Here is a 112034-nt window from a genome sequence, read left to right on the forward strand (position 1 = left end):
GCATCGAAGACACCGACGTGGAGCGCTCCAGCCAGCAGGCCGTCGACGTGATCATCGAAGGCATGCGCTGGCTGGGCCTGAACCACGACGAAGGCCCCTTCTTCCAGATGCAGCGCATGGACCGCTACAAGGCCGTGCTCGCGCAGATGCGCGCGGACGGCCTGGTCTACCCCTGCTACATGAGCGTGGCCGAGCTTGACGCCCTGCGCGAAAAGCAGATGGCCGCCAAGGAAAAACCGCGCTACGACGGCACCTGGCGCCCCGCGCCCGGCAAGACCCTGCCGCCCGTGCCCGAAGGCGTGCAGCCGGTGCTGCGCTTCATGAACCCGCAGGGCGGCAGCGTGGTCTGGGACGACAAGGTCAAGGGCCGCATCGAGATCAGCAACGACGAACTCGACGACCTGGTCATCGCGCGCCCCGACGGCACGCCGACCTACAACTTCTGCGTGGTGGTCGACGACATCGACATGGGCATGACCCATGTGATACGCGGTGACGACCACGTCAACAACACGCCGCGCCAGATCAACATCTTCAGGGCCCTGGGCAAAGAGCCGCCGGTCTACGCCCATTTGCCCACCGTGCTCAACGAGCAGGGCGAAAAACTCAGCAAGCGCAACGGCGCCAAGCCGGTCACGCAGTACGCCGCCGAAGGCTATCTGCCCGACGCCATGGTCAACTACCTGGCGCGCCTGGGCTGGAGCCACGGCGACGACGAAATCTTCAGCCGCGAGCAGTTCATCGCCTGGTTCAACCTGGACCACCTGGGCAAGAGCGCCGCGCAGTTCGACGAAGCCAAGCTGCGCTGGGTCAATGCCCAGCACCTCAAGGCCATGGCCGACGACAAGCTCGCCGAAGCGGTCGTGCCCTTTCTCGCGGCGCAAGGCGTCACGGGCCAGGACGCGGCCTGGATCGCGCGCGGCTGCGGCCTGTTCAAGGACCGCTGCAGCACGCTGGTGGAACTGGCCGGCTGGCTGCAGCGCCTGGTCACCGGCGGCCAGCCCGCCGCTGAAGACCTTGCCACGCATGTGACCGAGGCCGTGCGCCCCGCGCTGGCCAAACTCGCCGACGCCCTGGGCAGCGCCGAGTGGAGCAAGCCCGCGATTTCCGCGGCCATCAAGCAGGTGCTGGCCGACACGGGCCTGAAGATGCCGCAGCTCGCCATGCCGGTGCGCGTGCTGGTGCTGGGCACGCCGCAAACCCCTTCGCTGGACGCGATTCTGGAGCTGATGAAACGCGAAGATGTGGTGTCCCGGCTCAAGCTTGTTTGAAGATTTGAAAAAGCCCGAATTTTCGGGCTATAATTCAAGGCTCGACACAATTGCAGGGCAACTTGCAATGGCTTGAAGGGGGTATAGCTCAGCTGGGAGAGCGCTTGCATGGCATGCAAGAGGTCAGCGGTTCGATCCCGCTTACCTCCACCAAAGTTAGTCGCGAAGAATTTGAGAGTTTGTACGGGCCTTGTGTCACAGCAAAAGTCCGTTCCGGAAGTTCCAAGGTTTTGACCCCATCGTCTAGAGGCCTAGGACATCACCCTTTCACGGTGAGTACCGGGGTTCGAATCCCCGTGGGGTCGCCAGCATTCATCACGCCTTGCGCGTGATGCCCAAGGCGCAAGTTGACAACCGCCGTCCCGCAAGGGCAGGCGACTTGGCTCGAAAGAGCGAATGTTGTCACTACCAGGAGTGGTAGTTCAGTTGGTTAGAATACCGGCCTGTCACGCCGGGGGTCGCGGGTTCGAGTCCCGTCCACTCCGCCATTATTAGGTTCAGCAAGGTCCTTCAAGGTCCCCTGAAAATCGAAAAGCCCCTCTGAGAAGGGGCTTTTTCGTTTCTGGACGTCCGCTGCAATCCAGCGAGTTCCGGCCATCTATCGGGATAGAGCGGATCAAGATCTCTCTTGGCTTCTCTCAGCCCCATCGACTACCGAGAGAGCCTTGGACTTAGGTCATAAACCAGTCCAAGTTAATGTCCGCACTCCCTCGGGTCAGACTTCAGCGCAATTCAACAGCCATTCAAAGACGTGGAGTGGTGGGCATCGCAAAAAACTTTGCAGACATGCAATGGCCTGGCAGCCAGCAACTCGGCTGCTACGATCAGGTTTGGTCGCGTTACAATTTGACACAACACGGGATTTCAATCCTAACCCCATCTCTCAGGAGCCGCCGTTACATGCACAAAGCGCGCCGATGTACCAGTGACAAGCGCGCTTCCGTTCTGCCCGGCAGATGAACGACATTCCCCAGCCAACCATCCGGAGATTTTTCCCATGCGCTGCTTCCTCGCCCTGACTACCGCCTGCTTCGCACTGGCCGCCCAGGCCGCACCCGACGTCGCCTACCAGAGCCGGGGGCTCAGTTGGGCGCGGCCCAGCACGGCGAAGCCGATCTACGCGGATGCCAAAGTGAGCTACGCGAACGCCGAAGCGCGGTGCGCGGGACTGGGCCCCGGCTGGCGAATCCCATCCCGGGAGGAAATCCGGGCCAACTGGTTCGTGGGTGAGTCCCTTTCGAATGACTATGCGTTGAAGAAGGCCTTGGACCCCGACAACATCGACTCCCTGCGGGTATGGGCCAGCACCAAAGATCGCTACGAGGATGGGCAGCATTGGGCGGAAGGCCTGAGCTACCGTGACAAGGCCGACCGACCCCAAAGCGTCGATCTGAATCACGTCGTTTGCGTGAATGGCACCTCGCAGACCGCGCAGAAAGCCCCCGCCCCGAATTCCGCAGCGTCGGCCAGCAAGGCCGTGCCGCCCAAGCTGACGCTGCAGGCCAGCGACTACGGCGAGAAGGTGCGCAAGCATGACGAGAAGGTGCAGAAGAGCCTGGCGGCCACCGAGGCGCGCTCGGTGAAGGAGCAGGCGGAGGCGGACAAGAAGTTCGCCGAGGAGCGGCGCGAGGCCAAGGACCGCGCGGCGGCCAGCTACAAACCGTGCCCTGCAGGCATCACCTGCAACACCTCCAAGTAAACGCGGGCCGCGACGGGGCTTTGCACCTGAGGGGTGAGGGCCGTTCTGGCGCGCTGGCGATGCAGTTCGAATATCAACCCATCAAACAATCGATGAACCACCATAGGGGAACACCAATGATCCAGCGGAGCTGGCTTTTTTTCAGCCTGTTGTTTGCATCACTCAACTCTTTTGGGGCCGACTCACCCAAGATCATCGAGGTTCCAGAAAGCGGCTTTTATCTTGTGAAGGGTGTGAACGTTCGCAACGGCAATTTCGCGATCACCTACAAGACCTTCCAGGGCAATAAGGACACTTCCGCTTTCCCCTTTGAGCGCGTCTATAACTCCCAATCTGAATACAAAGGCGCCTATGGCTTGGGCTGGGGAACCCAGATGGACAATGCCATCACCTTTAACGCCGATGGCAGCTTGTGGATCAAAGAAAATGGCACCGGGGCGACCACTCCCTACGCACTTAAAAAAGACAGCGTCGGACAGGCCTATGGCAGCGAGAAGGCCTTGATGGCACGCTATGCGATCGAAGTCGAAAACCAGGCGCGTATCAAGAAGCGCGAAGCTTATTACTCGGCGGTCAAATCGGGTGCGCTACCTGACCGGGGCCCCGTCGAGCTCAAGCTGGAGTCTTTCGAGCCACCTGCTGACGGATCCGTCTTTGCCGCTACAACTGCGTTCAAGGGGGATGTGTGCCGCGAGAGCAGTGAAATTCGCCGCCGGGGAAACAACATGATCCGTGTTTTCTCAGGCCAGTGCCCTATCGCCAGCGAAACCTACACGCTGCAAGGGGCGTTGGTCGGCGTGGAAAGCCGTGAGGGCTTATCCGGAACAACGTTCAGCGTGACCAGGGATTCTCAAAGCAAGCTGGTGACTTCGGCCACGAACAAGAATGGAGAGCTTACGCGCTTCCAATACGACGCCAAGAGTCGCCTGATCAGCCAGGAGTTTGCCTCTGGCGAATCGCAACGATTTGAATACGACAGTCGTGACAACATGACTGCCATCATCTACCTTGATGACAGCAAGCAGACCATGACCTACGATGAGCAGAGTCGGGTAGTTTCTGTCACGCCGCGTAGAGGGCCAAGCGCGCACTTCGAGTATCTGAAGGATCCCTACGACCCGAATATTTCCCTTACCCGCGTGACGATCACGCAAGACGGGAAAAAGGAAGTCGCGGTTTTCAAACTCCTCAATTGAGGCATCCGAAGCGAGAAAGGCCCGGCCTTAAAAAGCCAGGGTTTCAAGGGCCTCGCAACCCGATCGCACCCAGCCGGAACCGCCAGCTTCCACTAACCAATTGCTTTTGTCCGACATTTAACCGGACGCTGCCGGCGCGACATCGTCATTTGTTTTTCTGAAGTGTCTGCGTTGCCTTGAGTTCGGCCATCTCTACCCTGAGTTGGTGCAGTTCCAGCTTCAATTGCTGGGTTTCGTAATATTGCGTACTGTACGGATTCGGGTAGAGCAAAGCGCAGATATACAGGGCGCACACGGCGCTTAGCGCAAGACTGAGAACGATCAATACTTTCCACAAACGCGACATGATTTCCCTTTCAGGAAGAGCTGCTTGACGGCAGCAGATAGCCCAAAGTCGTCGATCCCGCATTGGCCAACAAAGACAAGGGAATGTATCAGGTGAGATGCCATGCAGGATTGCCGGAATCAGCCGTCCACGCCACCCATCCGAAAAGGGCCTGCAAGTTTCTTGCAGGCCCTTTTCCTTTGGATTTTGCATTTGCCTCGCCACGCCGCTGCTTGCCAAAGTTGCTCAAGGCGGCTTGGGGCAATCAATCCAGCAGAACTGGATGCTGGTATCAAAGGTAACGATACCCATCGAAGCGAAGCCCGCGGCCCGCTTCGGTCATAATGAGAATAATTCCCATCTACGGCGCGCGCGCCTGGTCAGCCACCGCCACATCTCGTCTGCCGCTTGGAGGGGTTCGTCTTTTCCCATGGCATTGACCGACCTGTGCTTGAGCGCTATTACCAAGAACTGCTGAACTTCTGTTCCCGCACGCTGCGCAACCGTGATGCCGCGGCCGATATCGTGCAGGAAAGTTATGCGCGCGTGCTGGCGGTGCAGCATTCGGGCCAGGCCGTGCCCGAGCCGCGTGCGCTGCTCTACCGCACGGCGCGCAACCTGCAGGTCGACCAGTACCGCCGCAGCGAAGTGCGCGGCGAGGCGCTGCGCACGGATGCCGAGGCTTCGGCGGCCGAACTCGACAGCCTCGCGGCGCCAGAAGCTTGCGAGCCCGATGCGGCCGCTTCTTCCGCGCAGGGTGTGGATGCCCTGCTGGCCACCATAGACGCCTTGCCTCTGCGCTGCCGCGAGGCTTTTATCCTGCACAAGTTTGACGGCCTGCCGCACTCGGAGGTGGCCGAGCGTATGGGCATCTCGCGAAAAATGGTCGAGCAACACGTCAAGCTGGCCCTGGACGCTTGCAGGCGCTGCCGCGATGCGCTGGACGGAACGCCCGCCTCGGCCCCTCTACCCAAACTCCGAAGAAGAAAACCCGACCACGAATGAGCCCTTGCCAACATTCCTGGTTCCCAGGCCTAGGGTTTTGGCGGGCTCGTGCGTCTACATCCAGGAGCCGATAAGCACGCCATGAACATCCCGCCGCCAGCCCACCCGCCAGCCGCACCGTCCACAGAAAACGACGAAGCGGCGCTGGACTGGTTTGTCCGGCGTACCGGCGGGCTATTCGAAGTGGCGGACGAGGCCGAGTTCCAGATCTGGCTTGCGGCGGATTCCACCCACCGCGCGGCCTTTGCGCGCCACCAGGACGACTGGCGCGCGCTGGATGCCTTGCCGGAGGATGGCCTGCGCACGCTGAGGCAAAACCTCGCCGATGACAAGGCGGCCGCTGCCGCCCATGTGGTGCCACGACCGCGCGCCTGGTGGCGTGAGCTTGCTGCCTGGACGCCGCAGGCCGCGCTGGCCGCCGTGGCGCTCATGGTGTCCTGCGGCGGCTACCTGGCCTGGAACCTCTGGCAGCAGCAAGCCTTGTATACGCAGAGTTTCGCCACCGCGCGCGGCCAGCAGCTCGAGGTGATCCTGCCCGAGGGCAGCCGCCTGCGGCTGGACACGCTGAGCACCGCCGAGGTGGCGATTTACCGCGGGCGCCGCGAGGTCCGCCTGCCGCAGGGCCAGGCCATGTTCCAGGTCGCGGGCGATGCGGGGCGTCCCTTCGACGTGCTGGCCGGCCCCTTGCGCATCACGGTGGTCGGCACGCGTTTTTCGGTGCGCTACACGCCGGGCCTGCCGGGCCGGGCGGGCGTCCAGGTCGCCGTGGAAGAAGGGCGGGTGCGCGTGGCGCAAGCCGGGCGCTCCACCGCGAACGATGCGGCCGTCGAACTCGTCGCCGGCCAGCAAATCGCCAGCGACATGACGGGGCTGCTGGGCGCCGTCTCCGCCGTTCCCGCCGCGGGCATCGCGCCCTGGCGTGAAAGCCGCGTGAGTTTTGACGACACGCCGCTGGCCCAGGCCCTGGCCGAGTTCGAGCGCTACGGCCCGGTGCACCTGAGCGTCACGGATCCGGCCGTCGCCACGCTGCGCGTAACCGGCACCTTCGACCCGCGCCGGCCGGGCAACTTCGCCCGCCTGCTGCCGCAGGTCTTGCCGGTCCGGCTGCGCGAGCAGGGCGGCGAGGCCGAGATCGTCTCCGCCGGCCGTTAAGCGGCCACCTGCCCGGATCATTCCGCGGCGCAAAAAAACTTTGCGCACGACCTGGGGTTTCCCAAAGCCCATGCGTCTACTTGAGAAGGATTCTTATTTACCCCTTCTCCGGAGATTTGCACGCATGCCTCGTTCCCGCTTCCACCTGCCGCCCTTGGCCCTGGCTTTGGCCCTGGCTTTGGCCCTGGGCAGCACGGTGGTTTATTCCCAAGGTTCCCAAGGCGCGGCCGCCCCCCTGCAGATCAGCATGGCGGCACAGCCCCTGGCCCAGGCGCTCAACACCCTGGCGCGGCAGGCCGGGCTGGAACTCATGGTGCAGCCTGCGCTGGTCGCCGGCAAGACGGCGCCCGCGGTGTCCGGCCGGCTGACGCCGCAACAGGCGCTGGACCGCCTGCTGGCCGGCAGCGGCCTGGCGGCGGCCATAGACGGCAATGTGTTTGTCGTGAAGGCGGCCTCGGCCGCCGCGGTGGCGTCCGGCGCGCAGACCCTGCGGGTGGTGACCGTGACGGCCGGCGCCGAACAGGAAACCGCGACCAGCGGCGGCAAGGGTTATGTCGCCAAGCGCAGCGCCGCGGGCTCCAAGACCGACACGCCCATCCTCGAGACGCCGCAGTCCATCTCGGTGATCACCAAGCAGCAGCTCGAAGACCAGAAACCGCGCAGCGTTCCCGAGGCGCTGAACTACTCGCCCGGCGTTTTCACCGGCCTGGTGGGTTCCTCCAACCGCTATGACTATGTGGCCCTGCGCGGCTTCAAGGACAGCAGTGTGGACAGCACCCTGCTCGACGGCCTGCGCATGCTGAGCGACCAGGGCAGCTACACCTCCATGCAGGTTGACCCGTATTTCCTCGAGCGCATCGACGTGGTGCGCGGCCCGGCCTCGGTGCTCTATGGCCGCGCCTCGCCGGGCGGCCTGGTGGCGCTGACCAGCATGACACCGCAGTACCAGCCCTACCGCGAAGTGCAGCTCACCCTGGGCAACCGCAACCGCCGCGAAGCCGCCGTCGACCTTTCCGGCCCCATCGACAAGGACGGCGTGATGGCCTTTCGCCTGACGGCGCTGTCGCGCTCACTCGATTCGCAGTTCAACACGGTCAAGGAAGAGCGCCAGGCGCTGGCCGCGTCCCTGGCGATCAACCCCTCCACCGACACGCGCTTGTTGCTGCAGGCCTACCTGCAGGACGACCCCAATGGCAGCTACCACAGCGGGGTGCCGGCGGACGGCAGCCTCAATGCAAGCCACAACGGCCGATTGATCTCGCGCTATTTCTTTGATGGGGACCCCAGCGTCGAGAAATACCAGCGCAAGCAGAGCTTTCTCGGCTACCAGTTTGAGCATGCCTTTAGTGATAGCTTGAAGTTCCGCCAGAACTTCCGCCACGTGCGGGCCGACACCACGCTGCGCCAGATCTACGGCTACGGCTGGGCCAGCGCCAACGAGCTGACGCGCTACTACTCGGGCGCCAACGAATCCACACGCGGCAATACCATAGACAACCAGCTTGAAGGCCATTTCCAGACGGGCGCCCTCAAACACACCATGCTGGCCGGGCTGGACTACCAGAAGCGCCGCGTCAGCGGCAACTGGGAATCGGGCAGCGCGCTGCCCATCAATGTGTTCGCGCCGAGCTACGGTGCCCCGGGCCTGGCCGGCGTGACCAGCGACCCGATAGACCGCAAGCTGGAGCAGACCGGCCTTTACCTGCAAAACCAGACCGAGCTGGACCGCTGGCGCTTTACCCTGGGCGGCCGCATGGACTGGGCCAAGGCCTCCAACCAGTACGGCACCGGCAACCCGGCGCAGTGGAGTGGCTCCAAGTTCACCAAGCGCGCCGGTGTTGTCTACCTCTTCGACAACGGCGTCGCGCCCTATGTGGGCTATTCCGACGGCTTCAACCCCAGCCTGCGCAACGACAGGCAGGGCAACAACCTGGCGCCCGCCGAGACCAAACAGCTGGAGGTGGGCATCCGCTACCAGCCCAAGGACTCCAACACCTTGCTGTCGGCGGCGGTTTACGAGCTGGCGCAGAAAAATGTCGCCACGCGCCCGGTAGGCGCCACCTACTTCGAGCCCACCGGCAAGGTGCGCTCACGCGGCCTGGAACTGGAGGCCCGCTCGCAGCTGAGCCGCAGCGTGTCTGTGCTTGCGAGCTACACCTACACCGACATGAAGTTCACCGAGTCCTCGGACGGCTTTACCGGCAAAACGCCCTACCAGGCGCCGCGCCACATGGCCGCGCTCTGGGGCGACTGGAACTTCGCGCCGGGCTACACCGCGGGCGCGGGCGTGCGCTATGTGGGATCGAGCTGGGCCGACAACGCCAACAGCCTCAAGGTGCCGCCCTACACCCTGGTGGACCTGATGCTGCGCGTCGACCTGGCCCAGTTAAACCCCTCGTTCAAGGGCGCCAACCTGCGCCTCGCCGTGAACAACCTTTTCGACAAGAGCTATGTGGCCTCCTGCCTGAGCCAGCAGTACTGCTACTGGGGCGACGCGCGCAGCGCCACCGCGACCGTGACTTACCAGTGGTAAAGCACTGTTAGGAAAAAGCGGCCGGTGCAGCAACCGGCCGCGGGAATTCTTTTCGACCAACATGGCGCGCCGCCGGCGTGCCAGTCCATCAGGGAGTTGAGTGTAATGAACAAGAATATCTATGACTTTGTCGCGATAGGGCTGGGGCCTTTCAACCTGAGCCTGGCCTGCCTGGCCGAACCCATCGCCGGCCTGAACGCGGTTTTCCTGGAACGCAACGCGGAGTTCAACTGGCATCCCGGGATGCTGATCGACAACACCACGCTGCAAAACCCCTTCCTGGCCGACCTGGTCAGCCTTGCGGACCCGACGAGCTATTTCAGCTTCCTTAACTACTGCAAGGAAGAGGGGAAGATTTACTCTTACTATTTCCGCGAAAGTTTTTACCTGACGCGCGCCGAGTACAACGCCTACTGCCGCTGGGCCGCGGCGCGGCTGAGCAAGGCGCGCTTCGAATACGAGGTGCAGGAGATCGTGCACGACGCCGAGGCCGGTTGTTATGTGGTCACCGGCGTGCAGGGGCCGCAGCGTGAGCCCTTCATCATGCGCTGCCGCAAGCTGGTGCTGGGCGTGGGTTCCAAGCCCATGTTCCCCCCCTGCTGCGCGCCGGACGGGCATCGCTACCTGCACACCGCCGACTACATCACCAGCAAGGCCGAGCTGCAGACAAAAAGCTCCATCACCATTGTCGGCAGCGGCCAGAGCGCGGCCGAGGTCTACCACGACCTGCTCAAAGAGGCCGACACGCACGGCTACAGCCTGACCTGGATCACCCGCTCCTCGCGCTTCTTCCAGATGGAGACCACCAAGCTCACGCTGGAGATGTTCTCGCCGGACTACATCGACTACTTCTACCACCTCGACGACCGCAAGAAGGAGCGCGTCATCCGCGCGCAGGACAGCCTGTACAAGGGCGTCAACGCCAGCCTGATCAACCAGATCTACGACCTGCTGGACGACAGGCGCAAGCAGGGTCCGCTGCGCACCCACCTGATCACCAACTGCGAGCTGCAGGGTTGCCGTTACGACGAGGCCGAAGGCTGCTACAAGATCGAATTCCGCCAGCTCGACTGCGAGGCGCGTTATGCGCACCGCAGCGAAGGCCTGGTCTTTGCCACCGGCTACCGCGAGAACATTCCGCCCTTTGTCGACGGCATACGCCATCGCCTGCGCTGGGACGAGCAGGGGCGCTACCGGCTGGCGCGCAACTATGCGGCCGACTTCAACGGCAGCGAGATCTTTGTGCAGAACGCCGGCCAGCACACCCACGGCATGACCAACCAGGACCTGGGCATGAGCTGCTACCGCAACTCCTACATCCTGCGCGAGCTCACCGGCGTGGAGCACTACAAGATAGAGCGGCGTGTCGCGATCCAGGATTTCAGCATCCCGTCCACCGCGGACTTTGTCCTGCTCTGAGGCTTGAGGCGCACAGCATGAAGCTCAGATTCCACATCATCACCATGACGGTGCTGGCCGTCATCAGCGACGCCATCCTGATCCCGTTTTACCCGCAGTTCTTCAGCGCGCGTTACGGCATAGACAGCCCCGTGCATGTGGGCGCTTACGTGGCGGCGATTTCCATCGCCGTGATGTGCACGCTGCCCTTCTGGGCGCGCGTGGCGCGCCGCGTCGAGCCTTTGCACCTGCTGGTTTACACACAGTTCGCGGCCGGCACCTTCAGCCTGCTGAGCGACTGGGCGCCCACCGTCGAAATCTACTGGGTGCTGTCGATGCTGATGTTCATGTGCAAAAGCAGCTATTTGCTGATGTATCCCTACATGATGCGGCTGACCCCCAAGGAAGAGCACGCGGCCACCATAGGCATTCTCTCGGTGGTGGTGCACTTCGGCGCCATCTTCGGGGCGGTGGTGGGCGGCTTTGTGCTGCAGACCTGGGGGCCGCGCGCCAGCATTTTTGCCATGGCGGCCGGCGACTACTTCCAGATGGCGGTCTGCTTCTACCTGATACGCAGCGGCAAGATCATCCGCGTCAACAGTGGCGCGCAGGCGCTGGCCGAGGCCAGCGAAGCGCGCCGCGTCGGCCTGCTGGCCCGCCTGCCCATCCTGAAGCTGGCACTGGTGATGCTGATGTTCGACTTCAGCGCCTACCTGATACGCCCCTTCTTCGCGCTGTACTGGCAGAAGATCACCGGCAACGACAGCGAGCTGCTGTCCGGCATGGCCTTTGCCATCCCAGGTGTGGTGGCCATCGCCGCGCTGCGCCTGCATGCCTGGCTGCGCGCGCGCGGCGGCGAGCTGCCCGACCACACGCTGGGCAACCTGCTGCTCGGCGCCGTGGGCCTGCTGCTGCATGCCGCGCCCGACCCCATGCTGGTGGTGCTGGGGCGCGTGCTCTACGGCTGGGCCTTCTTCCAGATCATCGTCAAGCTGGAAGTCAACCTGTTCCGCCTGTCCACGCCGCAGCGCTATGCGCAGGACTACAGCATCACCAACTTCTTCCAGAACATGGGCGTGCTGCTGTCCTCCTTCGCGGCGGGCGCCATCGTCAATCGCTACGGCCTGCATCTGCCCTTTCTGCTGGCGGCCGGCGGCTTTGTGCTCACCGCGCTGCTGGACCGTCTGATCCTTAAAGTGCCCAGCGCCGGGCACCTGGCCGAAGGCGGCAATGCCAACCCCCTGAAGGAGCCCGCCCATGCCAATTGATACGCTGCACCGCCGCGCCGATGCCGAGACCCGGCCTTACCGCGACCAAGCCGGTTTTGTGTTCCACCCGCTGCGCATACCGCAGGACATCCCCACGCTGCACCGCTGGTTTATCCAGGAGCGCGCCGCTTTCTGGCTGATGCAGGACAAGACCGAGGCCGAAGTTCGCGAGGCCTACCAGCGCATGCTGGACTCCGGCACGGCCACGCCCTACATAGGCTGGGAGGGCGGCCGGCCGGCCTTTCTGGCCGAATGCTACGACCCCGCGCAGGATCGCATACAGGCCTTTTACGAAGTGCGGCCCGGCGACCTGGGCATGCACATCTTTATCGCACCGCCCGAGCGGCGCATCGCCGGCTATTCGCGCAGCGTGTTTCATGCGCTGATGCGCTTTATGTTCGCGCACCTGGGCGCGCGGCGCATCGTCGTCGAGCCCGACGCCAGCAATCACAAGGTTCATGCCTTGAACCGGTCGGCGGGCTTTGCCTACGACCGCGATGTGGTCTTCCCCGAGAAGATCGCCAGCCTCGCCTTTTGCACACGGCGGGATTTTGAACAGGCTACGGCCGCCACTCCAGAGGAAGTCCATTTATGAACGTCACCATCGCCCACCAGACCGCGCACGACCCGGCCGGCTTCGCCGCCCACCTGACGCCCGAGGCCTGGGCCCAGGCCAACCGCCTTCTGCTGCGCAAGGCCATTGCCGAATACGCCCATGAGCTCATCGTCGAACCCGAGCAGTTGCGCCCGCGTGAAGGCGGCTTCGCGCTCTACCAGTTGTTCTCGGACGACGGCGCCGCCTGCTACCAGTTCGAGGCGCGCCGCCTGGCGCTGCGCCACTGGTTTATCAAGCCCGAATCCATCCACAAATACCTCCAGGGCGCCGAGCGGCCGCTGGACGCGCTGCAGTTCGTCATCGAATGCCGCCAGCGCCTCGGCATACGCGAAGAGCTGCTGCCGATTTACCTTGACGAGATCAGCAGCACCTTGTTCGGCAGTGCCTACAAGCGCATGAAGGCCGACGCGCCCAGCAGCGCCCAGCTGGCTGACGCCACCGACTTCCAGACGATTGAAGTCGCCATGACCGAAGGCCACCCGGGCTTTGTCGCCAACAATGGCCGGCTTGGTTTTACCGCGGCCGACTACCAGGCTTACGCGCCCGAAGCCGGCTCGCAGATCCGCGTGATCTGGCTGGCCGTGCACAAGGACCATGCGGCTTTTTCCAGCATCTCCACCCTCAGCTATGAACAGCTGCTGGCCGAAGAACTCGGCCAGGAAACCGTGGATGGCTTTACCCGCGAGGTCGCGGCGCTGGGCGTCAACCCGGCCGACTACCACTTCATGCCGGCCCATCCCTGGCAGTGGTTCAACAAGCTGTCCATCGCCTTCGCCGGCTATGTGGCCCAGCGCAAGATCATCTGCCTGGCCTACGGCCGCGACAGCTACATCGCCCAGCAGTCCATACGCACCTTCTTCAACACCAGCGACCGCAGCAAGCGTTATGTCAAGACCTCGCTGTCCATCCTGAACATGGGCTTTATGCGCGGCCTCTCGCCGTATTACATGTCGGGCACGCCGGCCATCAACGAGTTCATCAAGAACCTGGTGGATGGTGATGCCTTCCTGCGCGCCAACGGCTTCACCATCCTGCGCGAAGTCGCGTCCATAGGCTTTCGCAACCACTACTACGAAGCAGCGATACCGGTCGACACGCCGTACAAAAAGATGTTCTCGGCGCTCTGGCGCGAAAGCCCGCTGCCCCTGCTCAAGCCCGGCGAGCGCCTGATGACCATGGCCGCGCTGCTGCACGTCGACAAGGACGGCCATGCCTTGCTGCCCGAGCTGATACGCCGCTCCGGCCTCGCTACCCAAGCCTGGCTCAAGAGCTACCTGAAGGCCTACCTCACGCCGCTGCTGCACTGCTTCTATAAACACGACCTCACTTTTATGCCGCACGGCGAAAACCTGATCCTGGTACTCGACAAGCATGTCCCGGTGCGCGCCATCATGAAGGACATTGCCGAGGAATGCGCCATCCTCAACATCGAGGCCAAGGCCGGGCTGCCCGAACGCGTGGAGCGCCTGGCGGTTGATGTGCCCGACCACTTCAAGCTGCTGGGCATTTTTATCGACGTCTTCGACGGCGTGCTGCGCCACATCAACCAGGTGCTGGTCGAAAACGCCTGCTGCAGCGAAGACGACTTCTGGCGCGCCGTGGCCGACTGCGTTTGCGACTATGAGGAGGCCCATCCCGAGATGGCCGTGAAGTTCGCGCATTACGACATGTTTGTGCCCGAGTTCCTGCATTCCTGCCTGAACCGCCTGCAGCTGGGCAACAACGTGCAGATGGTCAACCTGGCCGATCCCGCGTCCAGCCTCAAGATGGCCGGCAACCTGGCGAACCCGATCGCCGGCATGCGCCGTCGCGCGGCGGCGCGGCCTGTGGCGGAACCGGTGGTGGAAAGCGTCGCATGAGCCTGGACATGCGGCCAGGGGAGCCGGTGCACGAGGGTGCACCGATGCCGGCATGGGCCAACGCGCCCGACGCCGACCTTGCCCGTGTGTTGCAACTGGCCGGGGGTATCGCACCCGCGCTGCGCGGAGAGCAGGGCGGGGCGGCGGCGCCCGGCGCGCTGCGCTATGACGGCTCGGTAGCGGCGGCAGCCCCTTTGCAGGCGCTGTGCCATCACTGGGCGCAGGCCTACCCCGAAGCCGGCGCCCACTATGTGGCGCTGCGCTGCTGGGGGCTGGCGATCTGGCAGCCGGTCTACCTCGGCGTGATCGCCGCCCACCTGGACAGCCATGTGCCTGTGCTTGCCGGCCTCACTCAGCCCTTGGTAGACGGATTCCCCAGCGGTTTCCAATTGCCGGTGCATGTACCCATGAAAGCCGAGTCCTTGCCTTCACGCATGCGGCTGGCGGCAGCCGAGCTGCGCAGTCTCTGCGATGCCACGCGCGCGGCCCTCATGCCGCTGGTGGCCCTGCATGGCCGCGCCGCCGACCGGCTGCAGGCCGAGTGTGTGCTGGGCGCGCTGCTGCTGGTGCATCGCAGCAGCCCCGGTCTTTTTGAGGACGCCAAGGTCGCCGCGCTGGGAGAGGCGTGGCTGGCGCAGCTGGGCATCAGCGGGGGCTGCGGCATGTTTGCCTACCGCGCACGCGACGGGACGCCCGCGCTGGCTCTGGACCGCAAGGTCTGCTGCCACGACTTTCGCCGCCATGACGGCGAGAAATGCAGCACCTGTCCCAAGCTCCCGCTCGACAAGCGCATCGCCCGATTGCAGGCCGATCCTTTGTAGTCCGGGCCATTGATTTTGCGATGCGGCCTGCCTTTGAAGGCCGGCGCGCGTTGCCACGCCCTGGAGAATTCCATGAACGATATCGCACGCCTGGTGCACCTCATGCCGGCGGACCCGCAACTACCCGTCAGCGCTTATTTCGACGAAACCCTGTTTGCGCGCGAACAGGCCTTGATTTTCAACAACGCCGCCCGCTACATAGGCCACGAAAAAGCCGTGCCCCAGGTCGGCGACTGGCATCGCCTTGCGCAGGAAGGCGGCGGCCGTGTGCTGGTGCGCAACCCGCAAGGTGTGGAGTTGCTGTCCAATGTCTGCCGCCACCGCCAGGCCTTGATCCTGGGCGGAGAAACCGGCAACGTCAGCGGGCCGGCCAATCCCAAAGGCAACCTGGCGGCGGCCGGCGGCCACATCGTCTGCCCCTTGCACCGCTGGACCTACAACAGCAGCGGCGAGCTGCTGGGCGCGCCGCAGTTCGAGCAAAAGCCCTGCAAGAACCTGCAGCGCTTTCCCCTGCGCAACTGCCACGGCCTGCTGTTCGAAGGCCCGCGCGACCCGGCGCGGGACATGGCGCCGCTGTTTGAAAGGCCGGAGTTTGATTTTTCGGACTATGTGCTGGCCCACGTCGAAGTGCACCCCTGCCACTACAACTGGAAGACTTTTATCGAGGTCTACCTGGAGGACTACCATGTCGCGCCCTTCCACCCGGGCCTGGGCAGCTTTGTCAGTTGCGACCAGCTGAGCTGGGATTTTGCCGACTGGTACAGCATGCAGCGCGTCGGCGTGCACGAGTCCTTGAGCACACCCGGCTCCGACATCTACAGCGCATGGCATGAGCGCCTGCTGCAATACCGCACCGGCACGCCGCCCGATTTCGGCGCGGTCTGGGTGACCTACTTCCCCACCCACATGATCGAGCTCTACCCGCATGTGCTGGTGCTGTCCACGCTGTACCCCAAGGGGCCGCAGGAGACGGTCAACGTGGTCGAGTTTTATTACCCCGAAGAGATCGCCGCCTTCGAGCCGGAATTCATGGAGGCGCACCGCGCCGCCTACATGGAAACCGCCAGGGAAGACGACGAGATCGGCGAGCGCATGGACGCCGGCCGGCGCGCGCTACTGGCGCGCGGCGTATCCGACACCGGGCCTTACCAGTCGCCGCTGGAAGACGGCATGCGGCATTTCCACGAGTGGTACCGGCGCGCCATGGGGGCAGACTGCCCGGCGTGAGGCCGCGGGCTTGAAGCCGGAGGGCTGCCGGCCCCACAATGCAGCCATGCGCAAACATTTCTCCGAAACCACGGGCCCGCAGCGGCTCACCCTGGGCCTGGTGACCGGATTGATCGTGGCGGCCTTGCCGCTGCCTTTGGGCTGGCAGTTCTGCGGCCTGCTGGGCTGGTGCGCCGGCATCGGCGTTTACCTGGGCCTGGCCTGGTGGCTGTGCGTGCGCTTTGACGCTCAACGCACACGCGAACGCGCGCAGGCGCAGGACGAACCCAGCGTGGTGCTTTTTTTGCTGATGCTGCTGGCCACCATGGCCTGCGTTGCGGCCATCACGCTCGTGATGCAGCAGGCCAAAAACCTCTCGGGCATGGAGCGCACCTTCCAGATCGTGCTCTCCGTCGCGGCGCTGGCCGCCTCCTGGCTGTTCATGCAAACGATTTACGCGTTTCGTTATGCGCACCGCTATTACCAGGAAGAAAAGCTCAAGGAGCCCGACGGCCCCGGTCTGTGTTTCCCCGGCGGGCTGGACCCGGATTACTTCGACTTCCTGTACTACGCCCACGTGGTCGGCATGACCTCGCAGGTCTCCGACGTGCAGGTCACCTCGCGCGAGATGCGCCGCCTCACGCTGGTGCACAGCGTGTTGTCCTTCGGTTTCAACATGCTGATTTTGGCGCTGAGCATCAATGTGGTGGCGGGGGCGTTGCAGTAAACCCGGGTGAACCGCCGCGGGATACTTGACGGCCTGTGTGCGCTTAGGTTCGCTGCATCTTCGCTTGACCGCCCGCGCTTCGTCCGCCTCCCCAATCCAGGTCGGGTTGCCGCTAACCGAGGTGAAGCGTCAAGAGTTCTATGGCGCGAGACGTGTACGCCGTTTGGATTACTTTGCGCGCAATCTTGTGCCCGTCGACATCTAGCAGAAGCACGTGAAATTGATACGAGCGAAATCTAGCGGCGAAGAATTTCGTTGTCTATACGCACACTTAAGATTTTTTACTACAGATGGAGGATGACAGGCGCGATGCCTGTCACTAGACTTCGGGCTCATTTGCGCGGCTGGCGCGCGACAACAAAAAATCAACGAGGGATCCCATGGGGTTGTTTGAATGGCTTGCGCCGGGTGCGGTGCGGGTGGGGTGTTTGCGGCTGTGTGATGTGGCCGGTCTTCAGCCGCTGCTCTCTGTTGGTGACAGCCAGGCTGTCCGTGCAATTTCCCTCGTGCGAAGTATCAAAAAAGAAAAGGCCAGCATGAAACCGCACATACTGATTCTCCTGATCGTGTCACGCGCCGTGGTCGCGCTCACCTTATTGATGGGTGTAAGCGCTCATGCATCATTTCCCGCCACATCTGACCCCAACGTCTGCACCGTTGCGCCGTGTTTTACATACAGGTATGAGTACTGGCCCTATAGCGGACCGCTCATGACTACAGGGGAGAAGCCAAGTAGGGAAGCAGCCTGTACCGCCGCTACAGCTATGTTCAGTGCCGCCAACAATAGGTCACCGTATACACAGGGCTACACAAATACCAATTCGCGTCTTGTGGGCACTAACTGTATGGATGACGGCTATGACGCTGAGGGGCGCTTTGTAAGCACGAATGATCGCGGTGCCGGTATACAAACGCCCATTCCGGCGTCACAGCCTTCGTATTCCTGCCCAGATCCCACCACCGCAACGCTATCCGGCTCCGCCTGCACCTGCAAGGCCGGCTATCTGGAAAATGCCGCAAAAAAGGACTGCGTCCTAGGCGGCGTAGGCGGCACGGTGGTGAACGTCCTGAACACCTCCAAACCTCTTAAATGCCCTGCCGAACTCAAGGTGGGTGATCCTATTTCGCCCCTGGTGGGGGCGGAAACCTATACCTTGCAGACAGGCGTGTCGCTGGGCGGCCAGCCCCTCGTCCTGACCTACGACAACCGCAAGGTGTTTACTGCGGCATCAGCCGGCCTGACGCCGATGACCTTAGGCAGCGCACCCGCGCTGGGTGGTTTATGGGAAAGCAGCCTGCATCGCAACATCAAGTTCGGCACTGGTGGTTTTGGCGCCCAGTTGTTCCGCGGAAACGGCCGGGTGGTGAATTTCAACTTCAACCCCCAGACCAATGTGTTTGACGCAACGGCCGACGTCAGCGACAAGCTGCAGGTCATCCCGAACGGCTACCGCTACACCCAGGTAGCCTTGCGAACTTTTGAAGAGTACAACGCTGCGGGCCAGCTGATCTTGATGGCCAATGCCGCTGGAAACACCTGGAGCTTTCGCTACAGCCAGGCCGCCGGCCCAGGCGCCCCCGCTGCCGGCTATTTGCTGGAGGTGACGGACAACACCTTGCGCAGCATCAAGTTCGAATACACCCTTCCCGCCGGCGGCGTGGCCGCCAACGACGGGCTGCTGTCAAAGATTATCGATACCACGGGCCGCAACATCACCGCCGCCTACACGGGCGGCAACCTGGTTTCACTGACCTGGCAAGACGGCAAGACGCGCCAGTTTCTCTACGAGAACACCAGTTTGAACTGGGCGCTGACCGGCGTGATGGACGAGAACAACGCCCGTTATGCGACCTTTGCTTATGACAGCCAGGGCCGTGCCATCTCCACCGAGATCGGCGCCGGGGTGAACAAATACACGGCCAGCTACGGCACGCCGCCCCAAACCGCGATGACGCAGACCTATGACCCGGTCACCCAGATCACTACCCGCGTGCATGATTGGGTGGCGCCCTCGGGCGTGGTGCTGACTTTGCCCAACGGGCAGACCAGCACCGTCAACTCCTCCAATGTGCAGGGCATGCCTGCCTTGGGTGGCATGAGCCAGCCGGCCGGCTCGGGCTGCGCGGCGGCCAGCAATGCCCTGAGCTACGACGCCAACGGCAACCTGACGAGCCAAGACGATTTCAGCGGCCAACGTAGTTGCTACGCCTATGACGGCAGCAATCGGGAAACCGTGCGGGTCGAGGGCCTGGCCAAGACCGTGGCCTGTGCCAGCGTTCTTCCCGGTGGGTCAACCCTGCCCGCTGGAAGCCGGAAGATTGAAACGAACTGGCATGCGGACTGGCAACTACCCATCAAGGTAAGCGAGCCACTAGTGAGCACGACCACCGTTTACCACGGCCAGCCCGATCCCTTCAACGGCAACGTCATGGCCAACTGCACCACCGCGCCCGTTCTGTCCAATGGCAAAACCTTACCCCTAGTGTGCAAGCAGGTGGTGCAAGCCACCACGGACGCCGACGGCGCCCAGGGTCTTGCCGCCACGATGGACGCAAGTGTTCCGTCGCGCACTTCCAGTTTTACCTATGACGCCATGGGCCGGGTGCTCACCAGCACCGATCCGCTGAGTCGCGTCACTACCCGTGCTTACTACCCCACGGCATCGAGTTTTTCTGACTCCGAGGGCAATTCCGACCCCTACTTTTCTTCCGTGAGCGTTCTGTTGCGCGGTGGTGGCGCCAACAACTCGACGGTCATGACGGATAGCGCCGCTTCGCCCAAGGCGGTCACCGCGGTTGGCAACGCCAAGATCAGCACGGCGCAAAGCAAATTTGGCGGCTCATCGATTGTTTTTGACGGCGATGGCGACTATCTCTCAATACCTGCCAGTCCCGGCAACAACTTCAGCTTTGGGACGGGCGATTTCACGATCGAGGGCTGGTTCTACCTTTCCTCTGCAGGATCGGGTTATCGCAACCTTTTCGTCATCCCCTGGGGCTCTACCTACATGAGCATCCGCTTTGGGGATGATGGATTCGGCGGAAGGCTGCAGTTCGCATTGGACTCCACCTCGTTTCCCCCTCTCTACAGTTCGGTGCACACCCAGACGAGCCTTGCAGGCGCCTGGCACCACGTGGCCTTCACGCGCAGCGGCGGGCTCGCCCGGGCTTTCCTGGACGGCAATCTGCTGACCGTGCGCAATAACAATTTCTCAGGCAGCCCCGTGACGTCCTGGGCGGACAGCAGCAATATCGCTTCGGTCGCGCAAGCCTACGTCTCGCACACGGGTAGCGCTGCGTGGCTCGGTTATATGGACGATGTCCGCATCACCAAAGGTGTGGCCCGTTACACGGCCAACTTCATACCGGCCTCGGGTCCCATTGTGGACCCCAACGCCGTGGGCCATACGGCAGGTGATCTTCAGTCCATTACCAACGCCACCGGCCATGTGACTCAGTTCACACAGTACGACAGGGCAGGGCGCGTGCGCCAGATGACCGATCCCAACGGCGTTGTGACCAACATCACTTACACGCCGAGAGGCTGGGTCAGCAGCACGGCGGCCACTCCGCCAGGCGGCACGGCCCGCACGACCACCTACACCTACGACAACGCAGGCCAGCTCACGGGCGCCAACCTGCCCGACGGCACGACGCTGGGTTACAGCTACGACGCCGCACACCGGCTGACCAGCGTCACGGATGCCAAAGGCAACTTGGTCACCTACACCCTGGACAACATGGGCAACAAGGTCGGCGAGCAAGTCAAGGATGCGTCGAACACCCTGCAAAGAAACATCACCCGCGTCTATGACGCGCTGAACCGGGTCCAGCAAGTCACCGGAGCGAGCAATTGAAAACACCACTAACACACCGTGTCGGCAAGACCTTCACCGCCTGGCTGGCCGGCCTGGCCTTGCTGGCGGCCATGGCTCCTGCCTGGGCCGCGACGCCGACCACCACCAGCTTGAGCAGCAGCGCAGGCGCCGCCCCGGTAGGGCAAAGCATCACGCTGATCGCGACGGTCACAGGTGCCAGCCCGACAGGTAGTGTCACCTTTAAGGATGGCGGCACCACGGTAGGCAGCAGCGCCTTGAGCGGTGGCGTGGCAACACTCGCCACCAATTCCCTGGCCCTGGGCAGCCACACCTTGAGCGCCGAATATGCCGGCGATACCAATAACGACCCTTCGATCTCCTCGGGCGTGAATGTCGCGATCAACACCGGCACCCTGACCTGGCAGTACGGCTATGACGCCATGGGCAGGCCCACCACGGTGCTGGACCCCAATGGCCTGGCCAGCTACACCTACTACGACAGCCTGGGCCGGCCCATCCAGACCCAGCAGCCGGCCAATATCGGCAGCGCGACGCCAACGACTACGGGCTTTGCCTACAACGCCGCTGATGGCCTGATCCAGGTCACCGACCCGCGCAACCTGGCGACGACCTACAGCCCGAATGGCCTGGGCAATGTCACGGCGCAGACCAGCCCGGACACGGGAGCGAGCCAATACACCTATGACGCGGTCGGAAACCTGCTCACCAAAACCGACGCAAGAGGCAAGCTCACCCAGTACACCTATGACAACGGGGACCGCCTAACTCGCGCCCACTACGCTACGGGGACCGATAGCGTTTTTGAGTACGACGGCGGCACCACACCCGTCCAGGGCGCCATAGGCCAGCTCACCAAGATCACCGACGCCTCCGGCCAGGCTGTCTACACCTTCGACAGCATGAGCCGCAAGACCTCCAAGGTCCAGACCACGGGCTCCAGGACGTTTACGGTGGGCTACTCCTGGGGTGATAGCGGAAGCGCCTTGGACAAGCTGACGGCGATCACCTATCCGAGTGGCACGCGGGTCAACTACAGCTACAACGCCTATGGCGATGTTTCCGGCATCACGGTCAATCCGCCGAATGCCAATGGTGTGGGCACCAACACGGGATCCACCTTGCCGATGCTCTCGGGCATCACCCAAAACGCCGAAAGCAAGCTCACAGGCTGGACCTGGGCCAGCACCAAGACCCAGGCGATTAGCTATGACGTCTATGGCCAGATCAGCGCTTACAACCTCGGTGACCCGACAACAACCGGCATTCGCCGCACCGTTGTTCGTGACACCGCGGGGCGCATTATGGGTTATACGCATGTCAGCAATGGAAGCCCGGTTCCGGCACTGGACCAGAGCTTTGGGTATGACAACCTGAACCGTCTGATCAGCGCCACGCTGGGCAGCACGGCGATCCAATATAGCTATGACGCCACGGGCAACCGTACGGCCAAGGTTATCAGCGGCACGAGCTATCTCAACACCATCTCGGCTACCAGCAACAAGCTGACCCAGACCCAGGACGTGGGTGGTACGGCCACTGTCGTGCATGACGCGGCCGGTAATATCACGAGTGATGGGACCAATAGCTATACCTACAGTGATAGAGGCCGGCTGGCGACCATGACGAATGCTGGCGGCACCGTCACCTACAGCTACAACGCGCTGGAGCTGCGGGTTGGCAAGACTGGACCGACGGCGCTTGTTCCAACCGGCGCGACTTATTACGTCTACGACGAGTCCGGCAAGCTGCTTGGTGAGTACGATGCTAATGGCGTCCCGCTCTATGAAACCATCTACCTGGGAAGCCCAGTTGGAGTGGTCAAGCAAACGGGGACGGCAGCGACGAGCGACATCGCGATCAACCTGTACAACGTCTCAACCGACCAGCTTGGCGCATCGCGCGTCATCACGCGTCAGAGTGATGAAACCATTGCCTGGCGCTGGGATTCGGCCGAAGCCTTTGGCGCGACGGCACCGGATCAAAATCCCAATAGCCTGGGGACCTTCAGCTTCAACCAGCGCCTGCCTGGCCAAGTGTTTGACGCAGAGAGCGGGCTGTTTCAGAACTGGAATCGAGAATACAACCCGAGGATCGGACGCTATATGCAGCCCGATCCGATTGGCCTTGAGGGTGGGATCAATACCTTCGTCTATGTTGGGGGAGATCCGACGAATTTTGCAGATTCGTTGGGCTTATCTCCTGACGGGCCAAGCTTTTTCGACCTTACAACTCTCGCGAGCGCACGAAGAAATACTACACTCGATGATGCGGTGCGAGCGGGAGCGTGGACGAGGGCCGTGTCGATGCCAGCCGTGGCCGGCGCGCTGACCCCCAATGCTTTGGGACTGATTGGTTCTGCCGCAGCTCCGATGATGTGCAGTGCGCCGGTTGCACGCGAGGCCTTGAAGGCCGAGGTCTTTGCTACGCGCACGGCTCCCGAGTTAAAACAGATTTTTCGATGGGGTAATGGCCTTGAAGGTGTGCAGAGTGCTCGAGCCGCGCTAGACGCAGCTGCATTGGCGCGAATTCAAGCAAGCATGAGCAGAGCGGAAGTCGAAGCTGTGCGAAATCTATACAACGCAGCTGCAGCTGCAGGTCGCGGAGGTGCCGTGGCTCCCGAGCGTGCGGCTTACATGGCGCAGATTCTTAAACTATGGAAATAGGGAAATATGCCAAACCTATCCTTAAAGCTACCGTTGCAAAATGAGCGCCATGAGCCAATTAAAGTGCTGCTCGAACCGCTTTCTGAATATTTCATGATTCAGCCAGGTCAGCGCGTTGAAGTGCATGCCGTCTTTGATGGGAATACATCGAATTTGTGTTTTACAGTCGCGCCCAATGACTCGTTCCTGACGATCTATGCCCCTGGGGAAATTGCTGGTTTTGTTGACTGCTATGTGACGCACAACGGTGTTCGCCTAGCGCCCGATGGGAACTAGGCTTACCGCTGACACCGATCTTCACGAGGAGACGGCGAGTACGTCCCCTTGCTTGAGTGTGCTTAATTGCGCTGAGGTCTGCCCGAATTTTCCGTCGAATCCCGACCTGACCACTTAGCACAGTAATTTCCATCCAAATCTGACCTACGCAGGCACACCCCGCTTGTCTTGATGGAAGGCTCAAGTCTCGGGTTCGTGGCAAACCGCTTCGATGTTGTGCCCGTCCGGGCCAATGACAAAAGCCGCATAGTAGTTCGCGTGGTAGTGCGGGCGCAGGCCGGGCGCGCCATTGTCTTTGCCGCCCGCTTCCAGCGCCGCGTGATAGAAAGCTTCGACCTGCTGGCGATTGCTGGCGATAAACGCCAGGTGAAGATGCGCCGGCTTCTCCCCTGTTTGGAACAGGCACAAAGAAGCCTTGGCCTTTGAGCTCAGCTCGACGCCATAGGCCGGCGGACCCTCCGAGGCAATAGCCACGCCGAGCGGCTCAAGCGCCTTGAGGAAGAAGGCCTTGCTCGCCGCATAGTCGCTGACGCCGAATTTGACGTGGTCAAACATGGGTTCTCCTGAGGTGTATGGCCTGAACAAAGCCTGGCGCTGCCTGGTGGATGGTTCAGGGCTGATTCGTTTCCTGCCAAAGCTGTGGATTGCCGCGAAAGAAACGCAGTAGCTCATTGAACTTGGCCTCATCGTCCGCATACGGATTCGGAACGGACTTGTACGCCCGCTCGGCGGCCTCTTCATCGGCAGGCGCTTCACGAACCGATGCCATTGCCTTGGCGAGGGCTTGTGCTTCGGCGTGCATGCCGATACGGTCGTAGGCATCGACGGCAAGCTGAAGCAGCTCCTCACCGGCGTTGGTCAGTGCGGTCCAGCCGTTGACTTCATAGTCGTCTTCAAGCCAGAAAATCGGAAATGCAAGCTGAAAAGCGAGGGGCCACTCGGCGAAGCCGGCTTGCGCTTCTTCGCTGATGTGCAGGGGCATGTAGCCCAGGATTTCGAGGAAGAGCTCGTCGTCGCCGACCGACCAGAAGTCGAGGGGTATGGGATCGCTGTGGGCGCGGTCCGGGTAGAAGCGGTGCATATAGTCCTGCAAGGCGCGCAGGGATGGCTCAAGCACCGGTGGCGGCGAGTAGGGCTGCATTGGTGGTCCCCAGGCCTTACATCACCAGGCAAAAATGGAACTGGTCCGCCTCTTTCTCGGCCTCGGAGACTTTGGCCAGGCAGTCTTCCAGTTCCTCGATGAGTTCGGGGCGCAGCTTTTCCTTGATGCCTTTGACTTCGCCGGCCTTCAAATGCTCGATGATCTTTGTGAGCGAGGGCAGTGCATCCGCGGGCGCAAACCACTTTTCATTTTCGGCGATCCACGACTCGGGGAGATCGTCCTCAGAAAAGTTGAATTGCATGTCGGTGGTGTCGATGAAGTCCGACAGCGGACGCACGCCCAGGATTTTGGCGAGTTTGTCCAGTTCTTCAGAGGCCTTGCAAAAGAGCGAGTGGTCGTAATCGTCGCCTGAATCATCGGTGCCGACTCTGGACTTTCTGCGGACCCAAATTGTGTCGCTCATACCTTCCTCCATGGTGTGTGGGTATCGAATTTTCGTGAAAAGGCCTGGCTCGACCTTGGGATTAGTCGTCATAACGAAGCGGGCTTGGCTTGCACTTGCGCGTTTCATGGTTCCAGACCTGCACTTGACCGTCCAGCTGACTAGAAGGCGCTTTTGGTATCAAGACCAGATAGTCACCTTCTCCGTTTGAAGCGATTGCGACGGCGTCTGGCGGGAAGCCTTCCCAGGCTCGGGCGTTGCGGGTTTCCAGGACTACATGCCCCGCGGAGCGCCCTGCAGTCTTGCGGCTGCTTGAGTCGAATACCGGGAAAACCTGCCAATCGTCGCCTGCTGTGGAGATCTCACCGCCATTGCGTGCCAGAAGCCGCTCTCTGTACTCACGCGGAAATTTCACGCCTAGTTCTCGCTCGGCTGCTTCGACTTTGGGTGCAGTTGTAGGAAAGGCCATAGCTATTCCCAGAGGTTTCCGTTTGAAAGCGGCGGTAGCTTCAGCAAGGCTCGTGCCGCGATGACTTCTTCAGCTACAGCTTGGCGCACGTCGTCGACGGACGACGCGACCGTCGAGAAAGCCTCTGCCTTCGACTGAACGTTGGTGACCCATGGAGCATGCGCCTGAGTTGATGCCACCTTTTCGAACTGTGACCGTGCATAAGCAGAGCGGCCGATTAGAGCGGAAGAGAGTGCGGCATGGTAGTGATCCCAGATGTCGATCTTCTGCTTTCTTTCAAGGTGCGCTGCCACTGCTTCAATCGACGGGAACCTCATTCTGAGTGACGAAACTTCGGCTGCCGCACTCGCGACAAGATGCTCCGCCGCTTCTGAAAATTGCTCTTCGTTCCGAAAGGTGTGAAACGTTTCCACTCTGCCTCCTTCGTCGAACGACCAATGATCCTTGGCGTTCCAAAGCCACATTGCCGCAGCGTTGAGATAGCTACCTTTTCCCCAAGAACTTGGCTGGAACTCAATGACCGCGAGCCACCAGCCGTGATCGACGAACCAGATGCGCGATCGTCCCTTTTGTTTGCAACCAAGTGGAGCAAGGACGCTCTTCGCGGCTCTCGCAATGAGTTGATTGTGATCGACGATAGCGGAAATGTTCAAGGGAGCTCTTTCACGTACCGCGCATACAGCTTGCCGGCCAGCTTTTGCATCACGTCGTCGGTATTGGGCGTTGCCACATTGGCCATGACAACAATCGCCGCGTCGCGTTCGGTGTCGACCCAGATATAGGCCTTGTTCATATTGTTGGAGCCGCCATGGAAAGCGACGGGGTAGGGCGTCCAGGCCATTTGGGTGGAACCCCAGCCCAGCGCGTACTGCGCCGCGCCCGATACCGTGGTGGAGGCGGTCGAGGCGGCCGACATGGAGACCACGGGCGTCACGAGTTTTTTCATGGTGTCGGGCTTGACCAGGAAGGGCGCGCGTTTGCCTTGCCCTGCCATCCAGCTGCCCCACTGCACAAAATCCAGCACCGACATATGGGCGGTGCCGGCCGGGCTGATGACCAGCGGGTTGTCGGCCTCGGGCCCGCCAATCATGGCCTTGAGCTTGCCGTCCACCACGGCGTGGCCCAGCGGCGCGTCTATGCGGCCCAGGGTGGCTTGCGGGCCTATGCCGGCGCTGGTGAGCTTGAGCGGCATGAACACGCGCTCGGTGATCAGCTCTTCCCAGGATTTTTCGCCGACGCGTTCGATCATGGCGCCGGCCAGGGTGTAGCCGAGGTTGGAATAGGCAAAAGATGCGCCGGGCTCCCGGGCCAGTGGTTTGGTGACGGTCTGCTGCACCATCCAGTAGCGCTGGTCGTTGAGATTGCCGGGCTGGAACACCACCTTGGCCAGCAGCGCGTCAAAGTCCGCGTTGTCCGAAGGCAGGCCGCTGGTGTGCGACAGCAGCTGGGTCAGCGTGACGCGTTTGACGCCGGCGTCCATGCCGGCGGCCAGTTCGGGGAACACCTGCTCAAACGTGCTGTCCCAGCGCAGCTTGCCGGCCTCCACCATCATGGCGGCCAGCAGGGATGTCATGGCCTTGGTGTCCGAGCCTATGTGAAAGCGGTCCTGGTGCGTGACGGGAATGGTGGCGCCGACACGGCGCGTGCCGCCCGTGCCCACGGCCATGAGCTGGCCCTTGCTGACCACCGCGGCGGCCAGTGCGGGAAAGCCTGCCTCCTTGGCTTGCGCGCTGACCATCGCATCGAGCGAGTCCTGGGCCTGCGCGCTGCCCAGGCAGGCCAGCAGGCAGAGGCCCGTGAGCAGGGCGCGCAAGGCCATTGTTGGCGTGGTGGGGGTGATAGCGCGTCCGGTTTGGCCGGAGACATGGAACTGCAGCATGTGAGTCGCCCTTGTTGTGTGAGTCAGATGGTTGGAGCCCTGATTCTCACCCAGCTTGAGCGACGATCGTATGACGGCGTATTACAGCTGAAACAGCTGCTTTTTGAGCGCCATCTTTTCTTTTTTGCGCAGGCTTGCTTCGGATTTGCGGTGCGAGCCGGCCTTGCGCTGCGCCGCTGCCGCCACCAAGGGGTTACGCGGCTTGGGCGCGGCCAGCTTGATCTTGAGCTTGGTCTTGCGAGCCGACGTCATGCCTTCTGCTGCTGAGGTTTGCGGCCCAGCTTGAGCAAGCCGGTCGAGAGCGCCGTGCCAATCACAATCACCACGGCGCAGACCACCATCCAGGCCGTCACATGCTCGCCGAGGAAGATCACGCCGTAGATCACGGCGAACACCGGCACCATGAAGGTGACCGACAGCGCGCGCGGCGGGCCGGCGTTTTCAATCAGGCGGAAGAACAGGATGTAGGCCACGCCGGTGCAGAGTACGCCCACGGCCAGCAGCGCCAGCCAGGCGTGTGCGCCCGGCATCTGCGCCGGCCACAGCCAGGCGGCGGGCAGGGCCAGGCCCAGGGTCGCGCCTATCTGGCTGCCGGCGGCCGTGACCAGGGGCGGCATGCCCGTCAGGTAGCGTTTGGTGTAGCTGGCCGAGATGCCGTAGCACAGGCAGGCAAACAGGCAGGCCAGCACGGCCCAGCCGGGCGCCACGCCGGATGCGTCGGGCTTGAAGGTGGCTTTGTCCCAGGCCAGCATGGCCACGCCGGCAAAGCCGACGATGAGGCCCAGGATGCGCGAGGCATTGGGCTTGTCCTTGAGCCAGAGCCAGGCGATCAGCGCGCCGAACATGGGCACGGTGGCGTTGAGGATGGCCGACAGGCCCGTGGTGATGGAGAGCAGCGCGAAGGAAAAGCAGGCAAAGGGAATGCCTGAATTGAGCACGCCGATGACGAAAATCTTTTTCCAGTTGGCCTTGAGCTCAGGCAGCAGGCCGCGCAGCCAAACGATGGGAAGCAGGAAGAGCGCGGCGATGGCCACGCGCAGGGCGGCGGTCGGCAGTGGGCCGAACTCCACCGTGCTGATGCGCATGAACAGAAAGGACGAGCCCCAGATGGCGGCCAGCATCACGAAGTCGGCGGCCCAGCTTTTGGGTTGGGCGGCCGCGCCCACGGGCGCGGCGATGCCGGAAGGACTGGAACTCACAGCATGTTCTCCTGAAGTGCGCCTTCGAGTTTGAGCAAGGCGGTCTTGCGGTGCAGCCCGCCAGCATAACCCGTGAGTGAACCGTCGGAGCCCAGCACGCGGTGGCAGGGCACGATCACGCTGACCGGGTTGCGGCCGACTGCCGCGCCCACGGCGCGCACCGCCTCGGGTTTGCCTATGCGCTGGCTCACCTGGCCATAGCTCAGGGTGTCGCCCTGCGGGATGGCCAGCAAGGCTTGCCACACCGACTGCTGGAAGGCCGTGCCGTGGCCCAGGTCCAGCGGCAGATCGAAGGTCGTGCGCGTGCCGGCATAGTATTCCGTCAGCTGCGCGATGGTTTGCCTGAGCACCGGGTGCCCCGGGTCTTCGCGCCACACATAGGGTTTCACGAGTTGCGGCGGCAAATGCCGCTGGCCGGCAAACCAGACGCCGGCCAGGCCTTTGTCGGTGGCGGCGATGATCATTTCCCCCAGGGGGCTGTGAAAGGTTGTCTGGACGATGGAGTTGTCGAATTTCATCTTGTTCACCTTTTGAATGGTTTCGAGTGTCTGCCTTATCAGGTCTTTTTGAGTCCTAATGAGGCGGCTTTGGCTGGCTTGGTGTTTTGCGGGCAAAGGTCGGCTCGATGATCCACCGGCGATGTTCGCGCCGGGGCGCTGAACCGTCCAATGAAATCGGGGCACCGCATTCATTCCGCTCACGCATGAATCGCCGTCAGCCGGGGCGCTCCAGCGTGCCGCTCCAGGCGCGTATCACCGCGTAGCTGCGCCAGGGTTTCCAGGCCGTCGAAGCGAGTTCCGCTTCGCGCGCCGGGTTCTTCTGGCCCTGCACGCCCAGGGCCTTGTGCAGCGCCACGTCGCCCGCCGGAAAGGCGTCGGGCCAGCGCAGTGCGCGCATGGCGATGTACTGCGCGGTCCAGTCGCCTATGCCGGGCAATTCCTTGAGGGTGGCCATCGTGGCGTTCACGTCGGCGCCGCTGTGCAACTGCAGGCGCTTGTCGGCCACCGCCTGGGCGATGCCCACAATCGCGGCCTGGCGCTGCTTGACGATGCCCAGCTGCCCCAGCGCGTCGCCACTGGCAGCGGCCAGCACGGCGGGGGCGGGGAAGAGCCGCGTCAGCTGGGGCCAGGGCGTTTCCACCGTTTCGCCAAAGCGGTCCACCATGCGCTGGGCCAGGGTGCGCGCGGCAGCCACGGTGATCTGTTGGCCCAGCACGGCGCGCACCGCGAGCTCATAGCCGCACAGCGCGCCCGGCACGCGCAGGCCGTCGCCGTCGGGGAAGGCCGCGTGCAGCACGCTGTTGATGGCCGTCGGGTCGGCGTCCAGGTCGAAGGTGGTGCGCACGCGGCGTATCACCAGCGGCAGCACTTCGCGCAGCGAGTCGCTCACGCGCAGCACCAGGCGCGAACGCTCTTCCTCAAAGCTGGCCAGCAGCCAGCCCGTGTGTTGCTTGCCGCCGGACTCGATGCTCAAGGTCCGGCCCAGGCAGGGCTGGGCCGCCTCGCTGTCAATGAACTCGATGGCGCTGATGCAGCGCTTGCTGAAAAAAGCCAGCATGGCCTGCACGTCATAGGGCGGGCGGTAGCCCAGCCGTATGGTCGCGCCTTCGCCGACCTTGCCGCTACGCTCGGGCCCCTGGCGCCGCAGCTGCGTGGGGTTGAGTTTGTAGTGCTCGACAAAAGCCGCGTTGAAGCGGCGCACGCTGGCAAAGCCGCTGATCAGCGCGATCTGCGTGATCGGCAGGTCGGTGTCGGCCAGCAGCTGCTTGGCGGTGTGCAGCCTGTGCGTCTGCAAATACTGCATGGGCGAGACGCCGAATTGCGCCTCGAAGATGCGCCGCACATGGCGGTCGCTCACGCCCAGGCGCGTCGCGAGCTTGTCGACCGAGGGGGCTTCACCGGCCCAGACCTCGGGCTCGTCCAGCAGGCGCGCCGCCTGGTGGGCCAGGATGTAGGAAGCGTCCTGGATGGACCACACCACCGAATGCGGCGCCAGCTCGGGCCGGCAGCGCAGGCAGGGGCGAAAGCCGGCGTTCTCGGCCTGTGCCGCATGGTGGAAGAAACGGCAGTTCTCGCGCTTGGGTGTTTTCACGCTGCAGACCGGCCGGCAATAAATGCCGGTGGAGGTCACGCCGGTGAAAAAGCTGCCGTCAAAACGCGCATCGCGCGCCTTCAGGGCGAGGTAGCAGTCGTTGTCGGCCAGAGGGGTGTTGTCGCGGTCCATGGAAGAAATGATACGCCGCGGGCTGGTTCTGACTGGCCGTTTTCGGACATGTCCCTTGGCCGTCTGTGGGCCTGCTTTTTTGTGGTTTTTCGGCGGGTTTTCGGCAGGTTTCGCCCTTTGGGGCAGCCCCGCAATAGTCTGAACGGACTGGACGGAAACGGCTGGCGCCTACAGGAAGCGGCGGGGCGCCCACCTACAATGAATGCGCTTTCGTACCCATTCCCGCACTCTCCAGGAACCGTCCCCGATGCAAATCAACCCGTCCATCTTCAAGGCCTATGACATACGCGGCGTTGTGCCGTCCACCATCCATGAAGCGATGGCCGAGGCCCTGGGCAAGGCCTTTGGCATGGCGGCGCTGGCGGTGGGCGAAAAAGCCGTGGCCGTGGGCCGCGACGGCCGGCTCAGCGGGCCTTCGCTGAGCGCGGCGCTGATGCGCGGCCTGGCCGCCACGGGCGTGGATGTGATCGACGTGGGCATGGTGACCACGCCCATGCTGTACTTCGCCGCCAGCACGCTGGCCGGCTCCGGCATACAGGTCACCGGCAGCCACAACCCCAAGGACTACAACGGCTTCAAAATGGTGCTGGCCGGCCGCGCGATCTACGGCGAGGACATCCAGGCGCTGCGCCGCGTCATTGAAGGCGAGGACTGGGTGCTGCCCGCGCAGGGCGGCAGCATACGCCAGGTCGACGTGGGCACGGCTTATCGCGAGCGCATCGTCTCCGGCATCAAGCTGGAGCGCCCGATGAAAATCGTCGTCGATTCGGGCAACGGCATTGCCGGCGCTTCGGCCCCCGCGATCTTTCGCGCGCTGGGCTGCGAAGTCACCGAGCTCTTCAGCGAAGTGGACGGCAACTTTCCCAACCACCACCCGGACCCGAGCAAGCCCGAGAACCTGCAGGACCTGATCAAGGCCTTGCAAAGCGGTGACGCCGAACTGGGCCTGGCCTTTGACGGCGACGGCGACCGCCTGGGCATCGTCACCAAGGACGGCCAGAACATCTACCCCGACCGGCAGATGATGCTGTTCGCGCGCGACGTGCTCTCGCGCGAGCCGGGCGCCACGATTTTGTTTGACGTGAAATGCTCGCAGCGCCTGGCGCCCGAAATCGAAGCCGCCGGCGGCGTGCCCATGATGTACAAGACCGGCCATTCGCTGATCAAGGCCAGGATGAAGGAAGTCGATTCGCCTCTGGGCGGCGAGATGAGCGGCCACATCTTCTTCAAGGAGCGCTGGTACGGTTTTGACGACGGCACCTATGCCGGCGCCCGCCTGCTCGAGATCCTGAGCCGCGTACCCGATGCCGGCATCGTGCTCAATGCCTTGCCGACCAGCTTCAGCACGCCCGAACTCAATGTGGCCTGCAAGGAAGGTGAGCCGCATGCGGTGGTGGAGGCCTTGATCAAATCCGCGAAGTTTGCGGCGCCAGCGAAGATTTCGACTATCGACGGCGTGCGTGTGGACTGGCCCGACGGCTTTGGCCTGATACGCGCGTCCAACACCACGCCGGTGCTGGTGCTGCGCTTTGAGGGGCATACCCAGCAGGCGCTGGAACGCATTGAGACTGACATGCTGGGCCTGTTGCGCAGCGTCAAGCCTGATGCGAGCTTTGCAGCGTCTGCGCATTGAGGGCTTGAGGGCGGTCATTTAGCCTTTTTTGCGCTTTCCCGATCTTGGGGGCGTTCTGCGGCGAAAATCGTCGTTTTCCGCTTTTCCGCCCTTCATGAAAATTCTCCTGGTCAAGCTCTCGTCCCTGGGCGATGTGGTGCATACCCTGCCGGTGGTCCAGGACATACGCGCCGCCTTGCCGGATGCGCAAGTTGACTGGGTGGTGGAGAAGTCCTTCGCCTCCTTGCTGGCGCGCAGCGAAGGCCTGCACCACGTGATTCCCTGCGAGATACGGCGCTGGCGCAAATCCTTCTGGACGGCGGCCACGCGCCAGGCCTGGCGCGCCTTCAAGCACGACTTGCAGCAAGAGGCCTATGACGCCGTGATCGACCTGCAGGGCCTGACCAAATCCGCCCTGGTGGCGCGGCTGGCCCGGCTGGCGCCCGGCGGCAAACGTTATGCCCTGGCCAACCAGACCGACGGCTCGGGCTACGAGGCGCCCACGCGCTGGGTGGCCGACGTGGCGATTGCGGTGGAGCCGCACATCCATGCGGTGCGGCGCTCGCGTGAACTCGCCGCGCGTGCGCTGGCCTACCGCTTTGCGGCCGCCGCTGACTTTGGTTTGAAAGTGGCTGCGGCGCCCGCAAAGACCCGTGAGCACTTCCCCAAGGGCCGCATCGCCTTCATCCACGGCACTTCGCGTGCCGACAAGGAATGGCCCTTGAGCCACTGGGTCGCGCTGGGCCAGCGCCTGAACACGGCCGGCTACCAGCTGCTGCTGCCGCACGGCAATGCCGCGGAGCGGGCCGCCAGCGAGGCGATGGCCGCGGCGCTGAACGGCGCGGCGGCGGGTTCGGCCCTGGTGCCACCCACGCTGGCGCTGGACGCGCTGGCCGAAGAACTCGCGCAATGCGCCGGCGTGATCGGCGTGGACAGCGGTGTGAGCCATATCGCCGTCGCGCTGGACCTGCCGCACGTGCAGATCTACAACTTTGACACGGCCTGGCGCACCGGGCCTGATGCGCTGGGCCATGGCGGCCGCCAAAGAAGCGTGTTTGCGCAGCCCGCGCCGGATGTCGACGCCGTCTGGCAGGCCTGGCTGGCCTGCGGCACGGCAGGGGCCACCGCATGAACGCGCTGGCCCTGAAACTTTATTCACTGCTGGTGTCGTGTGGGCAGCCGCTGCTGCGCCGCAAGCTGGCGCGCCGCGCAAAGCAGGAGCCCGGCTACCTTGAGGCGGTCGAAGAGCGCTTTGGCCGCTACACGCAGCCGGCCGAAACCCGTTCCGAACTGGTCTGGGTGCATGCGGTCTCGCTGGGCGAGACCCGCGCCGCGGCCGTGCTGCTCAAGGCCTTGCGTGAACGCCATCCCGGCCTGCGCATCCTGCTCACGCACGGCACGGCCACCGGGCGCGCCGAGGGCGTGGCCTTGCTGCAACCCGGCGACGTGCAGGTCTGGCAGCCCTGGGACAGCCCAGGCGTGGTGGCGCGGTTTTTTGAACACTTCAAGCCGCGCCTGGGCCTGTTGATGGAAACCGAGATCTGGCCCAACCTGGTGGCTGCCGCGAAAGCGCGCGCCATGCCGCTGGTGCTGGTCAACGGCAGGCTGTCCGAAAAATCGCTGAAGCAGGCGCTCAGGATGTCGCCGCTCTCGGTGCCGGCCTATGCCGCGCTGTCGGCGGTGTACGCGCAGACGGACGACGACGCGCGCCGCTTTCGCCAGGCCGGCGCTGCGGTCGGCGGCGTGTTCGGCAACCTCAAGTTTGATGCCTCGCTGGACGACGCCCAGCAGGAAAAAGGCAAGGCCTGGCGCCGCGCGCTGGCGCTGCCGGTGATGATGTTCGCGAGCTCGCGCGAGGGCGAGGAAGAGCAGTTCCTGCAACAGATCAGCGCCATGGCCCAGTCCGAACATGCGCCGGCGGAGGACGCCCCGCCGCAGGAGATCGGAAGCCGCTTCAGGATTTTGCTGGTGCCGCGCCACCCGCAGCGCTTTAACGAGGTGGAGGCACTGGTGCGCCAGCACGGCCTGCGTGTGTCGCGCCGATCCGGCTGGGATGACGCGGCAGGAGGCCCGACCGGCGAAGCGCTGCAGGCCGATGTGTGGCTAGGCGATTCGCTGGGCGAGATGGCTCTCTATTACGCGATGAGCGACGTCGCCTTGCTGGGCGGCAGCTTCGCGCCCCTGGGCGGCCAGAACCTGATCGAGGCCGCGGCCTGCGGCTGCCCGGTGGTGATGGGCCCGCATACCTTTAACTTCACCGAAGCCGCCGAATTGGCCGTGGATGCCGGCGCGGCGCGCCGCGTGGTGGACATGGAGCAGGGCGTGCGCACCGCGCGCAAGTGGATGGACCGGCCTGATGCGCACGCCGCGGCGGTTGCGGCGGGGCTGGCTTTTGCCGACCGCAATCGCGGTGCCACGGCCAGGACCTTGGCTGCGCTGCAGGTTTTTCTGCCTTAACCAAGCAAGGGCCGCGGGGCTGGCTTTGCCAGACCGCAGGCGCAGCGGCCCCCGAGGGGCTGGAGCCCGCGGCTCCAAGCCTGCCTGCGCAGGCTTGGACGGGCGACAGAGGCGAAGTGTCTCGCGAGCCGCGGCCTGCAAGGCCTCGGGAGCTACACGAAGTGAGTGACCGTGGGGGCTACACCTTCTGATGGCAGGTGCAGTTATTCCGGGCGTAAAGGCCCAGGTGATGTGCCCAGTCCCGCAGCGTGGCCCAGGCGCCGCCGGTGGCGACTTCGTAAGGCGTGAGGCCGAACATGCCCAGGCTGATGGAAGGCTCCACCGAGACCACCGAGTGCCAGGTGCGCTTGGGAATGAACAGCGCGTCGCCGGCTTCCACGCGGGCATGGTAGCCGTGGGCTTTTTCGAAGGAGGCGAGTTCGCGGACCTGTTCGGGCAGGCGCGAGACGTTGATGTCGCTGAGCGTGGCGCCCCAGTCGTACTTGGCGGCCGGGCACATGTGCTGGCGCTGGTCGGGCGAGAAAAGAATGAATTCCTTGACGCCCTGCAGCTGCACAAACCAGTTGTGCGGGAAATCGTTGTGCAGGCCGGTCACGGTGTTGGCCGGGCCCATGAAGACGTATTCCCAGGTCATGCGGCCGGGCCACAGGCTCTTGATGAGCAGGTCGCGGCGCAGCTCGGGGTATTTCTCGAGGATGTCCCATTGCGCCAGGTACAAGGTCGTCGGCTTGAACGACTGCATGTGGGCCCAGTTCAGGTGAAAGCGCTCGCCGGGTTTGTAGCCGTCGCGTACTGGCTTGGGCAGCAGGCCGGCCATGGGGTCTGGCGTGCGCTGCGCGGCCTTGCCGAGTTCGCGCAGGTAGGGCGCAACCGGCAGGAAAGGGCGGCCCTTGGTCACGCCTTGCTCGACCAGGCCGTCGGTGAATTTGACGGGGACCTCGGCGCCCTTGCCGGCGCAGACGTCGGCGAGGAATTCAAACGACCATTTTTTCCAGGCCGGCCAGTGGTGGATGCCGCCCTTGACCAGCACGGGCTTGTCAAACGGCTGGCGGCGGCCGGTGCGCTGGAGTTCTTCCCAGGTGGTTTCCTCGATCAGCTCAAAGCTGGGGCCCTTGGGAACGTGGACCGGCGCATCGTGCACGCGTTCGGCTTCGATGGGCAGGGGAATCGCGTTGTTGTCGACAGGCATCAGCATGGAAATTCTGGTCCCGGCGCGGGGGCCTTTGTTGGAGTGGTTGGCCGGAGTTTACCGGGCCAGCAGCGCGTTGATCTTCTGCAGGTCTTCCGGCGTCAGCGTGCCGTTGGCCTGGCGCAGCTTGAGGTCGCCCAGCAGCACGTCGTAGCGCGCCTTGGCCAGGTCGCGTTTGGTCTGGAACAGCTGGCTTTGCGAGTTGAGCACGTCGATGTTGATGCGCACACCGACCTGGTAGCCCAGCTTGTTGGCGTCGAGCGCGCTCTGGCTGGAGAGCTCGGCCGCCTCCAGCGCCTTGACCTGGCCCTGGCCAGACTGCACGCCGAAGTAGGCGGTGCGTGTGGCCTGCGCCACGCTGCGCCGCGCGCCTTCGAGGTCGCTTTTGGCCTTGTCGCGCAGCGACAGGGTTTCGCGCACGCGGTTCTGCGTGGAAAAGCCCGCGAACAGCGGCACGTTGAGCAGCACGCCAACGGTCGTGGTGTTGGTGCGGAAGGCGAAGGGCGGGATGGTGGTGGCCGTGCCCGAGGGGTTGCGCGTGACGTTGTAGCTGGCGGTGGCGTCCAGCGTGGGCTTGTGGCCGGCTTCGGCCTTGTCCACCTCCAGCTCGGCGATCTCCACATTGCTTTGCGCCTGGCGGATGCTGGGGTGCACGAGTTCGGATTGCGACACCCAGGTGTTGACGTCGGCCGGCGTGATAGTCGGCAGGCCGACCGGGCTGGTCAGCGGCTTGGGCTGGGTTTCGGTCTTGCCGACCAGGGTGTCCAGCGCGATTTTTTTGACGCGCAGGTCGTTCTCGGCGGCCAGTTCCTGGGCGATCACCAGGTCGTAGCGGGCCTGGGCTTCACGGGTGTCGGTGATGGTGGAGGTACCGACCTCGAAGTTGCGCTTGGCCGAGGCCAGCTGCTCGGCCACCGCGGCTTTCTGGGCCCGCACAAAGGTCAGGGTGTCCTGCGCGGCCAGCACGTCGAAGTAGGCCTGGCTGGTGCGCACGATCAGGTCCTGGTCGGCGGTTTCCAGCTGGGCCTTGGCCAGGTCCACCTGCCGGGACGCCTGCTGGTAGGTGGCCCAGTTGGCCGGGCGGTACAGCGGCTGCGAGAGATTGAGCGTGGCGTTCTGCGTGTTGAAGCTGCGGTCTATCACCGGGGCCGTGTTTTCAAACGCGGTGCGCGACACGCCGGCCGAGATGCCCGCCGTCGGCAGAATGCCGGCCTTGGCCTGGTCGGCCTTGGCGAGGTTGGCGTCGTACTGCAGCTTGGCCGACTGGTAAGAAGCGTCGAAGGCGCGGGCCGATTCATACAGCTCGACGAGACTCTGGGCTTGCGCCAGGGGGGCCATGGCCAGCAGTGCCACGGCGGCCGCAATCGACAGGGGCAACATCACCGGGCGGGCCGGCGGTTTCTTGGGCGTGGTCATAAGAGTCCTGAAGAAATGAAGGGATCGGCGAATAAAAACGGGATCAGTACACCGGCACGGAGCGGTCCACCTGCTGCGACCAGGCGTTGATGCCGCCCTGCAGGTTGACGACTTCGGTGAAGCCGCTTTGCGTCAGGTAGTTGGCCACCTGCAGGCTGCGCATGCCGTGGTGGCACAGGCAGGCAATCGGCTGGCCGGCACCGGCCTCCTGCAACTCGGGCAGGCGCGCCGGGATCTCGCGCATCGGGATATGCACCAAGCGGAAGCCGTCTTCCTTGACCGAGGCGGTCTGCAGCTCCCAGGGCTCGCGCACGTCGAGCACCACGGGCAGGGCGGGCGCGCCCGCGCCGGCGTTGTCGCGCCAGGCGCTGAAGTCGGCGGGATTGAGCTGGGGAACCATGGGTGGCGCTTTCAGGTGTGTCGTGATCGGGTCGTGATGGGGTGTTGCCGCCGGCTTTCAGAAGCTGAAGGCCGAGGGTTCGGGGAAGTTCAGCAGGCGCGGCGCCACGGTGTCCCAGGCCTGGGTGGTGCGCCAGGCGTCTTCGGCCACGCGTGTGACCAGGGTGGCGCGCATCACGGGCTCAAAACCCACGATGGCGCTCAGGCGCCCGCCGACCTTGAGCAGGGACAGCAGCGAGGCCGGCACTTCGGCGACCGAGCCGCTGAGCACGATGACATCGAGGGGGCCGCGCAGCGGGTCGTTGCCGGCAACGGCCTGCGCCAGCTTGGCGGCGCCGTCGCCGGTGCGCACCTCGGCGTTGTAGACACCGGCGCGCTGCAGGTTGTCGCGCGCCATCTGCGCCAGCGTGGGGTCGATTTCAAGTGTGATCACCTGCTGCGCGCGGTGCGCCAGCAGGGCGGCCATGTAGCCGGAGCCGGCGCCGATTTCCAGCACTTTTTCGTGCTTCTGCACAGCCAGCTCCTGCAGGATGCGGGCCTCGACCTTGGGCGCCAGCATGCATTGGCTGGGGTTGGCCTGGGGCGGCAGCGGGATTTCCATGTCGACAAAGGCCAGGGCCTTGTGGGCCGCCGGCACGAAGTCTTCGCGCTTGACCACGGCGAGCAGGGAAAGGACCTGGTTGTCCAGCACTTCCCAGGGGCGGATTTGCTGTTCAATCATGTTGAATCGGGCTTGTTCGTAGTTCATGGCGGACCTGTGGTTGGGCGAAATGGGGGAAGAAAGGGAAGTGAAGTGGGGGTTCACGAGATAAACCTTTGATTTTAGCGGCCGGCCATGACAGGCGCGGGTTGGGCGGGCGGTGTTTCAGGGGTGGCGGCGTGCCGGGTTTTGCGGCCGAACTTGCGCTTGAACCATTGGCCCAGGTCGTCCAGGTAGCAATAGGTCACGGGCACCACCACCAGGGTCAGCAGCGAGGAGGTGATGACGCCGCCTATGACGGCCTGGCCCATGGGGGCGCGCTGCTCCGAGCCCTCGGTCAGGGCAAAGGCCAGCGGCACCATGCCGAAGATCATGGCCAGCGTGGTCATCAGGATGGGGCGCAGCCGGACCTTGGCGGCGTGCAGCAGGGCCTCGCCGCGTTCCATGCCGGGCACGCGGTGGCCGTCCACGTCCAGCCGGTCGGCGCGCATGCGGATCGCGAAGTCGACCAGCAGGATGGCGTTTTTGGTGACCAGGCCCATCAGCATCACCACGCCGATGATGGAGAACATCGACAGCGTGGAGCGGAACAGCAGCAGCGCCAGCACCACGCCGATCAGGGTCAGCGGCAGCGAGGTCATCAGCGCCATGGGCTGCAAAAAGCTCTTGAACTGGCTGGCCAGGATCATGTAGATGAACAAAATCGCCATGACCAGCGCGGAGACCGCGTAGCCGAAGGACTCGGCCATGTTCTTGGTGGAGCCGCTGAACTGGTAGCGGTAGCCGGGCGGGAAGTTGAAGTCGTCGAGCACGGCCTTGATGTCGTTGGAGACCTCGCCGGCCGAGCGCTTGTAGACGTTGGCGTTGATGGCGACCTCGCGCGCCATGTCGCGGCGGTTGATCTGGTTGGGCCCGGTGGACTCCTTCACGGTCGCCACCTGGTTGAGCCGCACCACGCGCGAGGAGCCGTCGGCATTGCTGCCCATGGTGCTGCTCATGAAGGGCAGGCGCTCCAGGTCCTGCGGCGCGGTGCGGGCGCCGGGCGCCAGGCGCACATTGACGTCGTAGGTCTGGTCGTCGGGCGCGCGCCAGTTGCCCACCGTCTGGCCGGCCACCAGGGTGCGCAGTGAGGCGGCGATCTGCGACACCGACAGGCCCAGGTCGGAGGCCGCGTCGCGCCGCACGTCGACCTCGATCACCGGTTTGTCGGCCTTGACGCTGGAGTCCAGGTCCACCAGGCCGGGGATGCCCCGTATCTTGTCGCTGATGGCGCGGGTGAGCCGCTCGAGTTCCTTGAGGTCGCTGCCCTGCAGGGAAAACTCCACCTGCTTGTTGCCGCCCACCGAATCGAGCAGGCCGACGTGCGTGACCGTGATGCCGGGCACCTGCTTGAGCCGCTCGCGCAGCACGCCCGACATCTCGTCGACGCTGCGCGTGCGCGCCTTGCGGTCCACCAGGCGCACATAGACGCTGGCGTACATCTTGCCCTGGGCATTGCCGGTGTTGAGCGTGGCCAGCGTGTATTTCACTTCCGGGAACTCGCGCACGATGGCCTCAACCTGGCGCGCCTTGGCCTCGGTGTTTTCCAGCGAAGAGCCCACCGGTGTGTAGAAATTCAGCGTGGTCTCGGAGAAGTCGGCCTTGGGCACGAACTCGGTGCCCAGCAGCGGCACCATGAAGATGCTGGTGACAAAAATCAGCACCGCCAGCGCCAGCGTGGCCAGCTTGTGGCCCAGCGACCAGCGCAGTATGCCCTGGTAGCTGTCGCTCAGGGATTCGGTGGCGCGGTCGAACCAGCCGGTGACGCGGCCTATGGTCTTGTCGTAGAAAGTGACGGGCGCACCCTGCCGTCCGTGCGCTTCAATCGCCGGGTCGTGCCAGACGCTGGAGAGCATGGGGTCCAGCGTGAAGCTCACAAACATGGATATCAGCACCGCCGCCACGATGGTCACGCCGAACTCGTGGAAGAACTTGCCGATGATGCCGCCCATAAAACCGATGGGCAGGAACACCGCCACGATGGAGAAGGTCGTGGCCAGCACGGCCAGGCCGATTTCCTGGGTGCCGTCCAGCGAGGCCTGGTAGGGTGACTTGCCCATCTGCACGTGGCGCACGATGTTTTCGCGCACCACAATGGCGTCGTCGATCAACAGGCCCACGCACAGCGACAGCGCCATCAGCGTGATCATGTTGATGGTGAAGCCGAACAGATTCATGAACAAAAAGGTGCCGATGATGGAGATCGGCAGCGTCAGCCCGGTGATCACCGTGGAGCGCCAGGAATTGAGAAACAGGAAGACGATGAGCACCGTCAGCAGCGCGCCTTCGATCAGCGTGCGGCGCACGTTCTCGACGGCCACGCGTATGGGCCGCGAGCCGTCGGTGATGAGCTCCAGCCGCGCGCCAGGCGGCAGCAGCGGCTGCAGCTCGGCCACGGCCTTGTTCAGGCCGTCGACCACGGCAATGGTGTTTTCGTCCTGGGCTTTTTGCACCGTCAGCAGCAGGGTGCGCTGGCCGTTGTAGAGCGCCAGGCTGTCGAGCTCCTGCGCGCCGTCGGCGATGCGGGCCACCTGGTCGACGGTGACCGCCGCGGCCGCTCCGCCGGCCGTGCCCTTGCGCGCGACGATGATCTTGCCGAAGTCCTCGGGCCGCTTCATGCGCGCGTCTATCTTGACGACGCGCTCCTGCTGCAGCGAGCGTATGGCGCCCACCGGCAGGTCCTGGTTTTCGTTGCGCACGGCATTGACCACCTGGTCGGCGGTGATGCCCAGCGACTCCATGGCCTGCGGATTGAGGTAGACGTTGATCTCGCGTTTGGTGCCGCCCACCAGGGTGACCGAGCCCGCGCCGCGCACGTTCTCCAGGCGTTTTTTCAGCACCTGGTCGGCCCAGTTGGTCAGCTCCACCGCGTCCATGGCCTTGCCCTTGCCGGACTGCGGCAGCACAGCCACCGACCAGATCGCGCGGCTGGCCGGGTCGAAGCGCAGCACGCGCGGCTCCTTGACCTCGTCGCGAAAGCTGGGCCGTATGGCCGCGATTTTTTCGCGCACGTCTTCGGCGGCGCGGCGCCCGTCGATATAGAGCTGGAACTCCATGATGACCACGGACTGGCCTTCGTAGCTGCGCGAGGTCAGCGCGTTGATGCCGGCGATGGAGTTGACGCCTTCCTCTATCTTCTTGGTGACTTCGCTTTCAACGATCTCGGGCGAGGCGCCCGGGTATTCGGCGGTGATCACCACCACCGGGAAGTCGATGTTGGGAAACTGGTCGACCTGCATGCGCTGGTAGGAGAACAGCCCCAGCACCACGATGGCCAGCATGACCATGGTGGCGAACACGGGATTCTTGAGGCTGACCTGCGTGAACCACATGCGCGTGAAGCCTCAGGGCGCCGGTTTGGCGGGCGTGCTGGCGGCGGGCTGCGCGGAGGGCAGTTGCGTGAAGCGGACTTTGGTGCCTTCGCGCAGCGCGCCTATCTCGCCGCGAACGACGAGCGCGCCTTCTTCCAGGCCTTTGATGGCCACCACGCTGTCGCCGCCGGCGGCGCCGCGCGCGCCCAGCTCGACGGTCTTGTGTACCACCACGCCGTTCTCCACCGCCTGCACATAGGGCGCGGGCTTGTCGGTGCGCACGGCGCTGACGGGCAGCGCCAGCAGCGAGGCGCGCGCCGTGCCCAGCGTGCCCTGGGCGAACAGGCCCTGGCGCAGCGGCGGGGTGCCGGCTTCGCCTGGAGTTCCGGTAACGCCCGGGTTGTCAATGTTCAGGTAGGCCAGCACGCTGCGGCTGCCTGCCTGCGCGCTGGGGTTGATGCGCGCGACCACGGCCGTCACGGGCTGGCGGCTGCCTTCAATCTGCAGCTGGGCGCTCTGGCCCACGCGCACTTCCATGGAGTCGGTGGCGCTCAGCGTGGCCTCGAGTTCGAGCCGGCTCAGGTCGACGATTTCGACGATTTTGGTGTCTATGCCCACACGCTCGCCGGGCTGCGCCAGGCGCTGCGACACCTGGCCGGAGATAGGCGCCTTGAGCACCGTGTCGTCCAGCGATTTGGCGGCTACGTCGGTCGCGGCCAGCGCGGCCTTGTAGGTGGACTGCGCGGCGTTGAGGTTGGCCAGCGAGGTGTCCAGCGCGGTCTTGGAAATAAAGCCCTGGTCGACCAGCGCCTTGTTGTTGTCGTACTGGCGCTGCACCACGTCGACCTGGGCTTTGGCGGATTCGGCCTGCTCGCGGGCCTGGCGCACGCGCGACTGGTATTCGGCGGCGTCTATGCGCGCGATCACCTGGCCGGCCTTGACCACATCGCCCTCGCGCACCGCCAGCCCCTGCAGCTCGCCGGCGACCCGGGCCTTGATGACGGCGGAGTTGACGGCCTTGAGCGAGCCGGAGACGGGCAGGCCCTGCACGAGCTCGCGCACCTGGGCCTTGGCCACGTCGGTGGCGGCCAGTTCCACCAGGCCCATGTCCTTGCCGGCCGCGCTGCTGGCGGCCAGCGCCTGCTGCTGGGCCTTGCGCGCGCCCAGCGCGCGCAGCACACCGCCCGCGATGAGCAACACGATGAGGCCGGCGACCGCCCACTTGGCCCAGCGCTTCATGCGGCCTTCCTGTTGGCCACGGCGGCAACGGCCGGCGCGGAGATGCCGTTCAGGATGGTTTCCACCTGGAAGGCGATGTATTTTTGGGGATCCAGGTCAATCTCGCTGCTTAAACACACGCCGCCGGAGTGCCTGGACAGGATCAGGAAAATCATGGGGGCGATCACGACATAGACGGCGTAGTCCAGGTTCATGGGGCGGAACTCGCCGCGGTCCATGCCGCGCTGCAGGATGCTGCGGATCAGGCCGTGGCCCGGCATGATGACTTCCTGCTGGTAGAAGGCCGCGATGTCGGGGAAGTTCTTGGCCTCGCTCATCATGAGCTTGGTCAGGCCCGAGGCGCGCGTCAGGCCCACGCGTTCCCACCAGCTGTTCATGCAGTAGGCCAGCAATTCGGAAGTGGTGCCTTCAAAGGTTTCCAGCTCGGCGCGCCACTCGGTGAAGCGGCCCGAGATGTTCTCGCGCACCACGGCCTTGAACAGCTCTTCCTTGCTCTGGAAATAGAGGAACAAGGTGCCTTTGGAGACGCCCGCGCGGGCGGCGACTTCCTCGGCGCGGGTGGCGGCAAAGCCTTTTTCCACAAAAAGGTCCAATGCGGCATCCAGGAGCTCGCCCGGGCGCGCTTCCTTGCGGCGCTCGCGCTTGGCGGCGACCGCTGTGTTGTCGTGGAAAAGTTTGGAAAGAGACATAGTTACTGACTGACTGGTTAGTAATATATCTGCTTACTTTCCGACCGTCAACCCAAAGTATTGAGTGTCGCCGGGGCGCCTGGACTCAAAGGTAAACCCGCGGTAAAGCCTTGGTGGGCGCGGCTTTGGCGCCACACGAGGTGGCAGCTCCCGGGCTCAAGCGGGCCGAAAACGCCCAACGGCCAGCCCCAGCCACTCGCGCAGCACCTGGCGCGAGGCCTGCAGGCCCTGGGCGGAGGGCAGCCATTCGAGCAGCTCGCTTTGCGCCGGCAGCACATAGCCCATGGGGGCGGGCGTGACGGCCAGGCCGGCCTGCTCAAAGGCCAGCATTGCTCGCGGCATGTGCCAGGCATGGGTCACCAGCGCGATGCGCTGGACGCCGGCCTGGCGCAGCAGCGGCGCCATCAGGCGCGCATTGCCCGCCGTGTCGCGCGACTGCGATTCACGCCAGCGCAGCGCCAGGCCGTAGTCCTGCTGCAGCACGCGGGCGGCGACTTCGGCCTCCGATTCGGTTTGGCTGCTGTGGGCCGCCCAGCCCAGGCCGCCGGTAAAAGCCAGCGGCAAGCCGGACTGCCGGGCCAGCCAGGCGCCGTAGCGCAGCCGTGCCGCGGTGGCGGCGCTCGGCTGGCTGTGGCCGTATTCGGGCGCCACGGGCAGCACGTCGCCGCCCAGGATGACGATGGCCTGCACCTGGCGGGCCTTGAGCTCGGCCATGTCCAGCGGCGCGAATTGCGGCAAGGCCGTGCGCGCCAGCCACACCGCCGTACCGTGGCAGCTGAGCAGCGCCAGCAGCAGCACGGAAATGGTCGCCAGCGCGAGCCCGCTTCTTTTTTTGTGGCACCCGGCCAGCAGCAGGCCCAGCAAGGCCAGCAGCAGCAGCGAGACCGGCGGCAGCGCCAGGGCGGCCAGCACGGGCTTGAGCGCGCCTGGGTCCATGGCCGGCTACAGGAAGAAAAAGCGCTTCTTAATAGAAGGCCTGCAGGCCGGTCTGCGCGCGGCCCAGGATCAGGGCATGCACGTCGTGCGTGCCTTCATAGGTGTTGACGGTTTCCAGGTTGATCATGTGGCGGATCACGTGGTACTCGTCATGGATGCCGTTGCCGCCGTGCATGTCGCGCGCCATGCGGGCGATGTCCAGCGACTTGCCGCAGCTGTTGCGCTTGATCAGCGAAATCATTTCGGGCACGGCCTTGTCTTCGTCCATGAGCCGGCCCACGCGCAGGCAGGCCTGCAGGCCCAGCGTGATTTCGGTCTGCATGTCGGCCAGCTTTTTCTGGATCAGCTGGTTCTGCGCCAGCGGGCGGCCGAACTGCTGGCGGTCCAGGGTGTACTGGCGGGCGCGGAACCAGCAGTCCTCGGCCGCGCCCAGGGCGCCCCAGGCGATGCCGTAACGCGCCTTGTTGAGGCAGCCGAAGGGGCCCTTCAAGCCGCTCACATTGGGCAGCAGGTTGGCTTCGGGCACAAACACGTCGTCCATGACGATCTCGCCGGTGATCGACGCGCGCAAGCTCATCTTGCCCTCGATCTTGGGCGCGGTCAGGCCCTTCATGCCTTTTTCCAGCACAAAGCCGCGAATGCTTTCCTGGCCGCCGACCTTGCCGTCCGGATCCTGCAGCTTGGCCCAGACGATGAAGACGTCGGCGATGGGGCTGTTGGTGATCCACATCTTGGCGCCCTTGAGGATAAAGCCGCCGTCGACAGGCTTGGCGCGCGTCAGCATGCTGGCCGGGTCTGAGCCGTGGTTGGGCTCGGTCAGGCCGAAGCAGCCCACCCATTCGCCGGTGGCCAGCTTGGGCAGGTATTTCTGCTTCTGCGCCTCGCTGCCGTAGGCGTTGATGGGGTGCATGACCAGCGAGCTTTGCACGCTGATGGCGCTGCGGTAGCCGCTGTCCACGCGCTCGACCTCGCGCGCCACCAGGCCGTAGCTCACATAGTTGAGGCCGGCGCAGCCGTAGCCTTCAATCGTGGAGCCCAGGAAACCCATGGCGCCCGCCTCGTTCATGATCTCGCGGTCGAATTTTTCGTGGCGCGCCGCCATCAGCACGCGGGGCTGCAGCTTTTCCTGGCAGAAGGCATGCGCCGCGTCGGCGATGGCGCGTTCGTCCTCGCTGAGCTGCTCCATGAAGAAAAACGGGTCTTGCCAGTTGAAGGTGGTTTTCATGGTGTGTGTCTCCGGAAAAGGGGAAGAGGGGGAGGGGGCTTGGTTTGCAGTGTAGGGGCGCGGCTCGGGGCACCGGCGGCCATGCGTGATTGTTTGACAAGCATGAATAGTTGTCTAATATCAATTATTGATTCAATGATATAAAAAACATATTCATGGAATTCCGCCACCTCCGCTATTTCCTGGTCCTGGCCGAGGAACTGCACTTCGGCCGCGCCGCCCGGCGCCTGTCGATTTCGCAGCCGCCGTTGTCGCTCAATATCCAGCAGCTGGAGGCCTCCATAGGCGCGAAGCTGTTCACCCGCAGCAGCAAGCAGGTCAACCTGACGGCTGCGGGCCAGGCCTTTGTGCCGGCGGCACGCGCCCTGCTGGACCAGGCCGCGCAGGCGGCCGGCCACGCGCGCGATGTGGGCCAAGGGATGGCCGGCAGCCTGGCCATAGGCTTTTCGGGCACCATGCTTTACAGCGGCCTGCCCGCCATCCTGGAGCGCTTCCAGGCCGAACACCCTTTGCTGCGGCTCACGCTCAAGGAGCTCAGCTCCAGCGAGCAACTGGTGGAGCTGGCGCACGACCGGCTGGACCTGGGTTTTGTGCACACCACGCGCGTGCCGCCCGAGCTCTCGCAAATCCTGGTGTCCAGCCAGGCTTTGGTCTGCTGCCTGCCCGCCGGCCATGCATTGGCGCGCAAGCGCTCGCTGTCGCTTTCGGCCCTGCAGGGCCAGCCCTTTGCGGTGGTGTCGCGCGCGGTCTCGCCCGATTACCACGAGCGCATCCTGGCGATCTGCACCGAAGCCGGCTTTTACCCCGAGATGCGCTACGAACTGCGGCATTGGCTCAGCGTGGTGTCGCTGGTGTCGCAAGGCATGGGCGTGGCCCTGGTGCCGGCGGCCTTGCGGCAGTCGGCCATGGCCGGCGCGGCTTTTGTGCCGCTGGATGCGGCCACCACGCCCTACGACACGCATTGCCTCTGGAAAACCGCGCGCGACCACCAGGCGCTGGCGGCTTTTGTCAAGGCGGTGCGCGCGATTGCGCCGGCCTGAGCCACTCACAAAACCCTCCTGGCGTTGTTGCGCCGCCTTGCCGTGCCAGGGCCTGTGAGCCCTGTGTTTGCAAATGCGAATGGGGTGAAAACGGCGCCAATCAAGGCGTGCGACGAATCCCAGACCGGGAGTCTGGGTGAGGAGCGCAACGCGGAGTGGCGCCGTTTTCACCCCATTCCCTTCGGGTTGCGATCAAAAGGGCCTTGCGCGGCGTTGCAAAGCCTTGACGGGGCTCACCCCGCCTGCGTTTTGCGCCTTGCTCAAGGCCTTTTTGACTCGCAACGCATCTTGCAAACACAGGGCTCACAGGCCCTAAGCACTGTCTGCGGCGGCGCGCCTAGCCAGGACCGCTTCGCTGGGTTTTGTGAGCGGCTCCAGAAGAAAGAGAAAGACCTTGCGGAAAGTATGTCCACCGCTGGGGGCGCAAAACTGCGACCATGGGGCAGTTCATAGTCTTCAGGAGAACGGCATCAACCCGTATATCTGGTGTGTGGTGGGTGCCCTTTTCGGCGGTGCCGCCTGCCTGCTCGCGGGCACCCGCGAAAAAATCCTTATCCTCGAAAACCTCGGTGTCGGCGTGTTCGGCGCCTACATAGGCGGTGACTTCGTGGCCGCCATCCTGAGCCACGGCAAGACCAACGACACGGTGTTCAGCATGGGCTCGCTGGGCCTGGCCGTCACCGGTGCCGTTATGGCGCTGGTGCTGCTGCGGCTGATGCGCCGCGCCGTCGGCCCCATGCACCGCAGCAAGGGCCCGCGCCGCCGCGATTGAGCCCCTGCCGGGCAAGGGCAAGCGCGGCGGCCACGGCGCTTGCGCGGCCCGCGGCGTAAGATTTCCGCTCATTTCACGACCAACGGTTTTCAGCGGAGATAGCCATGTCCTCATCCCTTCAAACCATCACCCTGGGCGGCGGCTGCTTCTGGTGCACAGAGGCGGTCTACGTCAAGGTGCGCGGCGTCACCGACGTCGAATCGGGCTACAGCAATGGCCAGGCCGCGCGGCCCAGCTACGAGGAAGTCTGCACCGGCCGCACCGGCAGCAACGAGGTGGTCAAGTTGACTTACGATCCGGCCGAGATCACGCTCAAGGAGATCCTCGAGATCTTCTTCGTGATCCACGACCCGACCAGCCTGAACCGCCAGGGCAATGACGCCGGCACGCAGTACCGCAGCGGCATTTATTACTCGACGCCCGAGCAGAAGGAAGTCATAGACGACTTCATACGCCAGGCCAGCCAGGACAAGCTTTTCGGCAAGCCCATCGTCACCGAGGTGCTGCCGGTGGAAAACTACTGGCCGGCCGAGGCCTACCACCAGGACTATTTCGAGAACAACCCCAACCAGGGTTATTGCGCCTTTGTGGTCGGCCCCAAGGTCGAGAAATTCCGCAAGACTTTTGCCTCGCGGGTGAAGGACTGAATCTAGCGCTGTTTATCCGCAGATGACTATCCGCAGATTACGCAGATTTGCGCAGATAAAGACAAATCATGATGTAAGGCGCTTGCCCGGAGTAAGGCGACTGAATGAAGATCAGTTTCAGCCCTCGGCTACAAACTTTCCCGTTTTAAATCTGTGTAAATCTGCGTAATCTGCGGATATGTTTTTTCAGGATTCTTACTGGCGCCGCTGCGCGAAGTAAAACCACTCCTGGCCGACTTCGCCGCGCGGATTCGGAAACACCACAAAGCCGTCGGCCGGCGCGGTGACGGCTTCGCCGCCATGCCGCGTGCCTATGGCCTCGCCGGCCTTCACCGCGTCAAAGCTGCGCCATTCGCGGGTGAAGCTGTCACCCTCATGCTCGCGGTCCATGACGTCGACCAGGCGCAGGATTTCGCGCGCCATGGGAACCGGCGCGGCGGGCTGCGCGATCAGGCCCAGCAAACCCAGGGTCTGCAGGATCGCGTAGCGCGCCACCAGCACCGCCTGCGGGTCTTCATGCTGGCCGCATTCCAGCGTCACGCCGTAGCCGCCGCGCGAGCGCATGTACTCGGTCGTGCCTACGCCGTAGTTCGGGTCGGTCACCAGGCTTTGCGCGCGGCTGCCGCTGCCGGCCTCGGCCGAGGCCGTGCGCCGCTTCACGCCGCGCGCATAGGTCTCCAGCCAGCCTTCGACGATGCGGTGCGGCCCGGTGTGCAGCGCCAGCTGCATTTCCTCGGCTGCATGGGAAAAGGGCTCCAGCGGACCGTGGTTGTTCTGCGGGCCGATCATGACAAAGGGCGCGCCGCCGGTGTGGAAGGAGTGCAAATCCAGCAGCACGTCGTGCGCGTCCAGCAGCGGGCACAGCACATTGGCGATGCGGTCCTCGAAATCCTGCGGGATCGCGCTGGGCGCCATGTTGCGGTTGAGGTTGCGCTCGCCCATGCGCTGCTTGAGGCTGTAGGCCAGCGGGTTGGTCACCGGCACAAAAGTCACGGTGCCGCGTTCTATGGCCAGCGCACCGCCGTCGATTTCTTCCAGCAGCTGCGTGATGGCGCGCGTGCCGCAGGTTTCGTTGCCGTGCACGGCGCCGGTGACCAGCAGCCGCGGGCCGGGGGCCAGGCCGTGGTAGGTGTGGGCGCGCAGGTGGGTGGGGTGTTTGGGGGACATGGGTGTTACCGTGAGGTGAATGGGGGGAGCGCCGGGCGTGCCGCGCTCATACGAGGTTATAGCGCAGCGCCGGCTTGTGCCGCCGTTGGCGGTATACATTAGCTTCCATCGTGGTCAGGCATCGCGCGATGCAGCACAACAATCCGGCGAAAAAGCAATCTTAAAAACGCATGCACGCTGTTTGCAAAACCCTGTTCCTGGCGCTGCTCGTTGGCCTGGCCCTGTTTGTCCTGGCCTTCGGCACGCCTGTCGTGAGCATGTTCACCTCGGCCAAGGTGCTGCAGTGGGCCGGCTGCTCATCGGCCGGGTTTGACAATCCGGCCATACGCTGCGGTTACGGTGGCGGCGGTGCGGTCAGCGAGCGCTTTGGGCCGCTGAGCTACTGGTTCACCACCTTGCTGGCGCCTTATTTCCTGCTCAAGCATTTCTGGGATGTGATGTTGGGCTGGCTGGTCTTGATCGCGCTGTTCGGCGGGCTGGCCACAGCCAGCGGCAAGGGCAGGCCTGCGGCGAAACGGGCTGTGGCTTGGCCGGATACGCGGCCTGAAACCTGAGCCCGTTTCGGCTGCTTTACACAAAGCAGGGGTTGGAAAGGGCGTAATTGCGGTAATAATGCAACTCGATTGCGTTAATTGAAATCCGTAGCACTACACACCCCATGACCGACCGTCCGGCCGATCCCATAGACACTTTGCTTTCCGCCCATGGCCTGCGCCGTACCGCGGCGGCGCGCCGGGTGCTGGGCTGGCTGCTGGCGCATCCCGACACCAGCTACACCCATGCGCAGTTGCAGGCGGCGCTGGCTGGCGACGCCGAAGTGGCGCTGGACCGCGTCACCTTGTACCGTCTGATAGACCGGCTCACGCAGGTGGGGCTGCTGCTGTGCCGGGTCGACGCCAATCGCGTGCGGCGCTACCAGGCCATGCCCAGCAGCGTGCATGCGATCCCGCACTTTGAATGCCAGAGCTGCCACCGCGACAGCCCGCTGGACGGCGCGTTTTCGGGGGCTCTAAAGGCCAATGCCAACGACCTGGAGCGCGCCGCGCAGACCGCGCTGCAGGCGCTCAAGGCCCTGGGCTACCAGGGCATGAGCATGGATTTCGCGGTGCGCGGCGTGTGCGCCGACTGCGCGAGCACCGCACCGGGCGCGGCCTCTTCATGATCAGTACACGCGAGCTGGTTTACCGCTACGCCGGCGGCCCCGAACTGCGCTTCGAGGACGTGGAGGTGGCCCAGGGCGGCGTGCTGCTGCTGCGCGGCGCGTCGGGTTCGGGCAAGTCGACCTGGCTGGCGCTGGCCGCCGGTTTGCTGGCGCCCGCTGGCGGCGAGATCACGGTGGCGGGCCAGGCCATGAAGGCGCTGGGCAAGGTCGCGGGCGATGCCTGGCGCGCCGCCACCATAGGCTTTCTGCCGCAAAAACTGCATTTGAGCGCCGCGCTCACGGTGCATGGCAACCTGGCCATGGCGCAGTGGGCCGCGGGCCGGCCGGCTGACGAGGCCCGCATCGCCGAAGCGTTGGCCGCGCTGGATGTGCAGGCGCTGGCGCAGCGCAAGCCGGCGCAGCTTTCGGGCGGCCAGGCGCAGCGCGTGGCGCTGGCGCGCGCGGTGCTGCTCAAGCCGCGCGTCATCCTCGCGGACGAGCCCACGGCCAGCCTGGACGACGAGGCCGCCGCGGCGTCGCTGGACTTGCTGCGGGCCACGGCGCAGCGGCAGGGTGCGACGCTGGTGATTGCCACGCATGACACCCGCGTGGCCGGGTTTTTCAAAGACGAAAAAGGCCTCAAGGCCTTGCAACTGGGGCGCCGCCAGCCATGAAGACCATTGTTTTCGCCTGGCGTTACCTGTGGTCGCGCCCACTGGCCGCGGCGCTCAACCTGCTGCTGCTCACGCTGGGGCTGGCTTCCATCACCTTCCTGCTGCTGGTCGGCCACCAGATCAACCAGGCTTTTGACCGCGACCTGGCCGGCATCGACGTGGTGGTGGGCGCCAAGGGCAGCCCCATGCAGCTGATTCTCTCGGGGGTTTTCCACCTCGATGTGCCGACCGGCAATGTGCCGCTGGCCGCGGTGAAGGAACTCGAAAAACACCCCCAGGTCGCCAAGATCATTCCGATCAGCCTGGGCGACAGCTTCCGCGGCTTTCGGATCGTGGGCACCACGCCCGACTACATCAGCCACTACGACGCGCAGCTGGCCGAGGGCACGCTGTGGGCCAAGCCCATGCAGGCGGTGATAGGCGCGCAGGTGGCGCGGCAGACCGGCCTGAAAGTGGGCGACAGCTTCACCGGCACGCACGGCCTGGGCGGCGGGGGCGAGGAGCACAAGCTCAGCCCCTATGTGGTGTCCGGTGTGCTGGCACCCAGCCGCACGGTGCTGGACCGCCTGGTGCTGACGGCCACCGAGTCGGTCTGGCAGGTGCATGAGACCGACACCGCGCTGGACGATGACGACCGCAAGGTGCTGGAGGAAGACCGCGAAATCACGCTGGCGCTGATCCAGTACAAGACGCCGCTGGCGGCGGTGACCTTCCCGCGCTACATCAACAGCAGCACCGAGATGCAGGCCGCCGCGCCGGCGCTGGAGATCACGCGCCTTTTGAGCATGGTGGGCGTGGGCACCGACGTGCTGCGCGCGCTGGCCGGCGTGCTGCTGCTCACGGCGGGCCTGAGCGTGTTTATCGCGCTCTGGGGCGCGGTGCGCGAGCGCCGGGCCGACCTGGCGCTGCTGCGCATGCTGGGCGCGCCGCCGGGCAAGGTGGCCGGCCTGCTGCTGTGCGAAGCCTTGTGGCTGGCCTTGCTGGCCACGGTGCTGGGCGTGCTGGCGGGCCAGGGGCTGACAGCCTTGCTGGGCTGGGCGCTTCAGCTCGAAAAATCCGTGTTGATCGGCGCCGTGTCCTGGCCGGTCGAACTGGTAAGCGTGCCGGTACTGGCCCTGGGGGTGGCGCTGGCGTCCGCGCTGCTGCCCGCCTGGGAGGCCTACCGGGTCAGTGTGTTTGAACTTCTCCAATCAAGGTAACTTTTATGCCAAGCCTTCGTTTCGTCCAGCAATTCCTCAAGTTCTCGCCCGTCCTGGGCGGCGTGGCCGCGCTGGCCCTGAGCGCTACCTTTTCGCTGGCCTACGCGCAGCACAGCGACAAGGAAACCAAGGAAGACATCCAGCGCCACCGCGCCATGGCCGCCGCCCACGAAGCCGCGGCCAAGTGCCTGGAGTCGGGTAAAAAAGACGAGGTTTGCGAAAAAGAACTGCAAGCCGCTTGCAAAGGGCTGGCCGTCGGCAAATACTGCGGCATGAAGCACGTTCACTGAGCCCGGCGAACCGCCCAGGCCTGAACCGGTGCCACACCTGCAGGAGTCCCGCATGAACCCCATCCTTCGCAATTGCCTGAGCCACGCTTTGCTGGCCTGCGGCTTGTCCCTCACGGCCGTGGCCCTGCAGGCGCAAACCCTGTCTTCGCCGGTGGCGGGCGGCGCCAAGCCGGCCGCTGCCGCGGCGCCGGGCTTTGACCTGCCGGTGGGCCAGGGTGCGGGCGTGCATGGCGCCAACAGCCCGTTTCCGCCGCTTTCGGCCCGCGGCGATGTGGTCCCCTGGTCGGTGCTGACGGCGGTGAAAACCAAAAACGAGAAAAACCGCATCCTGCCGGTCTTCACCCTGGACCAGATGGCGCTGAACCAGAAAACCCAGCGTATCCAGGGTTTCATGATGCCGCTGGATCCGGGCGAAAAACAAAAACATTTCCTGCTGTCCTCGGTGCCGTTGACCTGCGCTTTCTGCCTGCCGGGCGGGCCCGAGAGCATGGTCGAGGTCAAGACCAAGACGCCGGTGAAGTACAGCATGGAGCCGGTGGTGGTGGAAGGGCGTTTCCTGGTCTTGAACGACGACGCCTACGGCCTCTACTACCGCATCACGGATGCCACCAGCGTCAAATAAACGCCGGAGTTCAGGTTCCGCCGGGGCCCTGGCCTGGCTGCTGGCCGCCTCGCTTTTACTCGCGCAACTGCTGGGGCTGATGCACGGCGTGGTGCATGGCCCGCAGGCGCATCTGCATTCACATTCGCATTTGCACTCGCACCAGGACAGCCACCACCCTGAACACGCCGCGCTGGCGCATGCCGAAGAGCCGGCTGAGGGTGAGGGCGGCTGGCTGGCCTCGCTGTTTGCCTCGCATGACGGCGATTCCGACTGCCGCCTGTTCGACCAGGCCAGCCACGGCCAGGCGGCGCCTGCGCTGCCCATGCTGAGTTTGCCGCTGGTGCTTTCCAGCCTGGCTTTTGATATCTCCCGCGGCGAAGCGCTCGCCCGCTGGGCGGCGCTGTTTGACGCGCGCGGCCCGCCTTCCACTCGCTGAAATTCCCCTCCAGTAGCTTCGCGCCGGCCAGCCTGGCTGGGCGCAGCTTTGCCTTTTTGTTTTCCCGATTCAGCGAGTCACCATGAAACCACCTTTTATCAGCCGCGCGCTCTGCGCTGCGGCAACGCTTTCTTGCGGCCTGGCGAGTGCCCAAGCCACCGCCCCCAGCCTCAAGGAAGTCACCGTCACCGTCACCGGCAACCCGCTGGGCGCATCGGACCTGATCGCGCCGGCCGCGCAGTACTCGGGCACCGGGCTGCTGCTGCGCAGCAAAACCACGCTGGGCGAAACGCTGGACGGCGTGCCCGGCGTGAGCAGCACCTACTTCGGGCCCAACGCCAGCCGGCCCATCATCCGCGGCCTGGACGGCGACCGCATCCGCATCCTGGGCAACGGCGGCGCGACGCTGGATGCCTCCAGCCTGAGCTACGACCATGCCGTCACCAGCGACCCGATCAGCATAGAGCGCGTCGAGGTGCTGCGCGGCCCCGGCGCCTTGCTTTACGGCGGCAGCGCTGTGGGCGGCGTGGTCAATGTGATCGACAACCGCATCCCGCGCGAGCCGCTGTTTGATGAAAAAGGCGGCGTGGGCGGCAAGGTCGACCTGGGCCTGGCCAGCGGCAACCGCGAAAAAAGCAGCGGCGTGCTGCTCGAAGGCGGCAACAACCGTTATGCCCTGCATGTGGATGTGTTCAACCGCGAAACCGGCGATGTGAAGGTGCCCACCGACCTGGCCTGCGGCAAGGGCGGCGTGAACACCCTCACCAATCGCATCTGCAACTCCGACAGCAAGGTGCATGGCGGCGCGGCCGGTGGCTCGGTGTTTTTTGACCATGGCTACCTGGGCGCGTCAGTCAGCACCTACCGCAGCAACTACGGCACGGTGGCCGAGGATGACGTGACGATTGACATGAAATCGAACCGCGTGGCGCTGGAAGGTGAGCTGCGCGACCTGGGCGGCTTTATCCGCAGTGTGAAAGGCCAGCTGAGCCACACAGACTACCAGCACACCGAGTTCGAAGGCCCCAATCCGGGCACGGTGTTCAAGAACAAGGGCAGCGATGTGCGGCTGGAGGCGCGTCATGCGCGCATCGGCAATCTCGAAGGCCTGGTCGGCTTCCAGTCCGAGAACAACCGTTTTTCCGCCGACGGCGCCGAGGCCTTTGCGCCCTACAGCAAGACCGCGCAGAACGCCGTGTTCGCTTATGAGGAATACGCCACGAGCTGGGGCAAGCTGAGTTTTGGCGGGCGGCTGGAGTCGGTGAAAGTGGAGTCGCTGGGCAACCCGCTGGTGGCGCGCTTTGCGCCTTTGACGCGCGACTTCACACCGCACAGCTATGCGCTGGGCGCCTTGTGGAATGCGGCGCCGGGCTGGCAGCTGACCAGCAACCTGGCCTACACCGAACGCGCGCCCAAAGACTATGAACTCTTCGCCCAGGGCCCGCACGTGGCGACCAGGGCCTGGGAAACCGGCGATCCCACCCTGGGCAAGGAAAAATCGACCAGCCTGGACGTGGGTGCCAGCTGGAAGTCGGGCGCCAACAGCTTCAGCGCCAATGCCTATGTGCACCGCTTCAAGAACTACATAGGCCTGCTGGCCACGGGCAACCAATACGGGCAGGAAGACGGCGCGCTGAACCCGGCCGACCTGGACGGCGACGGCGTGGACGACAACGACCCGGACAACAAGCTGCTGCCGGAGTTCGCCTACACCGGCGTGCGCGCGCGTTTTGTGGGCCTGGAAGCCAGCGGCAACATCCGCCTGCTCGAAGGCGCCTCCAGCGTGGATCTGGCGCTGCGCGGCGATGTGGTGCGCGCCACCAACCTCAGCAACGGCCAGCCGCTGCCGCGCATCGCGCCGGCGCGTGTGGGCGCCAGCCTCATCTGGGCCAGCGGGCCCTGGGGCAGCAGCATAGGCTTTGACCATTCCATGGCGCAAAACCGCGTGGCCGACGGCCAGCGCGCGACCCCGGCCTACACGCTGTGGAACCTGGCCGCCACCTACCGCATGAAGGCCGGCGCCAGCAACATCCTCTGGTATGCCAAGGTCGACAACCTGACCAACCAGCTGGCCTACAGCGCGGCTTCGGTGCTGACGACTACGGCGTTCCCGAAGGCGCCGCTGCCGGGGCGCAGCCTCAAGGTGGGCATGCAGCTGGCGTTTTAAGCGACAGCCGGGAGCGGGGGGCCAGGTACGGCAAGCTAAGATTGCGGCAATGAATTCGCTGGTCTTTGAGTCCCTTTTCCCGGTTGTGCTGTTGATTGCCGCGGGTTTTTTCGCCGGCCGGGCGCAATGGATCAGGGCGAATGCCATCAAGGACCTGTCCAACCTGATTTTTCTGCTGCTCACGCCGGCGCTGCTGTTTCGCACCATGAGCCGGGTGCGTGTCGAGCAGCTTGATTTCAAGCCGGTGCTGGCTTATTTCCTGGCGGTCATCGTGCTCTTCGGCGGCACCCTGCTGGTGCAGGGCTTTAACCGCCGCGCGGCCGTGCTGGCGTTGGCCAACACCTTCTCCAACACCGTGATGATTGGCATCGCGCTGATAGGCCTGATGTACGGGCCCGAGGGGCTGGTGACGCTGTTTACGCTGGTGTCCGTGCACTCGCTGGTGCTGCTGACCAGCGCCACGGTGGTGCTGGAGCTCGCGGTGGCCCATGAACAAAAGCTGGGCGCCAGCGACGAGGTGACCAGCGCGCCGCGCCACCCGGTGGCCACCGTGATGATGGCCGTGAAAAACGCGCTGCTGCACCCGGTGCCGCTGCCCATCATCGCCGGCCTGCTGTTCGCGCAGACCGGTTTCACGATTCCCGCCGTCGTCGACAAGCCGCTGGAGCTCATGGCCGGCGCCTTCGGCCCGCTGGCGCTGGTGCTGGTCGGCGTGACCCTGGCCAACACGCGCGTGGGCGAGCACTGGCGCCAGGCGCTGGCGCTGGCCGGGGTGAAGAATCTGCTGCACCCGCTGCTGGTGTTCTGCCTGTGCCGCCTGCTGGGCGTGGGCGGCGTGCCCATGTCGGTGATGGTGGTGGCCTCGGCCCTGCCGATAGGCGCCAATGTGTTTTTGTTTTCCCAGCGCTACAAGGTCGCCGAAGAGCTGATCACCGCCAGCGTGGTGGTGTCCACCGCGCTGGCCCTGGTCACACTGACCGTGGTGTTGATTTTGGTCGGCCATTTCGGCTGACGCCTGTCCCGGAGTCCTTTGATGCAATTCCTCCAGTCCTTGCCCGTGTCGGCGCAGACCATAGGCCTGCTGCTGCTATCCAACGTCTTTATGACCTTCGCCTGGTACGGCCACCTGAAAAACCTCGCGACCTCGCCCTGGTATATCGCGGCGCTGATCAGCTGGGGTATCGCCCTGTTCGAATACCTGCTGCAGGTGCCCGGCAACCGCATAGGCTTCACCCAGTTCAGCGTGGGCCAGCTCAAGATCATGCAGGAGGTCATCACCCTCAGCGTGTTCGTGCCCTTCGCGGTGTTCTACCTGAACGAGCCGCTCAAGCTCGATTACCTGTGGGCCGCGCTTTGCATGGTGGGCGCCGTCTACTTCATCTTCCGCTCCGCCTGATCACACAGTTCTTCAACCCAGCATGAGCCGTGGAACCGGCTTTGCCGGGCCACAGGCGGGCGGCCCCCTCGGGGGGCAGAGAGTTACACGCAGTGAACGAACGTGGGGGCGTTACACTTTCGTCATATTTTTGACTTACTTCCTGAGGAATAGACATGCTGTTTGGCAAATTGCTGCCGCGCGAAGGCAATTTTTTCGAGATGTTCAACCAGCATGCCGAACGCATCGTGGAGGCGGCGCATGCTTTTTCCAAGCTGGTCGCCAACTACAGTGACGTGGAAAAGCGCGAGGCCTTCAACCGTGAAGTCGACCACGCCGAGCGCGCCGCCGACCGCATCACGCATGAAGTCAACCGCGCGCTGCACAGGACCTTTATCACGCCGATAGACCGCGAGCAGATCCACAAGCTCATCAACACCATGGACGACGTCGCCGACCTGATCCAGGACTCGGCCGAGACCATGGCGCTGTACGACGTGCGCCACATGACGGAAGACATCGTGCGGCTGACCGACCTCAGCGTCAAATGCTGCGAACGACTGCAGGACGCCGTGGCGCTGATCGAAAAAGTCAGCGATGCCGCGACGGCCGAAGCCGCGCTCAAGACCTGCGAGGAAATCGACAAGCTCGAATCCGACGCCGACCGCGTGATGCGCTCGGCCATGAGCCGGCTGTTCCGCGAGGAGCCTGACGTGCGCGAGGTCATCAAGCTCAAGGCGGTGTACGAACTGCTCGAAACCATCACCGACAAGTGCGAGGATGTGGCCAACCTGATCGAGGGCATCGTCCTCGAGAACTCCTGAAGATGGCAGCCCCCACGCTCCTCGCTTCGCGTAGTTCGCTGCCCCCCGAGGGGGTTGGCCTTGCTTGGGGCGGCCCGGCGCTGCGGCCCGGCGCATTCGTTTCCCTAGCCAAAACTCATTGAGATAAATATGCAAACCGTACAGGCCGCCCTGTGGGTGGTGTTCCTGCTGGTCTTTTTGGCCATCGCCTTCGACTTCATGAACGGCTTTCATGACGCGGCCAATTCCATCGCCACGGTGGTGTCGACGGGCGTGCTCAAGCCGGGGCAGGCGGTGCTGTTCGCCGCCTTCTTCAACTTCTTGGCCTATTTCATCTTCCATCTGAGCGTGGCGGCGACCATAGGCAAGGGCATCGTGATGCCGGGTGTGGTCGACACCCATGTGGTGTTCGGCGCGCTGATGGGCGCGATCACCTGGAACATCGTCACCTGGTTCTACGGCATCCCCAGCAGCTCCTCGCATGCGCTGATTGGCGGCATCGTCGGGGCGGTGATCGCCAAGGCCGGCGCCAGCGCGCTGATCGCCTCGGGCGTGTTCAAGGTGGTGGCCTTTATTTTCGTGTCACCCCTGCTGGGCTTTTTGCTGGGTTCGCTGATGATGGTGGCGGTGGCCTGGGTGTGCCGCAGGACGACGCCGTCGAAGGCAGACCGGTGGTTTCGCCGGCTGCAGCTGGTGTCCGCCGGCGCTTACAGCCTGGGCCATGGCGGCAACGACGCGCAGAAAACGGCCGGCATCATCTGGCTGCTGCTGATCGCCGCGACCAGCAGCAATGTGCAGGGCCTGCCGGTCTGGATGATGGCGACCACGGAACACTTGCCGATCTGGGTGGTCATCGTCTGCTATATCGCCATCGGCTTCGGCACCATGTTCGGCGGCTGGCGCATCGTCAAAACCATGGGCCAGAAGATCACCAAGCTCAAACCCGTGGGCGGCTTTTGCGCCGAAACCGGCGGCGCGCTGACGCTGTTCCTGGCAACGGCGCTGGGCATTCCCGTTTCCACCACCCACACCATCACCGGCGCCATCGTGGGCGTGGGCTCCACGCAGCGCGCCTCGGCCGTGCGCTGGGGCGTGGCCGGCAACATCGTCTGGGCCTGGATTTTCACCATCCCCGCTTCGGCGTTTGTGGCGGCGATCGCGTACTGGGTCAGTCTTCAGGTGTTCTGATCAAACGAACACACCTGGCGAGAGAGGGGCGCTTAACCAAGCAGGGGCCGCGGAACTGGCTTCGCCAGGCCGCAGGCGCAGCGGCCCCCTCGGGGGGCAGCGCATTACACGCAGTGAAAAGCGTGGGGCCCTATCTACTGGCTGATTTTCTTCGCTTCTTCGACCTGGTATTCGAAGTAGCGCTGGAAGCTGAAGACGATGCTGGACATCAGTGAAATCGTGCCGAACAGCAGCGCGAACACCACCGCGCCTATGGTCAGCCAGTTGGTGTTGCCGGCTTTGGTTTCCGGCACGGCTGCGTTGTGCAACGCATTCCATTTTTCCGTCGGCATCAGGCCGTAGTAAATCGCGGTCAGCGCCGTGCCGGCCAGGGTGAAGCCCAGCAGGGGAATCAGCACCCAGGCCAGGTGGTCGTCCTGGCCGTACATCCGCACACGCTCCACGCCCCACCAGCCCAGCGCCGCGACGATGGGATGCAGCCAGGCCCAGACGTCGCCCAGGCCGAACAGGTAAAGGCGGTGGATGCCGAACTGGCCGCCTATGAAGGCCAGCCAGGCGGCGAGGGTTTTGTTTTTCGGGGCTTTGGGGGAGGGCGCTGTAGCGGTTTGCATGCGGCGATTATGCGGCGGGCGGCTCGGGTGGCGGCTGGGTGTCGCCGGCGCCCAGCACTTTTTCCATGATGACGATGTCGCGCCAGGCGCCGAATTTCCATCCGCAGGAGCGGACGGTGCCGACCTCGGTGAAGCCGAGTGCGCGGTGCACGCCCACCGAGCCGGCATTTGCCGAGTCGCCTATCACGGCCATGGCCTTGCGTATGCCCACGGCTTCAAAGCGCGCCAGCAGTTCGGCCAGCAGGGCGCGGCCCAGGCCTTTGCGGTGCAGCCCGGGCGCCAGGTAGATCGAATCTTCCACCGAAAAACGGTAGGCCGGGCGCGGCTTGAACCAGTTGCCGTAGGCAAAACCGGCGATGTCCCCGTCCTGCTCGGCGACCAGATAGGGCAGGCCCTTGGACAGCACGTCGGCCCGGCGAGCCGCCATGTCGGCCGCGCCGGGCGGCTCGGTTTCAAAGGTTCCCGTGCCGTGCAGCACGTGGTGGCCGTAAATGGCGGTGATGGCGGGAATGTCCTGGTCGCGGCTGGGGCGTATGAGGGGCATGGAGAAGGCGCTTGGCGGGTGAAAGGTGGGGGAAGGACGGGGGGAAAGGGCGAATTTCCGGTAAAACCGTCCGGCAGGCTATAATCTCAGGCTTTGCAGCAATTCGCTGGCCGGGTGGCCATGTCGTGTGTCTCAAGCGCTGCAGAACATTGGGGTAACTACTTTACCGGTAAGCCCCACCACCCGAAGGATAAATCATGGTCGTCATTCGACTTGCACGCGGCGGTTCCAAGCACCGTCCTTTTTTCAATATTGTTGTGGCTGACAAGCGCGTCCGCCGCGACGGCCGTTTCATCGAGCGCATCGGTTTTTACAACCCGATCGCCACCGGTGGCGAAGAAGGCCTGCGCATTGCGCAAGACCGCCTGACCCACTGGATCGGCGTGGGCGCACAGCCGTCCCCGACCGTGCTGCGCCTGGTCAAGCAAGGCGCCGCCAAGGCCGCCTGATCTCCGAAGCTTTTAATCCAAGTTTCGATGCAGCCCGGCCTCTCGCCGTCCGCGGGCTTGACACCTTCAAGCCTGCCGGACGACGCCGTTGAAGTCGGGCGCATCCTGGATGCCTGGGGCGTCAAGGGCTGGGTGAAAATCCTGCCGCACAGCTCCGATCCGGAATCGCTTTTCGCGGCCAAATCCTGGTTTTTGCAGGCGCCCGACGCCAAATTCCGACCGGGTTTCACCGTGTTTTCCGGCACCGTCACGCTCAGCGTGGACGAGGCCAAGGTTCACTCCGATTCCGTGGTCGCCAAGTTCGCCGGCCTGGACGACCGCAACGCCGCCGAGGCCTTGCGCGGCGCCCGCATCTTTTTGCCGCGCAGCAGCTTTCCCGCCGCCTCCAAGGACGAGTACTACTGGGTCGATCTGATCGGCCTGAAGGTGGTCAACCGCGAAGGCATTGACCTGGGCTTGGTGCGCGACCTGATGGCCACCGGCCCGCATTCCGTGCTGTGCGTCGAGTACCCCGTCCAGCAGGAGGACGGCAGCAGCGGCACCGCCGAGCGCATGATTCCCTTTGTTTCAGTCTATGTCGACACCGTCGATATCGCCGGCAAATGCATTACCGTGGACTGGCAGCCCGACTACTGAGGCCTGCCGCTTTCCGAGGTCTATTTCGGGGCCTTTCCCGGTCCATTTCCCCTGGGCGCCCGGCTCGCGCAAAATAGCCTTCCCATGCGCTTTGACCTGATCACCCTGTTTCCCGAGCTTTTTGCGCCTTTCCTTGCCAGCGGCGTCACTCGCCGTGCCTATGAATCGGGGCTGGTGGAGGTCAAGCTCTGGAATCCCCGCGATTTTGCCGACGGCAATTACCGCCGGGTGGACGACCGGCCTTTTGGCGGCGGCCCGGGCATGGTGATGATGGCCGAGCCGCTCACGCTGTGCCTTCAAGCCATACAGGCCGATCGCGCCGCCGCCGGCGCGCCCAAGGTGCCGACGGTACTGTTTTCCCCCGTGGGCAAGGTGCTTGACCATGCCGGCGTCGAAAGCTGGTCGGCCAGCACTGGCGCTGTGCTGGTCTGCGGCCGCTACGAGGGGCTGGACCAGCGCTTTATCCAGGCGCATGTGGACCTGCAAATCAGCCTGGGCGACTTTGTGCTGTCGGGCGGTGAAATCGCCGCCATGGCCCTGCTGGACGCGGTGGCCCGCCTGCAGCCCGGCGTGCTCAACGACGAGGGCAGCCACCAGCTCGACAGCTTCAATCCGGCGCTGGACGGGCTGCTCGACTGCCCTCACTACACGCGGCCCGAAAGCTGGCGCGGCCAGCCTGTGCCGGCCACCCTGATGTCGGGAAACCACGCCCATATCGAGCGCTGGCGGCGTGAGCGGCGGCTGGCTTTGACGCAGCACGAGCGCCCCGAATTGGTGCAAAAAGCGCGTGAGCGTGGCCATTTGAGCGAAAGCGACGAGGCTTTTCTGGCCGATCTGCTTGAAAACCCCGACAAGGACGCTTGAGAAAAGCCCTGGCTTGCTATAATCAAAGGCTTTTCGATCCTCTGGCGGCCACTGCAACCATCTGAATCATCTTCGGGTGAATCCATGGATTTGCGGTCTTTAGCGTAGCGCGTGCATGAACGAAAAAGTTAGATGGAAAAATCATGAATCTGATCCAGACCCTCGAGCAGGAAGAAATTTCCCGCCTCAACAAGACCATCCCCGCATACGCCCCTGGCGACACCGTCATCGTGAGCGTGAACGTGGTTGAAGGCAACCGCAAGCGTGTGCAGGCTTTTGAAGGCGTGGTGATTGCCAAGCGCAATCGCGGCCTGAACTCCAGCTTCATCGTCCGCAAGATCTCCAATGGCGAAGGCGTCGAGCGCACCTTCCAGGTGTACAGCCCGCTGATCGCCAAGATTGAAGTCAAGCGCCGCGGTGATGTGCGTCGCGCCAAGCTGTACTACCTGCGCAGCCGCAGCGGCAAATCCGCACGTATCAAGGAAAAGCTGGGCGCCTGATCTGCCGGTCCGGCCCGGCCGGACCCAGGGCAGCCCCAACAGCCCCTTTAAAAAAGCCGCTCACCGAGCGGCTTTTTTTATGCCCGGGGCCCCAAGCCAACAACCCCACCGCCCCACGTCGACGCGCTCCATGAACTCCTCCAAGCCGCTGCCCAAGTTTGACCCGCGCAGCATCCCGGTGCTGGGCATTGACGACCACCTGGCGGGGGTGCCGCTGGAGCGGCTGTCGCCGCAGGCCCTGCGCGAGCGCTTCCGGCATCCGCCGGTCTGGACACCCGAGCACAGCGTCGAGAAAAAATTCACCGACCGCACGCCGGCACTGGCGGCCGTCCTGGTGCCGCTGGTCATGCGCGACGAAGTGACCCTGCTGCTGACCGAGCGCACCACCAACCTCTCCACGCATTCCGGCCAGGTGGCCCTGCCGGGCGGCCGCACCGACGACACTGATCGCGATGCGGTGGACACCGCCTTGCGTGAAGCCCACGAGGAAATCGGCCTGCCGCGCGGCCATGTGGAGGTGCTGGGCACCTTGCCCACCTACGTCACGGGAACGGCCTTCATCATCACCCCGGTGGTGGCGCTCGTGAAACTCGGCTTCGCGCTGCAACCCAACCCCGGCGAGGTCGCCGACGTGTTCGAGGTGCCATTGGGCTACCTGATGAATCCCGCTCACCACCGTCGTCACGAGATGGAGTTCGACGGCGTTATCCGGCAATGGCTGTCCATGCCGTATTCCGACCCTGCGGTCGAAGGCGACAGCAGCGAAGCCCGCGAGCGCTACATCTGGGGCGCCACAGCCGGCATGCTGCGCAATCTCTACCGTTTTTTAAGCGCCTGAGGTGCTGCTGAGGCCGGATTTCAGGCCAGCATGAGCCGCGGAACCGGCTTCGCCGGGCCGCAGGCGGGCGGCCCCCTCGGGGGGGCGGCGACCCACACGAAGTGGGGGAGCGTGGGGGCCCGCTATGATTCATGCATGAGCTTTCTCGCCGTTTTGTTTGCACTCATCATCGAACAGGCCCGGCCGCTGGCCCGCGGCAACTGGGTTCATGCAGGCTTTCGCGGATGGGCGCGCTGGACCAACCGCAGCCTGGACGCCGGCAAACCCCAGCACGGCTGGATCGCCTGGACGGTCGCCGTCATCGTGCCGGCGCTGGTCACCATGCTGATCCACTGGCTGCTCTGGAGCATCAATGTCGTGCTGGCCTTTGCCTGGAGCGTGGCGATTCTTTACGTCACGCTGGGTTTTCGCCAGTTCAGCCACTACTTCACCGACATACGCGACGCGCTCGACGACGGCGACGAGGCCACGGCGCGCGAGCTGCTCGCGCAGTGGCGCCAGGTGGACGCCAGCGAACTGCCGCGCAGCGAAATCGTGCGCCACGTCATCGAGTATTCGGTGCTGGCCGCCCACCGCCATGTATTCGGCGTGCTGGCCTGGTTTTCGGTGCTGGCCGCGCTGGGCCTGGGCCCCGCGGGCGCGGTGCTTTACCGCATGAGCGAATTCGTCTCGCGCTACTGGGCTTACAAGCGTAAAACCGCCGCCGCGGCGGGCGAGGGCGCCAGCATGGCGCTGCAGCTGGCCGCCAGCCGCGCCTGGGGCGTGATCGACTATGTGCCGGCGCGCGTGACTTCGCTGGGTTTTGCGGTCGTCGGCAGTTTTGAGGACGCCATCGACGCCTGGCGCAACTACACGCAGCGCTTTGCGGCCAATGCGCCGGCCGCCGCCGAGAACCGCAACGACGGCATCATCCTGGCTGCCACCTCCGGCGCCGTGAACGTGCGCCTGGGCGGCGAGGCGCTCAAGGCCGCGTTCTCGCCAAACACCTCCCAGGGCTTCCAGGCCGGCGGGCTGGACTCGGAAGACAGCATTGCCACCGAGGCCACGCCGGGCCGGGAACCCGAAATCGCGCACTTGCGCAGCATCGTGGGGCTGGTGTGGCGCTCCGTGGTGCTCTGGATGGTGCTGCTGGCCTTGCTGACCCTGGCGCGCCTGCTGGGCTGATTCCACCAGCGAGCGCCTGCGTCCCCTTCTCAGATTCTCAGTAACGGCTCTGCGAAAGCTCCGCGAACAGTTCGCTGTACAGCCGGTACCGGTTGGCGCTGATGCTGCTGGGGTGGTCGCTTGCATTCACCTCGGCAATCACGCCGCAGCCCGGCTCATGCAGGTGGGTGCAGTTATAAAACTTGCAGTCCTGCGCATGGAGCCTGAGGTCCGGCATGTAGCCGGCCAGGCGCATGGGCTCTATGTGGTGCAGGCCGAATTCCTGGAAGCCCGGCGAATCGATTAGCGCCGTGGCGCGCGTGTTGCCGTCCCCGGTGTCCACCCAGTACAGCGTGGTGCTGGTGGTGGTGTGCTTGCCCGAATTCAGCGCCTGCGAGATCTCCGCCGTCAGCACACGCGCATCGGGCACCAGCAGGTTGGTCAGGCTGCTTTTGCCGGCGCCCGAGGGGCCCAGCACCAGGGTTTTTTTGCCGCGCAGCAGCTCGACCAGTTCATGCAATTCCGTGGCCTGGGTATTCGCCGGCCTCGATGCTTCGACCTTGGGCTTGATCGCCAGCGAAAGCATGCGGTAGCCCATGGTGCGGTAGGGCGCCAGCTTCGCCCAGGCGCGCGTAAAAGGCTCGCCCAGGTCGCTTTTGTTCAGCGCGATGACGGGGGTGATGCCTTCGGCTTCGGCGGCGATCAGCGCGCGGGTCAGCTGGCTTTCCGAAAACTCCGGCTCGGCCGCGATCAGGATCAACACCTGGTCCAGGTTGGCCGCGAAGGACTTGGTGCGCATCTCGTCCTGCCGGTAAAACAGGTTGCGGCGTTCCTCGATTTTTTCGATGGTGCCCTCGTCCTCCGAAGCCAGCCAGCGGATGCGGTCGCCGACCACGGCCTGGCTTTTTTTGCCGCGCGGGTGACAGATCAGGCGTTCGCCGGTTTCGGTTTCCACCAGCACATGGCGGCCGAAACCGGCCACCACCAGCCCCGGCTGCGTGCCCGCGATGGGGGCCGCGGCGGGGCGCCGGGGTTTGCTCAAGCGAGCAGGGCGTCTGCCTTGGACGCGCAGAAGAAGTCGCTGACGGAGATGCCGTCCACATCGTGGGTGTTGAAGCGCACCGTGCACTTGCCGTAGCTCACCGCGAGGTCGGGATGGTGGTCCTCGGCGTTGGCGATAAAGGCCAGCGCGTTCACGAAGGCAATGGTCTCGTAGTAATTCTTGAAGCTGTAGGTTTTTTCCAGCGAGCCGTCGATCAGGCGCCAGCCCAGGGCTTGCTCGCCGTTAAGTTTGCTCAGCTGCGTGACGATTTCGGTGGCGCTCAGGGCTCGCCGGTTCTGGTGGATGGGGTTGCTCATGTCGCGGCACTTTCAAGGGAAGGGGTCATGCGGCCCAGCCGCTCGGAGGCGGGAGGGTGCGAGTAATAGAACTTCACGAACACCGGGTCGGGTGTCAGCGTGCTGGCGTTGTCCTTGTAGAGCTTGAGCAGCGCGCTCTGCAAATCCCTGCCGTCGGTCTGGGCCACGGCATAGGCGTCGGCCTCGAACTCGTGCTTGCGCGAGAACTGGGCGAACACCGGCGAGATGAAAAAACTGAAAAGCGGCACCACCAGCAGGAACAGCAACAGGGCCAGCGCGTCGTTGGCGCCATTGAAATTCGGCCGCACGCCCAGGCCCGTGTAGAACCACACCTGCGACGACAGCCAGCCGAGCAGCGCGAAGCCGACCAGGCTCATGGCGAACATCGAGACGATGCGCTTGATGATGTGTTTGTGCTTGAAATGGCCCAGCTCATGCGCAAGCACGGCGTCGACCTCGCCGGGGCTCAGCTGCTTGAGCAGGGTGTCGTAAAACACCACGCGCTTGGCCGCGCCGAAACCCGTGAAGTAGGCATTGGCATGGGCCGAACGTTTGCTGCCGTCCATCACGAACAGGCCCTTGGCCGCGAAGCCGCAGCGCTGCATCAGGGCCGTCACGCGCGCCTTCAGTGCTTCGTCTTCCAGCGGCTTGAACTTGTTGAACAGCGGCGCGATCACGGTGGGGTAGAGCACCAGCACCAGCAGGTTAAAACCCATCCAGGCACCCCAGGCCCAAAGCCACCAGAGGCGCCCCGCGCTGCCCATCAGCCACAGGATCAGCGCCACGATAGGCAAGCCTATGACCAGGCCCACCAGCGTGGATTTCACGAGGTCGGCCAGCCAGAGCTTGAAGCTCATCTTGTTGAAGCCGAAACGTTCCTCGATGCGGAAGGTGCTGTAGAGGGTAAAGGGCAGGTCCAGCAGGCCGCTGACGAGGCCGAAGGCAGCCAGCAGGGCCAGCTGCGGCGCCAGCGCGCCCCAGGCGGCCAGGCCGGAGCCGGCCAGCGCCTGGTTCAGCGTGTCTATCCCGCCCAGCAAGGTCCAGCCCAGCAGTACGGCGGAGGCGAAGGCCGTCTCCAGCAGGCCGAAGCGCGCCTTGGTGATGGTGTAGTCGGCCGCTTTCTGGTGGGCTTCGAGCGAGATGGTGCCGGCAAAGGCCGCGGGCACGGCATCGCGGTGGCGCGCCACGTGGCGGATCTGCCGTGAAGCCAGGTAGAACTTCGTGAGCAGGCCCAGCACCAGCAAAGCCGAGAATACCCCGGTGAAAACAAGCGAATAGTCGGTCATAGCGGGCAGTTTAGGCGATCAGCGAGAATCTCGGCATGCCCGAAATTGAAACCACACTCAAAAAATCAGACCAGAACCTCGTCTGGCTGGACTGCGAAATGACCGGGCTGGACCCGGAAAAAGAGCGCCTGATTGAAATCGCCGTGATCGTGACCGGCCCCCAGCTCACGCCGCGCATCGAAGGCCCGGTCCTGGCGATCCACCAGAGCGACGAATTGCTGGACCAGATGGATGCCTGGAACAAGGGCACCCATGGGCGCAGCGGCCTGATCGACAAGGTCAAGGCCAGTACGGTGGACGAGGCCGACGCCGAGGCGCAGATACTGGCCTTCCTGGCCCAGTATGTGCCCAAGGGCAGCTCGCCCCTGTGCGGCAACACCATCAGCCAGGACAGGCGCTTTCTGGTCAAGTACATGCCCAGGCTGGAAGCCTTTTTGCACTACCGCAACGTCGACGTCAGCACCTTCAAGGAGCTGGCCAAGCGCTGGCGGCCCGAGGTCTACAGCGCCTTCAAAAAGCGCCAGAGCCATACGGCGCTGGCCGATGTGCACGAGTCCATCGACGAGCTGGAGCACTACCGGGAACATTTCCTGAAGTGATTCTTTGGCGATTTCGTCAGGCTGGGTAAGTAAAAGCTGCTCCTGAAATGAGAGCGGCTGCAAGGCCCGACAGCCTTTAATCCAGCGGGGGACTGGTAGAAACCCGTAAAGCACGCTATAATCGTGGGCTTGCAGTTGCACAGGGTGCGCTGCATTTGTACATCTACCTCACACTTTTGGACTCCAACAACGGAGTCACCGCTTCGGGCACAGCGTCAAGTTTGCCGCCCGGGCTGCATATTCGTTTGATGGTTGATGTTTTATTAACCATGAACGAATCCTTCCGCATCGCGGGAGGTGAAGTTTCCTGTTCCCTCGCCAAAAGCGCTGCGAACAGGTGATTAGTGAGAAAAAACATGACTGACTCTTTTGAGGCTCGTGGCGACTTTTTGCCTGAAGCCATTGCCAACGACAACAACGACACCGCTTTCAACGCCGCTGCGGATTTTTCCGATGCGCCTGAGGCCTCCACTTCGCTCGACGCAGTCGTGGCCGAACCCAACGGTTTTGTAGCGCTTGGCCTGGCCAAGGAACTGCTGCAGGCTGTCGCCGACATGGGTTTCACCAAGCCCACCGCCGTGCAGATGGCGACCATCCCCAAGGCCATGCAGGCCCTGGATGCCGATCCCAAGGCCGCCAAGTTCACCGACCTGCTGGTTTCCAGCCAGACCGGCAGCGGCAAGACCGCCGCTTTCCTGCTGCCCGTGCTGCACACCCTGCTCAAGCAGCAGGAAGAAGCCGAGCGTTTTGAGCGCGCCGAGTTCGAACGCCTGAGCGCTGAAGCTGTCGCGCGCGGCGAAGCGCCCCTGAAAAAGCCCAAGCGCAAGGACCCGACCAGCCCCCGCAACTTCAAGGCCGCCACGCCCGGCGCGCTGATCCTGTGCCCCACGCGCGAGCTGGCCCAGCAGGTCTGCGCCGACGCGATCGATCTGGTGCGCCATTGCCGCGGCCTGCGCATCGCCAACGTCGTTGGCGGCATCCCTTACCAGCTGCAAATCGCCAAGCTGCAGAACGCCAACCTCGTGGTCGCCACGCCCGGCCGCCTGCTTGACCTGCAGCGCAGCATGCAGATCAAGCTGGACCAGGTGCAGTTCCTCGTCGTCGACGAGGCCGACCGCATGCTGGACCTCGGCTTTGCCGACGACCTGACCGAAGTCAACCAGCTCACGATAGAACGCAAGCAGACCATGATGTTCAGCGCCACCTTCGCGCCCCGCATCATGCAGCTGGCCACCCGCGTCATGCGCACGCCGCAGCGCGTCGAGATCGACTCGCCGCACGAAAAGCACACCTCCATCACGCAATCGCTGCTGTGGGCCGACAACATGACCCACAAGCGCAAGCTGCTGGACCACCTGCTGCGCGACACCACCATCAACCAGGCCATCGTGTTTGCGAGCACCCAGGTTGAGTGCGACGGCCTGGCCAACGACCTGGTCCAGGAAGGCTTCAGCGCCGTGGCGCTGCACGGCGCGCTGAGCCAGGGCCTGCGCAACCGCCGCCTGATGGCTTTCCGCGACGGCCGCGTGCAGGTGCTGGTGGCGACCGACGTGGCCGCCCGCGGCCTGGACGTGCCCACCATCACCCACGTGATCAACTACGGCCTGCCCATGAAGGCCGAAGACTATGTGCACCGTATCGGCCGCACCGGCCGTGCCGGCCGCGAAGGCAAGGCCGTCACCATCGCCGAGTTCCGCGATCGCCGCAAGATCCAGGACATCGAGCACTACATGCAGCAGAACCTCAAGCCCAGCGTGATCGCCGGCCTGGAGCCGCAGCAGCGTTTCGCCCCCACCTCCGATCGCCCGCGCGGCAATTTCGGCGGTGACCGCGGCGGCCGCGGCTTCGGCGGCGGCGGTGGTGATCGCGGCGGCTTTGCCGGCCGCAAGCCGGCCGGTGGCTTCAGCAATGGCGGCTTTGCCGGCTTCGGCAACAACCGTTTCGAGCGCGACGACCGCGGCTCCTTCCAGGGCCGTCCTCCCGCACCGCAGGGCAACGGCTATGCCGACCGCTCCGGTTTCAACGACCGCGGCCCGCGCCGCCAGGACGACCGCGGCGGCTTCGGCGGCGGCCACAACGCCGGCTTCGCCCAGCGTGACGACCGCAATTTTGGCGCACGCAACGAAGGCTTCGCACCGCGCCCCGACTTCGCCAACCGCAAGCCTGGTTTTGCCAAGCCGGCCGGCAAGGTCTTTGTGCCCCGTGACGCGGCCAAGAAGGGCGGCAAGTTCTCCAAGCCCGTGCGCGACTGATTCTTCGCGACGGCTACGCCAATAAAAWGGCCGCTGCGGGCATTGTCCGCAGCGGCCTTTTTTTGATGCCTGGACCCGGGTCAGGCCCGCGCAGGGGCGCCGTCAGCTCATGCCGTTGCGGCTGGCCAGCTCGACAAACAGCGCCGATTGGTCCAGCTCGGTCAGGCCGTTCTCCACGCCTTCGGCATAAAGCCGCTCGAACAGCGCCGTGATCGGCGCTTCAAAACCGATCTCCTGTGCGGTCGCCAGCGCGTTGCGCATGTCCTTGAGCTGGATGTCCATGCGCGCGCGCGGCGCGAAGTCGCGCTCCAGCATGCGCTGGCCGTGCACTTGCAGCACGCGGCTGCCGGCAAAGCCGCCGGTAATGGCTTCTTTGACCTTGGCCATGTCGGCCCCCCCGCGCGAGGTGAACAGCAGCGCCTCGGCCACCGCGCCTATCGTGATGCCCACAATCATCTGGTTGGCCAGCTTGGTGAGCTGGCCGCTGCCGTGCGGGCCCACGTGGGTCGCGCGGCCGAAGTGTTGGAGCACCGGCAAGGCCCTGGCGAAATCTTCGGCCTTGCCGCCGGCCATGATGGCCAGCGTGCCGCTCTCCGCGCCGCCGGGGCCGCCCGACACGGGCGCATCGAGATGCGAAATGCCCAGCGCACCCAGGCGCGCCGCATGGTCGCGCGCTTCGCGCGGCTGGATGGATGCCATGTCGAGAAACAGGGCCCCCGGTTTCATCGCGGCAGCCACGCCCTGCGCGAACAGCACCTCTTCGACCACCGGGCCACTTTCCAGCATGCTGATGACGATGTCGGCGTTCGCCACCGCGGCGGCGGCGCGGGTATGGACCGAGGCACCGAGCGCGGCAAGCGGCCCGGCCTTGGCCGGCGTGCGGTTCCACACCTGCGGCGCGCAGCCGGCCGCGCAAAGCCGCCCGGCCATGGGAAGCCCCATGATGCCCGTGCCCAGGAAGGCAATGCGGGGAAGGGGCGTGTCGCTGGCGGTGGTCATTCGTGTCCTCACAATGGCTTTCAGCCATCATGAGGCCGGCCGCGCGAGAAGGCTGTCAGCGAGCTTTCTAGGCAGCGTTTCCAGATGTATTTTTATGCGGCTTTTTTCAGGGCCGGCGCGAACATGGCTTCCATTTCCTGCCGCACTTTGAACGCGGGCGTGGAGGTGTCCATGGCCACGTCGCCCCAGCTGAGGCTCTGGCCCTTTTTGACCGCGCGCACCACCTTGACCTGGTGCGCCAGGCCCAAGGGCAGGCCGCCCATCTTCATCGAGGTGTCGGCCGGCAGCAGCTTGCCCCAGACGGTGTAGCCGCCTTCGCCGTCCAGCATGTCGCCGGGCTGCAGGTCGCGCTTGGCCGTGGCCACCACATCGGCGTTCCAGCAGGTCGCCACGCCGGTCGGCTCGCCGCGCAGCGCCACACTGGCGACCGAGACGCCGACCTCCAGGCCTATCAGGTGCCAGCGTTTGTACAGCGTGAAATAGCGCCCGCTGGGGTCGGTGTGCGCGTTGTATTCCTCAAAGCAGTTCTTGATGTAGTCGGTCTCGGCCTCCACCGTGACCCAGACGCCCATGCGGATGTCATAGGGAATCTTGCGGCCGTTGGCCTCCAGCGAAGAGATCACCTCCACCATGCCCTTGCGTTCGAGCACGCCGCCCTCTTGAATAGGTCGTGTGACGTAAGGAATGTCTTCCACGCTGGCCGGCGGGTAGAGCAGGCCGTTGCTGGGCACGGTGAGGCCCGTGGCATTGGCCACGGCGGTGGATTCTATGGAAGGCTTGGAGCCGTCCAGAAAGCTGTTGAACATCTTCGGGTTCAGTCCGCCGCGCGCGGCCTGTTCGGGCGTGAGGCCGTAATTGCCCCATACCGTCTCGGGCGTGGATTCGCAAAAATGCGGCAGCCATTTGTGGCCGCGGCCCGCCGCCACCACCGGGAAGCCGCAGGTGCGGGCCCAGTCCACCAGGTCGCAAATCAATGCCGGCTGGTCGCCGAAAGCCAGCGAATACACCACGCCGGCCTGCGCCGCCTTGCGCGCCAGCAGCGGGCCGCAAAAAGCGTCGGCTTCCACCGTGACGTTGACCACATGCTTGCCGTGCGCAAAAGCCTGCAGGCAATGCTCCACCGCGGCAATCGGGTTGCCGGTGCATTCCACGATGATGTCGATCTGCGGGTGCGTGACCACCGCCTGCCAGTCCTCAGTGATCCACGTCGTGCCGGCCTTGATCGCCGCCTGCGCCGAGGCGGCCTGGGCCGTCTCGGGTTTCCAGCCCACGCGGGCGAGGTTGGCGCGCGCCGCGTCGGGCGACAAATCGGCGATCGCCACCAGGTGCACGCCCGGCGTGCGCGGGATTTGCGCGAGGTACATGGAGCCGAACTTGCCCGCGCCTATCAGGCCTATGCGCACCGGTTTGCCCTCAGCCGCGCGGTGCTGGAGTTTGCTGTAGAGATTCATGGGCTCAGGCCGCCTTGCGCTCGGGCGCGATTTCTTCCATCGAGGTTTGCAGCGCCGTGGCCGGCACGCCGTCCTTCCAGGGCAGGTCCACCGGGTAGTCCTTGAGCAGGCAGTCGTCGGGCAGGCAGCTGATGGGAGCGAAGTCGCGGTGGGCGATGTACTCGGGGCGCTTGTGGCGGCGTATGTGGTTGCTGACGGCGCACAGGCTCAGGTAGACGCTGACCCGGTTAAAGGGCGAGAGGTTGCTGCCCGAGGCATGCACCAGGCAGGAGTGGAACAAAATCATGGAGCCGGCCGGGCCCTTGGGGCTCACGATGCCGCCCTGCTTGCCGCCGGCGCGCTGCACCAGCTGGCGTATCAGCTCGTTGTCCACCGTCCACAGCGGGTAGCTGGTGGTGGTGAGGTCGTGCTTCGCATCGACCACGCCCTTCTTGTGGCTGCCCGGGATGAACATCAGCGGGCCGTTGTGCTCGGTCACCTCGTCCAGGAAGATGGCCACGTTCATCGCGCGCTCGGTCGGCATCATGTCGTCGTTCAGCCAGGTGCCGTAGTCCTGGTGCCACTGCCAGACGTCGCCTTCAAAGGCCATCTTGCCGTTGATCTTGAACTGGTGCATATAGAGCTGCTCGCCCAGCAGGTCCTCCACCGGCTCCACCATGCGCGGGTGCCGCGCAAGCCTGGCAAAAGGCTCGCTGTACATATGCGCCGCGAAGTTGGTGCGCACCGCGTCCTTGCCTTTTTCGCGGATGTTGTAGTTCTCGTGCCGGCTGTAGAGCTCGGGCACGGCGTCATTGAGCACCTGGATTTCTTGCGGCGTGAACAGGCCGGGGAAAAACAGGTAGCCGTCGCGGTCGAATTGGGCAAGTTGTTCGGGGCTCAGTCTCATCGCATGTCTCCTTCGGTAGTTGTCCGGGTGCTTCAGGGGGCGGTGGACGCGGCGGGCTGGGCCAGGGCGCTGGACAGCAGCCTGGCCAGGTTGTGGCCGGCTTCCTCGCCATGCTCGCGTATCAGGGCCTCGGCCTTTCCCGCGTCGCCGGCGGCAATGGCTTGGGCGATGGCCTGGTGTTCGTCCCAGATCGATTCGCGCATGGTCGACAGCTGCAGCACCGCGCCCATGGCGCGGCGTATGTGGTGCCAGTGCAGCTGCGCGCTCTGGGCGATCAGCGGGTTGCCCGAGGCTTCATAAATCGCCGCATGAAAGCGCGCATCGGCCGCCATCATGGCCTTGACGTCGCTGCCGCGCGCGGCTTCGCGGCCCTGGCTGACCAGCTGCGGGTCCAGCCGGGCATGCGCCTGCGCGGCCAGGCGGGCGGCCAGCGCATCGAGTGCGCTGCGCACCTGGTAAATCTGCACCAGCCAAGCCACGTCCAGCGGCGCGACCAGCACGCCGCGGCCGGGTGCGTCCAGCACAAAGCCGTCTTTTTTCAGCAGGCGCAGGGCCTGCAGCACCGGCTGGCGCGAGACCGCGAGCTGCGCGGCAATCTCTTCCTGCGTGATGCGCGCGCCCGGCGCCAGCGAGCCCTCGCTGATGGCGTCCAGCAGGTTGCGGTAGACCTGGTCGACCAGGTCGGGGGTGGATTCGATTTTGATCAGTCGGGAAGTCATATTTGTACTCTGTATACAGAATACATTGACATGGAAACTGATGTGGCAGGGTTTACCCGGGTGCGACGATGGGCTGGCCGGGCTGTGCCAAGATGGCGGCCACTGACCGCTTTGCCATTTTTCAGGAGAACAACAATGAACCCCTTCGATCCCGCCTGGCTGGACCGCATGTACAACAACCGCGCGCTGGTGCCCGAGCACCCGGCCTACTTCGCGCGCTGGGCCGCCGACTCGCAGGCCGTGCGCAAGCGCCTGCCCTGCCAGGTGGACGTGCCCTACGGCAACCATGCGGGTGAAATGCTGGATGTATTTCCCGCGGGCGGCTTCGGCACGCAAGGCGTCAAGGCGGGCAAGGGCGCGCCGGTGCTGGTGTTCATCCACGGCGGCTACTGGCGGGCCCTGGACAAGTCCGACCACTCCTTCATCGTGCCGCCCTTCACCGAGGCCGGCGCCTGTGTCGTGGTGCCCAACTACGCCCTATGCCCCGCGGTGACAATTCCCGACATCACCATGCAGATGGTCAAGGCCCTGGCCTGGACCTGGCGCCATATCGCCCGCTACGGCGGCGACCCCAGCCGCATCACGGTGGCCGGGCACTCGGCTGGCGGCCACCTGGCGGCCATGCTGCTGCTGTGCGACTGGAAGGCCTATGCCGGCGACCTGCCGGCGGACCTGGTGAAAAATGCGCTGTCGATTTCAGGCCTTTACGACCTGGAGCCCATGCGCCACGCGCCCTTCGTGAAAGACTCGCTCAAGCTCACGCCCGAGCAGGTCGCCAAGGCCAGCCCGGCGCTGCTGCCGGCGCCGCGCCGCGGCACGCTCTACAGCGTGGCGGGGGCTGACGAAAGCGCCGAGTTCCTGCGCCAGAACCTGCTGATCCAGCAGGCCTGGGGTGAACGCATCGTGCCGGTGTGCGAATCGCATTTGCGCCGCAACCACTTCAGCGCGCTGGACGCGCTGGTGGAGACGGACCACCGCCTGCACGGCCTGGCGCTGGATTTGTTGGGGCTTGCCGGCAAGCCTGCGTAAGCAGGCCCTTACATCAGCAGGTGTTCACCTGCGTTGTCGCCGCCCAGCGTGACGTAGTTGACCTTGCGGATGTCCAGCAGCCGGGTGCCGCCGGCATAGCTGATGGAGCTCTGGATGTCTTCCTCCATCTCGCGCAGCGTGTCGGCCAGCGTGCCCTTGACCGGCTCGAGGATGCGCTTGCCCTCGACGTGCTTGTACTCGCCCTTGTTGAAGTCCGAGGCGCTGCCGTAGTACTCCTTGAAGAGCTTGCCGTCGACCTCGACGGTCTTGCCCGGGCTTTCTTCCAGGCCCGCCAGCATGGAGCCAATCATCACCATGGTCGCGCCAAAGCGCACCGACTTGGCGATGTCGCCGTGCTCGCGTATGCCGCCGTCGGCAATGATGGGCTTGGTCGCCACGCGCGCGCACCACTTGAGCGCCGACAGCTGCCAGCCGCCGGTACCGAAGCCGGTCTTCATCTTGGTGATGCAGACCTTGCCCGGGCCTATGCCGACCTTGGTCGCGTCGGCGCCCCAGTTTTCGAGGTCGATGACGGCTTCGGGCGTGCCCACATTGCCGGCGATCACAAAGGAGGCCGGCAGCTTCTGCTTGAGGTAGGCGATCATCTTCTGCACGGTGTCCGCATGGCCGTGCGCGATGTCGATGGTGATGTACTCGGGCACCAGGCCCTCGGCGGCCAGGCGGTCCACCGTGTCGTAGTCGGGTTTTTTCACGCCCAGCGAGATGGAGGCGTAGGCGCCGCGGGCCTTCATGTCTTTCACGAACTGGACGTTGTCCAGGTCGAAGCGGTGCATCACGTAGAAGTAGCCGTTCTTCGCCATCCAGGCGCAGATCTCCTCGTTGACCACCGTTTTCATATTGGCCGGCACCACCGGGATGCGGAAGCTGCGCCCGCCCAGCGTCGCGCTGGCGTCGCATTCCGAACGGCTTTCCACGCGGCATTTGCGCGGCAGCAGCAGGATGTTGTCGTAGTCGAAGATTTCCATGATTCCCAAGCTCCTTAAAAACTGTTGAAGAAACAGAAGGCGCTTGGACTGGACCGGCTTGCTGGCAGGCGCTTGCAATGGGTGCAAGGCTGAAACAAAAAACCGGGCGCAATTGCTTGGGCCCGGTGATTGATTCTATGCGCCTCTCATGCAGAGAGCACCCCGCATGGCGTTATAGCCTTTATATGCACAGTGGCATCTTGCTTTTTGGGAGGGCTCAGCGCAGCTCGATCTCGGCCACACGCACCGTCTCCTGGCCGCGCGTGAGCCGCAAGGTGGTCCACTCGTCGCGCGCCTGCGGCGTGCCGAAGCCGGTGGTCACACGCACCATCACCGTGGTGCCGGCCGACAGCACCTGCTGGCGATGGCCGAAAAACTGGGCTTCCACACCGTACTTGCCGGGTTTGGCCGTCTTGAGCGAAAACTCCTCGGGGCCGTAGCCGCCCGTGGCGTCCGGGCTCATGGCGCCGCCCTGGTAGCTCAGGCGGTTGGCGTAGCTGGCCCTCTCGCCGTTCGGGTCGCTGACCCACATGTCGATGTCGGTGTCGTCGGTATCCCAGGCCATCACCACACGCAAGGCCAGCGGCAGGTTGCGGCGCAGGCGAGTGTCCACCCGGCCCAGGTCCAGCGCGGGCTGGCCGCCGGTGATGCTCGTAGAGGCCTGCGCGGCGATCGCGTTGAGTTCGGCCAGCGCGATCATGTTGATGCCGGCGAAGCGGCCGTTCCAGGGCTGCGACACCACTTCCCACAAGGCATTGACGGCGCGCTGCGGCTGGCCGCTCTCGGCCAGCGCCAGGCCCAGGTCGCGCCAGGACTGCGGCTCGTTGGGCGCCAGCTCGCTGATGCGCTCGAACACCGGCACGGCCAGGTCGTTGCGACGCGCCTGCACCAGACGGTAGGCGTAAAGGCGCAGCAGCTGGCGGTTTTCCAGGTTCATCTCGGCGAGGTTGGAGAGCACGCGCAGCCCCAGCTCGGGCAGGCCGCGCTCAAAAAACACACCGGCCGCATCCATGTAGAAGGAACTGCTGCTGAGGTAAGCGGCGCGTTCGTCGAGGTAGACGCGGTAGAGGTCGTCCTTGCCGGCATTCTGCAAGCGCTTCATATAGGGTGCATCGGGTGTCCAGGCCTGCAGCGCGATGGTGGCGGCGGGCGCTGTTGTGGCCTGTTTGGCGCTGCGCTGGTCGGCGCTGTCGGCGCGCGCTTCGGCGGCCATGGCGGGCGCGGCCGATCGGGCCGGTGCAGCGGGTGCTGCCGCTGCGGGCGCGGCGGGCGCCGGCATCGGTACGGCCCTGGCCTGTTCGCGTGAACGTGCCGCACCGGCCAGGCTACCCACAGCGCCCTGGCTGACCTGCATCTCGGCCTTGGGCTCGGCGCGTTTGGGCGTGTCCTTGGGAAAGTCCTTGTCCCACCAGCGCTGCTTCTCATCAAACTGCCGCACCATGGCCTCGATGTGCGCCTGCCGTGTCTGCGCCGCCTGCGCGAGTTGTTGCTGGCCCAGCCGCGCGACTTCATCGGCGAGCTCGGGCGGGGCCGGAAGGCTGTAACGCGCATAGTCGGAGGCCAGCTCCAGCACGATCAGCGAGCTGTTGGGCCCCACGATGCCGTGCGCCGCCGCGATGCGCTGGAGTTCGCCGCTGTTGAGGCCCGGGTTTTCGGCCAGCTCGGCGCTGCGCCACTGGGCCCATTGCTGGCCGGGCCAGTGGCCGCTGACCGGCTTGGCATTGACTTGCAAAGCCAGCGTGCGCCGGCGCCCGTCCGGGTGCGCGAGTGTGATGTCGACGCGGGCGCTGCTGTCCAGCAGCTCGCCGGCCACCGAGATGCGGCCCTGGCTGATGCGCGTTGTCGGCGCCACCAGCTGCCGTGCCGACAGGCTGTCCAGCTTCGTGATGCGCCAGCCCTGCATCAGCATGGCCTGCGCGCCTTCGTCGGGCGATTGCAGGGCGGCATCCACCAGTGCGCCGCCGGTGCGGTCGGCCAGCCGGGCCAGCCGCGCCATGTCGGCGGAAGCCGCGCCGTTGATCACCATCACCGGTGCCGTGTGGGTGTAGCGAATGGTTTTTTTGCCATCCGTCATCAGGCCGTCGGTCACCATCAAGGTGGTATCCACGTCGGCGGGAATCGGCAGCTCGTCGAAGTTGCTGGAACCGTCAAAAGGCTCCGCGCGCAGCGCATCGGCCAGTTCCTCAAAGCGGCCCGGCGCCACGGTGAAGCTGCGCACGGCTTCGGCCTTGTTGCGCACCACCAGCAGGCTGAGCCTCACGGGTTGCCCAAGCTTGCGGAAATAGGCCTCCAGCACCGGCAGCACCCGGGCCTGCGCGGCGGCCGAAGCCGAGGCGTCCCACACCAGCGCGATGTGTGAAGGCGCGGGCCGCCTCACCAGTTCGTCACGCAGGTCAAGCTGCCCGGCAAAAAAAGTCTTGCCGGCGGTCTCGCCCACCATGACTTGCGGCTTGCCGGTGCGGCGCAGCGCAAGCTGTAGCCAGCCGGCCGGGCCTTGCGGCGCCTGCCACTGGTTTTTTTGCAGGCTCAGTTCCATGCCGGTGGTGCCGGTGTTCAACTCGGCGCCGGCGGGCGCCTGCAGCAGCTGCACATCCTGGCGGGCCGCGCCGTGGGCGCGAACACTGACTTGCAGCTGGCCTACGGTGGAGGCGAAGGCCAGCGGCACCCTGAGCACGCCGGCATCGCGCTGGCGCGCCAGGGTTTCGGTGATGCTGAGCACCACGCGCCGCTCCCCCATGGCCGGGATCGGGTAGACGCGCAGCTTGTACTGGTTGCCGGCCGCGGCTTCCAGCAGCCCCGGGTCCACGCGCCGGCGGCGTATGTCTTCAAAGATTTCCTGGCCCTTGGCCTTGGGCACGGGCACCGCGTCGCGCAGCCGGCCGTTGACGTCCAGCGCGAAGCCGGTCACCACCTGGCCTTCCTGCAGCGGGAACTGCAGCTCGCCTTCGAGCACGCGGGGGTTGGGGTTAAAGAGGCGCAGCTCGACACGGGTGCGGGCCTGGTCGCCGAAGACGTCGACCTCCACCGAAGCCGCGCGCAGCTGTATGGGCTGGCCCGTGTTGTGGTTGACGGCGATGGCCGGCGGCCGCCAGTCGGGTGGCGGCATGAATTTGATGCCCTGGGGAGGCTGCGCGACCGGGCTGAGGGCCAGCGCCTGGAGGCTGAAGCAGGCCGCGGCTGCGGCCTGGAGGAAACGGATGATGCTGCGTGCGGTGTAGCCTTGTGGCATTGAAATCCCCTTGTTGTTGGCGATGCACCCTGAAACGGGGCGTGCGCCGAAAAGGGGTTAAACGGCGTGAAATATTTTCAGGGCGCGCAGCGGGATTGCGCCGCGGCCAGCACCCGGCCCTTGTCGTCCTCCACCCAGCCCAGCACCCGCATGCGTTCGGGGTTCGCGCCTTGCGCGATGCTCATGGAGCGCGCGTCGAAGAAGCGGTTCGGTGCGCCCTTGGCCGGCGGCTTGCGGCCGTCCCAGGGGACCTGGATCACATTCCTGACCAGGTTGCGCTCCACCGCCGAGCCTTCGGTGCCCGCAGGCAGGGTTTCGACCAGGGCCAGCCAGGCCGTCCACTGCCGGCCTTTGGCGGCCGCGGGGATGGGTTTGAGCTCAATCGAGGTGCCCAGGTAGCCGCTGAGCGGCAGGCCGTGGGCCACGCGCAGGGTGGCGCCCTGCAGCCCGCGAACCGGCAGGGTGCTGGCCAGGGCTTGCGCGGGCGGGCTCTGGCGCAGTGCCGCCAGCCGGTCCAGCGCCTCGCGGGCGGCCACGGCCGACAGCGGCGCGTCGTCGCCCTTGTCGCCGGGCAGCACCCAGTCCAGCGCGAGCTGGCCGGCGTTGGCCTTGGGCGTGGCGGGGTCGGCCCAGCAGCTCTCGCAATTGGCGTTGATGAAACGCTCCAGGAGCTGCGCGGGCCGGGGCTGGCCGTCGCTGGCGCAAAAGGACTGGGCCCGCGCCTGCCCGGCCGCCAGTGCCGCCAGGAGGGCGATTAACGCTGTGAAGGGCAGGGCCGAAGTACGGGGAACAAATGGTTTCATCGAGGCTTTCTACAATGAGGGATGTTCTCAGAAGTCGCGCCAACCTCCCCACTCTTACAAAATCTTAACCCGGAGCAGCTGGCCGCGGTCACCTTGCCCCCCACGCATGCCCTGATTCTCGCGGGGGCGGGCTCCGGCAAGACCCGGGTTTTGACGACGCGCATCGCCTGGCTGCTGCAGACCGGCCAGGTCTCGCCGGGCGGCATCCTGGCCGTGACCTTCACCAACAAGGCCGCCAAGGAAATGCTGGCGCGCCTGTCGGCCATGCTGCCGGTCAATGTGCGCGGCATGTGGATAGGCACCTTCCACGGCCTGTGCAACCGCTTTTTGCGCGCCCACTACAAGCTGGCCAACCTGCCGCAGAGCTTCCAGATTTTGGACACGCAGGATCAGCTCTCGGCCATCAAGCGCCTGTGCAAGCAGTTCAACATCGACGACGAGCGTTTCCCGCCCAAGGAATTGATGTGGTTCATCGCCGGCAACAAGGAAGACGGCCTGCGCGCCAAGGACGTGCAGGTGCGCGACGAAGAGGGCCGCAAAAAGGTCGAGATCTACGCGCTTTATGAAGAGCAGTGCCAGCGCGAAGGCGTGGTTGATTTCGGCGAGCTCATGCTGCGCAGCTACGAGCTGCTGCAGGGCAACGCGGCGGTGCGCGAGCACTACCAGCGTCGCTTTCGCCACATCCTGATCGACGAGTTCCAGGACACCAACAAGCTGCAGTACGCCTGGATCAAGATGCTGGCGGGGCAGGGAGATGCCGCCCAGGGCGGCCAGGCCATGCCCGGCGGCTCGGTGATCGCGGTCGGCGACGACGACCAGAGCATTTACGCCTTTCGCGGCGCGCGCGTGGGCAATATGGCCGACTTCGTGCGCGAGTTCGAGGTGCAGCACCAGATCAAGCTGGAGCGCAACTACCGCAGCTTCGGCAATATCCTCGACTCGGCCAACGAGCTGATCAGCCACAACAGCAAGCGCCTGGGTAAAAACCTGCGCACCGAGGCCGGCCCCGGCGAGCCGGTGCGCGTGTATGAATCGGCCAGCGATTTCGCCGAGGCGCAGTGGTTTGTCGACGAGGTCAAGCAGCTCGTGCGCGACGGCGTGGAACGCAAGGAGATCGCGCTGCTTTACCGCAGCAATGCGCAGAGCCGGGTGATGGAGACCGCGCTTTTTAATGCCGGCGTGCCCTACCGCGTCTACGGTGGGCTGCGCTTTTTCGAGCGTGCCGAAATCAAGCATGCGCTCGCTTACCTGCGCCTGCTGGAGAACCCGCGTGACGACACCAGCTTTATGCGCGTCGTCAATTTCCCGCCGCGCGGCATAGGCGCGCGCAGCATAGAGCAGCTGCAGGACACCGCGCGCGCCGCGGGCTGCTCGCTCTATGACGGCGTGAGCGCCGTGCCGGGCAAGGCCGGCGCCAACCTGGGCGCTTTCGCCGCGAAGATCGACGTGTTGCGCGAGCAGACCACGGGCCTGAGCCTGCGCGAGATCATCGAGCTGGTGCTGCAGCACAGCGGCCTCGAAGAACACTACAAAACCGAAAAAGAAGGCCAGGACCGGCTGGAGAATCTGGCCGAACTGGTCAATGCCGCCGAGTCCTTCGTGAGCCAGGAGGGCTTTGGCCGCGATGCGGTGGCGTTGCCGGTCGATGAACTGGGCGCGCGGCTCACGCAGTCGCCGGCCAGCCAGGGGCTGGATGCGTCCGCGCCCCAGCTCAACGAGCCCTTGCCCGAGGCTCTGGCGCCCGACACCGAAACCGGCGAGACGCTGTCGCCGCTGGCCGCCTTCTTGACGCATGCAGCGCTGGAATCCGGCGACAACCAGGCGCAGGCCGGCCAGGACGCGGTGCAGCTCATGACGGTGCATTCCTCCAAGGGGCTGGAGTTCGACTGCGTCTTCATCACCGGCCTGGAAGACGGCATCTTCCCGCACGAAAACTCCATGAGCGACCGCGACGGGCTGGAGGAAGAACGCCGCCTGATGTATGTCGCCATCACGCGCGCGCGCAAGCGGCTGTACCTCAGCCATTCACAGACCCGCATGCTGCACGGCCAGACGCGCTACAACCTCAAGAGCCGCTTTTTTGACGAGCTGCCGGAGTCCGCGCTCAAATGGATCACGCCCAAAAACCAGGGTTTTGCCTCGGGCATGGGCGGTTCAGGCGCCTGGGGTGGCAGCGGCCAGGCGGGCGGCGGGCGCAAGGACTGGGCCAGCAATGTGTTCTCGTCCAAGGCCGGCGCTTCCGAGCGTTTCGCCAATCCGCCGGTGCCGCCGCAAAAGAGCACGCCCTCGCACGGGCTCAGGACCGGCATGGAAGTGTTCCACGCCAAGTTCGGCGAAGGCAAGGTGATGATGCTCGAAGGCAGCGGCGACGATGCGCGCGCGCAGATCAATTTCACGCGCCACGGCGTGAAATGGCTGGCACTGAGCGTCGCCAAGCTGACTGTTGTCTAGCGTCTAGCGCTTATCGCGTCGGCGGCATGACCGGCATCTGCGCCGGGTGCATCTGGCCCGGCTGCGGGTCCATATAACCGCGGCCGTCCTTCACGCCTTTTTTGCCGGCGATCTGCCAGGCGGTCCGCTGGTCGACCAGGCCGGCCAGGAACTCCAGTTCCTCGTCGCTGTGGTTGATGGCATTGGCGGGCGTCAGCCGGCGGCCGTCCCTGGGTGCCACCTCTCCCCAGAAGGACTGGTGGTAGTTGGACTGCGAGAGTACTTTTTCGCCGTTCGACTCCATGTCGACCGTGCCGTAGCAGTTGCAGAAATAGCTGCGATTGTCCTGGTTGGCGAACACCTCGGCATACACGCCGGTGCCGCGTATGCCGGCCGTCAGGGTGGGCATGACGATGGAGCGGCTGCTGCCCTTGCCCCAGACGCTGACCACGGCGCCGGTGATCATGCGCAGCAGGCTCACGCTGTTGAGCGAGCTGCCGCGCTCCACCGTCATCATCGAGTTCTCGCGCACCTGGAAGGCCGAATTGCCGATGACAAACATCAGGTTGGAGCCCGGCCCGGTCTGTACCTGGTCGCCGGTCATGATGGTCTGGCCGTTTTGCAGCCGGCTGCCGTTGAGCAGGGCGTCGCCCCGGAGTTCGACGATATTGCTGCGCTGCTGGGCCATGGCGGCGGGCAGGCCGCCCATGGCGACCCAGGCCGCGGCGGCCTTGAGCGTGTCACGTCTTTGAAACCACAAAATCTCTTTTTCGCTACGGCCTTGCAACTGGTGCTGGGTCATGAAGAATCTCCGGTGGGATAACGGTGGGGTCGTCAGGATTTGTCGTCAATGTTATGGGCGTCCTCAGCGCTCCCCGTCGAATCGTCGGGTGGCGTGGCCACGAAGCTATCACGAAACGTGAAGTAAATCGAGGTGGAAAACATGGCTGCCATGAGCAGCGCCAGCGGCATCATGGCCGCGGCCATCAGGGTGGCGCTGCCCGTCAGGCCGGTGATGATGCTCAGCACAATGCCCATGCCCAGGAACACGGCGAACCAGCCCAGGCCGTACATCAGGAAGGCGCCCGCGTTGCGTATGCAGGCGACAAAGCTGAAAAACAGGCTTTTGACCGGTGAAATGCCGTGCCAGTGGACCAGCGCCGGCGCATGCCAGAACAGCAGCGAGACCGGCAGGTAAAGCAGCATGGTGACCAGCATGGTCAGCTGGAACTGCGGCGCCAGCATGGCTTCTCGGCCGGCCTCGGCTGTTGCGGGCGCGGCGGCCGGCACGGGCGGCGCGTCCACCAGGAAGGGCACCACCATCACGATCAGCAGGCAGGCCGCGGCATACAGCGCGCCCAGCACCAGCATGGCGCGCATGCGCTGGCGGCCCGCGCGGAAAGCGCTGACCAGCACCGTGGGCATGGGAAATTTGCCCTTGAGGGCTTCCTGCGTGGCGGCCATCAGGCCCAGCGTGGCGGCCGGCACGATCATGAAGGCGAGGATCAGCCCCAGCACCGGCAACAGCGACAGCAGCGTTCCCACCGCCATATAGAGGAAGAACAGGCCCGACATGGCCAGCGGCTGCTGCAAAAAGGTTTTGACGCCCAGCTTGACCCAGGTGATGCCGGTGCTCGCGGGAACGATGTTGAGTTTCATGGTCTTCAGGACTTCGGGAAGGGTTGCCAGGAAGGAACCGGGCGGGGATTGCAGGGGCAGTGTGCCTCAAACCGGCGGGCGCTGCCCGCCGCGCCCGCGGGACTTAAAGAAGGTAAGGCCGCGCCAGCCGCTCGCGCAGCACTCGCTCGAAGTGGCTGGGGTCGTGCGCCTTGAGCACGGCGGCTTCGCGCGGCAAATGCAAATCCCACAGCCGGGACAGCCAGAAACGCAGGGCGCCGGCGCGCTGCATGGCCGGCAGCAGCTGGCGTTCCTGCGCGGTCAGCGGGCGCACCGCCTGGTAGGCCGCCAGAAAGGCCGCGGAACGTTCATCGTCTTTGGCGCCGGTGGCCAGGTCTATACACCAGTCGTTGAGGCAGACCGCGATGTCGAACAAAAAGGTGTCGCAGCCGGCGAAATAAAAGTCGAAAAAGCCGGTGAGCTTGCCGTCCTCGAACATCACGTTGTCGCGGAACAGGTCGGCATGCACGACGCCGCTGGGCAGGCTGCGGCAGGCCGAAGAAGCCGCCACATGGTTCTGGTAGGCCAGCTCGCCCAGGATCAGGCTGCTTTGTTCGGGTGTCAGGTGGGGCAGCACCACGGGCACCGTCTCGTTCCACCATTCCAGGCCGCGCAGGTTGGGCTGGCGGCGCGGGTAGTCCAGGCCGGCCAGGTGCATGCGCGCCAGCGCCTCGCCCACGCCGGCGCAGTGCGCTGCCGTGGGCGCCAGTTCGCTGTGGCCGCGCAGCTTGCTGACCACCGAGGCGGGCTTGCCCTTGAGCTCGTGGAGGATGTTGCCTTTGGTGTCGCCCGCCGGGTCGGGCACGGGGATGCCGTGCGCCGCCAGGTGCTGCATCAGGTGCAGGTAGAAGGGCAACTGCTCGAAGCTCAGGCGCTCGAACAGGGTCAGCACATACTGGCCCTGGTCGGTGTCCACAAAGTAGTTGGTGTTTTCGATGCCGCCCGCGGCACCCTTGATGTTCTGCAGCTGCCCCAGATTCAGGGCGTTCAAGAACGCTGCAGCCTCGTCAAACGAGACTTCGGTGTATACGGCCATGCCTGAAACTGAACCCTGAAATTCTTGGAGTTGTGTGTCTGGAGAGGGTGGAAATCAGAACTTCAGCACGTTCCACACGCGGCTGCCGTTGGTGTCGTTGCTGGTCGACCCCGGTGCGCCGCCGCGTGCGCCTTCGGCGGGCTTGACTTCATAGGCCGCGCCGCCGGTCTTGGGTTGCACGGTGATCTGCTGGGTTTCGCCGCCTACGCGAAGCTCGTCGATGCGGGTGCCGGCATCTTCGGTGCGTATGCGCTTGATGGCTTGGTCGGGGCGTCCCGAGGGGGCCGGCGCCGCCTCTGCCTTGGCGGGCGGCGCGGCGTTTTGCGCGGGTGCCTGGGCCATGGCCGCGGCCAGCGGCAGCGCTGCGGCTGCAGCGATAAGGAGGCGGAAAGCGTGGTTCATGCCTGCATTGTAGGCCTGCGGCGGCTGGGCGACAAAGCCCCGCCCTGTCGTAATAAAGAGGCTGCCCATGTAGGCAAAAACCGCTTGCCGGGGCCGGTCCGGGGTGCTTGTGGCGTGCCCGGCGGGGCCGGGCCGATATCCCCGACAATCAGGCCCCATGAGTACCGACAAAAAAACGCTGCTGCTGGTGGACGGCTCCAGCTACCTGTATCGCGCCTTCCATGCCATGCCCGACCTGCGCGCCAATCCGGGCGATCCGGCCAGCCCGGCCACGGGCGCCATACGCGGCATGGTCAACATGATGCAGAAGCTGCGCAAGGATGTGCGCGCCGACTTCGCCGCCTGCGTGTTCGACGCCAAGGGGCCGACCTTTCGCGACGCGCTCTACCCCGACTACAAAGCCCAGCGCTCGCCCATGCCCGACGACCTGCGCAGCCAGGTCGAGCCCATCCACGAGGTGGTGCGGCTGCTGGGCTGGAAGGTGCTGGACGTTCCCGGCGTGGAGGCCGACGACGTGATAGGTACACTGGCCTGCCTGGCGTCCAGCCAGGGCATTGAGGTGATTATTTCCAGCGGCGACAAGGACTTGAGCCAACTGGTCGACGAAAACATCACCGTCATCGACACCATGAACGACAGGCGCCGGGACGTGGCCGGGGTCGAGGCCGAGTTCGGCGTGCCGCCGCGGCTGATGATCGATTACCAGGCCCTGGTCGGCGATGCGGTCGATAACGTGCCGGGCGTGCCCAAGGTCGGCCCGAAGACTGCTGTCAAGTGGCTGCTCGAATACGGCTCGCTGGACGCATTGGTGGCGCGCGCCGGCGAGATCAAGGGCGTGGTCGGCGAAAACCTGCGCCAGTCGCTGGACTGGCTGCCCAAGGGCCGGGCACTGCTGACCATCAAGAAAGACTGCGAGCTTGACGACTACATCGCCGGCCTGCCGGCCCTGGATGCGATTGCCATGGGCGGGCAGCAGACCGAAGCCTTGAAAGCCTTCTACGAAAAATACGGCTTCAAGGGCCTGGTCAAGCAGATCGAGATCGAAAGCATGCCCGCTGAATTGCCCGCCGGGCCCGAAGGCCGGCACAAACCCGCGCCGGCGGGTGGTTCGGGCGGCCGCTCGGATTCGCCGGGCCTGTTTGACGAAGCGCCCCTGACCGACACACCGCCGGCCCAGCGCACCAGCAACCTCAATTACGACACGGTGCTCACCTGGGAGGCCTTCGACCGCTGGCTGGTCAAAATTGAGGCGGCCGAACTCGTCGCGCTGGACACCGAAACCACCTCGCTCGATGAAATGCTGGCGGAAATCGTCGGCCTGAGTTTTAGCGTCACGCCCGGCGAGGCGGCCTACATCCCGCTCACGCACGACTACCCCGACGCGCCCGCGCAGCTGCCGCGCGACGAGGTGCTGGCCCGCCTCAAACCCTGGCTGGAAAACCCGGCCAGGCCCAAGCTGGGCCAGCATGTCAAATACGACCGCCATGTGTTCGCCAATCACGGCATCGAGGTGCAGGGCTATGCGCACGACACCATGCTGCAAAGCTATGTGCTGGAAGTGCACAAGCCGCACGGCCTGGCCAGCCTGGCCGAGCGCCACGTGGGCCGCAGTGGCATCAATTACGAAGACCTGTGCGGCAAGGGCGCGCACCAGATCAAGTTCAACCAGGTCGATATCGCCAAGGCCGCTGAATATTCGTGCGAAGACTCCGACCAGACCCTGGACGTGCACCGCGTGCTGTGGCCGCAGCTGCAGGCTAACGAGAAGCTGCGTTTCATCTACGAACTGGAAATGCAGAGCAGCGAAACGCTGTATCGCATAGAGCGCAACGGCGTGATGATCGATGCCCCCACCCTGGCCGCGCAAAGCCACGAACTGGGCCAGCGCATCATCCAGCTCGAAACCGAGGCCTACGAGATCGCCGGCCAGCCCTTTAACCTGGGCAGCCCCAAGCAGCTCGGCGAAATCTTCTTCGACAAGCTCGGCATGCCGGTCATCAAGAAGACTCCCAGCGGCGCACGCAGCACTGACGAGGAGGTGCTCGAAAAACTCGCCGAGGACTACCCGCTGCCCGCCAAGCTGCTGGAGCACCGCTCGCTGAGCAAGCTCAAGGGCACTTACACCGACAAGCTCGCGCAGCTGGCTTTGCCGCGCACCGGCCGCGTGCACACCCACTATGCGCAAGCCGTCGCCGTCACGGGGCGGCTGTCGAGCAACGACCCCAACCTTCAGAACATCCCGATACGTACCGTGGAAGGCCGGCGCGTGCGCGAGGCCTTCATCGCGCCACCCGGCAGCGTGATCGCGAGCGCCGACTATTCGCAGATCGAGCTGCGCATCATGGCCCACATCAGCGGCGACGAAGCGCTGCTCAGCGCCTTCACCAACGGCCTGGACGTGCACCGCGCCACGGCCGCCGAGGTCTTCGGCGTGGCGCTGGAGCAGGTCAGCAGCGAGCAGCGCCGTTATGCCAAGGTCATCAACTTCGGCCTGATCTACGGCATGAGCAGCTTCGGCCTGGCGCGCAACCTGGGCATAGAGACCAAGGCCGCGGCGGCTTATATCGACAAATACTTCCAGCGCTATCCCGGCGTCAAGAACTACATGGATGAGACTGTGGTGTTCGCCCAGAAAAACCACTTCGTGGAGACCGTCTTCGGCCGGCGCCTCTACCTGTCGGAAATCAACGGCGGCAACGGCCCGCGCAAAAAGGCCGCGGAACGCCAGGCCATCAACGCGCCCATGCAGGGCACGGCGGCCGACCTGATCAAGCTCAGCATGAACAAGGTGCAGCAGGTGCTCGACGAAGAGAAACGCGCCACCAAAATGATCATGCAGGTGCATGACGAATTGGTGTTCGAGGTGCCCGAGGCCGAAGTCGAATGGGTGCGCACCGAGATACCGCGCCTGATGGCCGGTGTGGCGGATTTGAAGGTGCCGCTGCTGGCTGAGATCGGTGTGGGGCCCAACTGGGACAAGGCGCATTAAGCCGCCGCCAGTCGCTGTGCCGTGGGCCCGCATGTGAGAGGAAGCCGCAAAATCCTCATTGCCGGTGTCATCCTGCCCTTGCTGATGGCGGGTGCGGCGGGATACGCCTGGTACCGGCTGACCCAACCCTTTGTGTCAGCCGGAGAAACGGCGGCTCCGGCAGCGCAAACCGCCTCCGCCACCAGGCTGGAACAGCTGGTCCGCAAGCTCTCCACCGATTTTTCGAATCGCACTTTTGACAACGGCGCCCGCCTGGAAGGCGCCGCCGCTTACCTGGAGTCGCAGCTTGCCGGCCTGGGCCTCAAGGTCGAGAGCCAGCGTTTCACCGCCGAGGGCCGGCGCTACCGCAACCTGGTCGTGAAACTGGGCCCTGATACACCCGACGTGATGGTGGTAGGCGCTCACTATGACGTGGCCGGCGAGCAGCCCGGCGCGGACGATAACGCCAGCGGTGTGGCGGGCCTGCTGGAACTGGCGCGGCTGCTCAAGGCCCAGTCTTTTCGCCAGCGTGTGGAACTGGTGTTCTATACCAATGAAGAGCCGCCCTTTTTCCGCACACCTTACATGGGCAGCGCTATTCACGCACGGTCTCTCGCCGAGTCCGGCAAGCGCGCCTCGCTCATGCTGTCGCTGGAGTGCATAGGTTATTTCAGTGACGAACCCGGAAGCCAGGAGCATCCCGTGCGGCTGCTCAATGCGATCTACCCGACCACCGGTAATTTCATTTCACTGGTGGGCTTTTACCAGGACGGTGACGTTGCGCGCCAGGTGAAGGCGGCCATGAAGTCGGCCTCCGACCTGCCGGTGTACTCCATCAATGCGCCGGGTTTTGTGGTGGGTGTCGATTTTTCGGATCATCTCAATTACTGGCATGAGGGCTATGTGGGAATGATGGTCACCGACACGGCTTTTTACCGGAACAAGGCTTACCACACGCCGCAGGACACCGCGGACAGGCTGGACTACCGGCGCATGGCAAAAGTGGTCGAAGGCGTGCGTGCGGTGGTCATGCAGCATGCCGGGACCGCCGTAGCGGCGCGCTAGTTTTCTCCGGCCCCAGCACCCGCACCGACGTCCACTCCGGCGCGGCCGCATCCAGCCGGCTCGCCAGCACGGGCAAATGGTTGGCCGGCACGGCGGGATAGAGGTGGTGCTCGACGTGGTAGAGCAGGTTCACGGTCAGGCGGTTGACCCAGGCACGCCGTTCGGTGCGCGCGAAAACGCCTTTCGCGTCGCAGCCATGGTGCACGCTCCACACCGCGAAAAATCCGACCAGGGCGTTGGAGCCCATCATCGCCACCACGTGGTAGCGCAGCCAGGCCTGCTCGGCCGCGATGGCGGCCAGCCAGGTCGCGGCGATCAATGACAGCTCCGCCCACACCCAGCGCCGCGTGCGCGGGCTGCCATCGCGCAGCGCCTGCGCGTGGGTGCGCAGGCTGAACAGCGGCCCCAGCAGCAGAGCACGCCAGCCGGCTTGCCGTGCCCAGCCGCCTTCCTCGTCGCCTTCGCCCAGCGGGTTGCGGTGGTGCGCCAGGTGGGTGTGGCGTATGGCGTGGGTGGAGCACAGCATGCCCAGGGTCAGCATCAGCAGCACGGCATCCAGCCAGCGGCGCGGCACGCCTATGCTGGCGTGGTAGCTGTCATGGGCCTGGCGCAGCGCGGTCAGGAAAAAAGCTGCCGACAGCGGCATCGCCAGCCAGTACAGGTCTTGCTGCGCGGCCCACAGCGAGCCGGCCAGCCAGGGCGCGGAAAGTCCCAGGTTCAGCGCGACCTGGCGGGGGCGCAAGGCCACGAGGTCGTCCCAGCGGACTTGCGTGGGCCTGGGCCTGCCGCTGGCTGCAGCGGCGCGGCTTGTGTCGATATCCAAAGACATGGCTTGGCCTCCTCGTGCGATCCGGTATTGCGGTGCGCGCTCGCCTTCAGGGCGTGCCGCCAGCTGCGGCAGGCGGTGTGGCGGGCGCGGCGGCGTGGGCGCCCTGCACATGGGCGGCCAGCTCCTTCGCCGCTATCCATTGGCGCACCTGCGTCCAGACATTGCGCGAGATGATGGCCACGGTGGCGAACACGCCCGCCATCACCAGCCACAGCGAACGCCGCATCGCGTCGATGGCGCTGTTGCGGTCGCTGAATTCGCCGAAGCTCAGCGTCAGCAGCAGGGTGCCCGACACGGCCAGCAGGTAGGCGCAGCGTATCCAGAACTCCGCGCCGCCGTCCGCGTCGCACAGCATGCGCAGCACCTTGTAGAGGATGGGCTGGAGGTAGCTGATCGCCACAATGGGGCCGATCACGGCGACCAGCAGCGAGACAAAAAACAGGGTGGCATCGAGGTGCGCTTCCATGATGGGTGTTTCCTTTCTGGGTTTGAAGAACTTTGTTTAACGCGAGCAACTGGCGGAATCGCAACGGGCGGCGGCCGAGCGTTCGGCCGCGCGCCGCACGGCGCCTTCAAACATCAGCCGCACCATCCCGCGCGGAATCCGGTGGCGGTTGCGCGCCAGCACCGGGTAGCTCCATTCCGCGAACGGGCGCAGCAGCGGCAAACGCATGGCGGCGCTGACCCAGCCCAGGCCGACCGCCTCATAGGCCAGGCGGAACACCTCCACGCCCTTGAGCACGCGGCCGTCGGCCCTGCGCGCATGGATCAGTTCCAGCAGGTCCTGCATCGTCGTGCCCGCGGGCGGCCCGGAAAAATCCGGCGCCGAGACGTCGGCAAAGCGCAGATGGCCTTCGGTGTTGCGCAGCATCAGGTTGCTCATTTCGGCATTGCAAAGCGGGCAGGCCGATTCGTAGTACAGGGTCAGCGGGTAGATGGCCGGGTCCATGGCGGCTTTGAAGCTGTCGTAGCGGGTGTTGCCCGGGCTGCTGATCGTTTGTTCTGTTGAATGGATTGCAGTCATTTTTCTCTCCTTTATAAATTTCAGTACAAACAGAAATGAATGGTCAAAAAAAAGCCGACCGGCCTTTCAGAAGGTGGGCGGCAGCAACTCCGAAGGGTCCATGGGCTTGGCATCGTTGTCGCCGCGCACGAACTTCTGCACGCTGGCACCCATGCGCAGCACTTTTTCAAGCGTGTTGGGCGACAGGCGCAGCATCTCGTCGGCCCACAGGCCCAGCGATTCCATCAGCCTCAGGGTTTCGCGCACGCGGTCCTGCGCGTCGGCGGGCTCGGCTTCGAAGCCCTGGTCTTTGACGAGTTCACGCAACATGCGCACCGTCGGGTCGTATTCGCGCTCCTTGCGCTCGCGCACCACGGTGCGGAACAGTTCCCAGACGTCCAGCGAGGTTTCGTAATAGTCGCGCCTGTCGCCCAGAACGTGGGTGGCGCGTATCAGGTTCCAGTTCAGCAGCTCCTTGAGGCTGGTGCTGACATTGGAGCGCGCCACGGCCAGGGTGTCGGCGATGTCCTCGGCATGCAGCGGGCGGCCGTGGAAGAAGAGCAGGGCGTGGATTTGCGAAACGGTGCGGTTGACGCCCCAGGCGGTGCCCATTTCTCCCCAATGGACGACAAATTTGCGGGCGACGGGGCTGAGTTCCATGGCTCCGACTATACGTTGTCTGAAATTTCTGTCAATACAGAAATTAAAGATGCGGAAAAGAAACAACAGGGTGAGCCCAAGCCCGAGAATACGGCGCATGACAGATATCAAGACCTACGGCATGTCCGAGCGGGCCGACCACCTGGACTTCGACATCCGGTCCCAGCTGGTGCGGCCGCCGCTGGTGCGCCCGCACCGGCATGAGTATTTCCAGATCCAGATCAGCCTGCAGGGCGACACCGAGCAGAACGTGGCCGGCACGGTGCGGCCTTTCCGCCGTGGCTATTTGAGTTTTATCCTGCCCTACCGCGTGCATGTGATCCCGCACCCCGAGGGTTCGCGCTACGTCATCATCAATATGTCGCAGCAGTTTTTGCGCCCCGGCCTGGACGTGGACCCGCTGGACCTGGAAGACGTGCCCTTGAGCCGCGCGCCCGAGCTGGCACCTTTTCTGTTCCAGGAATACGCTGACTTTTATTTTTCCGAGGACGAGTTTCCCGAGATCGAGGCGCTGCTGGAAAAACTCGCGTTTGAAAACGCGCACAGACGCTTCGGCTCCATCGAGATGATCCGCGGCCTGATGCTGCAGCTCATAGGCCTGGTCTGCCGGAAATATGAAGCCGACCTGCTGCGTTTTTCGGCCAGCCAGGCGCAGCAGGGCAGCCGGCGCGCCAGCCTGCAGCGCGCGGTGCGCTACATCCGCGAGCACCTGGCCGGCGAAGTCACGCTGGCCGACGCGGCGGCGGCCGCCTTTCTCTCGCCCAATTACCTGGCCCACCTTTTGAAAAAGGAAACCGGCAAGACCTTCACCGACCTGGTGACCGAGCGGCGGCTGGAATTTGCCCAGGAGCAGCTTGCGCACAGCGGCCAGCGCATCGCGAGCATCGCCCATGCCTCGGGTTTTGCCGACGAGGCCTATTTCGCGCGGCGCTTCCGGCAGCGCTTTGGTCAGACGCCCAAGGCTTACCGCGACAGCGTCCGCGCCAAAATTTCCGGCGCCTGAGTCGCCGCGCCTGCTGCGTTGCAGCAGTACTGCATTGAATCGTCCGGCAAATGCGTAATTGCGTCCGCCTGGGCAAGCCGTGTCCGCCCTAAGCTTTACGGTTGGAGAAAAATGCCGACAACAAGCTCCAGCTTTTATCAATCCAGGAGACATCCATGACACAACCAGACATGAGCAAACGCGGAATTCTGCAAACAGGCGCCCTGATGGCGACAGGCGCGGTCGTCGGCTGCGCCACGCCCGGCACGGCGGCCAACGCGCCGGCCACGCCCTTCGCGGTGGCCGGGACCTACATCCCCATCGCGGGCAGCACCGAGATGTTCCCGGTGCGCCGCATCTACTGCATAGGCCGCAACTACGCGGCCCATGCGATCGAGATGGGCTCGGACCCCAGCCGGGAGCCGCCTTTCTTTTTCCAGAAGCCGACCGACGCCATCCAGGTGGTGCCGCCCGGCAAGGTCGCCGACCATCCCTATCCCACGCTGACCAAGAACTACCACTACGAAGTCGAACTGGTGGCGGCGCTGGCCAAGGGCGGGCGCAACATCCCCATGGACAGGGCGCTGGACCTGGTCTACGGCTACGCGCTGGGCCTGGACATGACGCGGCGCGATTTGCAGCGCGGCATGGGCGACCAGAAAAAACCCTGGGAAATCGGCAAGAGCTTTGACATGTCGGCCCCCATAGGCCCCATCCACAAGGTGGCGCAGACCGGCCACTACACCAAGGGCGCGATCTGGCTCAAGGTCAACGGCCAGCTCAAGCAGAACGCCACGCTCAACCACATGATCTGGTCAGTGGCCGAGCAGATCTCCAAGCTGTCCGAGGCTTTTGAGCTCTTTCCCGGCGACCTCATTTATTCGGGCACGCCCGAAAACGTCGGCCCGGTGGTCAGGGGTGATGTCATCGAATGCCATATTGACGGCCTGCCGGAGCTCAGCGTCAAGATCGTCTGAGGCCGGGGCGCTCAAGTGAAGCGAAGGGGGCGGGGCAAGGGAAAACACCGTGCCATCGCCCCGCGGTGGCAAGAACTTCCGGGGCCGAATAGACTCCGATAGCTTGCCTTCCAACAACTACTTCTGAGGAAACCGCCATGCTTGAACACGACCAGAAAAAAGACTTCGATGCCTTGCTGCCTGGGCGGAGCACTGAAGCCGGCGCCAGCCGCCGCACCGCGCTCAAAACGGCTCTGGGTGTCGGTTATGCCGCCACCGCCATGCCCATCATGGCGCAGACCGCGATCAAGACCTCCTCGGAAGGCCTGAAGACCGGCGAGACCACTTACGAGGTGAACGGCTTCAAGGTGCCTGCATTCTTCGCGGCGCCCGCCGGCAAGACCAACCTGCCGGTGGTGCTGGTGATCCAGGAAATCTTCGGCGTTCATGAGTACATCGCCGACACCGCGCGGCGCTTCGCCAAGGCCGGCTACCTGGCCATCGCCCCCGAGCTCTACGCGCGCCAGGGCGACCCCAGCAAATACAACGAAATGGCCAAGCTGATGGCCGAAGTCGTCTCCAAGGTGCCCGACGAACAGGTCATGGCCGACCTGGACGGCGCGGTGAAGTGGGCAGGCGCCAACGGCGGAAACACCAAAAAAGTCGGCATCACCGGTTTTTGCTGGGGCGGCCGCATCACCTGGCTGTACGCCGAGCAGAGCAAGAACGTCAAGGCCGCCGTGGCCTGGTACGGCCGCCTGGTCGGCCAGCCCTCGGCGCTCACGCCCAAGCACCCGCTGGACCTCGCCGCAGGCCTGAAGGCGCCGGTGCTCGGTCTGTACGGCGGCCAGGACGGCGGCATCCCGCTGACCACCGTCAACCAGATGAAGGACGCACTGGCCGAAGCCGGCGCCAAAGGCAACAAGGCGGCAGCCGCCTCCGAATTTGTGGTCTACCCGCAGGCGCCCCACGCCTTCCATGCCGATTACCGGCCCAGCTACCGCAAGGATGCGGCTGAAGACGGCTTCAAGCGCGCACTGGCGTGGTTTAAGTCCCACGGCGTGGTGTAAAAAGCACCCCCGTCCAGGCTCACTGCGTGTAGCCTGTTCCCCCCTCGAGGGGGCGGCGCCTGCGGTCTGGCAAAGCCAGTCCCGCGGCCCCCACTGGTGAAAGACCCCTACGGGTTACGCCCACTGAATCCTTTAAACCAGCATGAGCCGTGGAGCCGGCTTTGCCGGGCCGCAGGCGGGCGGCCCCCTCGGGGGCAGCGACCCACACGAAGTGGGGGAGCGTGGGGGCTTGACACGCTTGATAAGATTAAAAGAACCCCGGCCCGCTGGCATTGAATGCCGCGCCCGGGGTTTTGTCGTCTGTGGTGTAACCTCCGGGTTGCCCCTGCAGGCATGGGCTGATCAATTTGGGCTTAGGCCCAGTCAATACGGGCATATGTAGCTATGACTTTGCTAGCAATCTTGATGGGAACCCTGGCCGCCGGCATCGGCAGCGTCTGGCTGGCGGCCTTGCTGAGCTTCGGCGTGCTGACCCGCTACACCCAGCACATGCTGAGCCTGGCCGCCGGCGCGCTGCTGGCCACGGCCTTTATGCACCTGCTGCCCGAGGCCTTTGAAAGCCAGGCCGGCGCCAAGGAGCTGTTCGCCACCTTGCTGGTGGGGCTGGTGTTCTTTTTCCTGCTCGACAAGGCCGAGCTCTGGCACCACGGCCATGAGCACCACGGCGGCGAGCACCACGGCCCCGAGGCGGCGGCGCATGCGCAGCATGACCATACCGGGCATGTGCATGCCGCGCACAGCCACCACGGCCACGGCCATGGGCATGGGCATGGTGAAGCCCGCACCGGCGGCTGGGCCGTGCTGGCCGGCGACAGCGTGCATGCCTTCGGCGACGGCATTTTGATCGCCTCGGCCTTTATGGCGGACCTGCGGCTGGGCGTGGTCGCCGCGTTGGCGGTGCTGGTGCACGAGGTGCCCCACCACATGGGCGACCTGGTGGTGCTGCGCCAGACCTCGAACAACCGGCGCGCCGCCCTCATCAAGGTGTCGCTGGCCGGCGCGGTGACGGCGCTGGGCGGCGTGGTCGGCTATGCGCTGGTCGACCAGCTCTATGACTACCTGCCGTTTTTCCTGATCATGGCCTCGAGCAGCTTTATCTATGTCGCGCTGGCCGATTTGATCCCGCAGCTGCAAAAACGCGTGACCGCCCGTGAAACCATGGCGCAGATCGCCTGGCTGGCGATTGGCATAGGCCTGGTCACGCTGATCAGTGGGATGGCGCACCACCATTGAGGTTTTTCGGCCTGGCGGCGCTGTAAGGCGGCGCTGACACGGACAAGGCGTGGCGGCCTACAAACCCCGGCTGGGCAGGGCGGGAAGATGGGGGTGAGTCTTACGTGCCCCCGTTTCCTTGTGCAAAGGCAGGCCCGCCATGAACTTCCATTCAGAACCCACCACGGTTTCCAACGCCTTCCGCCCGTCGACCGCTTTTGGCACCGGCCGGCCGCCCCACAAGGCGTCGCAGCACAAGCCGCGCATTGTTCGCCGCCCGCGTGCCGCGGCTTATATCGCGTTCTTCATCACGGTCTTCGCCAGCATGGCGGCCGCCGCGACGCTGGCGACCCACGACATTCCGCTCATGCTGCTGGGCCTGTGATGGCGGCCACAAACCCCAACGTTCCGCCGCCCGAGCCGCTGCCGCCCCTGGAGACCCCGCCGGAGCCGGGTGAGGTACAGACCACGCCCATGCCAATGACGGTGATATAGGCGAAAAAAGCGCTACCGGCAATGAAATCGGAACCGGTGTAGTGTCATAAGGCGCACAGGAAATGCGCAACGCAGGCAGGACACCCTTTCGGGTTTCCCGCAGGGTTTGACTGCTGCAAGGAGAACCGACATGCCGATAGACACCAGCCCCGAGGGCGCCGAGCTGCTGCACCAGCCGGTCGTCAAGCCATTTCCCGAAATCAGCCCCAAAGAGTCCCGTCACGCCCACCATGCCCGGCAGGCCATCGAGGATGACGGCCACAACCACGATGAGGGCGATGCCGGTGCCTCATCCGGCGCTTCCCCGGGTGCAAGCCTGAAACCGGGCCCGGCCCCTGCGCTGCCGGCTTGAGCGCCTGCTCCGCGCTTGCACCGCGCGGCAAGCTTCTATAAGGTCGGGGGACTTTTCCCCTAGGGAGACACCCATGGCCGAAGTTCTCAAGGTCCGCTGCTGCATTGCCGGCGGCGGCCCGGCCGGCATGATGCTGGGCCTGCTGCTGGCACGCGCCGGCGTGGAGGTGCTGGTGCTCGAAAAGCATGCCGATTTCCTGCGCGACTTTCGCGGCGATACGGTGCACCCGTCCACCCTGCAGGTGATCCACGAGCTGGGCCTGCTGGACAAATTCCTGGCGCGCCCGCACGAAGAGGTCAGCGAGCTGCGCGCCATCGTCGGCGACACCCAGGTGGTGCTGGCCAGCTTCAAGCGCCTGCGCATACGCTGCCAGTTCATCGCCATGATGCCGCAGTGGGAGTTCCTGGATTTCGTGCGCGACGAAGCCGAGCTTTACCCCGGTTTCCGTTTGCGGCAGAACGCCGAAGTCACGGGGTTGAGCGAAGAGGGCGGCACGGTGACGGGTGTGCATGTCACCACGCCGCAAGGCCTCCTGCAAGTGAGGGCGGATCTGGTCATAGGCGCCGACGGCCGGCGCTCGACGGTGCGCGCCGCCGCCGGGCTGGTGGTGCGCGACCTGGGCGCGCCCATCGACGTGCTGTGGATGCGGCTGCCCAAGCTGCCGGGGGATCCTTCCACCACGGGCGGGCGCATCACCACAGGCATCTTCCTGGCCATGATTGACCGCGGCAGCTACTGGCAGTGCGCCTATGTGATTCCCAAGGGCGGTATTGAGGCCGTGCGCGCGCGCGGGCTGGAGGCCTTCAGGGCCGACATGGTGAAAGTGGCGCCGCTGTTCGCGGGCCGCATGGACGCGCTGGCAAGCTGGGACGACATCAAGCTGCTGAGCGTGACGGTGGACCGGCTGGAGCGCTGGTACAGGCCCGGCCTGCTGTGCATAGGCGACGCCGCGCATGCCATGTCGCCGGTGGGCGGCGTGGGCATCAACCTGGCGGTGCAGGATGCGGTGGCGGCGGCCAATACGCTGGCGCTGCCGCTGGCCGATGCGCGCGTGGGCACGGCGGCCCTGACGCCATTCCTGGCGCAGGTCGAAAAGCGGCGCCTGCTGCCGACCCGGCTCACCCAGGCGGCGCAGGTGGCCATCCAGAACCGCGTGCTGAGCCCGGTGCTGGCGGCGCGCAGCAGCGAAGCCCCGCCCTTGGCGCTGCCCTGGCCCTTGAAGCTGATGCGCCGCTGGCCGCTGCTGCAGGCGCTGCCGGCCTATGCGGTGGGTGTGGGCGTGCGGCCCGAGCATGTACGCTCCCCGGCGCGGCCTCCCGCCTAGATTTGTAGGCTGTTTCCTACGCCATGCGCAGGCATTGCCTACAGCGGCCGTGCCGCGCGGCTTTTAGAGTGAGACCAACAGACTCTGTGCACCCCGTGCCCCCTGTGCGCCCTTGTGACAGGCGAGCCGGACTTCCGGCATAGCCGGCCGGGGCCTGAAAGCCGAAGGAGACCTTCCCATGAAAAGCAGCGACACCCTTCATGCCCACAAACCCGAACCCAGCCCTTCCAAAGGCCAGGTGGGCGACAGGCCGGACAACGGCTCCAGGAGCAGCCGCGGCGCCGGCCCCAGCTCGGGGGCGCGGCGCGACAACCCGCACAGGCGCATCCGCCTGACAGGCCACGCCCGCGCCTGCTGAAGCGCACCCCCATCGGAAAATCCCTACAGGCCCGTGGGACACAGTCTCATGGGGCATACCCGCAAGGCGCGGCTAAATTGGTGGCTGGCTGGCGCTCAGCCAACTTCCGCCGATCGACAGATTGACCTTTATCTCTACATACAAGGAAACACACATGCACGCATCCAAATTGAAACCCGCTGCCGCAACGGCCCTTGCCCTGGCTGCCCTGTTGGCACTGGGCGCCTGTGGGAAAAAAGTTGAAGACACCGGCGCGACCTCCTCGACGCCGTCCAGCTCCAGCCCCTCAACTTCCTCCACGCCTTCGACGCCTTCCACCAGCAGCGGCACCAGCCCCACGCCAACGCCGGAGGCCAGCGCTTCTGTCTCGAATTCGGGTTCAACCGCCCCCGGCACGCCGGCCAGCGGCGGCACCAAATAAAGAGAGCCGCCGCCTTCGTGCGGGCTTAAAAAAAACGCCACCAGGCAGGGCCGGTGGCGTTTTTTTGTTGGGGCGTTAACAGAGACTGCTAGCCCTGTGCCACCGGACGTTGCGGATCGCTGCACCAGTCGCTCCAGCTGCCGGCGTACAGGCCGGTCCTGCCCAGGCCGGCGATTTCCATCGCGACCAGGTTGGGCACGGCGCTGACGCCGCTGCCGCAGTGGTGCACCACGGTCGCGGGGTCGCGGCCGGCCAGCAGGGTTTCAAACTCGGCCTTGAGCTGCGCGGCCGGCTTGAATTTGCCGTCGGGCGCAATGTTCTGGCTGAAGGGCCGGTTCAGCGCGCCGGGGATATGGCCGGCCACCGGGTCCAGCGGTTCCACCTCGCCCTTGAAGCGCGGCGTGGCGCGCGCATCGATCAGGGTCTGGGCCGGCCGCCCCAGCTGCGCGGCCACGGTGTCGGCCGACACCAGCGTGGCCCTGGCCGGCGCGAGCAGGAAGCTGGCCTGGAAATGCGCGGGCTCCTCGCCGCTGTTCACCGCGCCGCCTGCCGCCTGCCAGGCCTGCAGGCCGCCGTCGAGCATGGCAACGTTTTCATGGCCGGCCCATTTGAGCATCCACCACAGGCGCCCGCAGTAGTTGGCGCCGTTGCGGTCGTAAACAACGGCCTGCATGTTGTTGGCGAAACCGACGCTGGACAGCCAGGTCGCGAACTTCTCGCGGTTAGGCAGCGGGTGGCGCCCGCCGGACGCGGGCGCGTCGGCGCCGCTGGCGGTGATGATCCCGTGGGCGCCGGGCACGCCGTGCTTGGCGCTCAGCGCGGTGTCCAGGTTGGCGTACACGGCGCCGGGGATGTGCGAGGCCAGGTACTGCTCCTGCCCCAGGCCCGGCTTCATGAGGTCGAAGCTGCAGTCGAAGATGCGCAGCGGTTTGGCCGAGGCGACCAGGGCTTGCAGCTGTTCGGCGGAAATCAGGGTGGTGTAGTTCATCTCATGCTCCTTAGTGTTCCTCTGCCGGGGCATTCGGCGCGGCGCGGGCGCGCAGCACCGTGGCGGCAATCGCGCTCACGATGATGAGCACCATGCCGGCCCAGCCGATCAGGGGAATATTGTCGCCAAACAGGATCAGGCTGTAGAGGGCCGCGAACACAATGCCCGAATACTGCAGGTTGGCCACCATCAGCGTGCCGCCGTGGTTTTCCGACATCGAGTAGGCCTTGGTCATGGCCAGCTGGCCCAGCGACGCCAGTATGCCTATGGGCGGCAGCCACAGCGCGTGTTGCCAGTTCCAGGGCGTCGCGCCCATGACCGCCATGCCCAGCGCGCCGGCCACCGCCGTGCCCACGGCGAAGTAAAACACGGTGCGGGTTTCAGGCTCGCCCATGCGCGAGATCGCCATGACCTGCATATAGGCGAAGGCGGCGCCCAGACCGGACATCAGGCCCACCAGGCCGGCAAAGGTCTGGTTCTGGTCTATAGCCGGGCGCAGCAGCATGACCACGCCGGCAAAGCTCGCGAGAATGGCCATCACCAGCGGCCCCTGGCTGGTGAATAAGGCGCCCAGGCCTGCCGCGCCGCCCTCCGGCGCGGTGCCGGCTTTCGGCGGCGTCCAGGCCATCAGCGCGCCGCCGACCAGGAAGGCCGCGATCCACACGCTGCTCATGTAGTTGAGCGTCATGGCGGTGGCCAGCGGCAAATGCGCGATGGCGTAGAACCAGGCCGACAGCGACATCACGCCGATCACGCTGCGCCAGGCGTGCATGGCCGGGTAGCGGGTGGCCAGCGTGATGCCGCGCGCACGCGCATAGGCGGCCATGAAGAGAATGCCCAGGACGCCGCGGTAGAACACCAGTTCGGCGCTGTTGAAGTGCTCCGACGCGTACTTGACGCAGACCCCCATGGTCGCAAACATGAACGAGGAAAAAATCATCCAGACGGCTTGCATGGTGTGCGGCGGGTTTAAGGGCGGGGAAGGGTGGAATGAAAAATGGCTGCGGCCCCGAAAAAAAGCGGGACTGCAGCCATCATATGCAAGGGCGCGACGTCAGATCATCTGTGTGGTTTTGCTGGCGCCCATCTCGCGGCGGTACCACTCGTGAAAGTGCTGCATGCCGTCTTCCATGGGGCTTTGGTAAGGGCCGAATTCGTTGTCGCCGCGCAGCAGCAGGGCCTTGCGGCCGGCGTCCATGCGCAGGGCGATTTCGTCGTCCTCCACGCAGGTTTCCATGTAGGCGGCCTGCTGCGCCTCGATAAATTCGCGCTCGAAGGCGCAGATTTCCTCGGGGTAGAAGAACTCCACCACGTTGAGCGTCTTGTCCGGCCCCTGCGGATGCAGCGTGCTGACCACCAGCACGTGGGGGTACCACTCGACCATCACGTGCGGGTAGTAGGTGAGCCAGATCGCGCCGTATTTGGGCGGCACGCCCTTGCGGTACTGCAGCACCACGTCGTGCCATTTCTTGTAGGTGTCGGTGCCCGGCTTGCCGAGCTTGTCCGACACGCCCACCGTCTGCACCGAATAGTCGGCCTCGAGCTGCCAGCGCAGGTCGTCGGTGGTGACGAAGCCGCCCAGGCCGGGGTGGAAGGGGCCGACGTGGTAGTCCTCGAGGTAGACCTCGATGAAGGTCTTCCAGTTGTAGTTGCACTCGTGCAGGTGGACCTTGTCGAGCTGGTAGCCCGAAAAATCGAGGTCGGTATGGGTGGCCAGCTGCGCCATCTCGGCCGCGACGTCGCGGCCGTTGTCCTCGAACACCAGGCCGTTCCAGGTCGTGGTCTTGTAGCGGTTCAGGTTCAGGCAGGGATCGATCTCGAAGTGCGGCGCGCCTATGAGCTCGCCCGAGGTGTTGTAGGTCCAGCGGTGCAGCGGGCAGACGATGTTGCTGCCGGTGTTGCCGCGGCCCTGCAGCATGGTCGACTGCCGGTGCCGGCAGACGTTGGAGATCAGCTCTATGCCCGAAGCATTGCGCACCAGCGCCCGGCCTTCACCCTCATGCGGCAGGGCGTAGTAGTCGCCCAGGTTGGGCACCGCCAGTTCATGGCCCAGGTAGCGCGGCCCGTGCGTGAACAGCTTTTGCTGCTCCCGCTGGTACAGGCCCGCATCAAAGTAGCTGGAAATCGGGAGCTGGCTGGTGGCCTGAAGGAGGCGAAGGCTGAGATCAGACATGCAAATTTCGGGTGAACATGCCGCCGCGCGAGGCTTTGGAGGCAGTTGACAAACCAGGGAAGCAGGCTGAGCGTCAGCCCACGGGTGAAAACAAGGCCGGGTTTCCCGCAACGGGGTCACCGTTGTTATCGAGAACTGTTATCAATTGTACCCGCGCGGGGTGAATCCGGGGGCTTTGCGCGCCGCCGCCGGATAATACGAATATTGCATTTGCAGCCCCGGGTGCCGGGCGCCGCAATTCCTTCGCAACGGCCTAAAATCAGGCCTACCTCCAAAGAACCATGGCCAAAAGCGCTTCATCCCCCACCTCTTCCACGCCTGCCGCCGAGGCGCTGCCCGCCAGCTATGAGGCGGCCCTGCAGGAACTCGAGGAGCTGGTGGACAGCCTGGAGTCCGGCCAGCTGCCGCTGGACCAGCTGCTGACAGGCTACCAGCGCGGCGCGCAGCTGCTGAAGTTCTGCCGCGACAAGCTCGAAGCCGTGGAAACCCAGATCAAGGTGCTCGAAGGCACGGAACTCAAGCCCTGGGTGCAGGAGTAAAGCGGCGCGAAAGCCGCGACCCCGCAACCCTATCCAGACACAAACAGAGATACCGATTGAACGCCCCTGACAAACTGCCCCTGTTCACGCTGAGCGACTGGAGCGCAAGACAGCTTGCCACCGTCGAGAGCGCCTTGTCCCGCTGGGTGGCCTGCCCCACCGATGCGCCCGCGCCCGCCGGCCTGGGCGACGCCATGCGTTATGCCGTGCTCGACGGCGGCAAGCGCCTGCGTCCGCTGCTGGTCATGGCGGCCTGTGAGGCCGTGGGCGGCAACGGCCAAGCCGCCTTGCGCGCCGCCTGCGCAGTCGAGCTGATCCACGCCTATTCGCTGGTGCACGACGACATGCCCTGCATGGACAACGACGTGCTGCGCCGCGGCAAGCCCACGGTGCACGTCAAGTTCGGCCAGGCCCAGGCGCTGCTGGCCGGCGACGCGCTGCAGGCCCTGGCCTTTGAGTTCCTGACACCCGAAGATGGTTCGGTCGACGCTGCCACGCAGGCGCGGCTGTGCCGCATGCTGGCCCAGGCGGCCGGTTTCCAGGGCATGGCCGGCGGCCAGGCGATTGACCTGGCCAGCGTGGGCATGCCCTTGAATTCGCAGCAGCTGCACGAGATGCACCGCCTGAAAACCGGCGCGCTGCTGGAGGCCAGCGTCATGATGGGCGCGGCCTGCGGCACTGTGGCGCCCGCGGCCTGGCAGGCCTTGCGCGACTACGGCGCGGCCGTCGGCCTGGCCTTCCAGGTGGTCGACGACATCCTCGACGTCACCGCCGACTCCGCCACGCTGGGCAAGACCGCCGGCAAGGATGCCGCCCAGGACAAGCCCACCTTTGTTTCGCTGATGGGGCTGGAGGCTTCCAGGGCCTATGCGCAGCAGCTGCTGGCCAGGGCCCTGGCCGGGCTGGACGCCAGCGGGCTGGCCCGCACCGAGGCCTTGCGCGCGCTGGCCGACATGCTGGTCAACCGCCACCACTAGGACACAAGACACAGGCCCCGAACGGCACAGTGCCGACCAACCAGGAAAACAGGAAGTCAGGAAATCAGGGAAGAGGAACCGGCCTCGCCATAACAACGACACCACGATGTACCCATTGCTCGAAACCATCCACAGCCCCGCCGACCTGCGCAAGCTGCCGCGCAACGGCCTGAAACCCCTGGCCGACGAGCTGCGCGCCTTCGTGCTCGACAGCGTCTCCCAGACCGGCGGGCACCTGAGTTCCAACCTCGGCACCGTGGAACTCACGGTGGCCTTGCACTACGTCTTCAACACCCCCGAAGACCGCCTGGTCTGGGACGTGGGCCACCAGACCTATCCGCACAAAATCCTCACGGGCCGGCGCGAGCGCATGGGCAGCCTGCGCCAGTTCGGCGGGCTGTCGGGCTTTCCGCGCCGCGACGAAAGCGAGTACGACACCTTCGGCACCGCCCATTCGTCGACCTCGATCTCCGCCGCGCTGGGCATGGCGCTGGCCGCCCAGCAAAAGGGCGAAGACCGCCATGCCGTGGCCATCATCGGCGACGGCGCCATGAGCGCCGGCATGGCTTTCGAGGCCTTGAACAACGCGGGCGTGCACGACCACTGCAAGCTGCTGGTGGTGCTCAATGACAACGACATGAGCATCAGCCCGCCCGTGGGCGCGCTCAACCGCTACCTGGCCCAGCTCATGAGCGGACGCTTTTACGCGTCGGCCAAACATGTGGGCAAGCAGGTGCTGCGCGTGGCGCCGCCGCTGCTCGAGCTGGCCAAGCGCCTGGAGTCGCATGCCAAGGGCATGGTCGTGCCGGCCACACTGTTTGAAAACTTCGGCTTCAACTACATAGGCCCCATAGACGGCCACGACCTCGAGTCGCTGGTGCCCACGCTGGAAAACATCAAGCACCTGATGGACAACAACGGCGGCCCGCAGTTCCTGCACGTGGTCACCAAAAAAGGCCAGGGCTACAAGCTGGCAGAAGCCGACCCCATCGCCTACCACGGCCCCGGCAAGTTCGACCCGGCCATGGGCCTGCAAAAATCCAGCGCGCCGGCCAAGCAGACCTTCACCCAGGTCTTCGGCCAGTGGCTGTGCGACATGGCCGAGCACGACGCCCGCCTGGTCGGTATCACGCCGGCCATGCGCGAAGGCTCCGGCATGGTCGAGTTCCACAAACGCTTTCCGGCCCGCTACCACGACGTCGGCATCGCCGAGCAGCATGCGGTGACCTTTGCCGCCGGCATGGCCTGCGAAGGGCTCAAGCCCGTGGTCGCGATCTATTCGACCTTTTTGCAGCGCGGCTACGACCAGCTGATCCACGACGTGGCCTTGCAGAACCTGCCCGTGGTGTTCGCGCTGGACCGCGCCGGCCTGGTCGGCGCCGACGGCGCCACGCATGCGGGCGCCTACGACATTCCCTACCTGCGCTGCATCCCCAACATGAGCGTGGCCTGCCCCGCCGACGAACGCGAATGCCGCAAGCTGCTGTCCTCCGCCTTCGAGCAAAACCACCCGGTGGCCGTGCGCTATCCGCGCGGTGCCGGCGCCGGCGTGGAGCCCGAAGCCGGGCTGGAGGCACTGCCCTTCGGCAAGGGCGAAATCCGCCGCGAAGGCGCGGGCGTCGCCATCCTGGCTTTCGGCACGCTGCTGTACCCGGCCCTGCAGGCCGCTGAAAAACTGGGCGCCACCGTCGTCAACATGCGCTGGGCCAAGCCGCTGGACACCGAACTGCTGCTCAAGGTCGCGGCCGGCCATGAAGCCCTGGTCACAGTGGAAGAGGGCGCCATCATGGGCGGCGCCGGCAGCGCCGTCAGCGAAGCCCTGCAAGCCGCGGGCATCAACAAGCCGGTGCTGCACCTGGGCCTCAAGGACGAGTTCATCGAACACGGCGACCACGCCAAACTGCTGGCCATGCAGGGCCTCGATGCCGCAGGCATTGAAGTGTCCGTCACGGCGCGCTTCGGTGCGCTGCTCGAATCCGGAAAATCCACCAAACCGGTGCTCAAGTCCGTCGCTTGAGCTACTGAGTTCGCCACGCCCTGAAAGCTGTTAAACCAAGCAGGGGCCGCGGAACCGGCTTTGCCGGGCCGCAGGCGCAGCGGCCCCCTCGGGGGGCAGGGAGTTACACGAAGTGAACGACCGTGGGGGCTCACATAGACAGCTTGCTGTCAGCTCTTCAAGGGTAAACCCGCCCGGGTGACACCCCCCTGATTTTTAGAATTCCCCAGGACCTGCGCAGGCAGTCTGGCCGGCTCATGCGCGGGCCCCAGGGAATTCTATTTTTCACACTTCGGAGTCAAGTTGATGGATCGTCGTTCACTCATCAAGCACGCGGGCGTTGCCGGCGTGCTGGCCGCGGGCGTCGCGCCCGCCGTTCATGCGCAGGCCGCCGTTCGCTGGCGCCTGGCCTCCAGCTTCCCCAAGTCGCTGGACACGATTTACGGCGGCGCGGAGACCTTCGCCAAACACGTCAAGGCGATCTCGGGCGGCAAGTTCGAAATCTCGGTCCATGCGGCCGGCGAACTGATGCCCGCCTTCGGCGTGGTCGACGGCGTGCAGCAGGGCTCCATCGAAGCGGCCCACACGGCACCCTACTACTTCTTCGGCAAGGACGAGACCTTCGCCATAGGTGGGGCGATTCCCTTCGGCCTGAACAGCCGCCAGATGAGCGCCTGGACCTTCGAGGGCAACGGCCTGAAGCTGATGCGCGAGTTCTACGCCAAATACAACATCATCAGCTTCCCCTGCGGCAATACCGGCGCGCAGATGGGCGGCTGGTTCCGCAAGGAAATCAAGTCGCTGGCCGACATGAAGGGCCTGAAATTCCGCGTCGGCGGTTTTGCCGGCAAGGTCATAGAGCGCCTGGGCGGCGTGCCGCAAAACATTCCCGGCGGCGAGATCTACCAAGCGCTGGAAAAAGGCACCATAGACGCGGCCGAATGGATAGGTCCCTATGACGACCAGAAACTGGGCTTCAACAAGGTGGCGCCCAACTACTACTACCCCGGCTGGTGGGAAGGCGGCCTGCAGCTGGACCTTTACATCAACCAGAAGGCCTACGACGCGCTCACGCCCGAGTACAAGGCCATCGTCGAAGTCGCCAGCGCGGCGGCCCACGTCGACATGCAGGCCAAATACGACGCCAAGAACCCCACGGCCCTCAAGCAACTGGTGGGCGCCGGCGCCAAGCTGCGTCCCTTCCCCGCGGACGTCATGAGCGCAGCCTTCAAGGAGTCCATGAAGCTCTACGAAGAGCTGTCGGCCAGGAACGAAAGCTGGCGCAAGGTCTACGCCGATTATTCGAAATTCCGCGGCGACCAGAACCTCTGGTTCCGTTTCACCGAAGCCACTTTCGACCGCTTCATGCAAAGCCAGAAACTGTAAGCAGGCCTCACCGGGCTGTTTGCCCGCACGCCAGCCCCGAGCACGCCTGCCCCGCGCAGGCCCGTGCCGGAGAAAGCCGCCCATGGGGCGGTTTTTTTTTGGCATTTTTTTGACGAAATCTGTGGTGATCTACGGGTAAGAACGGGGTAACTTTCTGAAAAAGAGTGACAAAGTGTCCATGCTCCGCCGGCGCGTCCGGGACGCTGCAACTATTGCAGTACCCGGCCGTGCTGCGGACCCCCTACGGACAACTTCAATAACTTCAGGAGAGAGTTTTATGGATCGTCGCTCACTCATCAAAAATGCCGGCATCGCCGGTGTGCTGGCTGCCGGCGTAGCGCCAGCGGTTCATGCCCAGGCCGCCGTGCGATGGCGGCTGGCATCGAGCTTCCCGAAATCGCTGGACACCATCTTCGGCGCGGCCGAGGTGTTCGCCAAGGCCGTCAAGAACATGTCCGGCGGCAAGTTCGAAATCTCGGTCCATGCGGCCGGCGAACTGATGCCCGCCTTCGGCGTGGTCGACGGCGTGCAGCAGGGCTCCATCGAGGCGGCCCACACCGCGCCCTATTATTTCTTCGGCAAGGACGAATGCTTCGCGCTGGGCTGCGCCATCCCCTTCGGCCTGAACAGCCGGCAGATGAGCGCCTGGATGTACGAAGGCAACGGCCTGAAGCTGATGCGCGAGTTCTACACCAAGTACAACATCGTCAATTTCCCGGGCGGCAACACCGGCGCCCAGATGGGCGGCTGGTACCGCAAGGAAATCAAGTCCGTCAAGGACATCAAGGGCCTGAAGATGCGCATTGGCGGCTTCGCCGGCAAGGTGCTCGAGCGCATTGGCGGCGTGCCGCAGAACATCCCCGGCGGCGAGATCTACCAGGCGCTGGAAAAAGGCACCATCGATGCCGCCGAATGGGTGGGCCCGTATGACGACCAGAAGCTGGGCTTCAACAAGGTCGCGCCGTTTTACTACTACCCCGGCTGGTGGGAGGGCGGCCCCGAGCTGGACTTCTTCATCAACAACAAGGCCTTCGAGGCGCTCTCGCCCGAATACAAGGCCATCGTGGAGGCCGCCGCGGCCCAGGCCCACGGCGAGATGCAGGCCAAATACGATGCCAAGAACCCGGCCGCCCTCAAGCAGCTGGTGGGCGCGGGCACCAAGCTGCGGCCTTTCCCCACCGACGTGATGAACGCCGCCTTCAAGGAAGCCATGGCCCTGTATGAGGAACTCAGCGCCAAGAACGAGAGCTGGAAAAAAATCTACGCCGACTACTCCAAGTTCCGCGCCGACCAGAACCTGTGGTTCCGCTTCACCGAAGCCACCTTCGACCGCTTCATGCAAGCCCAGAAGCTTTGATTCCCGCGGGGCCTTTGCGCCCCGTCAGGAATTTGCAAGCCGCCTCCCAGAGGCGGCTTTTTTTATTCTTGAAACAGGTGGATAAAAACGGAGTGATCTCGAAGTAAAAGCTGACAAAATCCCAGCTGGCCTTCGCTTGGGGACGCTGCCTTTACCGGCCGTACCGGCTCGAGAGGTCCGGCGGGCGCCATTCAGGCCCCGCACGTTTGACAAACTTTCAGGAGATAGTATTTTGGATCGTCGCTCCCTTATCAAAAACGCCGGCATTGCCGGCGTTCTCGCTGCCGGCATCGCCCCCGCGGTTCACGCGCAGGCCACCATACGCTGGCGCCTGGCTTCCAGCTTCCCCAAGCCGCTGGACACGATTTACGGCGCCGCCGAAGTGTTCGCCAAGAAGGTCGGCGAGATGACCGGCGGCAAGTTCCAGATCAGCGTGCACGCGGGCGGTGAACTGATGCCCGCTTTCGGCGTGGTCGACGGCGTGGGCCAGGGTTCCGTGGAAATGTGCCACACCGTGCCTTACTACTACTTCGGCAAGAACGAGGCCTTCGCCATTGGCGCGGCCATTCCCTTCGGCATGAACTCGCGCCAGATGTCGGCCTGGATGTACGAGGGCAACGGCCGCAAGCTCATGAACGAGTTCTACGCCAAGTACAACCTCGTAAGCTTCCCCGGCGGCAACACCGGCACCCAGATGGGCGGCTGGTTCCGCAAGGAAATCAAGACCGTGGCCGACCTGAAGGGCCTGAAGTTCCGCATCGGCGGCTTTGCCGGCAAGGTGGTGGAGCGCCTCGGCGTGGTGCCGCAAAACCTGCCCGGCGGCGAAATCTACCAGGCGCTAGAAAAGGGCACGCTGGACGCAGCCGAGTGGGTGGGCCCTTACGACGACCAGAAGCTGGGCTTTAACAAGGTCGCGCCGTTTTATTACTACCCCGGCTGGTGGGAAGGCGGTCCTGAAGTGGACTTCTTCATCAACAACAAGGCCCTCGAAGCCCTGCCCGCGGAGTACAAGGCGATTGTCGAAAGCGCCGCCTCGCACGCGCACATCGACATGCAGGCCAAGTACGACGCCCGCAACCCGACCGCACTGAAGCAGCTGGTGGGTGCCAAGACCAAGATCCTGCCCTTCCCCAAGCCCGTGCTCGACGCTTCGTTCAAGGCCGCCATGGACCTGTACGGCGAGCTGGCCGAGAAGAACCCCGACTGGAAGAAGATCTACAGCGACTACCGCGCTTTCCAGAAGGACCAGATCCTGTGGTTCCGCTTCGCCGAGTCGCGCTTTGATACCTATATGCAAGGCGTAACGCTGTAAGCGCTGCCCATGCATAAAAAAACCGCGACATGTCGCGGTTTTTTTTCGCCTGCTTTTTTTCAGGGCAGCGGTTGCCGTCTCTAACGTTGGCTGCGAAAAGTCTTGAGTTCGCTGACAAGGCGTTCGAATTCCGCCACCATCTCGGGCGAGGCCGCATAAAACACCGCGAACTTGCCCATCAGCGTGCGCACATAGAGGCGCGGCGCGATCAGCCATTCGAGCCCGCGCACGCGGATCAGCTTGCCGTAGGCCAGCTCGCGCAGCTCCATGTGTTTGTCCCAGACCCAGCTCTGGTGCAGGCCCTGCTCGTCGATGCGGGTGACGCTGCGCAGGATGTGCCACCAGGTGTAGCCCACCAGCAGCAGGCCCGCGATAAACCAGCCGCCGGCGGCCGATGCGCCCGAGGCCCTGCCGGCCAGCCAGGCCTGCGCAAAGGCCGCGGCCAAGGCCAGCACGATAACGGTCGCCAGGATCTTGAAGGTCACGGAAAACGCCTTCCCGGAGATGCTTCCGCCCGTAGGCGTGAACTTGAAGGGCGGTGGGCCGAAGTAGGTATTGGATGCGGGCGTGGGGTCCATGGCGGGCTCGTGGGTGATGCGAAGGATAGGGCTGTCATGGCGAAGGCGCAATAAAAACGCCCCTCGCGAAAGGGGCGTTGCACCGGCCTGGAAGACGGCGGGCGTTTACTTGGTCTTGAACAGCTCGTCGACTTTTTTCTGTTCGTCTTCGGCGGTCGGCTCTGCCGGCGGCGCCAGCGGATCGCTGCCTGCAGCGCCGCTGGCCGCGCCCGCGGGCGGGGTGGCGCTGTCGTCGACCGGCACTTCGATCTTGACCTTGTCCAGGTCTATCACCGCGGGCTTGTCGAGGAAGACGGTCACCGTCTGCGGCACGAAGATCACGATCGCCACCAGCAGCAGCTGCATCGCCACCCAGGGAATCGCGCCCAGGTAGATGTCGTTGGACTTGATGGGTTTGGGGATGCGCCCTTCCTTGAACAGCG

Annotated in this window: 108 protein-coding genes and 3 tRNA genes (2 of these 111 cut by a window edge); 64 read left to right on the forward strand and 47 right to left on the reverse strand. The window is 64.7% G+C overall.

The window, feature by feature from the left end; genetic code table 11:
- From gltX to AC1DUN_RS04840, 6 genes are all read left to right on the forward strand, one after another.
- Positions 1–1271, forward strand: partial view of a glutamate--tRNA ligase gene (gltX, locus tag AC1DUN_RS04815; protein WP_477713134.1) — the 3' portion only. The gene continues 124 nt to the left of window position 1, outside the view; only the last 1271 of its 1395 coding nucleotides appear in the window; its start codon lies off the left edge, out of view; the stop codon is at positions 1269–1271.
- A gap of 77 nt (positions 1272–1348) precedes the next feature.
- Positions 1349–1424, forward strand: a tRNA-Ala gene (locus AC1DUN_RS04820).
- A gap of 79 nt (positions 1425–1503) precedes the next feature.
- Positions 1504–1579: transfer RNA gene (locus AC1DUN_RS04825), tRNA-Glu, on the forward strand.
- 103 nt (positions 1580–1682) lie between these two features.
- Positions 1683–1759: transfer RNA gene (locus tag AC1DUN_RS04830), tRNA-Asp, on the forward strand.
- A 509-nt stretch (positions 1760–2268) separates the two neighbouring features.
- On the forward strand, positions 2269–2970 hold the full coding sequence (locus tag AC1DUN_RS04835) for a hypothetical protein (protein ID WP_074575688.1): 702 nt from the start codon (positions 2269–2271) through the stop codon (positions 2968–2970).
- Between the two features lie 116 nt (positions 2971–3086).
- Positions 3087–4166 (forward strand): DUF6531 domain-containing protein, encoded by a 1080-nt coding sequence (locus AC1DUN_RS04840; RefSeq protein ID WP_477712946.1) that lies wholly within the window; start codon positions 3087–3089, stop codon positions 4164–4166.
- Between the two features lie 145 nt (positions 4167–4311).
- Here AC1DUN_RS04840 and AC1DUN_RS04845 read toward each other — a convergent pair whose 3' ends face one another.
- Complete coding sequence (locus AC1DUN_RS04845; RefSeq protein ID WP_477712947.1) at positions 4312–4704, reverse strand: hypothetical protein; 393 nt, start codon at positions 4702–4704, stop codon at positions 4312–4314.
- Positions 4705–4938: 234 nt separating this feature from the next.
- Between AC1DUN_RS04845 and AC1DUN_RS04850 the strand changes: the two genes are divergently transcribed.
- The 13 genes from AC1DUN_RS04850 (at position 4939) to AC1DUN_RS04910 (ending at position 23854) form a co-directional block, all read left to right on the forward strand.
- Positions 4939–5496 (forward strand): sigma-70 family RNA polymerase sigma factor, encoded by a 558-nt coding sequence (locus AC1DUN_RS04850; RefSeq protein WP_477712948.1) that lies wholly within the window; start codon positions 4939–4941, stop codon positions 5494–5496.
- Positions 5497–5577: 81 nt separating this feature from the next.
- Positions 5578–6648 (forward strand): FecR family protein, encoded by a 1071-nt coding sequence (locus tag AC1DUN_RS04855; RefSeq protein WP_477712949.1) that lies wholly within the window; start codon positions 5578–5580, stop codon positions 6646–6648.
- Positions 6649–6772: 124 nt separating this feature from the next.
- Complete coding sequence (locus AC1DUN_RS04860) at positions 6773–9181, forward strand: TonB-dependent siderophore receptor (protein ID WP_477712950.1); 2409 nt, start codon at positions 6773–6775, stop codon at positions 9179–9181.
- Positions 9182–9286: 105 nt separating this feature from the next.
- Positions 9287–10600, forward strand: coding sequence for a lysine N(6)-hydroxylase/L-ornithine N(5)-oxygenase family protein (locus tag AC1DUN_RS04865; RefSeq protein ID WP_477712951.1), 1314 nt, complete (start codon positions 9287–9289; stop codon positions 10598–10600).
- Between the two features lie 17 nt (positions 10601–10617).
- On the forward strand, positions 10618–11847 hold the full coding sequence (locus tag AC1DUN_RS04870; protein WP_477712952.1) for an MFS transporter: 1230 nt from the start codon (positions 10618–10620) through the stop codon (positions 11845–11847).
- Positions 11837–12442: a GNAT family N-acetyltransferase gene (locus tag AC1DUN_RS04875; protein WP_477712953.1), complete on the forward strand. Its 606-nt coding sequence runs from the start codon at positions 11837–11839 to the stop codon at positions 12440–12442. The genes AC1DUN_RS04870 and AC1DUN_RS04875 overlap by 11 nt, the downstream gene beginning before the upstream one ends.
- Positions 12439–14322, forward strand: coding sequence for an IucA/IucC family protein (locus AC1DUN_RS04880; RefSeq protein WP_477712954.1), 1884 nt, complete (start codon positions 12439–12441; stop codon positions 14320–14322). The genes AC1DUN_RS04875 and AC1DUN_RS04880 overlap by 4 nt, the downstream gene beginning before the upstream one ends.
- Entirely contained in the window at positions 14319–15143 is an 825-nt protein-coding gene (locus tag AC1DUN_RS04885; RefSeq protein WP_477712955.1) for a siderophore ferric iron reductase, read from the forward strand. The genes AC1DUN_RS04880 and AC1DUN_RS04885 overlap by 4 nt, the downstream gene beginning before the upstream one ends.
- A gap of 72 nt (positions 15144–15215) precedes the next feature.
- Positions 15216–16370 (forward strand): aromatic ring-hydroxylating oxygenase subunit alpha, encoded by a 1155-nt coding sequence (locus tag AC1DUN_RS04890; protein ID WP_477712956.1) that lies wholly within the window; start codon positions 15216–15218, stop codon positions 16368–16370.
- 46 nt (positions 16371–16416) lie between these two features.
- Positions 16417–17076, forward strand: coding sequence for a DUF1345 domain-containing protein (locus AC1DUN_RS04895; protein WP_477712957.1), 660 nt, complete (start codon positions 16417–16419; stop codon positions 17074–17076).
- A 1058-nt stretch (positions 17077–18134) separates the two neighbouring features.
- Positions 18135–20933, forward strand: coding sequence for a LamG-like jellyroll fold domain-containing protein (locus AC1DUN_RS04900; RefSeq protein WP_477712958.1), 2799 nt, complete (start codon positions 18135–18137; stop codon positions 20931–20933).
- On the forward strand, positions 20930–23578 hold the full coding sequence (locus AC1DUN_RS04905) for an Ig-like domain repeat protein (protein ID WP_477712959.1): 2649 nt from the start codon (positions 20930–20932) through the stop codon (positions 23576–23578). The genes AC1DUN_RS04900 and AC1DUN_RS04905 overlap by 4 nt, the downstream gene beginning before the upstream one ends.
- A 6-nt stretch (positions 23579–23584) precedes the next feature.
- The gene (locus tag AC1DUN_RS04910) at positions 23585–23854 is read left to right on the forward strand and encodes a hypothetical protein (protein ID WP_477712960.1); all 270 of its coding nucleotides are present in this window, start codon (positions 23585–23587) and stop codon (positions 23852–23854) included.
- Between the two features lie 180 nt (positions 23855–24034).
- Here the strand turns inward: AC1DUN_RS04910 and AC1DUN_RS04915 are convergent, their stop codons facing one another.
- The 10 genes from AC1DUN_RS04915 to AC1DUN_RS04960 form a co-directional block, all read right to left on the reverse strand.
- Positions 24035–24409, reverse strand: coding sequence for a VOC family protein (locus AC1DUN_RS04915; RefSeq protein ID WP_477712961.1), 375 nt, complete (start codon positions 24407–24409; stop codon positions 24035–24037).
- A gap of 55 nt (positions 24410–24464) precedes the next feature.
- The gene (locus tag AC1DUN_RS04920; RefSeq protein ID WP_477712962.1) at positions 24465–24995 is read right to left on the reverse strand and encodes a DMP19 family protein; all 531 of its coding nucleotides are present in this window, start codon (positions 24993–24995) and stop codon (positions 24465–24467) included.
- A gap of 16 nt (positions 24996–25011) precedes the next feature.
- Positions 25012–25419 carry a hypothetical protein gene (locus AC1DUN_RS04925; protein ID WP_477712963.1) on the reverse strand — a complete coding sequence of 136 codons (408 nt, stop codon included), beginning with the start codon at positions 25417–25419 and terminating at the stop codon, positions 25012–25014.
- A gap of 61 nt (positions 25420–25480) precedes the next feature.
- Positions 25481–25867 (reverse strand): SMI1/KNR4 family protein, encoded by a 387-nt coding sequence (locus tag AC1DUN_RS04930; protein WP_477712964.1) that lies wholly within the window; start codon positions 25865–25867, stop codon positions 25481–25483.
- 2 nt (positions 25868–25869) lie between these two features.
- Positions 25870–26520 carry a DUF4304 domain-containing protein gene (locus tag AC1DUN_RS04935; RefSeq protein ID WP_477712965.1) on the reverse strand — a complete coding sequence of 217 codons (651 nt, stop codon included), beginning with the start codon at positions 26518–26520 and terminating at the stop codon, positions 25870–25872.
- The gene (locus AC1DUN_RS04940; RefSeq protein WP_477712966.1) at positions 26517–27746 is read right to left on the reverse strand and encodes a serine hydrolase domain-containing protein; all 1230 of its coding nucleotides are present in this window, start codon (positions 27744–27746) and stop codon (positions 26517–26519) included. Before AC1DUN_RS04940 ends, AC1DUN_RS04935 begins: the two co-directional genes overlap by 4 nt.
- 81 nt (positions 27747–27827) lie before the next feature.
- Positions 27828–27998, reverse strand: coding sequence for a hypothetical protein (locus AC1DUN_RS04945; protein WP_175456055.1), 171 nt, complete (start codon positions 27996–27998; stop codon positions 27828–27830).
- Positions 27995–28945 (reverse strand): DMT family transporter, encoded by a 951-nt coding sequence (locus AC1DUN_RS04950; protein WP_477712967.1) that lies wholly within the window; start codon positions 28943–28945, stop codon positions 27995–27997. Before AC1DUN_RS04950 ends, AC1DUN_RS04945 begins: the two co-directional genes overlap by 4 nt.
- The gene (locus AC1DUN_RS04955; RefSeq protein WP_477712968.1) at positions 28942–29463 is read right to left on the reverse strand and encodes a methylated-DNA--[protein]-cysteine S-methyltransferase; all 522 of its coding nucleotides are present in this window, start codon (positions 29461–29463) and stop codon (positions 28942–28944) included. Before AC1DUN_RS04955 ends, AC1DUN_RS04950 begins: the two co-directional genes overlap by 4 nt.
- A gap of 196 nt (positions 29464–29659) precedes the next feature.
- Entirely contained in the window at positions 29660–31168 is a 1509-nt protein-coding gene (locus tag AC1DUN_RS04960) for a DNA-3-methyladenine glycosylase 2 family protein (protein WP_477712969.1), read from the reverse strand.
- A gap of 247 nt (positions 31169–31415) precedes the next feature.
- Here AC1DUN_RS04960 and AC1DUN_RS04965 point away from each other — a divergent pair, with 247 nt between their 5' ends.
- The 3 genes from AC1DUN_RS04965 to AC1DUN_RS04975 all read left to right on the forward strand — a co-directional run bounded on the left by AC1DUN_RS04965 (position 31416) and on the right by AC1DUN_RS04975 (position 35237).
- Positions 31416–32801 (forward strand): phosphomannomutase/phosphoglucomutase, encoded by a 1386-nt coding sequence (locus AC1DUN_RS04965; protein WP_477712970.1) that lies wholly within the window; start codon positions 31416–31418, stop codon positions 32799–32801.
- Between the two features lie 94 nt (positions 32802–32895).
- A complete protein-coding gene (gene waaC, locus AC1DUN_RS04970; RefSeq protein WP_477712971.1) occupies positions 32896–33912 on the forward strand; it encodes a lipopolysaccharide heptosyltransferase I in 1017 nt (338 codons plus the stop codon).
- The gene (locus AC1DUN_RS04975; protein WP_477712972.1) at positions 33909–35237 is read left to right on the forward strand and encodes a 3-deoxy-D-manno-octulosonic acid transferase; all 1329 of its coding nucleotides are present in this window, start codon (positions 33909–33911) and stop codon (positions 35235–35237) included. Before waaC ends, AC1DUN_RS04975 begins: the two co-directional genes overlap by 4 nt.
- 178 nt (positions 35238–35415) lie before the next feature.
- On the opposite strand, the gene AC1DUN_RS04980 is transcribed toward AC1DUN_RS04975, so the two are convergent.
- The 9 genes from AC1DUN_RS04980 to AC1DUN_RS05020 all read right to left on the reverse strand — a co-directional run bounded on the left by AC1DUN_RS04980 (position 35416) and on the right by AC1DUN_RS05020 (position 46380).
- Positions 35416–36432, reverse strand: a complete 1017-nt coding sequence (locus AC1DUN_RS04980) for a cupin-like domain-containing protein (RefSeq protein ID WP_477712973.1) — start codon at positions 36430–36432, stop codon at positions 35416–35418.
- Positions 36433–36483: 51 nt separating this feature from the next.
- Positions 36484–37842 (reverse strand): TolC family outer membrane protein, encoded by a 1359-nt coding sequence (locus AC1DUN_RS04985; RefSeq protein WP_477712974.1) that lies wholly within the window; start codon positions 37840–37842, stop codon positions 36484–36486.
- A 43-nt stretch (positions 37843–37885) separates the two neighbouring features.
- Entirely contained in the window at positions 37886–38242 is a 357-nt protein-coding gene (locus AC1DUN_RS04990; RefSeq protein ID WP_007865951.1) for a rhodanese-like domain-containing protein, read from the reverse strand.
- Positions 38243–38299: 57 nt separating this feature from the next.
- Positions 38300–38989, reverse strand: coding sequence for a protein-L-isoaspartate O-methyltransferase family protein (locus AC1DUN_RS04995; protein ID WP_477712975.1), 690 nt, complete (start codon positions 38987–38989; stop codon positions 38300–38302).
- Between the two features lie 74 nt (positions 38990–39063).
- Entirely contained in the window at positions 39064–42312 is a 3249-nt protein-coding gene (locus AC1DUN_RS05000) for an efflux RND transporter permease subunit (protein ID WP_477712976.1), read from the reverse strand.
- 12 nt (positions 42313–42324) lie between these two features.
- Positions 42325–43530, reverse strand: a complete 1206-nt coding sequence (locus AC1DUN_RS05005) for an efflux RND transporter periplasmic adaptor subunit (RefSeq protein WP_477712977.1) — start codon at positions 43528–43530, stop codon at positions 42325–42327.
- Positions 43527–44219: a TetR/AcrR family transcriptional regulator gene (locus AC1DUN_RS05010; RefSeq protein WP_074575658.1), complete on the reverse strand. Its 693-nt coding sequence runs from the start codon at positions 44217–44219 to the stop codon at positions 43527–43529. The genes AC1DUN_RS05005 and AC1DUN_RS05010 overlap by 4 nt, the downstream gene beginning before the upstream one ends.
- A gap of 156 nt (positions 44220–44375) precedes the next feature.
- Positions 44376–45155 (reverse strand): YdcF family protein, encoded by a 780-nt coding sequence (locus AC1DUN_RS05015; protein WP_477712978.1) that lies wholly within the window; start codon positions 45153–45155, stop codon positions 44376–44378.
- A gap of 28 nt (positions 45156–45183) precedes the next feature.
- The gene (locus AC1DUN_RS05020; protein ID WP_477712979.1) at positions 45184–46380 is read right to left on the reverse strand and encodes an acyl-CoA dehydrogenase; all 1197 of its coding nucleotides are present in this window, start codon (positions 46378–46380) and stop codon (positions 45184–45186) included.
- A gap of 155 nt (positions 46381–46535) precedes the next feature.
- Here AC1DUN_RS05020 and AC1DUN_RS05025 point away from each other — a divergent pair, with 155 nt between their 5' ends.
- From AC1DUN_RS05025 to msrA, 3 genes are all read left to right on the forward strand, one after another.
- Positions 46536–47420, forward strand: coding sequence for a LysR family transcriptional regulator (locus tag AC1DUN_RS05025; protein WP_477712980.1), 885 nt, complete (start codon positions 46536–46538; stop codon positions 47418–47420).
- A gap of 394 nt (positions 47421–47814) precedes the next feature.
- On the forward strand, positions 47815–48192 hold the full coding sequence (locus tag AC1DUN_RS05030; protein WP_477712981.1) for a GlsB/YeaQ/YmgE family stress response membrane protein: 378 nt from the start codon (positions 47815–47817) through the stop codon (positions 48190–48192).
- Positions 48193–48296: 104 nt separating this feature from the next.
- Positions 48297–48839, forward strand: coding sequence for a peptide-methionine (S)-S-oxide reductase MsrA (gene msrA / locus AC1DUN_RS05035; RefSeq protein ID WP_074575653.1), 543 nt, complete (start codon positions 48297–48299; stop codon positions 48837–48839).
- 195 nt (positions 48840–49034) lie between these two features.
- On the opposite strand, the gene AC1DUN_RS05040 is transcribed toward msrA, so the two are convergent.
- A complete protein-coding gene (locus tag AC1DUN_RS05040) occupies positions 49035–50006 on the reverse strand; it encodes a M14 family metallopeptidase (protein WP_477712982.1) in 972 nt (323 codons plus the stop codon).
- A gap of 170 nt (positions 50007–50176) precedes the next feature.
- On the opposite strand from AC1DUN_RS05040, the gene AC1DUN_RS05045 reads away from it, so the two are divergent.
- The 12 genes from AC1DUN_RS05045 (at position 50177) to AC1DUN_RS05100 (ending at position 59883) form a co-directional block, all read left to right on the forward strand.
- Positions 50177–50560 (forward strand): hypothetical protein, encoded by a 384-nt coding sequence (locus tag AC1DUN_RS05045; RefSeq protein ID WP_477712983.1) that lies wholly within the window; start codon positions 50177–50179, stop codon positions 50558–50560.
- A gap of 104 nt (positions 50561–50664) precedes the next feature.
- Positions 50665–51168, forward strand: coding sequence for a Fur family transcriptional regulator (locus AC1DUN_RS05050; protein WP_477712984.1), 504 nt, complete (start codon positions 50665–50667; stop codon positions 51166–51168).
- Entirely contained in the window at positions 51165–51821 is a 657-nt protein-coding gene (locus AC1DUN_RS05055; RefSeq protein ID WP_477712985.1) for an ABC transporter ATP-binding protein, read from the forward strand. Before AC1DUN_RS05050 ends, AC1DUN_RS05055 begins: the two co-directional genes overlap by 4 nt.
- Complete coding sequence (locus tag AC1DUN_RS05060; protein ID WP_477712986.1) at positions 51818–53020, forward strand: ABC transporter permease; 1203 nt, start codon at positions 51818–51820, stop codon at positions 53018–53020. Before AC1DUN_RS05055 ends, AC1DUN_RS05060 begins: the two co-directional genes overlap by 4 nt.
- A gap of 5 nt (positions 53021–53025) precedes the next feature.
- Positions 53026–53310, forward strand: a complete 285-nt coding sequence (locus AC1DUN_RS05065) for a hypothetical protein (RefSeq protein WP_477660657.1) — start codon at positions 53026–53028, stop codon at positions 53308–53310.
- Positions 53311–53362: 52 nt separating this feature from the next.
- Complete coding sequence (locus AC1DUN_RS05070) at positions 53363–53932, forward strand: DUF3299 domain-containing protein (RefSeq protein ID WP_477712987.1); 570 nt, start codon at positions 53363–53365, stop codon at positions 53930–53932.
- Positions 53913–54350: a hypothetical protein gene (locus AC1DUN_RS05075; RefSeq protein WP_477712988.1), complete on the forward strand. Its 438-nt coding sequence runs from the start codon at positions 53913–53915 to the stop codon at positions 54348–54350. The genes AC1DUN_RS05070 and AC1DUN_RS05075 overlap by 20 nt, the downstream gene beginning before the upstream one ends.
- An 82-nt stretch (positions 54351–54432) precedes the next feature.
- Complete coding sequence (locus AC1DUN_RS05080; protein ID WP_477712989.1) at positions 54433–56517, forward strand: TonB-dependent receptor; 2085 nt, start codon at positions 54433–54435, stop codon at positions 56515–56517.
- 49 nt (positions 56518–56566) lie between these two features.
- Positions 56567–57529: an AEC family transporter gene (locus tag AC1DUN_RS05085; protein ID WP_477712990.1), complete on the forward strand. Its 963-nt coding sequence runs from the start codon at positions 56567–56569 to the stop codon at positions 57527–57529.
- A gap of 21 nt (positions 57530–57550) precedes the next feature.
- A complete protein-coding gene (locus AC1DUN_RS05090; RefSeq protein WP_457279960.1) occupies positions 57551–57913 on the forward strand; it encodes a DMT family protein in 363 nt (120 codons plus the stop codon).
- 155 nt (positions 57914–58068) lie between these two features.
- Entirely contained in the window at positions 58069–58716 is a 648-nt protein-coding gene (locus AC1DUN_RS05095) for a DUF47 domain-containing protein (RefSeq protein WP_007865883.1), read from the forward strand.
- A 129-nt stretch (positions 58717–58845) separates the two neighbouring features.
- Complete coding sequence (locus AC1DUN_RS05100; protein WP_477712991.1) at positions 58846–59883, forward strand: inorganic phosphate transporter; 1038 nt, start codon at positions 58846–58848, stop codon at positions 59881–59883.
- Positions 59884–60017: 134 nt separating this feature from the next.
- Here the strand turns inward: AC1DUN_RS05100 and AC1DUN_RS05105 are convergent, their stop codons facing one another.
- The gene (locus AC1DUN_RS05105; protein ID WP_477712992.1) at positions 60018–60494 is read right to left on the reverse strand and encodes a TM2 domain-containing protein; all 477 of its coding nucleotides are present in this window, start codon (positions 60492–60494) and stop codon (positions 60018–60020) included.
- Between the two features lie 7 nt (positions 60495–60501).
- Positions 60502–61038 carry an N-acetyltransferase family protein gene (locus AC1DUN_RS05110; protein WP_477712993.1) on the reverse strand — a complete coding sequence of 179 codons (537 nt, stop codon included), beginning with the start codon at positions 61036–61038 and terminating at the stop codon, positions 60502–60504.
- Positions 61039–61235: 197 nt separating this feature from the next.
- On the opposite strand from AC1DUN_RS05110, the gene rpsP reads away from it, so the two are divergent.
- The 6 genes from rpsP (at position 61236) to AC1DUN_RS05140 (ending at position 65489) form a co-directional block, all read left to right on the forward strand.
- The gene (gene rpsP / locus AC1DUN_RS05115) at positions 61236–61487 is read left to right on the forward strand and encodes a 30S ribosomal protein S16 (protein WP_007865872.1); all 252 of its coding nucleotides are present in this window, start codon (positions 61236–61238) and stop codon (positions 61485–61487) included.
- Between the two features lie 27 nt (positions 61488–61514).
- Positions 61515–62123, forward strand: a complete 609-nt coding sequence (rimM, locus tag AC1DUN_RS05120; RefSeq protein WP_477712994.1) for a ribosome maturation factor RimM — start codon at positions 61515–61517, stop codon at positions 62121–62123.
- A gap of 84 nt (positions 62124–62207) precedes the next feature.
- On the forward strand, positions 62208–62987 hold the full coding sequence (gene trmD, locus AC1DUN_RS05125; RefSeq protein ID WP_477712995.1) for a tRNA (guanosine(37)-N1)-methyltransferase TrmD: 780 nt from the start codon (positions 62208–62210) through the stop codon (positions 62985–62987).
- A gap of 143 nt (positions 62988–63130) precedes the next feature.
- Entirely contained in the window at positions 63131–63487 is a 357-nt protein-coding gene (gene rplS / locus AC1DUN_RS05130; protein WP_074575637.1) for a 50S ribosomal protein L19, read from the forward strand.
- A 130-nt stretch (positions 63488–63617) separates the two neighbouring features.
- Entirely contained in the window at positions 63618–64325 is a 708-nt protein-coding gene (locus AC1DUN_RS05135; RefSeq protein WP_477712996.1) for a CoA pyrophosphatase, read from the forward strand.
- A gap of 135 nt (positions 64326–64460) precedes the next feature.
- Positions 64461–65489: a CobD/CbiB family protein gene (locus AC1DUN_RS05140; RefSeq protein ID WP_477712997.1), complete on the forward strand. Its 1029-nt coding sequence runs from the start codon at positions 64461–64463 to the stop codon at positions 65487–65489.
- A 37-nt stretch (positions 65490–65526) separates the two neighbouring features.
- On the opposite strand, the gene rsgA is transcribed toward AC1DUN_RS05140, so the two are convergent.
- From rsgA to AC1DUN_RS05155, 3 genes are read right to left on the reverse strand one after another with little or no spacing between them, the layout of a single operon-like run.
- Positions 65527–66510 carry a ribosome small subunit-dependent GTPase A gene (gene rsgA / locus AC1DUN_RS05145; RefSeq protein WP_477660671.1) on the reverse strand — a complete coding sequence of 328 codons (984 nt, stop codon included), beginning with the start codon at positions 66508–66510 and terminating at the stop codon, positions 65527–65529.
- Positions 66507–66827 carry a 4a-hydroxytetrahydrobiopterin dehydratase gene (locus AC1DUN_RS05150; RefSeq protein WP_477660672.1) on the reverse strand — a complete coding sequence of 107 codons (321 nt, stop codon included), beginning with the start codon at positions 66825–66827 and terminating at the stop codon, positions 66507–66509. The genes rsgA and AC1DUN_RS05150 overlap by 4 nt, the downstream gene beginning before the upstream one ends.
- Positions 66824–68113, reverse strand: coding sequence for a M48 family metallopeptidase (locus AC1DUN_RS05155; protein ID WP_477712998.1), 1290 nt, complete (start codon positions 68111–68113; stop codon positions 66824–66826). The genes AC1DUN_RS05150 and AC1DUN_RS05155 overlap by 4 nt, the downstream gene beginning before the upstream one ends.
- 35 nt (positions 68114–68148) lie before the next feature.
- Here AC1DUN_RS05155 and orn point away from each other — a divergent pair, with 35 nt between their 5' ends.
- The 3 genes from orn to AC1DUN_RS05170 all read left to right on the forward strand — a co-directional run bounded on the left by orn (position 68149) and on the right by AC1DUN_RS05170 (position 70964).
- Positions 68149–68712: an oligoribonuclease gene (gene orn, locus AC1DUN_RS05160; RefSeq protein WP_477712999.1), complete on the forward strand. Its 564-nt coding sequence runs from the start codon at positions 68149–68151 to the stop codon at positions 68710–68712.
- A 176-nt stretch (positions 68713–68888) separates the two neighbouring features.
- Positions 68889–69053 (forward strand): hypothetical protein, encoded by a 165-nt coding sequence (locus AC1DUN_RS05165; protein ID WP_477713000.1) that lies wholly within the window; start codon positions 68889–68891, stop codon positions 69051–69053.
- Positions 69054–69068: 15 nt separating this feature from the next.
- Entirely contained in the window at positions 69069–70964 is a 1896-nt protein-coding gene (locus tag AC1DUN_RS05170) for a DEAD/DEAH box helicase (protein WP_477713001.1), read from the forward strand.
- Positions 70965–71066: 102 nt separating this feature from the next.
- Here AC1DUN_RS05170 and AC1DUN_RS05175 read toward each other — a convergent pair whose 3' ends face one another.
- From AC1DUN_RS05175 to AC1DUN_RS05190, 4 genes are all read right to left on the reverse strand, one after another.
- On the reverse strand, positions 71067–71963 hold the full coding sequence (locus AC1DUN_RS05175; protein ID WP_477713002.1) for an NAD(P)-dependent oxidoreductase: 897 nt from the start codon (positions 71961–71963) through the stop codon (positions 71067–71069).
- Positions 71964–72055: 92 nt separating this feature from the next.
- On the reverse strand, positions 72056–73414 hold the full coding sequence (locus AC1DUN_RS05180; RefSeq protein WP_477713003.1) for an NAD(P)H-dependent oxidoreductase: 1359 nt from the start codon (positions 73412–73414) through the stop codon (positions 72056–72058).
- A gap of 4 nt (positions 73415–73418) precedes the next feature.
- A complete protein-coding gene (locus AC1DUN_RS05185) occupies positions 73419–74300 on the reverse strand; it encodes a phytanoyl-CoA dioxygenase family protein (RefSeq protein ID WP_477713004.1) in 882 nt (293 codons plus the stop codon).
- A 32-nt stretch (positions 74301–74332) separates the two neighbouring features.
- On the reverse strand, positions 74333–75019 hold the full coding sequence (locus AC1DUN_RS05190; RefSeq protein ID WP_477713005.1) for a GntR family transcriptional regulator: 687 nt from the start codon (positions 75017–75019) through the stop codon (positions 74333–74335).
- A gap of 135 nt (positions 75020–75154) precedes the next feature.
- Here AC1DUN_RS05190 and AC1DUN_RS05195 point away from each other — a divergent pair, with 135 nt between their 5' ends.
- The gene (locus AC1DUN_RS05195; protein ID WP_477713006.1) at positions 75155–76048 is read left to right on the forward strand and encodes an alpha/beta hydrolase; all 894 of its coding nucleotides are present in this window, start codon (positions 75155–75157) and stop codon (positions 76046–76048) included.
- An 8-nt stretch (positions 76049–76056) separates the two neighbouring features.
- Here the strand turns inward: AC1DUN_RS05195 and AC1DUN_RS05200 are convergent, their stop codons facing one another.
- From AC1DUN_RS05200 to AC1DUN_RS05210, 3 genes are all read right to left on the reverse strand, one after another.
- Positions 76057–77034 (reverse strand): GMP reductase, encoded by a 978-nt coding sequence (locus AC1DUN_RS05200; protein ID WP_074575624.1) that lies wholly within the window; start codon positions 77032–77034, stop codon positions 76057–76059.
- A gap of 217 nt (positions 77035–77251) precedes the next feature.
- Positions 77252–80263: a VIT domain-containing protein gene (locus tag AC1DUN_RS05205; protein WP_477713007.1), complete on the reverse strand. Its 3012-nt coding sequence runs from the start codon at positions 80261–80263 to the stop codon at positions 77252–77254.
- Positions 80264–80340: 77 nt separating this feature from the next.
- Positions 80341–81066 (reverse strand): hypothetical protein, encoded by a 726-nt coding sequence (locus AC1DUN_RS05210; protein WP_477713008.1) that lies wholly within the window; start codon positions 81064–81066, stop codon positions 80341–80343.
- Between the two features lie 21 nt (positions 81067–81087).
- Between AC1DUN_RS05210 and AC1DUN_RS05215 the strand changes: the two genes are divergently transcribed.
- Positions 81088–83517, forward strand: a complete 2430-nt coding sequence (locus AC1DUN_RS05215; protein ID WP_477713009.1) for a UvrD-helicase domain-containing protein — start codon at positions 81088–81090, stop codon at positions 83515–83517.
- Between the two features lie 10 nt (positions 83518–83527).
- Here the strand turns inward: AC1DUN_RS05215 and AC1DUN_RS05220 are convergent, their stop codons facing one another.
- The 4 genes from AC1DUN_RS05220 to AC1DUN_RS05235 form a co-directional block, all read right to left on the reverse strand.
- Complete coding sequence (locus AC1DUN_RS05220) at positions 83528–84298, reverse strand: FecR family protein (protein ID WP_477713010.1); 771 nt, start codon at positions 84296–84298, stop codon at positions 83528–83530.
- A 32-nt stretch (positions 84299–84330) separates the two neighbouring features.
- A complete protein-coding gene (locus tag AC1DUN_RS05225) occupies positions 84331–85155 on the reverse strand; it encodes a BPSS1780 family membrane protein (protein WP_477660687.1) in 825 nt (274 codons plus the stop codon).
- A 103-nt stretch (positions 85156–85258) separates the two neighbouring features.
- A complete protein-coding gene (locus AC1DUN_RS05230) occupies positions 85259–86209 on the reverse strand; it encodes a homoserine kinase (RefSeq protein ID WP_477713011.1) in 951 nt (316 codons plus the stop codon).
- Between the two features lie 54 nt (positions 86210–86263).
- Entirely contained in the window at positions 86264–86611 is a 348-nt protein-coding gene (locus tag AC1DUN_RS05235; RefSeq protein ID WP_477713012.1) for a hypothetical protein, read from the reverse strand.
- Positions 86612–86768: 157 nt separating this feature from the next.
- Between AC1DUN_RS05235 and polA the strand changes: the two genes are divergently transcribed.
- Positions 86769–89600 (forward strand): DNA polymerase I, encoded by a 2832-nt coding sequence (gene polA / locus AC1DUN_RS05240; RefSeq protein ID WP_477713013.1) that lies wholly within the window; start codon positions 86769–86771, stop codon positions 89598–89600.
- Between the two features lie 132 nt (positions 89601–89732).
- Positions 89733–90644 (forward strand): M28 family peptidase, encoded by a 912-nt coding sequence (locus AC1DUN_RS05245; RefSeq protein ID WP_477713014.1) that lies wholly within the window; start codon positions 89733–89735, stop codon positions 90642–90644.
- Here AC1DUN_RS05245 and AC1DUN_RS05250 read toward each other — a convergent pair.
- From AC1DUN_RS05250 to AC1DUN_RS05265, 4 genes are all read right to left on the reverse strand, one after another.
- Complete coding sequence (locus AC1DUN_RS05250; RefSeq protein WP_477713015.1) at positions 90607–91473, reverse strand: fatty acid desaturase; 867 nt, start codon at positions 91471–91473, stop codon at positions 90607–90609. The genes AC1DUN_RS05245 and AC1DUN_RS05250 overlap by 38 nt on opposite strands.
- Before the next feature lie 46 nt (positions 91474–91519).
- The gene (locus tag AC1DUN_RS05255; RefSeq protein WP_477713016.1) at positions 91520–91939 is read right to left on the reverse strand and encodes a hypothetical protein; all 420 of its coding nucleotides are present in this window, start codon (positions 91937–91939) and stop codon (positions 91520–91522) included.
- 36 nt (positions 91940–91975) lie between these two features.
- The gene (locus tag AC1DUN_RS05260) at positions 91976–92497 is read right to left on the reverse strand and encodes a thiol-disulfide oxidoreductase DCC family protein (protein ID WP_477713017.1); all 522 of its coding nucleotides are present in this window, start codon (positions 92495–92497) and stop codon (positions 91976–91978) included.
- Between the two features lie 66 nt (positions 92498–92563).
- Positions 92564–93136: a GbsR/MarR family transcriptional regulator gene (locus AC1DUN_RS05265; RefSeq protein WP_477660696.1), complete on the reverse strand. Its 573-nt coding sequence runs from the start codon at positions 93134–93136 to the stop codon at positions 92564–92566.
- A gap of 97 nt (positions 93137–93233) precedes the next feature.
- Here AC1DUN_RS05265 and AC1DUN_RS05270 point away from each other — a divergent pair, with 97 nt between their 5' ends.
- The 8 genes from AC1DUN_RS05270 to AC1DUN_RS05305 all read left to right on the forward strand — a co-directional run bounded on the left by AC1DUN_RS05270 (position 93234) and on the right by AC1DUN_RS05305 (position 99885).
- Positions 93234–94139 (forward strand): helix-turn-helix transcriptional regulator, encoded by a 906-nt coding sequence (locus AC1DUN_RS05270; protein WP_477660697.1) that lies wholly within the window; start codon positions 93234–93236, stop codon positions 94137–94139.
- 155 nt (positions 94140–94294) lie between these two features.
- Positions 94295–95095 (forward strand): fumarylacetoacetate hydrolase family protein, encoded by an 801-nt coding sequence (locus AC1DUN_RS05275; RefSeq protein WP_477713018.1) that lies wholly within the window; start codon positions 94295–94297, stop codon positions 95093–95095.
- Positions 95096–95232: 137 nt separating this feature from the next.
- On the forward strand, positions 95233–96144 hold the full coding sequence (locus AC1DUN_RS05280; protein ID WP_477713019.1) for a dienelactone hydrolase family protein: 912 nt from the start codon (positions 95233–95235) through the stop codon (positions 96142–96144).
- A 384-nt stretch (positions 96145–96528) separates the two neighbouring features.
- Entirely contained in the window at positions 96529–97377 is an 849-nt protein-coding gene (locus AC1DUN_RS05285) for a ZIP family metal transporter (RefSeq protein ID WP_477713020.1), read from the forward strand.
- A gap of 139 nt (positions 97378–97516) precedes the next feature.
- On the forward strand, positions 97517–97741 hold the full coding sequence (locus AC1DUN_RS05290; RefSeq protein ID WP_477713021.1) for a hypothetical protein: 225 nt from the start codon (positions 97517–97519) through the stop codon (positions 97739–97741).
- Between the two features lie 240 nt (positions 97742–97981).
- Complete coding sequence (locus tag AC1DUN_RS05295) at positions 97982–98203, forward strand: hypothetical protein (RefSeq protein ID WP_477713022.1); 222 nt, start codon at positions 97982–97984, stop codon at positions 98201–98203.
- A gap of 73 nt (positions 98204–98276) precedes the next feature.
- A complete protein-coding gene (locus tag AC1DUN_RS05300; RefSeq protein ID WP_477713023.1) occupies positions 98277–99527 on the forward strand; it encodes an FAD-dependent oxidoreductase in 1251 nt (416 codons plus the stop codon).
- Positions 99528–99705: 178 nt separating this feature from the next.
- Positions 99706–99885 (forward strand): hypothetical protein, encoded by a 180-nt coding sequence (locus AC1DUN_RS05305; protein ID WP_007865760.1) that lies wholly within the window; start codon positions 99706–99708, stop codon positions 99883–99885.
- A gap of 72 nt (positions 99886–99957) precedes the next feature.
- On the opposite strand, the gene AC1DUN_RS05310 is transcribed toward AC1DUN_RS05305, so the two are convergent.
- From AC1DUN_RS05310 to AC1DUN_RS05325, 4 genes are all read right to left on the reverse strand, one after another.
- The gene (locus AC1DUN_RS05310) at positions 99958–100431 is read right to left on the reverse strand and encodes a hypothetical protein (RefSeq protein ID WP_477713138.1); all 474 of its coding nucleotides are present in this window, start codon (positions 100429–100431) and stop codon (positions 99958–99960) included.
- Complete coding sequence (locus AC1DUN_RS05315) at positions 100395–101294, reverse strand: sulfurtransferase (RefSeq protein ID WP_477713024.1); 900 nt, start codon at positions 101292–101294, stop codon at positions 100395–100397. The genes AC1DUN_RS05310 and AC1DUN_RS05315 overlap by 37 nt, the downstream gene beginning before the upstream one ends.
- 10 nt (positions 101295–101304) lie before the next feature.
- Complete coding sequence (locus AC1DUN_RS05320; RefSeq protein ID WP_477713025.1) at positions 101305–102249, reverse strand: DMT family transporter; 945 nt, start codon at positions 102247–102249, stop codon at positions 101305–101307.
- A 99-nt stretch (positions 102250–102348) separates the two neighbouring features.
- Complete coding sequence (locus AC1DUN_RS05325; RefSeq protein ID WP_477713026.1) at positions 102349–103467, reverse strand: aromatic ring-hydroxylating oxygenase subunit alpha; 1119 nt, start codon at positions 103465–103467, stop codon at positions 102349–102351.
- A gap of 281 nt (positions 103468–103748) precedes the next feature.
- Between AC1DUN_RS05325 and AC1DUN_RS05330 the strand changes: the two genes are divergently transcribed.
- The 6 genes from AC1DUN_RS05330 (at position 103749) to AC1DUN_RS05355 (ending at position 111034) form a co-directional block, all read left to right on the forward strand.
- A complete protein-coding gene (locus tag AC1DUN_RS05330) occupies positions 103749–104006 on the forward strand; it encodes an exodeoxyribonuclease VII small subunit (RefSeq protein ID WP_477713027.1) in 258 nt (85 codons plus the stop codon).
- A gap of 56 nt (positions 104007–104062) precedes the next feature.
- A complete protein-coding gene (locus AC1DUN_RS05335; protein WP_477713028.1) occupies positions 104063–104983 on the forward strand; it encodes a polyprenyl synthetase family protein in 921 nt (306 codons plus the stop codon).
- Between the two features lie 106 nt (positions 104984–105089).
- On the forward strand, positions 105090–107000 hold the full coding sequence (gene dxs, locus AC1DUN_RS05340; protein ID WP_477713029.1) for a 1-deoxy-D-xylulose-5-phosphate synthase: 1911 nt from the start codon (positions 105090–105092) through the stop codon (positions 106998–107000).
- Between the two features lie 285 nt (positions 107001–107285).
- On the forward strand, positions 107286–108365 hold the full coding sequence (locus AC1DUN_RS05345; RefSeq protein ID WP_074575600.1) for a TRAP transporter substrate-binding protein: 1080 nt from the start codon (positions 107286–107288) through the stop codon (positions 108363–108365).
- A 277-nt stretch (positions 108366–108642) separates the two neighbouring features.
- Positions 108643–109722 (forward strand): TRAP transporter substrate-binding protein, encoded by a 1080-nt coding sequence (locus tag AC1DUN_RS05350; protein ID WP_477713030.1) that lies wholly within the window; start codon positions 108643–108645, stop codon positions 109720–109722.
- A 232-nt stretch (positions 109723–109954) separates the two neighbouring features.
- A complete protein-coding gene (locus AC1DUN_RS05355; RefSeq protein ID WP_477713031.1) occupies positions 109955–111034 on the forward strand; it encodes a TRAP transporter substrate-binding protein in 1080 nt (359 codons plus the stop codon).
- A gap of 80 nt (positions 111035–111114) precedes the next feature.
- Here AC1DUN_RS05355 and AC1DUN_RS05360 read toward each other — a convergent pair whose 3' ends face one another.
- Both AC1DUN_RS05360 and AC1DUN_RS05365 read right to left on the reverse strand, forming a co-directional pair.
- Positions 111115–111612: a hypothetical protein gene (locus tag AC1DUN_RS05360; RefSeq protein ID WP_477713032.1), complete on the reverse strand. Its 498-nt coding sequence runs from the start codon at positions 111610–111612 to the stop codon at positions 111115–111117.
- 105 nt (positions 111613–111717) lie between these two features.
- Positions 111718–112034, reverse strand: partial view of a TRAP transporter large permease gene (locus AC1DUN_RS05365; RefSeq protein WP_477713033.1) — the 3' portion only. It continues 1225 nt past the right edge of the window; 317 of the gene's 1542 nt are visible here — the last part of the coding sequence; its start codon lies beyond the right edge, outside the window; the stop codon is at positions 111718–111720.

The sequence above is a fragment of the Polaromonas sp. P4_F6 genome, from assembly GCF_056401275.1.

Bases quoted from the DNA above. Each gene is read 5' to 3' on its own strand.
- AC1DUN_RS04835 (WP_074575688.1), top strand. From the start codon at position 2,269: ATGCGCTGCTTCCTCGCCCTGACTACCGCCTGCTTCGCACTGGCCGCC.
- AC1DUN_RS04840 (WP_477712946.1), top strand. From the start codon at position 3,087: ATGATCCAGCGGAGCTGGCTTTTTTTCAGCCTGTTGTTTGCATCACTC.
- AC1DUN_RS04845 (WP_477712947.1), bottom strand. From the start codon at position 4,704: ATGCAAAATCCAAAGGAAAAGGGCCTGCAAGAAACTTGCAGGCCCTTT.
- AC1DUN_RS04855 (WP_477712949.1), top strand. From the start codon at position 5,578: ATGAACATCCCGCCGCCAGCCCACCCGCCAGCCGCACCGTCCACAGAA.
- AC1DUN_RS04860 (WP_477712950.1), top strand. From the start codon at position 6,773: ATGCCTCGTTCCCGCTTCCACCTGCCGCCCTTGGCCCTGGCTTTGGCC.
- AC1DUN_RS04865 (WP_477712951.1), top strand. From the start codon at position 9,287: ATGAACAAGAATATCTATGACTTTGTCGCGATAGGGCTGGGGCCTTTC.
- AC1DUN_RS04870 (WP_477712952.1), top strand. From the start codon at position 10,618: ATGAAGCTCAGATTCCACATCATCACCATGACGGTGCTGGCCGTCATC.
- AC1DUN_RS04875 (WP_477712953.1), top strand. From the start codon at position 11,837: ATGCCAATTGATACGCTGCACCGCCGCGCCGATGCCGAGACCCGGCCT.
- AC1DUN_RS04880 (WP_477712954.1), top strand. From the start codon at position 12,439: ATGAACGTCACCATCGCCCACCAGACCGCGCACGACCCGGCCGGCTTC.
- AC1DUN_RS04885 (WP_477712955.1), top strand. From the start codon at position 14,319: ATGAGCCTGGACATGCGGCCAGGGGAGCCGGTGCACGAGGGTGCACCG.
- AC1DUN_RS04890 (WP_477712956.1), top strand. From the start codon at position 15,216: ATGAACGATATCGCACGCCTGGTGCACCTCATGCCGGCGGACCCGCAA.
- AC1DUN_RS04895 (WP_477712957.1), top strand. From the start codon at position 16,417: ATGCGCAAACATTTCTCCGAAACCACGGGCCCGCAGCGGCTCACCCTG.
- AC1DUN_RS04910 (WP_477712960.1), top strand. From the start codon at position 23,585: ATGCCAAACCTATCCTTAAAGCTACCGTTGCAAAATGAGCGCCATGAG.
- AC1DUN_RS04915 (WP_477712961.1), bottom strand. From the start codon at position 24,409: ATGTTTGACCACGTCAAATTCGGCGTCAGCGACTATGCGGCGAGCAAG.
- AC1DUN_RS04920 (WP_477712962.1), bottom strand. From the start codon at position 24,995: ATGCAGCCCTACTCGCCGCCACCGGTGCTTGAGCCATCCCTGCGCGCC.
- AC1DUN_RS04925 (WP_477712963.1), bottom strand. From the start codon at position 25,419: ATGAGCGACACAATTTGGGTCCGCAGAAAGTCCAGAGTCGGCACCGAT.
- AC1DUN_RS04930 (WP_477712964.1), bottom strand. From the start codon at position 25,867: ATGGCCTTTCCTACAACTGCACCCAAAGTCGAAGCAGCCGAGCGAGAA.
- AC1DUN_RS04940 (WP_477712966.1), bottom strand. From the start codon at position 27,746: ATGCTGCAGTTCCATGTCTCCGGCCAAACCGGACGCGCTATCACCCCC.
- AC1DUN_RS04945 (WP_175456055.1), bottom strand. From the start codon at position 27,998: ATGACGTCGGCTCGCAAGACCAAGCTCAAGATCAAGCTGGCCGCGCCC.
- AC1DUN_RS04955 (WP_477712968.1), bottom strand. From the start codon at position 29,463: ATGAAATTCGACAACTCCATCGTCCAGACAACCTTTCACAGCCCCCTG.
- AC1DUN_RS04960 (WP_477712969.1), bottom strand. From the start codon at position 31,168: ATGGACCGCGACAACACCCCTCTGGCCGACAACGACTGCTACCTCGCC.
- AC1DUN_RS04965 (WP_477712970.1), top strand. From the start codon at position 31,416: ATGCAAATCAACCCGTCCATCTTCAAGGCCTATGACATACGCGGCGTT.
- waaC (WP_477712971.1), top strand. From the start codon at position 32,896: ATGAAAATTCTCCTGGTCAAGCTCTCGTCCCTGGGCGATGTGGTGCAT.
- AC1DUN_RS04975 (WP_477712972.1), top strand. From the start codon at position 33,909: ATGAACGCGCTGGCCCTGAAACTTTATTCACTGCTGGTGTCGTGTGGG.
- AC1DUN_RS04980 (WP_477712973.1), bottom strand. From the start codon at position 36,432: ATGCTGATGCCTGTCGACAACAACGCGATTCCCCTGCCCATCGAAGCC.
- AC1DUN_RS04985 (WP_477712974.1), bottom strand. From the start codon at position 37,842: ATGACCACGCCCAAGAAACCGCCGGCCCGCCCGGTGATGTTGCCCCTG.
- AC1DUN_RS04990 (WP_007865951.1), bottom strand. From the start codon at position 38,242: ATGGTTCCCCAGCTCAATCCCGCCGACTTCAGCGCCTGGCGCGACAAC.
- AC1DUN_RS04995 (WP_477712975.1), bottom strand. From the start codon at position 38,989: ATGAACTACGAACAAGCCCGATTCAACATGATTGAACAGCAAATCCGC.
- AC1DUN_RS05000 (WP_477712976.1), bottom strand. From the start codon at position 42,312: ATGTGGTTCACGCAGGTCAGCCTCAAGAATCCCGTGTTCGCCACCATG.
- AC1DUN_RS05005 (WP_477712977.1), bottom strand. From the start codon at position 43,530: ATGAAGCGCTGGGCCAAGTGGGCGGTCGCCGGCCTCATCGTGTTGCTC.
- AC1DUN_RS05010 (WP_074575658.1), bottom strand. From the start codon at position 44,219: ATGTCTCTTTCCAAACTTTTCCACGACAACACAGCGGTCGCCGCCAAG.
- AC1DUN_RS05015 (WP_477712978.1), bottom strand. From the start codon at position 45,155: ATGGACCCAGGCGCGCTCAAGCCCGTGCTGGCCGCCCTGGCGCTGCCG.
- AC1DUN_RS05020 (WP_477712979.1), bottom strand. From the start codon at position 46,380: ATGAAAACCACCTTCAACTGGCAAGACCCGTTTTTCTTCATGGAGCAG.
- AC1DUN_RS05025 (WP_477712980.1), top strand. From the start codon at position 46,536: ATGGAATTCCGCCACCTCCGCTATTTCCTGGTCCTGGCCGAGGAACTG.
- msrA (WP_074575653.1), top strand. From the start codon at position 48,297: ATGTCCTCATCCCTTCAAACCATCACCCTGGGCGGCGGCTGCTTCTGG.
- AC1DUN_RS05040 (WP_477712982.1), bottom strand. From the start codon at position 50,006: ATGTCCCCCAAACACCCCACCCACCTGCGCGCCCACACCTACCACGGC.
- AC1DUN_RS05045 (WP_477712983.1), top strand. From the start codon at position 50,177: ATGCACGCTGTTTGCAAAACCCTGTTCCTGGCGCTGCTCGTTGGCCTG.
- AC1DUN_RS05050 (WP_477712984.1), top strand. From the start codon at position 50,665: ATGACCGACCGTCCGGCCGATCCCATAGACACTTTGCTTTCCGCCCAT.
- AC1DUN_RS05055 (WP_477712985.1), top strand. From the start codon at position 51,165: ATGATCAGTACACGCGAGCTGGTTTACCGCTACGCCGGCGGCCCCGAA.
- AC1DUN_RS05060 (WP_477712986.1), top strand. From the start codon at position 51,818: ATGAAGACCATTGTTTTCGCCTGGCGTTACCTGTGGTCGCGCCCACTG.
- AC1DUN_RS05065 (WP_477660657.1), top strand. From the start codon at position 53,026: ATGCCAAGCCTTCGTTTCGTCCAGCAATTCCTCAAGTTCTCGCCCGTC.
- AC1DUN_RS05070 (WP_477712987.1), top strand. From the start codon at position 53,363: ATGAACCCCATCCTTCGCAATTGCCTGAGCCACGCTTTGCTGGCCTGC.
- AC1DUN_RS05075 (WP_477712988.1), top strand. From the start codon at position 53,913: ATGCCACCAGCGTCAAATAAACGCCGGAGTTCAGGTTCCGCCGGGGCC.
- AC1DUN_RS05080 (WP_477712989.1), top strand. From the start codon at position 54,433: ATGAAACCACCTTTTATCAGCCGCGCGCTCTGCGCTGCGGCAACGCTT.
- AC1DUN_RS05085 (WP_477712990.1), top strand. From the start codon at position 56,567: ATGAATTCGCTGGTCTTTGAGTCCCTTTTCCCGGTTGTGCTGTTGATT.
- AC1DUN_RS05090 (WP_457279960.1), top strand. From the start codon at position 57,551: ATGCAATTCCTCCAGTCCTTGCCCGTGTCGGCGCAGACCATAGGCCTG.
- AC1DUN_RS05095 (WP_007865883.1), top strand. From the start codon at position 58,069: ATGCTGTTTGGCAAATTGCTGCCGCGCGAAGGCAATTTTTTCGAGATG.
- AC1DUN_RS05100 (WP_477712991.1), top strand. From the start codon at position 58,846: ATGCAAACCGTACAGGCCGCCCTGTGGGTGGTGTTCCTGCTGGTCTTT.
- AC1DUN_RS05105 (WP_477712992.1), bottom strand. From the start codon at position 60,494: ATGCAAACCGCTACAGCGCCCTCCCCCAAAGCCCCGAAAAACAAAACC.
- AC1DUN_RS05110 (WP_477712993.1), bottom strand. From the start codon at position 61,038: ATGCCCCTCATACGCCCCAGCCGCGACCAGGACATTCCCGCCATCACC.
- rpsP (WP_007865872.1), top strand. From the start codon at position 61,236: ATGGTCGTCATTCGACTTGCACGCGGCGGTTCCAAGCACCGTCCTTTT.
- rimM (WP_477712994.1), top strand. From the start codon at position 61,515: ATGCAGCCCGGCCTCTCGCCGTCCGCGGGCTTGACACCTTCAAGCCTG.
- trmD (WP_477712995.1), top strand. From the start codon at position 62,208: ATGCGCTTTGACCTGATCACCCTGTTTCCCGAGCTTTTTGCGCCTTTC.
- rplS (WP_074575637.1), top strand. From the start codon at position 63,131: ATGAATCTGATCCAGACCCTCGAGCAGGAAGAAATTTCCCGCCTCAAC.
- AC1DUN_RS05135 (WP_477712996.1), top strand. From the start codon at position 63,618: ATGAACTCCTCCAAGCCGCTGCCCAAGTTTGACCCGCGCAGCATCCCG.
- AC1DUN_RS05140 (WP_477712997.1), top strand. From the start codon at position 64,461: ATGAGCTTTCTCGCCGTTTTGTTTGCACTCATCATCGAACAGGCCCGG.
- AC1DUN_RS05150 (WP_477660672.1), bottom strand. From the start codon at position 66,827: ATGAGCAACCCCATCCACCAGAACCGGCGAGCCCTGAGCGCCACCGAA.
- AC1DUN_RS05155 (WP_477712998.1), bottom strand. From the start codon at position 68,113: ATGACCGACTATTCGCTTGTTTTCACCGGGGTATTCTCGGCTTTGCTG.
- orn (WP_477712999.1), top strand. From the start codon at position 68,149: ATGCCCGAAATTGAAACCACACTCAAAAAATCAGACCAGAACCTCGTC.
- AC1DUN_RS05170 (WP_477713001.1), top strand. From the start codon at position 69,069: ATGACTGACTCTTTTGAGGCTCGTGGCGACTTTTTGCCTGAAGCCATT.
- AC1DUN_RS05175 (WP_477713002.1), bottom strand. From the start codon at position 71,963: ATGACCACCGCCAGCGACACGCCCCTTCCCCGCATTGCCTTCCTGGGC.
- AC1DUN_RS05180 (WP_477713003.1), bottom strand. From the start codon at position 73,414: ATGAATCTCTACAGCAAACTCCAGCACCGCGCGGCTGAGGGCAAACCG.
- AC1DUN_RS05185 (WP_477713004.1), bottom strand. From the start codon at position 74,300: ATGAGACTGAGCCCCGAACAACTTGCCCAATTCGACCGCGACGGCTAC.
- AC1DUN_RS05190 (WP_477713005.1), bottom strand. From the start codon at position 75,019: ATGACTTCCCGACTGATCAAAATCGAATCCACCCCCGACCTGGTCGAC.
- AC1DUN_RS05195 (WP_477713006.1), top strand. From the start codon at position 75,155: ATGAACCCCTTCGATCCCGCCTGGCTGGACCGCATGTACAACAACCGC.
- AC1DUN_RS05200 (WP_074575624.1), bottom strand. From the start codon at position 77,034: ATGGAAATCTTCGACTACGACAACATCCTGCTGCTGCCGCGCAAATGC.
- AC1DUN_RS05205 (WP_477713007.1), bottom strand. From the start codon at position 80,263: ATGCCACAAGGCTACACCGCACGCAGCATCATCCGTTTCCTCCAGGCC.
- AC1DUN_RS05210 (WP_477713008.1), bottom strand. From the start codon at position 81,066: ATGAAACCATTTGTTCCCCGTACTTCGGCCCTGCCCTTCACAGCGTTA.
- AC1DUN_RS05215 (WP_477713009.1), top strand. From the start codon at position 81,088: ATGTTCTCAGAAGTCGCGCCAACCTCCCCACTCTTACAAAATCTTAAC.
- AC1DUN_RS05220 (WP_477713010.1), bottom strand. From the start codon at position 84,298: ATGACCCAGCACCAGTTGCAAGGCCGTAGCGAAAAAGAGATTTTGTGG.
- AC1DUN_RS05225 (WP_477660687.1), bottom strand. From the start codon at position 85,155: ATGAAACTCAACATCGTTCCCGCGAGCACCGGCATCACCTGGGTCAAG.
- AC1DUN_RS05230 (WP_477713011.1), bottom strand. From the start codon at position 86,209: ATGGCCGTATACACCGAAGTCTCGTTTGACGAGGCTGCAGCGTTCTTG.
- AC1DUN_RS05235 (WP_477713012.1), bottom strand. From the start codon at position 86,611: ATGAACCACGCTTTCCGCCTCCTTATCGCTGCAGCCGCAGCGCTGCCG.
- polA (WP_477713013.1), top strand. From the start codon at position 86,769: ATGAGTACCGACAAAAAAACGCTGCTGCTGGTGGACGGCTCCAGCTAC.
- AC1DUN_RS05250 (WP_477713015.1), bottom strand. From the start codon at position 91,473: ATGTCTTTGGATATCGACACAAGCCGCGCCGCTGCAGCCAGCGGCAGG.
- AC1DUN_RS05255 (WP_477713016.1), bottom strand. From the start codon at position 91,939: ATGGAAGCGCACCTCGATGCCACCCTGTTTTTTGTCTCGCTGCTGGTC.
- AC1DUN_RS05260 (WP_477713017.1), bottom strand. From the start codon at position 92,497: ATGACTGCAATCCATTCAACAGAACAAACGATCAGCAGCCCGGGCAAC.
- AC1DUN_RS05265 (WP_477660696.1), bottom strand. From the start codon at position 93,136: ATGGAACTCAGCCCCGTCGCCCGCAAATTTGTCGTCCATTGGGGAGAA.
- AC1DUN_RS05270 (WP_477660697.1), top strand. From the start codon at position 93,234: ATGACAGATATCAAGACCTACGGCATGTCCGAGCGGGCCGACCACCTG.
- AC1DUN_RS05275 (WP_477713018.1), top strand. From the start codon at position 94,295: ATGACACAACCAGACATGAGCAAACGCGGAATTCTGCAAACAGGCGCC.
- AC1DUN_RS05280 (WP_477713019.1), top strand. From the start codon at position 95,233: ATGCTTGAACACGACCAGAAAAAAGACTTCGATGCCTTGCTGCCTGGG.
- AC1DUN_RS05285 (WP_477713020.1), top strand. From the start codon at position 96,529: ATGACTTTGCTAGCAATCTTGATGGGAACCCTGGCCGCCGGCATCGGC.
- AC1DUN_RS05290 (WP_477713021.1), top strand. From the start codon at position 97,517: ATGAACTTCCATTCAGAACCCACCACGGTTTCCAACGCCTTCCGCCCG.
- AC1DUN_RS05295 (WP_477713022.1), top strand. From the start codon at position 97,982: ATGCCGATAGACACCAGCCCCGAGGGCGCCGAGCTGCTGCACCAGCCG.
- AC1DUN_RS05300 (WP_477713023.1), top strand. From the start codon at position 98,277: ATGGCCGAAGTTCTCAAGGTCCGCTGCTGCATTGCCGGCGGCGGCCCG.
- AC1DUN_RS05305 (WP_007865760.1), top strand. From the start codon at position 99,706: ATGAAAAGCAGCGACACCCTTCATGCCCACAAACCCGAACCCAGCCCT.
- AC1DUN_RS05315 (WP_477713024.1), bottom strand. From the start codon at position 101,294: ATGAACTACACCACCCTGATTTCCGCCGAACAGCTGCAAGCCCTGGTC.
- AC1DUN_RS05320 (WP_477713025.1), bottom strand. From the start codon at position 102,249: ATGCAAGCCGTCTGGATGATTTTTTCCTCGTTCATGTTTGCGACCATG.
- AC1DUN_RS05325 (WP_477713026.1), bottom strand. From the start codon at position 103,467: ATGTCTGATCTCAGCCTTCGCCTCCTTCAGGCCACCAGCCAGCTCCCG.
- AC1DUN_RS05330 (WP_477713027.1), top strand. From the start codon at position 103,749: ATGGCCAAAAGCGCTTCATCCCCCACCTCTTCCACGCCTGCCGCCGAG.
- dxs (WP_477713029.1), top strand. From the start codon at position 105,090: ATGTACCCATTGCTCGAAACCATCCACAGCCCCGCCGACCTGCGCAAG.
- AC1DUN_RS05345 (WP_074575600.1), top strand. From the start codon at position 107,286: ATGGATCGTCGTTCACTCATCAAGCACGCGGGCGTTGCCGGCGTGCTG.
- AC1DUN_RS05350 (WP_477713030.1), top strand. From the start codon at position 108,643: ATGGATCGTCGCTCACTCATCAAAAATGCCGGCATCGCCGGTGTGCTG.
- AC1DUN_RS05360 (WP_477713032.1), bottom strand. From the start codon at position 111,612: ATGGACCCCACGCCCGCATCCAATACCTACTTCGGCCCACCGCCCTTC.